Raw genomic sequence first — 92,101 nt, 5'->3', positions numbered from 1 at the left:
GAGCGAGGCTTGTCCCGCGATATCCGCTGTAGGAGCGAATCGCGATCAGGCTGAGTGACCGATCTCCCGCATCGGCTTGCCACGCACTGGCGTATCACCCGCGACGAAGTACTTGGCGGTGCTGCGGGGCAGCGGGGTGCGGCCGCGGATTTTGTCGGCGATCTTCTCGGCCATCATGATCGTTGGCGCATTCAGGTTGCCGGTGGTGATGATCGGCATGATCGACGCGTCGACCACGCGTAGGCCCTGCATACCATGCACGCGACCTTCGGCATCGACCACCGCCATCTCATCGGTGCCCATCTTGCACGAGCACGACGGGTGATACGCGGTCTCGGCATGCTCGCGGACGAACTGGTCCAGCTGCTCATCCGACTGCACGTCGATGCCGGGGCTAATCTCGCGACCCCGGTATTTGTCCAGCGCCGGCTGGGCCATGATTTCGCGGGTCAGGCGGATGCCGTCACGAAATTCCTGCCAGTCCTGCTCGGTGGCCATGTAGTTGAACAGGATGCTCGGATAGTCACGCGGGTTTTTCGATTTCACCTGCACACGACCACGGCTCGGCGAGCGCATCGAGCCTACATGGGCCTGAAAGCCGTGCTCTTTCACGCCCTTGCTGCCGTTGTAGTTAATCGCCACCGGCAGGAAGTGGTACTGAATGTTCGGCCACTCGAATTCCTCTCGGGAACGAATGAACCCACCGGCTTCGAACTGATTGCTCGCGCCGATGCCTTTGCCGAGGAACAGCCATTCGGCGCCGATGGCCGGCTGATTCCACCAGAGCAAGGAAGGGTAGAGCGAGACCGGTTCCTTGCAAGCGTATTGCAGGTACATCTCCAAGTGATCTTGCAGATTTTCACCGACGCCGGGCAGGTCATGGACCACCGGGATGTCGAGCTTTTTCAGCAGTTCGGCAGGGCCGACGCCGGAGCGTTGCAGGAGCTGCGGCGAAGCGATGGCGCCGCTGCTGACGATGACTTCCCTGCGCGCCCGAGCTTCGATGCGAGTGTCGCTGTCGCCGACCAGATAGGCCACGCCGACCGCGCGTTTGTTGTCGAACAGAATGCGGTCGGTCAGGGCGTGGGTGACGATGGTCAACGTCGAGCGCTTTTTCGCTTCGTCCAGATACCCACGCGCGGTACTGGCGCGACGACCGTTGGGCGTGACGGTGCGGTCCATCGGCCCGAATCCTTCTTGCTGATAACCGTTCAGGTCGGAGGTGGCAGGGTAGCCCGCCTGAACACCGGCTTCGACCATCGCGTGGAACAGCGGGTTGTTGCCTGCTTTGGGCGTGGTCACGCTGACCGGGCCGTCGCCACCGTGGTAATCGTCGGCGCCTATGTCGCGGGTTTCAGCCTTGCGGAAATACGGCAGGCAGTCGAGGTAGGTCCAGTCTTCCAGCCCCGGCAATTTCGCCCAGCCGTCGTAGTCCATCGCGTTGCCACGGATGTAGCACATGCCGTTGATCAGCGACGAACCGCCCAGGCCCTTGCCTCGACCGCACTCCATGCGGCGATTGTTCATGTGCGGCTCGGGATCGGTTTCGTACGCCCAGTTGTAGCGACGGCCTTGCAGCGGGAAAGCGAGGGCGGCGGGCATTTGCGTGCGGAAGTCGGCGCGGTAATCCGGGCCACCGGCTTCGAGCAAAAGAACCGTGACGCCCGCGTCTTCGGTGAGGCGGGCGGCGAGGGTGTTACCGGCTGAGCCGGCGCCGACGATGATGTAGTCGAATTCTTGAGGCATTGAATATGCTCCCTCTTCAGAAAGTGGGCGATCGAGAGGAGCCGGGGGAGCAAAATTCTTGCTCGACCCCTAGCACCCCATGCTAGTGCGCTAGTCGAACCGGGATCGGGACCTGTAGGAGTGAGCTTGCTCGCGATAGCGGCGGGTCAGTCAGCAGAGATGGAAGATGTACCGACGTCATCGCGAGCAAGCTCACTCCTACAGTGATTGCGTTCGGCTGTAGGAGTGGTGCGGGTTCAGAACACCGACGCGTAATCGCCCAGCTCGACCTGTACCGATTTGATCCGCGTGTACTGCGCCAACGAGCTGATCCCGTTCTCGCGGCCAACACCCGATTGCTTGTAACCCCCCACCGGCATTTTTGCGTCGGACTCGCCCCAGGCATTGATCCAGCAAATACCTGCTTCCAGTTGATGGATCACGCGGTGGGCGCGGTTGAGGTCGCGGGTGACGATGCCGGCCGCCAGGCCGAACTCGGTGTCGTTGGCGCGGCGGATCGCTTCGTCTTCGGTGTCGTAGCTGAGGATGCTCATGACCGGGCCGAAGATTTCTTCTTTGACGATGGTCATGTCGTCGCTGCAATCGGTGAACACAGTCGGCGCAACAAACGCACCTTTGCCGAACTCGCCGTCGGTGAGCCGGTCGCCGCCGATCAACAGGCGTGCGCCTTCTTCCTTGCCCTTGGCGATGTAGCCCAGCACGCTTTCCATGTGGGCGAAGCTGACCAGCGGGCCGAAGTTGGTGTTGTCGTCTTGCGGGTTGCCGACGCGGATACGCTTCACGCGCTCGACGATCTTGGCTTCGAATGCGGCCTTCAACGCACTCGGCACGAACACGCGGGTGCCGTTGGTGCAGACCTGACCCGAGCTGTAGAAGTTGGCCATCATCGCGATGTCGGCGGCGCGGTCCAGATCAGCGTCGTCAAAGATGACCAACGGCGACTTGCCGCCCAGTTCCATGGTCACTTCCTTGAGCGAGGAACTCGATGCACTGGCCATGACTTTCTTGCCGGTGTCGGTGCCGCCGGTGAACGAGACTTTTTCGATACGCGGGTGCTCGGTCAGCCAGGTGCCGACTTCACGGCCGCTGCCGGTCAGCACGTTGAAAACGCCATTGGGTACGCCCGCTTCGGTGTAGATTTCGGCGAGTTTCAGGGTGGTAAGCGAAGTGACTTCGCTCGGCTTGAAGATCATCGCGTTACCGGCAGCGAGGGCTGGCGCGGACTTCCATAGGGCGATCTGGATCGGGTAGTTCCACGCGCCGATGCCCACGGTGACGCCCAGCGGCTCGCGGCGGGTGTAGACGAATGCAGTATCGCGCAACGGGATTTGTTCGCCTTCGATGGCCGGGACCAGGCCTGCGTAATACTCCAGCACGTCGGCGCCGGTGACGATATCCACGTATTTGGTTTCAGAAAGCGCCTTGCCGGTGTCGAGGGTTTCCAGCTCGGCCAGTTCGTCGTTGCGCTCACGCAGGATATCGACGGCGCGGCGCAGGATGCGCGAACGCTCCATGGCGGTCATCGCCGCCCAGATTTTCTGGCCCTTTTCAGCGCTGACCACGGCGCGCTCGACATCGGCCTCAGTGGCCCGCTGGACCTTGGCGAGCACTTCGCCGTTGGCAGGGTTGATGGCTTCGAAGGTCGCATCGCCGCTGGCGTCGACGTAACCGCCGTCAATGTAGAGTTTTTGCAATTCGAAACGGGCCATAAAGTCCTCGCAGTTGTCTGTGATGGGCGTGATCGGGTGCGCCGTGCGCGGTGCCGATCACGGTTCGGCGGCCTGCCCTCTAGTCAGGATCAGCGCGCCGCTTTTGCCAGTTGGAAATCCATGTATTCGTAGGCGATCTGTTGCGCTTGTTCGGTATCGAAGGCATCGCCCGACAGCGCGCCGCGCAGCCACAAGCCGTCGATCAATGCCGCCAGACCTCGCGCGGCGCTGCGTGCGTCATCCAGTGGCAACACGCGACGGAACTGACAGCACAGGTTCGAATACAGGCGGTGATCGTTGATCCGCTGTAAGCGATGCAGCGTCGGCGAATGCATGCTGGTGGCCCAGAAGGCCAGCCAGGTTTTCATCGCCGGGCCGTTGACCTGGCTGGCGTCGAAGTTGCCCTCGATGATCACCTTCAGATGTGCGCGCGGGCTGTCATCGGTCAGCGCCTGACGGCGTTCGGCGACGTTGGCGATCAGCGCGTTCATCAGGTGGCGCATGGTCGCGGCGATCAGGCCGTTTTTGTCCTGAAAGTAATGACTGATGATGCCGTTGGAGACCCCCGCAAGCTTGGCAATCAAGGCGATGCTGGCGTCGCCCATGCCGACCTGATCCACCGCCGTGAGCGTGGCCTGGATCAGTTGTTGGCGCCGAATGGGTTGCATACCGACCTTGGGCATCTGTGAATCTCCTTGGCTTGCCGAATGACCGCTAGAGGCTGAAAAACGGCCCCCAGTCTATTGCTTTTTAATTGAACGTTCAATCAACAAAAAACGTTGGGCGTGCGGAGAAGGCGCGAGCACCGCTAATACAACGTTGGAAAACGATCACTTGTGGGAGTGAGCTTGCTCGCGATTGCGGTGTGTCAGCCCCCCTCGTGTTGAAGGTTCTGACGCCGTCGCGAGCAAGCTCACTCCTACAAGATTCGGGTCTAGCCGTTGTCTCGCCAGCACCCTATCCGTTGTAGGAGCGTGGCTTGTCCCGCGATCTGCCGAGGGACCGGCAGTAAATCCAGCGACCTTGGCATGACTGACACAACCGAGGTGAATGGATTTGCTGCTACTGCGTAGCAGATCGCGGGACAAGCCACGCGCCTACAGATCTCTTCAGTTGAACGTTTAACAACCACGGGCGTGCGGAGAAGGCCTGAGCACCGCTCATACAACATTGGAAAACGATCACTTGTAGGAGTGAGCTTGCTCGCGATTGCGGTGTGTCAGCCCCCTCGTGTTGAAGGTTCTGCCGTCATCGCGAGCAAGCTCACTCCTACAAGGTTTGGGTCTGGCGTTATTTCGTCAGCACCCTATCCGTTGTAGGAGCGTGCAGTGCTTTTAGCCGTGATTTTTACCGAGCAGCGCATGGTACAGCTCGCTGTCGCCGAGGATGCCGACCAGTTGGTTGTTCTCCTGCAGCACCAGCTTGTTGCCGGTGTGGTAGCGGATCTGCAGGGCTTCGCGCATGCCGATGTCCGAATGCACCACAGTCGGTCTGCGGCCCAGATTCTCCACGGCCTGCCCCGGTTCCCAGCTTTGCAGGTCAACCGCAGCGCCGTGCTGACGCAGGCCTTTGATGGTGTTGCCGTCGGCCAGGTCGATCCACGAATCGTCGCCCGGGTCGAGACACACCTGGGAGCCGTTGATGCGGGTGCAGTCGTTGATCGATCGCATCAGGCTGCGGCCGCACAGTACGTTCAGCGGGTTGGTGTGGGCCACGAAGGTCCGCACGTATTCGTCTGCGGGGTTGAGCACGATTTCTTCCGGCACGCTGTACTGGATGATCCGGCCGTCTTTCATGATCGCGATGCGGGTGCCGAGCTTGAGGGCTTCGTCCAGGTCGTGACTCACGAACACGATGGTCTTGCTGAGTTTCTTTTGCAGGGCCAGCAATTCGTCTTGCAGGCCTTGGCGAATCAGTGGGTCGAGGGCCGAGAACGGTTCGTCCATCAGCAGAATGTCGGCGTCCATGGCCAGTGCGCGGGCCAGGCCCACTCGTTGCTGCATACCGCCGGACAGCTCGTCGGGCTTCTTGTTGCGCCATTGGGTCAGGCCCACGAGTTCAAGTTTCTCGTCCACCAGTTGGCGCCGTTCTTTCTCGGGACGGCCCTGCATTTCCAGACCGAAGCTGATGTTCTCGCGGACGGTCAGCCAAGGCATCAGCGCGAACTTCTGGAACACCATTGCGATGCGCTTGGTGCGCATCATCTTCAGTTCCGCCGGGGAGCAGTTGGCGATGTTGATCTGCTTGCCTTCGTGTTCGACGAACAGCGAGCCGCGGCTGACGGTGTTCAAGCCGTTGATGCAGCGCAGCAGGCTGGATTTGCCCGAACCGGACAGCCCCATCAACACGCAAATCTCGCCTTTGTTGATTTCCAGACTGGCTTTTTCGACGCCGACGATCTGGCCGGTTTTCTTCAGGATTTCCGGCCGCGCAAGGCCCTGATCCAGCAGCTTGAGCGCCTCACGCGGGTCTTTGGAGAAGACGACGTCTACCTGGTCGAATTTGATGATGCTCATGCGTCGGCCCTCACCTTAGCGTCGGGTTGTTTGCAGATACGGTCGAGCATGATCGCCAGCAATACGATCGCCAGGCCTGCTTCGAAGCCCAATGCGATATCAGCAGTGTTCAGTGCGTTGACCACGGGTTTGCCCAGGCCGTCGGCGCCCACCAGTGCCGCGATCACGACCATCGACAACGACAGCATGATGCACTGGGTGATACCGGCCGCGATGCTTGGCATGGCGTGGGGCAGTTCAATACGCGACAGCAATTGACGGCGGGAGCAGCCGAAGGCCTTGCCGGCGTCGAGCAGTTCTTGCGGGACATCGCAGATGCCCAGATAGGTCAGGCGGATAGGCGCGGCAATCGCGAACACCACCGTCGAAATCAGCCCTGGCACCACGCCCAGCCCGAAGAGGGTCAGGGTTGGAATCAGGTACACGAAAGTTGGGACCGTCTGCATCAGGTCGAGGACCGGGCGCATGGCGGTGTAGAACCACGGTTTGTGTGCGGCGACGATACCCAGCGGCACACCGATGACCACGCAGACCAGCGTGGCGAACAGCACCTGCGCCAGGGTCTCCATGGTTTCCTGCCAGTAGCCGAGGTTGAGGATCAGCAAAAAGGAAACCACGACGAACGCGGTCAGGCCCCACTTGCGTTGAATGAAGTGCGCCAGCAGAGCAATCAGGCCGATCAGAACGAAAGGGTTGAACCAGGTCAGACCGCCGGTCAGTCCATGGATCATCGCTTCCAGCGACGAAGCGATGGCGTCGAAGGTGCTGGCGCCGTGTTGCGTCAGCCATTCGACAAAGCCTGCGATGTACTGGCCTAGGGGGATTTTGTGATCAGTCAGCATGATATCGATTGTCCGCGTGCGGGATGAAAAGAGGACAACAGGCGGGCGCGCCCGCCTGCGTGTCGAGTTACTTCGTCAGCTCGGCTTTAGCGGCTTCCAGGCCAGGTTTACCGTCCACTGTGGTGACACCCGCCAGCCAGGTGTCGAGAGCTTGCGGGTTGTTCTTCAGCCACGCCTTGGCGGCGGCTTCCGGTTTCATCTTGTCGTCGAGGATTTTGCCCATCAGCTCGCTTTCCATGTCGACGTTGAATTCCAGATTCTTCAGCAGTTGACCGACGTTGCTGCATTCCTCGGCGTAGCCCTTGCGGGTGTTGGTCGCAACGGTCGCAGCCCCGAAGTCAGGCCCGAAGAAATCGTCGCCCCCGGTCAGGTACTGGATCTTGAAGCGCTTGTTCATCGGGTGCGGCGCCCAACCCAGGAACACCACGTCGGTATTGCGCTTGGAGGCTCGATCGACCTGCGACAGCATGCCCGCTTCACTCGATTCGACGACCTTGAAACCCGCGTCCTTGAGGCCGAAGGCGTTCTTGTCGATCATGCTCTGGATCAGTCGGTTGCCGTCGTTGCCAGGCTCGATGCCGTAGATCTTGCCGTCGAGCTCCTTCTTGAATTTGGTGATGTCAGCGAAGTCGTGCAGGCCTTTGTCGTACAGCGCTTGCGGCACGGCCAAGGTGTATTTGGCACCTTTGAGGTTGGTGCGAACCGTTTCGACCGTGCCCGCGTCGCGGTAGGGCTTGATGTCGTTTTCCATGGTCGGCATCCAGTTACCCAGGAAAACGTCCATGTTCTTGCCATCGGCCAGCGACTTATAGGTCACGGGTACGGAAATCATGGTGGTCTTGGTTTTGTAGCCCAGCGATTGGAGGATAACGCTGGTAGTGGCCGTGGTGGCCGTGATGTCGGTCCAGCCTACATCTGAAAAATTGACCGTCTTGCAAGCGGCGGGCTCTGCGGCCTGGGCCAGCATTGGCAGACTCAACGCAACGCCCAGCAATAGCTTGTGTGAACCTTTCATGGTTGGACTCCTTAAGTGCTTTCTTCTCGTCATCAGTCAGGGCTGATGCGTTTTTTTGGTGTCGGCGAGTCAAGGGAAAAACAGCTCTATCACTGCGTCTGGCGATTGAGTCGATAACGATCATGTAACAGGGAAAAACAAACGCCTACAGGGCGCGTCGTATCCAGTACAGAGGGAGTCGTATCCAGTGTCAGTGACGTCGCTTACAGATTTTTTCCCTATCCGCCGAGCCGATGGTGAAGCAAGAAGCCGCGTGTCTGTGCGGCTAAAAGTATCGAAAGCAGTGACGCTTCTTCGGGCGATATGTTCCTGCGCGCCAAAGTCTGGCCGCGACGTTCGTGGACAAGAGTGAGTCGGTGTGAGACGCCGTCCCTCGCGATAAAAGGCTGATGATGCCGGCATCTCGATGGACCGCAGCTAGAAGCGTAGCAGCTCCATCGCCGGCCGCCTGGCGCGCCGGGAGCCCTGTTCTTCGGAGGTTTGCGGTTAATGGCTATCAGCGTGTTCGACCTGTTCAAGATCGGTATCGGCCCGTCCAGTTCCCACACCGTGGGACCGATGCGCGCTGCGGCGTTATTCGTTCAGGGCCTGCGTGAAAGCGCCCGGCTGGCATCGGTGGACCGTATCGAAGTGCGCCTCTATGGCTCGCTGTCTGCGACCGGTGTCGGACATGGCAGCGACAACGCCGTGATCATGGGCCTGATGGGTGAATGGCCGGACGCAATCGATCCCACCACGATCAGCCGTCGCATCGCCGACCTGCGCGAAACCGAAACGTTGAAGCTCAACGGTGACCATCCGATTGCGTTCGTCTGGCAACGGGACATGCTGCTGATCGACGAAAACCTGCCCTATCACCCCAACGCCATGACCCTGATCGCCTTCGACGCACGCGGCGAGATTCATCGCGACACCTATTACTCGGTGGGCGGCGGATTCGTGGTTGATGAAGCTCAGGCTGCCAGCGGTGTGCTGGATGCCGACAGCACCGTGTTGCCTTATGACTTTTCCAGCGCCGAAGAACTGTTGAGGCTGTGCGAGAGGCACAACCTTCGCGTTTCGGAATTGATGATGGAAAACGAGAAGGTCTGGCGCAGCGAAGAAGAAATTCGTGCCGGCCTGATGCGCTTGTGGAAAGCGATGCAGGATTGCGTGGAACACGGCCTGAAGGAGGAGGGCGTGTTGCCCGGTGGCTTGAACGTGCGCCGTCGCGCGGCGCGTTTGCATCGCAGCCTTCAGGAGCTCAATAAACCCAATGTCATCGGCTCGACACTGAGCGCGATGGAGTGGGTCAACCTGTTCGCCCTCGCCGTCAACGAGGAAAACGCAGCCGGTGGGCGCATGGTCACAGCACCCACCAATGGTGCGGCGGGGATCATTCCTGCGGTGCTGCATTACTTTGTGAAATTCAGCGATGAAGTCAGCGAAGCCAACGTGGTCGACTACTTTCTCGGCGCGGCGTCGATCGGCATTCTCTGTAAAAAGAACGCGTCCATTTCTGGCGCTGAAGTCGGGTGCCAAGGCGAGGTCGGTTCCGCGTGCGCCATGGCAGCGGCTGGCTTGGCCGACATTCTGGGCGCCAGCCCCGAGCAGCTGTGCAACGCCGCGGAAATCGGTCTTGAGCACAACCTGGGCCTGACCTGCGACCCGGTGGGCGGACTGGTTCAGGTGCCGTGCATCGAGCGCAACGCCATTGCTGCCGTCAAAGCGATCAACGCCGCGCAGATGGCGCTGCGTGGCGACGGCCAGCACTTCATCTCGCTGGACCGCGTCATCCGCACCATGCGCGACACCGGCGCCGACATGCACGACAAATACAAAGAAACCTCCCGAGGCGGCCTGGCGGTCAGCGCGGTGGAGTGCTGAGTACATAGCACCCAATGCCGGTGATCCGATGCAGTTCCGTGGGAGCCGGCTTGCTGGCGAAAGCGGTGTGTCATTCACAGTCATGCTGTCTGACACTCAGCATTCGCCAGCAAGCCGGCTTCCACGGGCATGCGCTTGGCAGCACAACGCTGACATTAAATCCTGTCCCTGCTCGCTTTTCGCTCACTCATCAAACGCGCCGCTTTCTTTTGGCGCGTGAACGGTGGTGGCATGGCGCAACGCCATGCCACGCCCGCGTTACCTGCCCTGCCGCCGGTCAGTCGTGCATGGGGTGACACTCACCTCGTCGCCGGGTTTTCGGCGATTCACACAAGTGCTACCGATTTGCTCACCCCGCCCGCTGTTTCCGTGGCTCTACGATCAGTAGGTCGCTAACGGAACACCCATGTCGCTCCCGACTAGACGCATCGCGACGTCGCAATCAGAAGTTATTGAATGCCCATTCAACTTTAGGCATGGCATTTGCGTTGCAATACCTAAAGCTCTCCATTGATGAGGGCCAAACAACAAGAGCCTCCATTTGGGGCCATCAACCGCTTTTCGTGTCAGGAGATACCGTGATGACTTCGTTCAACTCCGGGGCTCAACCCCAGAACCGTGCGCCTCAATCCATCGGCTTTCTGCTGTTGGACAATTTCACACTTATCTCTCTCGCATCTGCGGTTGAGCCACTGCGGATGGCCAACCAGTTGTCTGGCCGTGAGCTGTACCGCTGGACCACGCTGAGCGTCGACGGCGGTCAGGTCTGGGCCAGCGACGGCCTGCAAATCACCCCCGACGCGGCCATGCACAAGGCGCCGGCGCTCGACACGGTCATCGTCTGCGGCGGTGTCGGTATCCAACGCACCGTGACCCGTGAACACGTGAGCTGGCTGCAAAGCCAGGCGCGTCAGTCCCGTCGCCTCGGCGCAGTTTGCACCGGGAGTTGGGCACTGGCCTGCGCCGGTTTGCTCGATGGTTTCGATTGCAGCGTGCACTGGGAATGTCTGGCGGCGATGCAGGAAGCCTTCCCGCGTGTGGCCATGAGCACGCGCCTGTTCACCCTCGACCGCAACCGCTTCACCAGCTCCGGTGGCACGGCGCCGCTGGACATGATGCTGCACCTGATCAGCCGCGATCATGGGCGTGAACTGTCCGCTGCAATCTCGGAAATGTTCGTCTACGAACGCATCCGTAACGAACAGGATCACCAGCGCGTGCCGCTCAAACACATGCTCGGCACTAATCAGCCGAAGCTGCAGGAAATCGTCGCGCTGATGGAGGCCAACCTCGAGGAGCCGATCGACCTCGATGAACTGGCCGTCTACGTGTCGGTGTCGCGACGTCAGCTGGAGAGGCTGTTCCAGAAATACCTGCACTGTTCGCCGTCGCGCTACTACTTGAAGCTGCGCCTGATCCGCGCGCGTCAGCTACTCAAGCAAACGCCAATGTCGATCATCGAAGTGGCGTCGGTCTGCGGCTTCGTTTCTACCCCGCATTTCTCCAAGTGCTACCGCGAGTACTTCGGCATCCCGCCGCGTGACGAACGCGTCGGCTCCAACACCGCGCAGCAAGTGGCGATGATGCCGATTCCACAGGCGATGGTTTTGGCGCCGCTGTCCGGGCCATTGTCGGCTTTGAGCCAGGCGCGGAACGAGTCGACGTTTGCGAGTGTGAGGTTGTAAGAAGGGACGCCGCAGATCAAAACTGTGGGAGCCGGCTTGCTGGCGAATACGGTGTATCAGTCAACGATGATGTGGCTGACACATCGCATTCGTCCGATCGCGGCTCGCAGCAAGCCGGCCCCCACATTTGAAATCAGTGAGCGCGGCCTTTGTTATAGGTCGCCAACGCCGGCAGCAGTTGCTGATCGATCGCCTGGCGCACCGCCGGCAGGATGGTCGCGCTCCCGCTGAGCATTTTCTCCACCAGCTGACGCAACGCACGGGCGCGGTCTTCGTTGAGGCCGCAGACTGCCTGGGCGCAGGCCTGTTCGGCGGTGGCGCCTGATGGCAATTCAAAGCCGAGGGATCTGAGTTGACCGAGAAGATCGTCTTGGTCGATCAGGTCTGCATGCATCATGACGCGCGCTCCTTTTATTGGGTTAAGCCGATTCTGGTAGCGCCTCACACGCTCGGCAATACCTGTCGTCGGCAATGTCTGGCATGCACAACAGTGTGTCGGTTTCAGCTATGTAACCGTTTAGTTAACTCGGCATAATGGCCTCACTTCATATTGCCCGGGCCACGGTTTGGTCACCCTCTAGCCCGAGCAAGTCCCTCAACCCCGGTTTTGTAACGGCTTAACCGGGGCTTTTTTTGCCCGCCATTCGAGTCATGTCTCGGGCCATGGGCGGTCTGCGCAACATCGGCGGTTTTGGTAAACTCCGCAGCCTTCCAGGAGCCGCCATGAACTACCGTCACGCCTTCCACGCCGGCAATCACGCCGACGTCTTGAAACACATCGTCCTGACTCGCTTGATCGCGCTGATGTCGCGCAAGGAGCAGCCGCTCGCTTACCTCGATACCCATGCGGGCCTCGGCCTGTACGACCTGCAAGGCGATCAGGCGACCCGCACCGGCGAGTGGATCGAGGGCATCGGTCGTCTGTGGGACGCCAACGACGTACCAGAGGCTGCCGCCGGTTATATGGACGTCATCCGTCAAATGAACCGCAAGACGGGCGAATTGCGCTACTACCCCGGTTCGCCCGAACTGGCGCGACGCGTGACGCGCGAGCAGGATCGTGTCTTGCTCAACGAGAAGCACCCCGAAGACGGCGCGTTGCTCAAAGACAACATGAAATACGACAAACGCGTTGCCGTGCATTTGGGAGAAGGCTGGCACGTGCCGCGGGCGCTGCTGCCGGTGCAGGAAAAGCGCGCGGTCATGCTGATCGACCCGCCGTTCGAGCAGTTGGACGAGATGAAGCGTTGCTCGGTCGCGCTGAAAGAAACAATTGGCCGCATGCGTCAAACCGTGGCCGCGATCTGGTACCCGATCAAGGACCAGCGCGCGCTCAAGCGTTTCTACCAGGAACTGGCGGAAACCGGCGCGCCGAAACTGCTGCGCGTAGAGTTGCTGGTGCATCCGCTGGACACGCCGAACACCCTGAACGGCTCGGGCCTGGCGATTGCCAACCCGCCGTGGGGGCTGGAAGAGGAATTGCGCGAGCTGCTGCCGTGGCTGGCCGAGAAACTGGGGCAGACCCAGGGGGACTGGCGGCTGGATTGGCTGATTGCTGAAGCGTGAGTGTTTTTTCGGGGTCTCCCCGATTCGTGTAGGAGTGAGCTTGCTCGCGATGGCGGTATGCCAGGTTCGAAAATGGCAACTGATACACCGCGATCGCGAGCAAGCTCACTCCTACAGGGAATGTGACGAGCTTTAAGGATTGAGGCTCGGCGGCATGCAAACGCCCGTCCCGCCAATCCCGCAATAGCCCTGCGGATTCTTCGCCAGGTACTGTTGGTGATACGCCTCAGCGAAGTACACCGTCGGCGCCTGATCGATTTCGGTGGTGATTTCACCCAGACCGGCCTTGGTCAGTTCTGCCTGGAACACCTCGGCGCTCGCCTTGGCAGCCTCCAGCTGTTCAGGCGTCGTTGCATAAATCACCGAGCGGTACTGGGTGCCGATGTCGTTGCCCTGGCGCATGCCTTGGGTCGGGTTGTGTAATTCCCAGAACATCGCCAGCAGCTGTTCGTAGCTCACCTTTGCAGGCTCATACACCACCAGCACCACTTCGCTGTGCCCCGTCAGGCCCGAGCAGACTTCTTCATAGGTCGGGTTAGGCGTGAAGCCCCCTGCATAGCCCACGACTGTGCTGATCACGCCGTCACGTTGCCAGAAACGACGCTCGGCGCCCCAGAAGCAACCCAGGCCGAAGATCGCGAATTCCACGTCTTCAAAAAACGGCCCGAGCAGCGGACGGCCGTTGACGAAGTGGGTTTCAGGAAGGGGCATCGGGGTTTCGCGGCCCGGCAGCGCTTGCTGGGCGGTAGGCATTTCGTTTTTGTTCACAAGGATTTCCGAACGCAAAGCCATGAGGTCAATCCTCTCTGGACAGGTGACTGCCGTATGTGGGGTCAGATTGTTCTGATTCAACTGTAGGAAGCGAGTTTGCCGTACATCGGCAGGAGGGGAAAGCGTCAGGCGGCGAGACCACTCACGCCAATGGGCCGCGTGGATAACGGCGCAATGCGTCGATCAAGTTCTCGCCAGGGATCGGCTTGTCAAACAGATAACCCTGACCCACGTCGCAGCGATGACGGCGCAGGAAGGCCAACTGTTCGGCGGTCTCGATGCCTTCAGCGACGACGGTCAGCTTCAGGTTATGGGCCATGGCGATGACCGCCGAGGTGATTTCCATGTCGTCCTGATCATCCGGAATGTCGCGGATGAAGCTGCGGTCGATCTTGATCACGTCGATGGGGAATTTCTTGAGATAACTGAACGAGGAATAGCCGGTCCCGAAGTCGTCCATGGCCAGGGTCAGGCCCAGGGTTTTCAGGGATTCCAGCTGCAGACGCGTGTCTTCGGTGGCTTCCAGCAGCAGGCCTTCGGTCAGTTCGAGTTCCAGCAGGGAAGGGTCGAGCTGCTCTTCGCGCAGGATGCTGGCCAGCGAGCTGACGAGATCAGGGTCGGAGAACTGTTTGGGCGACACGTTGATCGCGACGTGCAGCTTGCCGTAACCGGCCGCGGTCAGTTGCTTGCTCATGCGGCAGGACTGGCGCGCCACCCACTTGCCAATCGGGATGATCAGGCCGGTTTCTTCGGCGACGCTGATGAACTGGTCCGGCCGAATCATGCCCTTTTCCGGATGATTCCAGCGCAGCAGCGCCTCCATGCCCAGCAGCCGACCGGTACGCAGGCACAGCTTGGGTTGGTAGAAGACTTCAAGCTCGTTCTGGGTCAGTGCGCGGCGCAGGTTGTTCTCGACGAACAGCTTGTAGCTGGCCTCGGCGTTGAGCGCTTCGGTGAACACCTGCACCTGATGCTTGCCGTTGGCCTTGGCCTTGTGCAGCGCCAGACCGGCGTTCTTCATCAGCGTCTGCGGATCACGGCCGTGCAGCGGCGCACAGGCCAGGCCGACGGAGCCGGTGACGCTGATCAACTGGTTGTCGACGAACATCGGCTTGTCCAGCGTCGTCAGCACTTGGCTGGCAATGCGCTGACCTTCTTCGGGATCGGTGTCGTCCAGCAAAACCGCAAATTCGTTACTGGCAAACCGCGCCAGAATGCCGGTCGGGCTGAGGCTGTTGCGCAGGCGGCGGGCGAGGCTGATCAACAGCTTGTCGCCGGTCTGGTGGCCGAGGCTGTCGTTGATGCGCTTGAAGTTGTCGATGTCCACCAGCAGCAGGCTGATCGGCGTTTCGATGTCCCGCGCGAAGTGCTCGTCGAGGGTGCGAATGAACGCCGGACGGTTGCCGAGGTTGGTCAGGTTGTCGGTGTACGCCAGCCGCTCGATCCGCTGTTGGGAGAGCTTGGCCTGAGTGATGTCTTCGTAAATGCCGATGTAATGGGTGAGTTCGCGGTTATCGCCGTAAACCTTGGAAATTGACAGCTGGCCCCAGTACGGCTCCAGGTTCTTGCGGCGGCTTTTGAATTCGCCCTGCCAGCTGTTACTGGTCGCCAGGCTTGAATTGGCGTCCATCAACAAGGCGCTGAGATTTTCCAGCGCGGGCAGTTCCGAGAGGCGATGGCCGTGGACTTCATCGGCGGAATACTGAGTGATCTCGGTGAAACTCGGGTTGACGTACTCGACCACGCCGTCGCAGTTGACCAGCAGAAACGCGTTCGCGCTCTGCTCGACTGCGCGCTGGAACAGATGCAGCGCGTTGGTGGCCGTGCGCCGGTTGTGGTTGTTGATGGCATGGGCGAATTGATCGGCCAGCTCCCCGGCGAACGCGATTTCGTCGGACTGCCATTCGCGCCCTGTCTCGGTGTGCTCGAGGCACAGCACGCCGACCACTTGGCCGTCGATGCGCACGCTGGCATCGAGAATCGCGTTGATCTGGCGCGGCAGGAGGCTTTCAGCCAATTCGCGAGTCCGCGGGTCCTGCTCGAAGTCGTTGGCATCGATGGCACGGCTGGTGTGCAGCGCTTCCAGATAACTCGGGAAGCGGCTGATATCAATCGGCCCGGCCTTGAGGTATTCATCCGTATCGCGGCGGTATTCGGCGATCGGTTCAAGCATATTGCCGTTGAGGTTCCAGATCGCGGCGCGGGCAATGTCGTAGATTTCGCAGGCGTTCTTGGTGATCAGCTCGGCCGCTTCCTGCAACGAATTGCTGGAGCTGTAACGATGTTTGGCCAGGCGCAGAATCAGGCTTTGTTGAGCGCGCACCCGCTCCAGATGCTGCAGTTGCTCATGTTGCGCCCGCTGATTGAGCTCCAGCGCAATTTGCAGCCGTGTGTTTTGCACTTCCAGGTCCGGAGCTAAGACCATCTCGCTGGCATCGTAAAGCTCATCTACCACCATCAGGTACCCCCGCAGCAGTTCGCGGTTGTGCTGTCGGTAACCCTCGCCGATTTCCAGCAGGCCCAACGGACCGCGGGTCGTGTGCAAGGTGTAGCGAATGACGTAATGCGAGTTGCTGGCCATCTGTATCTGGATGGCGTCGTGCAGTTGATAGCGCGCTTCGGGCTCCATCAGGCTGGCGTAGGGCGAGCCGATGAGGGCGCACAGCTCCACGGCGGGCATGTCGAACTGCTTCTCACAGCTTGGATCCAGGTACAGCATCGCCCAGCTGGCTTCATTCAGCCGCTCGAAACGCAGCATGCCGAGCCGCGAGGGCACCGGCAATTGCGTCACGACCTCGGCTGCCGATCGGGCGGCAGCATCAGGTTGGCTTTTCATGAAGGAACTCGCTTAAAGAGTACTGTCGCGCATGGGCACGCGCCCATTGTGAAATCGCGTGTCGCAAGGTTGCATCATGGCGCACGGGCTGACAAGTGAGCGCGATGGCTTAGTGCTATAAATCTGTCGGCAAATCGTGGATTAACTGAAGGTTGTTGGTCGGATTTGTCGGAATGCAGGGTCAAGTGGTTGTTATTGGTGATTCTGAATGGGCTGGCCATTGCGGATCAGGCGTTTATCCCGGGCTTAAGCCCTTCGAGGATTCACTTTGAACCGCGGTGTTTCCAAGATTTTCTGCGGTCCACAAGCGTGCCAAGCGTCACCGTTTTCACATCCAAAAAAAGCCCCGCCAAATGGGCGGGGTTGAGGTACGAGCGTGGCAGCTCGAAAAACAGCGAAGGCCCGCCTCCTGTGAGGCGGGCCTTTTGCGGCTTACAGCAGGATGGTGCGGATGTCAGCCAGCACGTCGCCCAGACGCTTGGTGAAGCGTGCAGCTGCGGCGCCGTTGATCACGCGGTGATCGTAGGACAGCGACAGCGGCAGCATCAGGCGTGGCTGGAAGGCTTTGCCGTCCCAGACCGGTTGCATGGTGGCCTTGGAGACACCCAGGATCGCGACTTCCGGCGCGTTGACGATCGGCGTGAAGCCGGTGCCGCCAATGTGACCGAGGCTCGAAATGGTGAAGCAGGCGCCCTGCATGTCGTTGGCCGACAGCTTTTTGGAACGCGCCTTTTCAGCCAGCTCGGCCGCTTCGGCAGCCAGTTGCAGCAGGTTCTTCTGATCGACGTTTTTGATCACCGGGACCAGCAGGCCGTCAGGAGTATCCACCGCGAAACCGATGTGGAAATACTTCTTACGGATGACCGCTTTGCCGCTGGGTGCCAGCGAGCTGTTGAAGTCCGGCATTTCCTTGAGCAGATGCGCGATGGACTTGAGCAGCAGAGGCAGCACGGTCAGCTTCACGCCCGCTTTCTCGGCGACAGCTTTCTGCGCAATGCGGAAGGCTTCCAGGTCAGTGATATCGGCCTGGTCGAACTGCGTGACGTGGGGGATGTTCAGCCAGCTGCGGTGCAGACCGGACGCGCCCAGTTGCATCAGGCGCGTCATCGGCACTTCTTCGATTTCACCGAAACGGCTGAAATCGACTTCCGGAACCGGTGGGATGCCAGCGCCGCCGGTTGCGCCGCCAGCAGCAGGCGCGTCCTTGGACTTGGTCATGATGGATTTGACGTACGCCTGCACGTCTTCCTTCAGCACGCGGCCGTGTGGGCCGGTCGCGGCTACGGCGCTCAGTTCGACGCCGAACTCGCGGGCCAGCTGACGAACGGCCGGACCAGCGTGGACTTTCGCGCCGCTGGCAGCCGGGGCCGCCGCTGGGGCAGGCGCCGCTTCGGCCTTTGGCGCAGGGGCAGCAGCAGGGGCAGCCGGTGCGTCAGCCTTGGCCGGAGCCGCTGCTTGAGCAGGGGCAGCTGCTTGAGCCGGAGCCGCCGCCGGAGCTGCGCCCGCCACTTTCAGTTTCAGGATCAGATCGCCAGTGCCGACTTCGTCTTCGACCTTGACGCTGATGCTTTCGACCACGCCTGCGGCGGGCGAAGGAATCTCCATCGAGGCTTTGTCAGATTCCAGAGTGATCAGGGATTGATCAGCTTCGATGCTGTCACCGACTTTGACCATCAGCTCGATGATGCGAGCCTTGCCCGACGAACCGATATCCGGAACGTGGATGTCCTGAACGGTTGCTTCGGCAGCTGGCGCAGGTGCAGCAGCCTGAGCCGGAGCAGCCGCTTCAGCTGGCTTCTCAGCGGCAGCATGGGCCGCATCCGCCGGAGCGGCAGCCGCAGGCTCGTCAGCAGGCGCAGCGGCGGCGTCGCCTTCCACTTCCAGCTCCAGCAGTTCATCGCCTTCTTTCAGGCGATCGCCCAGCTTTACTTTCAGGCTTTTGACCACACCGGCTTTTGGCGCAGGGATTTCCATGCTCGCCTTGTCCGACTCCAGCGTCAGCAGGCTTTGGTCGGCCTCGATGCGGTCGCCAACCTTGACGAACAACTCAATGACTTCACCGTCACCGCTGCCGATGTCGGGTACACGAATTAGCTCACTCACAATGTCTCTCCTCAGGAGAACCTGTTCACTCGACTGCGCCGGTGCAGTAGCAACGAAACAGCCTTGGATGCTCATTTACCCGAAGGCAAATTCCGCATCGCCGGCTGTTTCGCGCAATCTGTCAGCGCTCTATACGATCTTCAGCGCAGACCTCAGCAGTCCAGCGGGTTGCGTTTTTCCGGGTCGATGCCGAACTTGGTGATGGCTTCCGCCACGACTTTCGGTTCGATATCGCCACGATCGGCCAAGGCTTCCAGGGCCGCCAGCACCACGAAGTGACGGTCGACTTCAAAGAAGTGACGCAGCTTCTTGCGGCTGTCGGAACGGCCGTAGCCGTCGGTGCCCAAGACCTTGTATTCCTTGGTCGGAACCCACTGACGGATCTGGTCAGCGAACAGTTTCATGTAGTCGGTCGACGCGATGACCGGGCCCTTGCGACCATTGAGGCACTCTTCAACGTAGCTCAATTGTGGCTTCTGGCCGGGCTTCAGACGGTTGCTGCGTTCAGCGGCCAGGCCGTTGCGACGCAATTCGTTGAAGCTGGTGACGCTCCAGACGTCAGCGCCGATGTTGAACTGCTCACGCAGGATCTTCGCCGCTTCACGCACTTCGTTGAGGATCGTGCCGCTGCCCAACAGTTGGACGTGATGAGCCGCTTCGCGTGTGTCTTCTTCCAGCAGGTACATGCCCTTGATGATGCCTTGCTCTACACCGGCCGGCATCGCTGGCTGATGGTAGTTCTCGTTCATCACGGTGATGTAGTAGTAGACGTTTTCCTGCAGCGTCATCATCCGGTGCGTGCCTTCCTGCATGATCACCGCCAGCTCGTAGGCATAGGCGGGGTCATAGCTGCGCACGTTCGGGATGGTGCTGGCCAGAATGTGGCTGTGGCCGTCTTCGTGTTGCAGGCCTTCACCGTTGAGCGTGGTACGCCCGGAGGTGCCGCCCAGCAGGAAGCCGCGAGTCTGTGCATCGCCAGCGGCCCACGCCAGGTCGCCGATACGCTGGAAGCCGAACATCGAATAGAAGATGTAAACCGGCAGCATCGGGGTGTTGTAGTTGCTGTAGGCAGTACCTGCCGCGATGAACGAGGAGAACGCGCCTGCCTCGTTGAGGCCTTCCTGCAGGATCTGGCCGTCTTTCTCTTCGCGGTAGTACATGACCTGATCGCGGTCGACTGGCTCGTACAGCTGGCCGACTGGCGAGTAGATACCCAGCTGACGGAACATGCCTTCCATACCGAAGGTACGGGCTTCGTCAGCGAGGATCGGAACGATGCGCTTGCCCAGTTCCTTGTCTTTCACCATCGAGGCGAGGATACGACCGAACGCCATGGTGGTGGAGATTTCGCGGTCGCCCGAGCCATCCAGAACCGACTTCAGCGTGTCCAACGATGGCGTCGGGATGCTGATGTTGCCGCGGTTGCGCTGAGGCAGGGAACCGCCCAGCTTCTCGCGGCATTTGCGCAGGTACTTCATTTCCGCGCTGTCTTCGGCCGGACGGTAGAACGGCAGCGATTCGAGCTGGGAATCGTTCAGTGGAATGTCGAAGCGATCACGGAATTTCTTCAGCGACTCGATATCGACTTTCTTGGTGTTGTGCGCAGTGTTCTTCGCTTCGCCCGCGCCGGTGCCGTAGCCCTTGATGGTCTTGGCGAGGATGACGGTCGGCTGGCCCTTGTGGTTGACCGCCTGGTGATACGCCGCGTAGACCTTGTACGGGTCGTGGCCGCCACGGTTGAGTTTCCAGATCTCGTCGTCGGACAGATTCTCGACGCGCTTGAGCAGCTCTGGATCGTCGCCGAAGAAGTGCTTACGGACGTAGGCGCCGTCTTTTGCCTTGTAGTTCTGGTACTCACCGTCGATGGCTTTGTCCATGCGACGCTGCATCAGACCGTCTTCGTCCTGGGCGAACAGTGGGTCCCACATGCGGCCCCAGATGACCTTGTTCACGTTCCAGGCAGCACCACGGAACACGCCTTCCAGTTCCTGGATGATCTTGGCGTTGCCGCGAACCGGGCCGTCAAGGCGCTGCAAGTTGCAGTTGATGACGAAGATCAGGTTGTCGAGGTTTTCACGACCGGCCAGAGAAATGGCGCCCAGGGTTTCCGGCTCGTCGCATTCGCCGTCGCCGATGAAGCACCAGACCTTTTGCTTGCCAGCCGGGATGAAGCCACGGTTTTCCAGGTACTTCATGAAGCGTGCCTGGTAGATCGCGGTGATCGGGCCCAGACCCATGGAAACGGTAGGGAACTGCCAGAAGTCAGGCATCAGGTGCGGGTGCGGGTACGACGATAGGCCGCCGCCGTCCACTTCCTGACGGAATTTCAGCATCTGTTCTTCGCTCAAGCGGCCTTCGAGGAAAGCGCGAGCGTAAATGCCGGGCGACGCGTGGCCCTGGTAGTAGATCAGGTCGCCGCCGTGTTCTTCGGTCGGGGCCTGGAAGAAGTAGTTGAAGCCGATGTCATACAGCGTGGCGCTGGAGGCGAAAGTGGAGATGTGGCCGCCCAGATCAGGGTCTTGCATGTTGGCGCGCATGACCATCGCCAAGGCGTTCCAGCGAACGATCGAACGGATGCGGCGTTCCATGAACAGGTCGCCGGGCATGCGTGCTTCGCGGGTAACAGGGATGGTGTTGCGGTACGGCGTGGTGATGGAGTACGGCAGCTGCGAACCACTACGCGTGGCCAGCTCGCCCATACGGGTCATCAAATAATGAGCACGGTCTTCGCCTTCTTTGTCGAGAACCGATTCCAGGGCGTCCAGCCATTCCTGGGTTTCGACGGGATCGAGGTCTTGCATGGCTTGCTCCAGGGCGGAAAGGCTTCCAGAATCGGTTGCCTGAGTTTGTTGCGACTGGCCTTGTGGGCAGACGACGTAAAAATTCTTGGATGACCGGAGTGGTACCCGGCGTTGTGTAGTTTTACTACAAATCTCTAGCCGTTTCAGCTTTTTGACTTGTATATACAGTAGTAAAACTACAGCTTGGCGATGTTTTCGCCCATGTATCGCGATGAAACAAATGAAAAATGTTGGTAGAAACCATAAAAAGATCAGCTGACGAATCACGCTGGCTACCACAAACAGGCAAATGCCAGCAATTTTTAACCTTTGTTCGACAGTCCGGTCCGTTTTGTAGGGCGCAGCCCCTCCGGCGGGTAGTCTTTTGAACGCCGATCAAGGATAGACCATGAGCCTTCCTTCGCTGGCTGACCTGCCGGCCATCCTCCTGCCATTGGTGTCTCGTGCCCAGCAGTCGTTCCGCGCTGCGCTTGCTGCTCTGACCGAAGGTGGGCAGGCGACTTTCGATGCCTGGCCCGCTGAGCGTCTGGCCGCGTTCGATCGCGTGTGCGCCTCCAGCGATTTTGTCGCCGAACACATCGCGCGCGACCCGCAGATGCTGCTCGACCTCGCTGAATCCGGCGAGCTTGAGCGCAGCTTTGCGGCCAATGAGCTGCGTGAGCACATCGCCAATGCGGTGGCCGAAGCAACCACCGACGATGAGCTGGGGCGTAATCTACGTCGGCAACGGACGCGGCAGCAAGTCCGAATTATCTGGCGCGATCTGACACGACAAGCGGATTTGATCGAAACCTGCCGCGACCTTTCCGACATGGCGGATGGCAGTATCGACCTCGCCTACCGTTGGTTATACGACCGACATTGCCAGCAGTTCGGCGTCCCGACCGGGCGCCGGACGGGCGAGCCTCAACAAATGGTCATCCTCGGCATGGGCAAGCTGGGAGCGGTCGAGCTGAACATGTCGTCCGATATCGACTTGATCTTCGCCTATCCCGAGGGCGGCGAAACCCAAGGCGTGAAGCGCCCGCTGGACAATCAGGAATTTTTCATTCGTCTGGGGCAGCGGCTGATCAAAGCGCTGGACCCGGTCACCGTCGACGGTTTCGTCTTCCGTGTCGACATGCGCCTGCGGCCTTACGGGTCATCCGGGGCGCTGGTGCTGAGTTTCAATGCGCTGGAGCAGTACTACCAGGATCAGGGCCGCGACTGGGAACGCTACGCGATGATCAAGGCGCGGGTCGTCGGCGGGGATCAGGCGAAAGGCAGTGAGTTGCTAGACATGCTGCGACCGTTCGTATATCGCCGCTACCTCGACTTTTCCGCCATCGAAGCCCTGCGCACCATGAAGCAGCTGATCCAGCAGGAGGTCCGGCGCAAGGGCATGGCGGCCAACATCAAGCTGGGTTCGGGCGGCATTCGCGAGATAGAGTTCATCGCCCAAGCGTTCCAGCTGATCCACGGCGGACGAGACCTGAGCCTGCAACAGCGGCCATTACTCAAAGTCCTGCGCACGTTGGAAGGACAGGGCTATCTGCCTGCGGCTGTCATCACCGAACTGCGCGAAGCTTATGAATTCCTGCGTTACACCGAGCATGCCATTCAGGCGATTGCCGACCGCCAGACCCAAATGCTGCCCGAGGACGAGCGCGATCAGGCGCGCATCGCCTTTATCATGGGCTTCGCCGATTGGGACGCTTTCCACGCGCAGTTGATGTACTGGCGCGGGCGGGTCGATTGGCATTTTCGCCAAGTCATCGCCGACCCCGACGAGGAAGAAGGGCAGCAAGAGGGTGGCGAGGAGATCGTCGGCGGGGAATGGCTGCCGTTGTGGGAAGAGTCGCAAAACGAAGAGGCGGCCTGTCGTCAGTTGCAGGAAGGCGGATTTGCCGACGCGCAGAAAGCGCTGAAACACCTCAGCAACTTGCGCGGCAGTTCGCAGCTGCGCTCGATGCAGCGCCTTGGCCGCGAGCGGCTGGATGCGTTCATCCCTCGCTTGCTGGCCCAGGCCGTCGAACATGACGATCCGGACCTCGTGCTGGAGCGAGTGCTGCCCTTGGTCGAGGCGGTCGCCCGGCGCTCGGCCTACTTGGTGCTGCTGACCGAAAACCCCAGTGCGCTGCGACGTTTGCTGACATTGTGCGCGGCCAGCCCCTGGATTGCCGAGCAGATCGCACGCTTCCCACTGTTGCTCGATGAATTGCTCAACGAGGGTCGCCTGTTCAGCCCGCCGCAGGCGCTGGAATTGGCTGCCGAGCTGCGTGAACGGCTGACGCGCATTCCCGAAGATGACCTGGAGCAACAAATGGAGGCGTTGCGTCACTTCAAACTGGCGCACCGTTTGCGCGTGGCCGCGTCGGAAATCACCGGCAGCCTGCCCTTGATGAAAGTCAGCGATTACCTGACCTGGCTGGCCGAAGCCATTCTCGAACAGGTACTGGCCCTGGCCTGGCGTCACACGGTCGCTCGCCATGGCGCGCCGCGTCGCCCGGATGGCACGTTGTGCGATCCGGGGTTCGTGATTGTCGGTTATGGGAAAGTCGGTGGGATCGAACTGGGGCATGGTTCGGACCTCGATCTGGTGTTCATTCACGATGGCGATCCCCAGGCGGAAACCGATGGGCCGAAGCCGATCGACGGCGCGCAGTTCTTCACGCGACTGGGGCAGCGGATCATTCATCTGATCACCACGCAAACCAATTCCGGCCAGCTTTATGAAGTCGACATGCGCTTGCGCCCTTCGGGTGCCGCAGGTCTGTTGGTCAGCTCGTTGGGGGCGTTTTCGCGCTATCAGGAGAACGAAGCCTGGACCTGGGAGCATCAGGCGCTGGTGCGCGCGCGGGTGCTGGTGGGCAGTGCGGACGTGGGCAAAGGCTTCGAAGCGGTGCGGGCGTCGGTGCTGGGGCGCGAGCGCGATCTGCCGACGTTGCGACAGGAAGTCAGCGACATGCGCGCCAAGATGCGCGACAACCTTGGGACCAAGGGCACACAGGCCGGGAGGGGTGCAAATGCCTTCGAGCCCACGTCGTCCTTCGATCTCAAGCAGGATGCCGGTGGTATCGTCGATATCGAATTTATGGTGCAATACGCGGCCTTGGCGTGGTCCAGAGAGCATCCCGCGCTGCTTCGCTACACCGACAACATCCGTATTCTCGAAGGCTTGGAAGAGGCCCGGTTGCTGCCCTCCGCCGACGCGAGCCTGTTGCGTGAGGTGTATAAAGCGTACCGTTCCGCGGCGCACCGCCAAGCCTTGCAGAAGGACGCGGGCGTGATGAAAGGCGATCAGTTCGCCAGCGAGCGTCGCGAAGTGATGCGGATCTGGGGGCAGTTGGGGTTGAGTTGATACATGAAGGATTCTTCATTGAGTCCTCCGGCCCATCGCGGGCAAGCGCGCTCCTTCAGTCGAGCGGGGTTTCCTCTAGGAGCGCGCTTGCCCGCGATGGCGTCTGTGAAGTCACCCAGAATCCTGATCTGGCGAGTGTTTGTTTCGACGCCATTCAGGACCTCTATAAAGCTATGACAGGGAGGCGTCAGGCTGTGTGGAAGCGTCACGCAGTCTGATGGGCCTCCCTGCTCGTTTCTGGTCGTTTTTGGATTGAGCATGAGAATTCTGATCGTAGGGCCCAGCTGGGTCGGTGACATGGTGATGGCGCAAACGCTGTTCCAGTGCCTGAAACAGCGTCACCCACAGTGCGAAATCGATGTGCTGGCCCCCGAGTGGAGTCGGCCGATCCTAGAGCGCATGCCCGAAGTGCGCGCGGCCTTGAGCTTTCCGCTCGGCCACGGCGCGCTGGAACTGGCAACCCGTCGCCGCATCGGTCGGTCGCTGAAAGGTCAGTACGACCAGGCCATCCTGCTGCCCAACTCACTGAAATCGGCGCTGGTGCCGTTTTTCGCCGGCATTGCGAAACGCACTGGCTGGCGTGGCGAATTTCGCTATGGCCTGCTCAATGACGTGCGAATCCTCGATAAGCAGAAATATCCGCTGATGATCGAGCGCTTCATGGCGCTGGCCTACGACCAAAACGTCGAAATCCCACGCCCTTATCCAAAGCCAGCCTTGCAGATCGAAACGGCCAGCCGCGATGCCGCGCTGGCCAAGTTCGGCCTGACCCTCGACCGCCCGGTGCTGGCGCTGTGCCCCGGCGCGGAGTTTGGCGAGTCCAAACGCTGGCCATCCGAGCATTACGCAAAAGTCGCAGAAACCAAGATTCGCGAAGGCTGGCAGGTCTGGCTGTTCGGCTCCAAGAACGATCACGCGGTCGGCGAAAGCATTCGTGAGCGGCTGATTCCCGGCTTGCGCGAAGAGTCCGTCAACCTCAGCGGCGGGACGTCGCTGGCCGAAGCGATCGACCTGCTGTCCTGCGCCGATGCCGTGGTGTCCAATGATTCCGGCCTGATGCACGTCGCCGCTGCGCTGAACCGGCCTTTGGTCGCCGTCTATGGCTCGACGTCGCCAGGCTTCACACCGCCGCTGGCCGATCAGGTCGAAATCGTGCGGCTGGGTATCGAATGCAGCCCCTGTTTCGAGCGCACCTGTCGGTTCGGGCACTACAACTGCCTGCGTCTGCTGGAGCCCGATTCGGTCATCACCTCGTTGAGCCACTTGGGTGGCACGCCGGTCGAGGTCGCCTGACTTGCGGGTACTGCTGATCAAGACCTCGTCACTGGGTGACGTCATTCATACCCTCCCTGCGCTGACCGACGCGGCGCGGGCGATCCCCGGCATCCAGTTCGACTGGGTGGTGGAAGAAGGCTTCGCGGAGATCCCGACCTGGCACCCGGCGGTGTCCGGCGTCATCCCCGTAGCGATCCGGCGCTGGCGCAAGAACCTGTGGCAGACGTTCAAGAACGGCCAGTGGCGCCAGTTCAAACAGCGCCTGCGTGACAGCCGATACGACCTGGTGATCGACGCCCAGGGCCTGCTGAAGAGCGCGTTCCTGACCCGTTACGTCAATGCGGCGATCGCCGGCCTGGATAAAGATTCTGCCCGCGAACCCCTTGCCGCGCGTTTTTACGATCACGCGTATCCGGTTGCGCGCAGTCAGCACGCGGTCGAACGTTTGCGACAGCTGTTCGCCCAAGCGCTCGGCTACGAAGTGCCTGCCGGCCTTGGCGATTACGGCCTGGATCGCAGCCGCCTGCTGAACGGTGATCGTGGCGCGCCGTTCGTGCTGTTTCTGCACGGCACGACTTGGGACACCAAGCACTGGCCCGAGCTGTACTGGCGTCAACTGGCCGAGCGCATGATCAGCCAAGGCCTCGAAGTGCACTTGCCGTGGGGCAACCCCGCCGAAAAGGCGCGCGCCGAACGTATCGCCCAAGGCCTTGATAAAGCCGTTGTACTGCCCAAATTGAATCTGGCGGGCGTCGCCAACGTGCTCGCTGGCGCGCAAGGCTGCGTCGCTGTGGACACCGGGCTCGGTCATCTGGCGGCTGCGCTGGACGTGCCGACACTGTCGCTGTTCGGTCCGACCAACCCGGGCCTGACCGGCGCCTACGGCAAGTCGCAGGTTCACCTCGCGGGCGATTACCCGGCCTGCGCGCCGTGCCTGCAAAAGAAATGCACCTATCGGCCGACGCCTGAAGATCAGCGTCAGGTCGATACCGAACGCGAGTGGCCAATGTGCTTCACTCGCCTGAATCCCGAGCGAGTAGCGGGCCAGTTGGGCTCGCTGTTGCTGGCAAAGGAACATCCGTAATGCAACTGGCATTCGTGCTTTATAAATACTTTCCCTTCGGCGGCTTACAGCGCGACTTCATGCGCATCGCCCTGGAGTGTCAGCAGCGCGGGCATTCGATCCGCGTCTACACCCTGATCTGGGAAGGCGACGTGCCCCCCGGTTTCGAAGTGTTGGTGGCGCCGGTCAAGGCGATCTTCAACCATCGTCGTAACGAAAAGCTCACCGACTGGATGAACGCCGACTTGGCCAAGCGCCCGGTGGATCGTCTGATCGGTTTCAACAAAATGCCCGGTCTGGACGTGTATTACGCCGCCGACGGCTGTTATGAAGACAAGGCCCAGAATCTGCGCCATGGCCTGTACAAATACTGGGGTCGCTATCGTCACTTCGCCGATTACGAGCGTTCGGTGTTCGCCAAAGACGCGAAAACCGAAGTGCTGATGATTTCCGAAGTGCAGCAGCCGCTGTTCATCAAGCACTACGACACGCCGCTCGAGCGCTTTCATCTGCTGCCGCCGGGGATTTCCCAGGATCGTCGCGCACCGGCCAATGCCGCCGAGATTCGCGCTGAATTCCGCCGTGAATTCAAACTCGGCGATGACGACCTGCTGCTGGTGCAGATTGGCTCCGGCTTCAAGACCAAGGGTGTCGATCGCAGCCTGAAAGCGCTCGCGGCCCTGCCTGCTGCGCTGCGCAAACGTACGCGGCTGTTCGTCATCGGTCAGGACGACCCTAAAGTCTTCCAACTGCAAAGCTCGGCATTGGGCCTGAGCGACAACGTGACCTTCATGAAAGGCCGCAGCGACATCCCGCGTTTTCTGTTGGGCGCAGATCTGTTGATTCACCCGGCATACAACGAAAACACCGGCACCGTGCTGCTCGAAGCACTGGTCGCCGGCCTGTCCGTGCTGGTCAGCGCCGTGTGTGGCTACGCGCACTACATCGCCGAAGCTGACAGCGGTCTGGTGCTTGATGAGCCGTTCGAGCAGAACCAGCTCAATCAATACCTGACCCGCATGCTCGAAGACGACCCCGCTCGCGCGAATTGGGCGCGAAACGGGCTGGCGTTCGCCGATACGGCGGATCTTTACAGCATGCCGCAGCACGCTGCGGATGTGATTCTGGCGGAGCGTCACGGATGAAACTGATCCTTGCTGAACCCTTCAAGTCCCTTTGGGCCGGGCGCGACGCGTTCGAGGCCGTCGAAGAGCTGAAAGGCCAGGTGTACCGCGAGCTGGAAAACCGCCGCACGCTGCGCACCGAAGTCGACGGGCGTGGGTATTTCGTCAAAATCCATCGCGGTATCGGTTGGGGCGAAGTGGTGAAGAACCTGCTGACCGCGAAACTGCCGGTGCTGGGCGCGGGCAAGGAATTCGATGCGATCAATCGCCTCACGGAAGTTGGCGTGCCGACCATGACCGCCGTTGCCTACGGCGAGCGCGGCAGCAATCCGGCCGCGCAGCATTCGTTCATCGTCACCGAAGAGCTGGCGCCGACCGAAAGCATGGAAGACGTCAGCATCAATTGGGTGAAACAGCCCCCCGAGCCGCGCATGAAATGGGCGTACATTGCCGAAGTTGCGCGCCTCGTGGGCATGATGCACCGCGCCGGGGTCAACCATCGCGACTGCTACCTCTGCCATTTTCTGCTGCACACCGACACGCCGGTCACCCCCGACAGTTTCAAGCTGTCGGTGATCGACCTGCACCGCGCGCAGACCCGCGACCAGATCACCCAACGCTGGCGCAACAAGGACCTGGCCGCGCTGTATTTCTCGGCGCTGGACATTGGCCTGACCCGCCGCGACAAGCTGCGTTTCCTCAAGGGCTACTTCCAGCAACCTTTGCGCAAGATTCTGGCCGAGGAATCGGCGTTGTTGGTATGGCTGGAAGCCAAGGCCGAGAAGCTGTATCAGCGCAAGCTGCGGTACGGGGATGCGCTCTGATGGCGGGTTGGAACCTTGAACCTGAATACGCCGCGCTGGCCGCTGATTTTGGATCGCTGGACGCCGTGTTCGCCTTGAAAGGCGAGCGTTTGACCCGCGATCCGTTGTCGGAAGTCATCCGTGTCGAGCGTGATGGCGTGAATTACTACGTCAAACGCTATGTTGCGGCGGGCAAGGGCCTGCGGCGTTATCTAGGGCGTCCGCGGGTGAAATCCGAGTGGCAGAACCTCAAGCGCTTCGCGAAATGGGGCATCCCGACTGCCGAGGTGATTGCCTGGGGCCTGGAGCGTAATGGCGCGGCGTATGACCGTGGCGCGTTGATCACCCGCGAGCTGCCGCGCACCGAAGATTTGTCCGAATTGGCGCGTCACCACGATCAGCGTCTGACCGACCGTTCGTGGGTCGACGGCATCAGCCAGCAGGTCGCACGCTATACGCGGACCATGCACGATCATCGCTTCACCCATAACGACCTGAAGTGGCGCAACCTGTTGGTGGATGACCGTTCGACGGTGTTTCTGATCGACTGCCCCAACGGCGCGTTTTGGGTCAGCTTCATGCTCCGTTATCGCATCACCAAGGACTTGGCCTGTCTGGACAAAGTGGCCAAATATCACCTGTCCGCCACCCAGCGGCTGCGTTTCTATCTGCAATACCGTGGGCGCGAGCGCCTGAATGCGTCGGACAAGAAGCGCATTCGACACATCGTCAGCTTTTTCGAGGGTCGCGAATGAGTGTGTTCATTGCCGAGGCCGACCGTGGCTTGCTGGAGCGGCACGGTCTGGCCGATTTCGATTCGCTGTGGGACGTGCAGCTCGACGCCGTGGACGAGCCCAACACCGGGCGCGGCGGCTGGAGCAGCGTGTTTCGGCTGGAGCTGGAAGGCTCGGGTTATTACCTCAAACGCCAAAGCAATTACCTGACCCACACGCTGCATCACCCGTTCGGCGAGCCGTCGTTTTCTCGCGAGTTTCGCAACATCAGCCTGTACCAGAAGCTCGGCATTCCGGCGCTGCACGCGGTGTTCTACGGCGAGAAGAAAGTTAATGGCGAGCGCCGGGCGATTCTGATGACCCGAGCGCTGGACGGCTGGAGCGATCTGGACGCACTGCTGACGCAGTGGGGTGAACTGCCGGCGACTCAGCGCCTGGCGATCCTGCACGCCTGCGGTCAGTTGGCCCGCACGCTGCACAAGGCCGGTCAGGTGCATGGTTGTTTCTATCCCAAGCACATTTTTCTCAAGGCCAAGGGCGGCGCATATCAAGCGCAGTTGATCGACCTCGAAAAAACGCGAAAATCGATATTCGGCCAGCGGGACCGGGTCAAGGACATCGAACCCTTGCTGCGCCGCGCGCCGATGTGGAACGAAGCCGAAATCCGCGAACTGCTCGCCGCCTACCTGCAAGCCCCTGGGGATAGCGGGCTGGTCGATGCGTGGTGGCAGCGGTTGGCCAAACGCGGCAGTCATAAGCGCAGCGGTCGCTGATGTGAGTGATGATGAGATCTATTGTGGGAGCCGGCTTGCTGGCGAATGCGCCGTGCCAGTCATCCTGTATGTTGCTGACCTGACGCATTCGCCAGCAAACCGGTTCCCACGCCCTTCGGGCAGAAGCTCGATCGCGCCAGTCTCAGCTATTTACGAGTTTTTTTAAGAGGGCGCCGATGCGTTTGTCTGAACTGAAAAACGCCGGTCGTACCCCGACGCTGCCGATGAGCATTGCGTTGGCGGATGCGGCAGGCCCTGCCGAGTTGCAGCTGTTGAGCCTCCTGCGAGTGCTGCCGGGGCAACGCTATGTGGGCGCCGGGATCTGGCGCGGGCGGCCGGTGCTGGCCAAGTTGCTGGTGGGTCATAAGGCGCCCCGGCATTTTCAGCGTGAGCGCGACGGTGTGCATCTGCTGGCCGAGCAGGGCTTGACCACGCCGCTGCTCTTGGCCGAAGGGCTGAAAGAAGGCGAGGGCGGCTGGCTGTTGTTCGAATTTCTCGATCAGGCCGAAAGCCTGGGCGACGCCTGGAAAGCCGTCGAGACCCTGCCGCCGCTGGCCGACGAGCAAACCGCCGTTCTCAGCGAGGCCTTGGCAGCTGTCGGGCAGATGCACGCCAAGGGCCTGTGGCAGGAAGACCTGCACCTCGACAACCTGCTGCGCCAAAACGGCCAGTTGTACCTGATCGATGGCGCCGGAATTCGCGTCGAGCAGGCAGGCAAGCCGTTGTCGCGGCAGAAGGTCCTGGAAAACCTCGGCGTGTTTTTCGCGCAGTTGCCCCGGTCGTTGGAGCCCTACACCGAAGAATTGCTGGTCTACTACCTGCTCAGCAACGGCGAACATGCGTTGCCGGTCGAAGCGCTGCAAAAGCAGATCGACAAGGTCAGCCATTGGCGCTTGCGTGATTACCTGATCAAGATCGGACGCGAGTGCAGCCTGTTCAGCGTGACGGACGGCCCCTTCGGTCTGCGGGCGATTCGTCGTGAAGAAGAGGGGGCGATGCTGCCAGTGCTGCAAAAAGCTGACACGCTGATCGACAGTGGCCACCTGTACAAGACCGGTGGGGCGGCGAGCGTGGCTAAAACCGAAGTCAATGGCCGACCGTTGGTGATCAAGCGTTACAACATCAAGCACTTCGCCCATTGGCTCAAGCGCTTCTGGCGTCCAAGCCGGGCTTGGCATTCCTGGCGCGAAGGCAATCGTCTGATGTTCCTCGGTATCGCGACGCCCAAGCCGCTGGCGTTGCTGGAACGGCGTTTCATCTGGCTGCGACGCACGGCGTATCTCGTCACGGAGTACTTGCCGGGGCCGGACATCATCGAGCGTTTCGCGCCCTACGTGGCGTCGGGCGATGCGCCGGAAAGTGAATTGCAGGCATTGGAAACGCTGTTTTCACAGTTGATCCGCGAGCGCATCAGTCATGGCGATCTCAAAGGGCACAACGTGTTTTGGCATCGGGACCGCTGGGCGCTGATCGACCTTGACGCAATGTGTCAGCACAGCTCGCACAGCGCCTTCGCTGCCGCGTTCGCCAAGGATCGCGCGCGCTTCATGCGTAACTGGCCTGCCGACAGCGCCTTGTACCAATTGCTGGAACAGCGCCTGCCGAAAGTGATGTGAAGCAAAAAGGGCAGCCTCGATGGCTGCCCCTTTTTTCGCCTCCCGAAAGGCTTATCCCACACGCGTCAGGTTGATGTCTTCGAGCGCCAGGATCAGCGCGTCGATGTCGTCATACGGCTGCAGATGCACGCTAGCCCAGGTCGGGCGATCCACAAACACCTTGCCCTCTTCATTCACTTGCACCGCAGTGCGATGGATTTCGTGAGTCCTCGACTTATGGACGATCACGTACAGACTGTCGGCGTCCTGCTCGGCGACGAACATGCCGGGTCTGGCCAGCCGCTGCGCCATGGGCAGTGGCTGTGGAGGCCGGATGGCCATCGGGCTGCCGGACACTTCGATCTCCACCAGAAAGTTACCCTTCACGAAGCCTTGCTCGTTGCTCATCTGGGCCCGCGCCAACTCCCCCGGGTCGGGCGTGATGCCCTTGGATGCTCCCGGACGCACATCGCTGACTCTGATACCGATCCCGCCTTCGAGCTCTGCAAGGCCAGGTACACCCAGATAGGTGTTTGAATGACTGTTACCCACCAGCGCAACCCATTTGTGTTTGCCCATTACAGCCTGATGCCGACGAATCATTCTTGATGCGTAGAAATTCATCATCTGTTGGCGGGTGGTCTGTGACGGCAGGCGCAGGCCGCTCAGGTGATAGCTCGCTGCGCAATCGATGGCGCGCACCTCAATGCCATGCTGTTGCGCCTTGATAACCAGTTTTTCGAAGTTGTACACCCGTGAAGGATCAGTGAGATGGCCGCTGTCGAGCCGGCGCAAGGCGAGCAAGAGGCGGTCGCTCATCACGCCGGTTTCGAAGAAGCGATCCAGATCGGCCTGATGCAGGTCCGAGAACAGATGCTCCATGTACAGAGTCTTCACGTTCTGCTGCTTGAGCAGAGGCAGGTTGTCCATGATGAGTTTCTTGCTGGCGATCGAAGCATGAAACTCTCCGATCACCATGCCATCGGTCTGTTCGTACAGGCTCTGAATGAACTGCTCCATATTGGGTCGTGCGGCCAGGGACGGCAGCGTCGGCCGTGGTGGCTGATCGAGGGTGCGGATGCTTCGGGCGTTCTCGCGCAGGCTGTCGCGCAGGGCGAAGAACTGCTCCTCGACCCGATTCAGACGCTCGTCGAAAAAGAAGTAGTTGCTGTCGAGACCATGATGCTGCGCATAGGTCAGCTCGAACAGCGTGTCCCTGGATGCAAGCGGCATGTCGTAGAGGGGATCGATCAGCGACTGCTGCAGCGAAGTCGGGGGCGCATCGGCGATCCACTCTTGCGGCGCGACCCGTTGCCAACCGGTGATGTCGTTCCAGCGGAATGCAACGCTCTGTTTGAGACTGTCGGTTGCACTCAGTGCCACCACGGACTCGCGGGGAATAGCCGCAGCGGTGGTCGCTGTCGAAGCGGCCGGGACGCTTGGGGGCTGAACGCTACCTGACTGCGCAAACTCGATCTTGAAGTCTGTTGGAGTGGCCGCAGTATGGGTGTCCACCAGGTTGGCACCGTGCTGAATACGTGTGGGCTGGCCTGCGGGGACATCTTCGATGTGCACGCTGAGGGCGCCCTGCAGATCGGCCAGCCCCGGTACCTGATCGTGGGTGGTTGCCAGGCGTTGATCGACCAGTGCGATCCAGCGCTTGTTCGGCTGGTCTGCAACATCTCGGTCAATGACTTTGTGACTGAAGAAATTGCTCATTTTTTGAGCGCTTGCGCTATCACCCGCTGCGGCTGCCACCGGATGGTCGTTCATGGGGTAGCTCACCGATGAGCTGAGTGGGCGTACTTCGATGCCGTGTCGATGGGCCTCTTTGATCAAGTGGTAGTAATCATATTCGCGGCTCAAGTTATCCAGCGCCCGCTGGTTGATGTATTTCAGATGATTCTTGATCTCGTGGGATCCTGTCCGGACCGTACGCCCCTTGGCGTGGTATTTCGCCAGTTTGCGTGTGTGCTTGTCGGTGAACAGGTGCTGGATGTAAATCACCTCAACCCGTTGCTCGACCAGCGCCTGCATGTTCACCATCAACAAACGTTTGCTGGCAACAGATTTCGCCGCCTCGCTGACGACCAGTCCATTGCTCTGGGCGAAAGCACTCTGCAAGAAGTCGGCGACGGTCGTTGAGGTGTCGATGGCTGGAAGTGCTGGTCGCGCAGGTTTGGCGATGGGGTTGGCAAAAAAAGCCTGAGCCTCGCGGTAAAGGTTGTTTCTGAGGGATTGGTACGCTTCGCGCATCTGCTTGAAATACACATCGAAGAATTCGCCCAATCCCACGACATAGGCATCCATGGACGTGTGGATCAGGATCTCATCCATGTGGGGCTGCAGGTCGGCAGGCAGCTCGTAGGCCTGAAGCCCGGTACCCGTCGCGCCGCCTTCAGCGCCACCCTGATGCGCAGGGGTGGAGCTGCCCGGCGTATCGCTGCCGCCTCGCAGTCGGGAACGTTCGATTACCTGCCACTGGCCCTGCTCGTTCAAGCGCACAGGCTGACGCCCGAAAAATGCGAACGGGTTTTGCGGATCGACGATGTGCCAGCAACGCAGGCCCGCGTCGTAGTTCACCTGATACACGGCGCCATTCATATCGATGTAAAACTTGCCGTTGCCAAGGCTGACGCCCTTGGCGTGCCCATCGCCGATACGTGGCAGGTCTTGCACAGACATATCCGCGACGCGATAGCGGCTGAAACCGTTGGAGGCTGAAGGGGCCGCGCTGGAAGGGCGATCCAGAAGCTGCCAGGCGCCGCTGTCGGTTCTGGCGAGGTACTGGCCGGTCGGGTAGACGTCGTCCGTTTCGAAGGCTAGGTTTTGGTACACCTGAGCCTTGCCGTTGGCGTCAGGCCTGCTGATCAGCCAAGGCTGGTCATCGAGTTTGACCGGGTAAAGGCCTTCCGGCTTGCGCGCCCTCGAGGGCTTTTTCAGTGCGGCAGGCCGCGCGCCTGGTTTCGAACCCTTGGCCAGTTTGCGCGCGATGCCGCCGAAGCCTTTGAGGCCCTGCTTCACGTCGCCGTAGGCGCCTGCCAGGTTCAGGGCTGCTGCCAGAAACAGCCCCGGCGCGGATTCCGGATCATGTCCGGCGAGGGCCTTGACCGCCTTGGTGGCGTCGCGCAACGACAGCGCCACGCCTACCGCAAAGCTCAGCGGTGGAAAGGGCGCCGTGATGAGAGTGGCAATGATGTCGACGCTGTTCCAGATCACTTCGCTGAGCATGTCGTGGCGATTGGTCGTGGTTTCATTGGCGTCGCGCAGCTTGCGCTCGATCTTGCGGTTGAAGCAGACCTGAGCGAAGTCGGCGATCGGTTCGTGCGGCAGTGTCGGGCGTTTGCTGCCGTTGCCTTGCTTCATGTCATTGAGAAAGAACGACAGCACGCGCCGGGCGTTGATGCGGCAGCGGTCCTTGTAGTAGTCGATCATGCCGGGATGGCGGAGGGAGTCAACGAAGGCGCTGAATGCCCGGAACTCGATTTCGTCAGGTGCGTTCGGCGTATACAGCAGTGCAGCCAGACGCAGGTGGGTCGGCATAAGCGCGTAACAGCCTTGCACGGTTTCCACATGGGTCAGATTGGTATCGGTGACGACCAGCTGGTTGATGCCGCCCAGATGCAATGCGATGAAGGGTTTATCGATGTGGATCTGCAATGGGTAGACGGGGTGTTGTGCACGAGTGTCGGGCGTATTGTCGCTCAGGTGCTCAATGCTTTGCTCAAGCCATTGATATTGAGTTTCGTCAATATGCCCCTTCAGGAGGCTGCGCAACGCCGCGGCCTGCATCTGCAAGCGAGTGATCAGTGCGCTGCTCTGGCGGCGATAGTCATAACCCGTCGATGCCGGATCGAGCAGGGTGCGTTTGACCAGATCGGCGTAGGCATCTGCGAGCCACTTGCCGCGTACCGAGCCTGCCACCAGCGCAGCGGTGAGCGGGCTCAGGTCTACGCCTTCCGGGCCTTTGAAGGTCGCCGTGGTGTCGGCGGTGGGCGTCAGGAGGCCGAAGCTGTCGTCATAACCATTGCGCATCATTGCGGTGTAGGTCAGGGTCTCGCGTTCGGTGGTGATGATGATGTGATCAGGGTCCACGCTGCCCGTCGGGACTTTCAGCAACTGGCAGATTTTCTCGCTGGCGCGCTGATGCACGTAGTCTTCGAACTCCTGGACCTGCGTGTGAGGCTGCGCCGCGTAATGATCGAGTGCGCCAGTGATCGCGTCTTCCAGTGCCACCAGCGTCTCACGCTGCTCGGCGGTCGCGCGTACGTACCAGCTCGGTGTGTGAGTTTCGAGCTGAGAGAACGCGACCTTCATCATCTGTTTGACGAGGGTCTGCAAGCCGGTTTGGTAGCTGTCCAGTGAGATGAGTTGAAGGAAGCCAGGTTGGGGGAAGGGTTTGTTGCGCAGTGCTTCCAGGGTCTGGTTGAGGGCCGGACGGTCGGGAACCTCCAGCTGCTCAATCAGGTAGTCGGTCATTTCCGGGCTCGCCGTCCATGCCACCAGTTCGTGAAGCATCTGTGTTTCGTTGTCAAAACTCTGGAAAAGACGCGTGCGCGGGGCATCGAACGTGAACATGATGAGCCGTTCCAGATCGCCTGACGCATTCTCCTTTCGGAACACCAGCGCACGACTGAGGGCGGCCTTGCCGTCGATTTTGATCTGCTGAACGCGCAGTACTTTGCCTGCTTCGGTGGGGGCCCCTTGAGAGGCCGCGGTCACCACATTGAAATCGTCGGGCGAAATATGCCCCTGCATTTTCGCGACATACGCCGACTCGTCCACCTGACGATCCAGCAGCTCGCGCATCAGCTTCTGGCTGGTGTCTTTTGCATAGGTGGTGCGCTGGTATTGACCGAAGCTCAGCCGCAGGTTCAGTTCATCCACCAGGCCTGCGATGTAGGCCGGAGTCAGTGCAGCGTGTTCGGTCCCGATGGGAGCGTCATCGAGGCTAAGGGTGGTGTGGGTGAGGAAGTCCGAACCTTCGTTTTTATCGCCCGGGTGCAGGCCATAGAGCGCCAGTTGCGTCAGGGTACGGGTGGTAAGGTAGCGCTCGCCAGTGACAGGCAGCGTGCGCTGGGTGCTGATGCTGACGGCGTCTGGCGCCAGATCAAAGCCAAGGTCGTTGGCGATACGCGTGCGCAGGTTCACCTGAGCATACTGCTCTGCCGAAGCGGCACCGTTCAGGGCGCCTGCCAGCGCTTTGTGAGCGTCTTCATAGCGTTGCAGGCGTCGGCGGTATTCTTCCAGATCTTCTTTGGACGCGAGCTTGATCCAGTCCGGCAGAGCGGTTCGCGCCTTGCGCTCGGCCAGCAGCAGCTCGCGGCGCTCCAGCATCGCAGAAGGGCCGAAAAGCCAAGGCATGTTCATCGCCCCTTCAATCTGGCTGGCGTGCAGGTCGGGGTTGGCATTCAAACCATCGGCGCAGACATAAAGCAGGTCTGCGCGCTGCTTCTCGATCAGCCGCTGAATCCCGTGACGATAAGGGTTTCCACTCACGCTCCGCAGGGATACGTCGGCCATGCGGAAGGGTTCCAGATGCACATCGGGATCGTCAGTGACAGCGAACACGGCGTCCTGATGACGCTGTTCGGCGTTGATGAGCAGCCCCCAGCGCAGTTCACTGTCGTTGAGCCAGTCGACGACCGTTTCGAGCATGGACGCCAGCGTCGCAAACTCAGACAGGCCACTGCCCGGCAAGCTCAGCAAGGTGCGACCTGTTGGAAGGCTCATGACCAGCGCGCCGTGGAGTTCCACCTGCGTGTGGGCATCGATCGCCACGTACAGCGCGCAGACGCTGGGCTGAGCGTGCGCCTGGGTCTGATCCTTGACCGGAAGGCACGCGACGGTGTCGGGGAGTATGTCGTTTTCGTGGGCCTTGAGCGTGGCCTCGTCCCGCAACGCCTGTTCGAACAGCGCGGCGAACAGCCTGCGTCGGCCTTGGCCTTGGCTGCTTGCGGTTCGCCAGTAGGTGTTCAGCGTGTCCAGGAGCACGCCGGTTTCCTGTTCGATGGCGGTCTGTTCGCCGGCTTTCAATGCGTCGAGCAGCGCGGCGTGGGGGGAGGGAAGCTGTGTCAGCTCGGTAGACAGCGCGGTGTGTGCCTCGGCCAGACGCTTGAGCGCGCTGGCGGCGGCAGGGTGAGTGAGCGCGGGAGAAGGCCGCGCGGGAGAGAATGTCTGCATGATGTCGTGTTCCTGATTCGCCCTGTTCGTCGGGGCATCCATGGCGCGGGCAGGCCGCGTGATTCATGGAGCGAATCAATCACGTGTCAGACGGGACGTGGTGGTAGATATGTAGTGCACGTTGCGAAGCGACGTTTCCGATAATGACCGTCCTTACAGGGATGATTGCGCCACGTCAGCGTTGCTGCGCCTCCTGAATCGGTTTCGCTTGCCCCGCGCCATATCGCAGTTCATTACGCTATAATCCCGCCCTTTAGCTGCCCGCCGCCCTGTGCCGGGCGCACCCTATTTGTCAGGCGCGCGACGCCTGCTTGCAGACTTTGAGAGGCTAGACCCTAGTGGCATTGACGATCCTTGGCCTGTCCGGCGCCCTTAGCCATGATCCTTCCGCAGCGCTGTACATCGACGGCAAGCTGATTGCAGCCGCCGAAGAAGAGCGTTTCGTGCGCGACAAGCATGCAAAGAACCGCATGCCTTACGAGTCTGCGAAGTTCTGCCTCGAACAAGCCGGCATCAAACCCTCCGATGTTGACGTGGTGGCCATCCCGTTCGCCCCGATCAGCCTGTTCGGCGAAGCCCGCTGGCACTACGCCAAGCGTTACTGGTACGCCCCGGACCGTGCGCTCGACGCCATCCTGATGGGCAATCGTCGCTACAAGCGCTATCGCAACAAGATTGTCTGGTGCCTTGAGCAACTGGGTTTCGACCCGAAGAAAATCAAGATCGAGCCTGTCGAGCACCACCTGGCTCATGCCTCCAGCGCCTATCACTGTTCGGGTTTCAAAGAGAAAACGGCGATTCTCGGCATCGACGGCAAAGGCGAGTACGCCACGACCTTCTTCGGGTATGGCGAAAACGGCAAGATCCACAAGATCAAGGAATTCTACGACCCGGATTCGCTCGGCGGTCTGTATGGCGCGATCACCGAATTCCTCGGCTTCGAAATGCTCGACGGCGAATTCAAGGTCATGGGCATGGCGCCTTACGGTGACGCGACCAAGTACGACTTCTCGCGGCTGGCCAGCTTCGAAAATGGCGAACTGGTGATCAACACCGAGTATGCCAACGTCATTGGTCTGCGCCGTTATAAAGAGAAGGGCAAGGGTTTCTATTTTTCGCCGAAGCTGATCGAGTGGCTGGGTCCGAAGCGCGAAGGCGATATCGCTGACGAGCCATACATCCATTACGCGGCGAGCATGCAGGCGCTGTTCGAGAAGCTGGCGCTGCAGATGATGGATCACTACCTGGGCGACATCCTCAAGGAGACGGGCAAGATTGCCTTCGCCGGCGGCTGCGCGCTGAACGTGAAGCTGAATCAGAAGATCATCGCTCGTCCGGAGGTCAAGGAGCTGTTCGTTCAGCCCGCGTCCGGTGATGCCGGTACGGCGGTCGGTGCTGCTGCGTATGTGTCGCATGCGCGTGGGGTGCCGGTCGAGAAGATGGAACACGTCTACCTTGGCCCTTCGTACAGCAACGAAGACGTCATCGCAGCCTGCGCCCGTCATCCTAGTCAGCCAAAATGGCGCAAGCTCGAGAACATGCCGGAGCAGATCGCCAAGATCATGGTTGATGGCAACCCCGTCGCCTGGTTCCAGGGTCGCATGGAGTTTGGCCCGCGCGCGTTGGGCGGTCGTTCCATCATCGGTTGCCCGAGCGTGGCTGGCGTGGCCGACCGCATCAACCACCAGATCAAGTTCCGCGAGCGCTGGAGGCCTTTCTGCCCGTCGATGCTCGACACCGTGGCGCCGCAGATGATCAAGATCGATCACCCCGCGCCGTTCATGACCTTCACCTTCGAAGTCGCAGAAGAGTGGAAGACCCGCGTGCCGGAAGTCGTTCACGAAGACGGCACGTCCCGTGCCCAGGTGCTGAAGCGCGAGTACAACCCTCGCTACTACGACATGATGAAAGCGCTGGAAAACCTGACAGGCAACGGGGTGTCGTTGAACACCTCGCTCAACCGTCGCGGCGAACCGATGATCTGCTCGCCCACCGACGCCCTGAACATGTTCTTCGGCTCGGATCTGCAATACCTGATCATGGAAGACATCCTGGTGGTCAAAGACGGCGCGGACAGCTATGACACGCTCGGCTGAGCGCCATGTGTTGCAGTTCTGCCACGGCTATGACGGGCCGTTTCTCGACTGTGCCCGTCAATACGCCAGCCTGTTCGCCGGCAAGGGATACCGTGTTACCACGGTATTCCTGACCGGCGCTGCCGATCCTGACGTGGCGGCGGGCTGCGCCTCCGACGACGTCCTGTTCATGGAATACAGCTCCAAGGCCATTCGTGGCCTCAAGCTGGGCGCCATTCGCGACCTGCGCAAAATCGCCGCTTCCCGAGATTTCGTGTTCTGCATTGCTCACCGGTTCAAGCCGATCTACATCGCGCTGCTGGGCACCCGCCTGCCCGTTATCGGTGTGCATCACGCCTTTGGCGACTATGAGCGTCGCAGCCGCAAACTGTTCGCACATCTGTTTCGCATGCGCTTGAGCCTGCTGGGCGTGTCCGACGCAGTGCGGGACGACCTGCGCAAATGCCTCCCCAAATGGCCGACGGGGCGTATTCAAACGCTCTACAACCGCATCGACATCGACCAACTCGTGGCGAATCAGGTGCCACGCGAGGAGGCCCGCGAAGCGTTGGGCCTGGAGCAAGACGCCTGGGTCGTCGGAAACGTTGGCCGCCTGCACCCGGACAAGGACCAAGCCACGCTGCTGCGTGGTTTCGCCCAGGCGCTTCCCGACCTGCCCGCCGAAAGCCAATTGGTGATTCTCGGCAAAGGCCGTCTGGAGCAGGACTTGAAGGAACTGGCGATGGAGCTGGGCATTGGTCGGCAGGTTCTGCTCCTCGGCCAAGTCCCGCAGGCCAGTCGGTACTTCAAAGCGTTCGATGCCTTCGCCCTCAGCTCCGATCACGAACCTTTCGGCATGGTGTTGCTGGAGGCCATGGTGGCAGGCGTGCCAGTCATCGCCACTGCAGCGGGCGGCGCCAAAGAAGTGGTCGAAGGCGTAGGCATTCTGTTTCCGCTGGGCGACGTCGAGCATCTGGCCCAAGGGCTGACGCACCTGTCGCGCCTGGATGCCGAGCAACGGCAGTCCTGCGCAGAAATGATGCTGGGTCGGTTGCGTGATCGGTTCTCCGACGAGGCCGTTCGCAAGGTCTTCTGGCGTCTGCCGCAGGTCACCGACCTGACTGCGGAGTCCTGATGCTCAATCGTTTTCAAGCCTGGCGAGAACGTGGCTGGACAGCCATCGACGCGGCCGCTTATCGAGGAGCGTGGGAGCGGTTCGGCGGCAGTGTCGCGACGCATCCCCTCGTGGTGGAGCGCCTGGCCGGATTGGCCAATATCCCGGTGCGTTATCTTGGATGGTCGCAAAACGGAGAAGTGAGCGCTGCGATTCCGACATGGGGACGTTCGTTGGCGCTCTCCAAGGACGTGCTGAAAAGCCAGGGTAAAAAAGGGCTGTTCGATCTGGGCAATGCCGAGTTGATCCTGCCTGCAGCGGCCGATGCTCAAGCCCCGCTGCGCCATCGTGGTCGGTACCTCTCGGACCTGAATCAGGGCCGCTTCGTCGAGCTTCACGTACAGGCCGAATCCCTGGCCATGGCCCGCACTCCCGAAGACCTGTCGAAAAAATTCCGCTACAACCAGCGCCGCGAGTTGCGCCTGCTGGAAGAGGCGGGCGGCGTGGTGCGCCCGATCACCGACTTCAGCAGTGACGAAATTGCCCGCATGTATTGCGATCTGTTTCAGCGACGCTGGGGGTTCGCCGCTACAGGTGCCGAGCGCATGGCGGACGTCGTCGAGCTGCTGCGCGATTTGCTGATCGGCTCGGTGATCTTTCTCAACGATGCGCCGATTGCCATCCAACTGATCTACCGCGTCGAAGCGCCGGAATGGATCAGCATCGAATATGTCAACGGCGGCGTCGACCCCGAAACCCGCGATTTCAGCCCCGGCAGCGTGTTGAGCTTTCTTAACACCCAAAGCGCCTGGGAAGACGCGCGAGCGCGGGGCAAGGCGCTGCGTTTTTCCTTTGGTCGCGCCGATCGTGAATACAAGGATCGTTGGTGCAACCCCGTACCGGTATTTCAACGTTGAGCCGTAAACAAGAACTGCTTAGACGCCACCGCCGCAACAAGCGCGTGGCGTTGTTGGTGGCGTTGGCGATCTTGCTACTGGTCGGCATTCTGGTCGCCTGGTGGTTGCCGTTGGTGCTCGCGTTGCTGGGCTGGATCGCCCACGAGGCATGGTTTTCGGACCATCTGTTTTATTCGCCAAGCGATGACTACCAGTATCAGCTCCCCGAGAAGAACGAGGTGGCGGGCGTCAGGCTGAACGGCGACCGGCTGGTGGTCGATCAATTGCCTGTGCTCACCGGTACCGAGACCTTGATATTGGCGCTGCCGGTCAACAGTTCCTGGCTGGGACGCTTCCTCGATCCTGCGGTCGAGTTGATAGGAAGCGGCGCGCTGCACGACATTCAGACCTTCGAGCGGGGCGTGAACGGCCTGCGTTTCCTCAATCTCACAGGCTTCGGCACGGCGCTCAACGCCGGCGCATTGCGCATTCGCGGACGCCGCTGCAGCGTTCAGGGGCAACCCCGGCTGTGGTCGTTCGCCCATGCCGACGCCCGCCGTGAACGGGTGATGGTCATCGCGCCTCACGCCGATGACGCCGAACTGGCGGCGTTCGGCCTCTACAGCCAGGCCGACGAGAGCTGGATCGTCACCCTCACGGCAGGCGAAATCGAGGCCGAACACTACCAGCAAATGGGGATGGCCCCGGCCGAAGCCGCGCGAGTCAAAGGCCGATTGCGTGCCTGGGACAGCATTACCGTGCCTCGCTGGGCAGGCGTGCCGGAATCCCGCTGCGTACAGTTGGGCTACTTCTGCCTTCAATTGCCTGCCATGCAAGCGGCCCCTGACCAGCCGATTGCCTCTCGCGAAGCGGATCTGAGCGATACGCGGCTGTTCCGCCAGTTCAATAGCCTGACATTGCCCGGTGATGCCGACGGCGCGCCGACCTGGAATAACCTGATTGCCGATTTGCGCGCCTTGCTGTTGGCAGCCAGGCCAAACGTGTTGGTCATGCCCCACGCCACCATCGACCCGCATCCAGACCACGTCTGCTCACAGGCAGCGGTGCTTGAGGCATTACAAGGACTGGCGTGGCAACCGAGCGTGATACTCGGCTACGCAAATCATCTTCACGATAATGATCGTTGGCCAATGGGCGATGTCTATAGCGGGGTCGCGCTGCCGCCCGTGTTCGACGCCGGGCAGGAACTCGTGCCCTACAGCATCGAACTCGACCTCGAACGACAACGAGACAAGGCCATGGCCTTGGGTATGATGCATGACCTGCAGCCGCCGGCCCCGTTCAAACGTCGTATCCGGCGCTGGCTGCAGAAGCGGTTGGCCGGCCGTCGTTGGCCGGCGGAAGGCGAAAACGAATTTTTCAGAAAAGCCGTGCGCCGACACGAACTGTTCTGGCGCAAGGAGCTCTGAGTGCCTTCGACGACCCGATGGCGATTGAGTGGCCGGGCACGTCGTGATCTGGTTTTAAAAGGAAGCCCATGAAGGTTCTGTTTCTGGTTCAGAAAGAGCAACGCGCGATTCTGGATCGTCTGTACGAAGGCGTCGCAGCCCACTGCGATTGCGACCTGCGTTGGCTGACCTCCGACGAGCAGCGCAACCTGCGCCGCTATTTCCGCCAACACGTGGACGTGAAGCGATATGACCGCATCGTGTTTTTCCTTCGCTTCAAGCAGGAAATCCGTCAGGCGAGCTTCATTCGCACCGTTCCCAATCTGGTGATTCTCGAACACGACGCCTATCAGAACTACATCCCCTGCAAATACACCGGAAAATTCAGCGCCCATTACCGCAAGCTGCCGTGGGTGCGCGTCCTCAGCTCGGGTTTTGTGGTCAGTGAACGCCTGCGCGAAGAGGGTTTCGACGCGGTGTTCGTGCCCAAAGGCTATGATCAGACGCTGCTCAGCGATCAGGGCCGTGAGCGGGATATCGAGCTGGCGTTCGTCGGCAGCACCAACAGCGTGGCCTATAGCGGCCGCAAGGCGCTGCTCGACGAACTGGGGCAAGTCGAGAAACTACTGGTTACCCGCACCAAGTCGGGTCAGGAATACAGCGACACCCTGAACCGAATCCGCTTTTTCGTCAGCGCGGACGTCGGTATGGGTGAATTCATGATCAAGAATTTCGAAGCGATGGCCTGCGGATGCGTGCTGTTTGCCTATGATCAAGGAGAGGATGAAAGCCGCGCATTGGGCCTGCAGGACATGCACAACGTGGTGTTTTACCGCGACATCCCCCAGTTGCAGAAAAAACTCGCGATCTTGCGTGATGACCCAAGTCTTGCCGAGCGTATTGCGGTCAACGGGCGCGATCTGGCAGTGTCTCAGTTTGGATTCGGGGCGATCGGTGCACGCATCGTGCGTGAGCTTGAACCGGCATTGCGCGAGCAGGCGCCTGTGAGCGGTTTCGAGAAGTTGCGGGCAGCGTTGGGAATTTGATTTGAACGGTTTACGCGCTGAAAATAATGATACTAATTTGAAATCAGATGATCTCCGCATGCCAGTTTTCACAACGTCGGGTGGCCAGGGCGCTCGTCGTCAGCCTCCGCAAATGTGGCCGTTGAAGGCGCTGCCAGAAGCCAAGGATCGAGTGCGGGTATGAAATGGCCATTAGTCTCGATTTTGGTGCCGTGCTTCAACCATGAACGCTATATCGAGGAGTCTCTGCTCAGTGTGCTGAAGCAGGACTACGATAATTTCGAACTGATTGTCGTCAATGACGGCTCCACCGACGCCAGTGCCGAGAAAATCGAGGCGTTGCGCCGCAGTCATGACTTTCAGTTTTATCAGCAGGACAATCAGGGCGTCAGTGCCGCGCTGAACCACGCCTTGCGTCATGCCCGAGGCGATCTCGTGGTCACCCACGATTCCGATGACGTGATGCTGGCCGGGCGGATACGTCGGCAAGTGAGCTACATGCAGGAACACCCTGAAGTGGGTTTGCTCGGCGCGAAGGTCATCTACATCGACTCCAATGGCAGGCCCCTCAAGCACAAATTGGCCAGTCACGCCCCGGTTCAACGCTGGAGCTTCGATGAGTTGCTGGCGGATGCGTATGCCGTCGGAGGCCCAGTCGCCATGTACCGGCGCGAAGCCATCGACCGTGTCGGCGGCTATGACCCGACGATCAAGGTCCAGGATTTCCAAATGACCCTGCGCATCGCCAAGGCGGGCTATCAGGTGCACATTCTCCCGGACCGGGTCACGCTGTATCGCCGTCATGCCACCAACATTTCCAAGACGGCGTATAAGAGTCAGCTGATCTATGACCTGAAGGTCATCGAGGCGTATCAGGATAATCCCGCTTACGAAGCGGGCCGCCTGGCGATCATCAACAAGGCGCTCAAGGAATCGGTGGTGATGGACAAAACGTTCGCCCGCGGCCTGTTCGCCAGTGTGCCCGTGCACCGCTGGAACCGTGTGACATGGAAACGGTTCAGACATTTCGTCTTCAAATACCGTAAGCCCAAGGGTGCGCAGTGAGTCAGTCTTTTCAGAATCAGCCGTGGGTTAGCCGATTGTTCTCACAAGGCAGCGAGCAGTTTCGCTCGGTCAATCAGCATCTAGGTGTGGCCGGCGTGGTGCTAGCGGTCGGTCTGTTCTGGAGTGTCGCCGGGGTTTTGCTCACTCCTACGATGAAGTTCTACAGCTGGCTACTGACCGCATTCGTTTACCTGCCTTGCCTGTACCTGATCGTTCGTTACTTTCATGAGTTTCGCCACACCGTGCTCAATCGACGGGAATTGTGGCTGTTCCTATTCCTGTTCGCGTGGTCGCTGGCCTCCCTGGCGTGGAGCGCCGGGGCCGAGCGACACCTGGTTATCATCAAACGCGAGCTGTTCTTTCTAACGCTGATTCTCGGCTGGATCGTCTGGGGAAGGACGTTCAACCGGCCTTTGCAAAGCATGATGATCCTGTGGGGCGGGCTGGCAGGGCTTTATTCGCTGGCGGCCTTGATTGCCTATCCCATGCGGGGCATCGACCGCATGTACGGCTTCGGCGGCTTCATGGACAACCCCAACCCCGCTGGTTACACGATTGCCGCACTGGTGGTCCTCAGTTGCACATGGTGGCCGCAAAAAATCAGTGGACGTGTTGTCTGGGCGTTGCTTCAGGCGTGTTCGGTCGCTTTCATCATCATGACCGGGAGCCGGGGGGCGATCGTTTCGCTGATTGCTGTGGCTGTGGTGGTCGTGCTGCTGGGGGGCGGACGTTTCTACCGCACGCTGGCACTGATGGCCTTACTCGCGGCCGTCGCACTCGCAATTTTCGAGCCTTCCATTCTGCAGCGGGGCGATTCCGAGCGAACGGTGCTGATCAAAGGCGCCATCGATCTGATCCATCAACGGCCCTGGCTGGGCATCGGTCTGGGCAGTGACTACGAAGTATCTGCCGCCGGGATCGTGTTCAGCCATTGTCACAACCTGATCCTCGACACCGCTGTGCAATACGGCATCCCGTTCACGGTGCTGTGGATCGTGTTGTGGTTATGGTTGGGCTGGCGTGCCTGGCGTCACCGCAATGAAGCGCTGGGCATGGCGATCCTGATGGTCTGGGTGTTTGCCACCGTCGCCGTGCAGTTCGACGTGTTCACCGTATTCGGCCGGGCGCGGGCCATGTGGATGGTGGTGTGGATGCCGTTCGTGCTGTCGCTGTGCCTTGGCAAATCAGAGAAAAAGACGGCGATTTCCTAGCACGTCAGGCGTCACGCCTTCGCCAGTGACAGATGCTCGCTGAGCAGTTGGCGTTGCCACTGATGCGCGCTGTGTTCGATGTAGCTCTCGAAGAACAGATCCCCGTTTTTCTGCAGCAGCCACGCATGATCGTGCTTGTAACGGCGCATATGCTGGAAGTTGCGCAGGCACAGGCTTTTGCGCAACGGGCGGCGCAGGGTTTTCATGTCGGCAATATCGATCAACCCCAGTTCATTTTCCGGGGTCATCACCACGTTGCCCAAGTGCAGAGAGCGGAAGTAGATGCCCTGGTTGTGGAGCTCGGCCACGAATCGACCGAACGCACGCAACAAGGCAACGTCCTGAAAACGAGCGGGGTCGGCGATCAGCTGGCGCAGGGTCAACCCTGGCAGCGGCTGATAGTGCACGACATCCCGTGAGATAGCGGCGACCCGATAGGTCTCCAACACGTTCGGGCACGGAATGCCGCGTTTGCGAAGGGTCAAGGCGTTGTTGGCGAAACGCTTGGCGTAAGGGAAGAACGCCGCTGACGATATAAAGCGTTTGCGCCGGAACAGCTTCATGAAGTTGCCATCGGCGAGGCGTAGCACCTTGTCCCCGAAGAAGTCGGCTTCAATGACTTCGGCGTCTCTGCGTAGGGCTTGGTAGTCAGCGTAGGCGAGTGCGCGCATGCGGGCTCCTTCGAAAATGGCCGCCATCATACCTCAGCGGTCACTAGGGCCCAATGCCCTACCCCGTATGTTAGTATTCCGGCTCTTTTTATCGTATCGATGACTATGAGCACGCCAGACAAACGCGAATCCTCAAGCCTGAAAATCTATCTTCGACTGCTGACCTACGTGAAGCCTTACGTAGGCGTGTTTCTGCTCAGCATCGTGGGTTTCGTCATTTTCGCGTCGACTCAGCCCATGCTGGCCGGCATCCTCAAATATTTCGTCGACGGCCTGACCAACCCCGAAGCGGTGCTGTTCCCCAACACGCCTTACCTCAAGGACCTGCAGTTGCTGCAAGCGGTGCCGCTGCTGATCGTACTGATCGCGGCATGGCAGGGGTTGGGGTCTTATCTGGGTAACTATTTCCTGGCCAAAGTCTCGCTGGGGCTGGTCCACGACCTGCGCGTCGAGCTGTTCAACAAGCTGCTGGTGCTGCCTAACCGCTATTTCGACACCCACAATTCCGGGCATCTCATTTCGCGCATCACCTTTAACGTAACCATGGTCACCGGCGCTGCGACTGACGCCATCAAAGTGGTGATCCGCGAAGGGCTGACTATCGTGTTCCTGTTCTTCTACCTGGTGTGGATGAACTGGAAACTGACGATCGTGATGCTGGCGATCCTGCCGCTGATCGCCGTGATGGTCGGCAGCTCCAGCAAGAAATTTCGCAAGCAGAGCAAGAAAATTCAGGTGGCGATGGGGGATGTAACCCACGTGGCCTCGGAGACCATTCAGGGCTATCGCGTGGTGCGCAGCTTTGGCGGTGAGCAATACGAAGAGGAGCGTTTCGCCAAAGCGTCCACCAGCAACACCGACAAACAGCTGCGCATGACTAAGACCGGCTCGATCTACACGCCGATGCTGCAGTTGGTGATTTATACCGCTATGGCCGTGCTGATGTTTCTGGTGCTGTGGCTGCGGGGCGATGCGACGGCGGGCGATCTGGTGGCGTACATCACAGCGGCGGGACTGCTGCCCAAGCCGATTCGCCAGTTGTCCGAAGTCAGCTCGACGATTCAAAAGGGGGTCGCGGGTGCGGAAAGCATTTTCGAACAGCTCGATGAAGAGCCTGAATTGGACACCGGCACTGTCGAGCTGGACCGGGTGCAGGGCCATCTGGAGGTTCGCAACCTGAGCTTCACGTATCCGGAAACCGAGCGTCAGGTGCTGCACGACATCAGCTTCTCGGCGGCACCAGGGCAGATGATCGCACTGGTGGGCCGCTCCGGCAGCGGTAAATCTACGCTGGCCAATCTCATTCCACGCTTTTATCACCACACATCGGGTGAAATTCTGCTCGATGGCGTCGAAATTGAAGACTATCGCCTGCGCAACCTGCGTAAGCATGTGGCGCAGGTGAATCAGAACGTGACCCTGTTCAATGACAGCGTCGCCAATAACATCGCCTATGGTGACTTGGCAGGCGCCCCCCGCGCCGACGTCGAAGCCGCCGCTGCCGATGCCTATGCCAAAGAGTTCGTCGATCAGTTGCCTGAGGGCTTCGACACGCAGGTGGGTGAGAACGGCGTGTTGCTGTCAGGTGGTCAGCGTCAGCGTCTCGCGATTGCACGGGCGTTGCTGAAGAACGCGCCGCTGCTGATTCTCGACGAGGCCACCTCGGCGCTGGATACCGAATCCGAACGCCACATTCAGGCCGCGCTGGATCACGTGATGAAAGGCCGTACCACGCTGGTCATCGCGCACCGCCTGTCCACCATTGAGCGCGCTGATCTGATTCTTGTCATGGACCAGGGCCGGATCGTCGAACGCGGCACCCACGGCCAATTGTTGGAGCAAAACGGCTACTATGCCCGTTTGCACGCCATGGGGCTGGATGAGCCTGTGCCGGTTGGGGCGGTTTAATCGACCGCTCCTGATCAGGTGCCTCCATCGCGAGCAGCTCACTGCTGCAAGAGGTGCGTTGTCCCAACGTGTCGAGGCGAGCTTTGACCCTGTAGGCGCGCGCTTGCCCGCGAAGGCGCCAGACCAGGTACGCAAATACTGAATGACACATCGCAGTTCGCGGGCAAGCGCGCTCCTCCATGGCGCTGTGTCGTTCCTACACCCGCGATCAGCTTTGACTGTCACACCGACTTTCCCTTCCTGCCTCAAGCCATTGAAACCCTGTGCTAAGATTCCGCCCCTGTTCATTCTTAGTTACGGGTTGTTCGATGAAGTTGTCCATGCCGCGTTTCGATCAGGCACCAGTTCTGGTAGTGGGCGATGTCATGCTCGACCGCTACTGGCATGGTGGTACCTCAAGGATTTCACCTGAGGCGCCGGTGCCGGTGGTCAAGGTCGACCAGATCGAAGACCGTCCAGGTGGCGCCGCCAACGTCGCGTTGAACATCGCGGCGTTGGGCGCGAAAGCTTCACTCGTCGGCGTCACGGGGCAGGACGAAGCTGCCGAAAGCCTGAGCAACAGCCTCATGGCCGCAGGCGTCACTGCGCGTTTCCAACGCATTGCTCATCAGCCGACCATCGTCAAACTGCGCGTCATGAGCCGCCATCAACAGCTGCTGCGCATCGACTTCGAAGAGCCGTTCGCCACCGACGCCTTGGCATTGGGTGATGAAGTCGACTCACTGCTCGAAGGGGTCAAAGTGCTCGTCTTGTCCGATTACGGCAAGGGCGCGCTGAAAAACCATCAAGTGCTGATCAAGGCCGCTCGCGACCGTGGCATTCCGGTGCTGGCCGATCCGAAGGGCAAGGATTTCGCGATTTACCGAGGCGCCAGCGTCATTACCCCGAACCTCAGCGAATTCGAAGCCATCGTCGGCCATTGTGCCGATGAAGCCGAGCTGGTCGCCAAGGGCGCGCAACTGATGTCTGACCTGGAACTGGGGGCGCTGCTGGTGACCCGTGGTGAGCACGGCATGACCCTGTTGCGTCCCGATCAGCAGGCGTTGCACCTGCCTGCCCGAGCGCGCGAGGTGTTCGATGTGACTGGCGCCGGCGATACCGTGATTTCCACGCTCGCGGCCGCCATTGCCGCTGGCGAGGAGCTGCCCCATGCCGTCGCGCTGGCAAACCTGGCTGCCGGCATCGTCGTCGGCAAGCTGGGTACGGCCGCCATTAGCGCCCCCGAGCTGCGTCGCGCCATCCAGCGCGCCGAGGGTTCCGAGCGTGGCGTCCTGAGTCTCGATCAACTGCTGCTGGCCATCGACGACGCCCGTGCTCATGGCGAGACGATCGTGTTCACCAATGGCTGTTTCGACATTCTTCACGCAGGCCACGTGACATATCTGGAACAGGCCCGTGCACAAGGCGACCGTTTGATCGTTGCGGTCAATGACGATGCGTCGGTCAGCCGTCTCAAAGGTCCCGGACGCCCCATCAACAGCGTTGACCGGCGTATGGCGGTGCTGGCCGGTCTCGGCGCTGTGGATTGGGTGATCAGCTTCCCTGAAGCCACTCCGGAAAACCTGTTGACCCACCTCAAGCCGGACGTGCTGGTCAAAGGCGGCGATTACAGCGTGGATCAGGTCGTCGGAGCGTCTATCGTGCAGGCTTACGGCGGGGAAGTGCGGGTATTGGGCTTGGTCGAAAACAGCTCGACCACGGCAATTGTCGAGAAGATTCGCGGGCAGTGATTCTGCCGTAGGTAGTTCTGTGGAAGCCGGCTTGCTGCGGGCCGGCTCCCAGGGGAATACGTGTTTTTAACGCCTTACGGCTTATGCAGCTTCTGGCGCGCCATTCGCAGCAGCTGTTTGGCCCCCACCTTCAACCGACGCTTGATCCCGGTTTTCTTTGCTTTCGGCGGCACCATGCCTTGCTGCAGCAGCCAGTCTTTCCAGCGAATGCGTTCCTCGCGCACCACCCAACCCTCCTGTGCGGCGAAACTCTCCGCGAGATACAACCCCCGGGTCCCCGCAGCGGTGAGCTTGTCGTTCTTGAGTGTGTATAGCTCGGGCAGCGGCGAGCCGTTTTCCAGCGGCATCAGGTACAGGTCCGGTTTGCTGCGATTGAGTCGGGTGATCAGCTGATCGTTTTCCAACATTTCATCGACGTGAAACAGGCTCAGCGGTCGCGCCTCTTTTGGCACTTCAAGACGCATGTCGTAGATCAGTTGCAGGGAGGCCGTCGGCAAATGAACGTAGGCCCGAGGCCGTTCGATCAGGTTCAGGCTGCCGCAGCGCACCGGGCGAGCCGCGCCGGACAGCGGGCTCAGGCGAAAGGGCAGCGCTTCGCGATAATGCAGCGCAGCGGCATACGGCGCAGGCAGCCATGTGTCGTTGAAGCGCCCGCCCAGCCAGCCTTGTGGGGTTTCGATCAGGCACTCTTCGGCCACTTCCTGGATCGCCGTGTGCAGCGGCAGGTTCAGCTCATGGGCGGGCACATAGCCAGAAATCAGCTTCAGCACCACGTCGCCCCGGTCTTGGCGGCGTTGGCGCACCAGCACCCAATAGTCGCGATTCTGCCAATTCAGGGTCAGCCGCACCGAAACCCCAAGGTTCGCCAGTTCGGTGGAGAACCGCTCGCAGTCCTCTACCTCGATCTTGCGACGACGTTGCAGGGTCTGGGAGAAATTCAGCGGCATCCCGACGCTTTGGTAACTCAGGCTTTCGGGAGTGGCTTCGACGAACAGCGGCAAGGTTTTAAAGTTGTTGGGGTTCTTTCGGATCAGGGTTCGCGGCATATCGGCTCCTTCTTGCGTTGGGGTCGGCCGCGGTCATCAGCGCCGATGGCGAAGCTGATGGTGTAGCACGGCAGCGGCAGTAGCCACGTTGTGGGACAGGTGCAGCGGATTGATCGTTCCGACGATAGCACCGGTGACGCCAGGATGCTCGAACAGCAGTTCGAAACTCGCCTGCACCGGATCGACGCCCGGGCTGAGGCAGACGTGTCCGCTGGCCAGCGCCTTTTTGATCAGGATGCCCTTGTTGTGGGCAGCAGCGTAATCAAGGACAGGCTTTTCGCCTTGTTCATTGAGGTTGTACGTGACCATGGCACAGTCTCCGTCCTGCAAGGCCAGGAGCCCGCCTTCGACGGTTTTGCCCGAGAAGCCGTAGCCCCGGATCTTGCCTTCGCGCTTCAGCTCGGCAAGGGTCTGGTACGCGCCGCACTGGTTGAGAATATGCAAATCGTTGCCGTCTGAATGCACCAGCACCAAGTCGATGAAGTCGGTTTCCAGGCGCTGCAGGCTGCGCTCTACAGACGTTCGCGTGTGTTCGGCGCTGAAATCATGGCGCGACTGACCCGCTTCGAACTCTTCGCCCACTTTGCTGACGACCACCCAATCCTTGCGCTGCCCTCGCAGCAGCGGCCCAAGGCGTTCTTCGCTTCGGCCGTACGCAGGCGCCGTGTCGATCAAGTTGATGCCCAAATCCCGCGCCAGCTTGAGCAGCATGCGGGCTTCATCGTCGTCGGGGATGGTGAAGCCGTTGGGGTATTTGACCCCTTGATCACGGCCCAGCTTGACCGTGCCCACGCCAATGGGCGAGACCTGAATACCGAGGCTGCCCAGCGGGCGATGCAGATCGTGCAGGGTCTTCATGGCAGCATCTCATCCCACGGGGGAATGGCCATGGGCGGCTTGGGCAGGTCCGGGTAGGGTGGCGACGGAATCGGGTGAATGTCATCCCGAGACAGTGACGCCAGCACGCGGTCCGCGAAGTCAGGCGCCAAGGCCAGTTTGGTCGGCCAGCCCACCAGCAGACGATCCTGCACGTCGAGAAACGCGTTGTCCGGACGAACCAGGCCGGTTTGTTGAGGCTCGGCGCGATCGACGCGCAACGTCGCGAACTGCGCTTGGCTCAGATCGACCCATGGCAGCAACTGTGCGAGTTCTTTCCTGGCGAAGGCAATCTGCTCCGCCGGTTCGCGGGCAACGCCGTCGGCTTCGGAAATCTCACCGCCCAGGTACCAGACCCATTGGCCGTTGGCGGCAGGATGGGTGGTGACCGTGATCCGCGGTTTGGGGCCACCGCCGAGGCAGTGGGCGTACAGCGGCTTGAGCGTCGAGCCCTTGACCATGACCATGTGCAGCGGTCGACGTTGCATGGCCGGGTGATTCACGTTCAGCGCTCTGAGCAAGTCCGCCGTGCCGCCACCTGCGCTCACAACCACACGTTGGGCGCGGATGTCACGTCCGTCGACCCGCAGACCGACCAGTTCGCCTTCGTTGAGCAGTGGCTCGATGTTTTGCCCGGCGAGCAGGCTGTCCCCGGCCAGTTCGGACAGTTTTCCGACAAGGCTCGGAACATCGATCACCAGTTCGGCCAGGCGATAGACCTTGCCTTTGAAGCGTGGGTCTTGCAGCGCGGGGGGGAGGTCGCTGCCCTTCACCTGATCGACACGACCGCGCACGGCCTTGCTGGCAAAGAAGCTGGTGAGGTTGCCAGCAATGGTGCCCGGCGACCAGAGATAGTGAGCCTCGGACAGCAGGCGTACGCCTGACAGGTCCAGCTCGCCCTTGCCGTCGAGCGCTTCGCGCCAGCGGCGGGGCATGTCGGCGATGGCTTCCGAGGCACCGGACAGCGCGCCGTGCAGCGCGTATTTCGCGCCGCCGTGAATGATCCCCTGCGACTTGAACGTCTGTCCGCCCCCCAGGCTGCCGTTCTCTATCACTACCGTCGAAAACCCCTGCCGACGCAGACGCGCATTGAGCCAGAGGCCGGCAACGCCCGCGCCGACAATCAGGACGTCAGTGGAGATAGCAGATGGCATGGAGACCTCAGGTGGCGAAACGAATCGCGGCATTATAAAGGAAGCCGCTTTTCAATGACCGCCTCTTTGATGTCCGGCTCAATGCCCGGCAGTTTTCGAGAACAACTGGATCACCACGACACCCGCCACAATCATCGCCATGCCGCCAATGGCCGGAAGGTCGAGTTTTTGGCCGTAGATGATCAGCGCGGCGATGCTCACCATGACGATGCCCATGCCCGCCCAGACCGCATAGGCGACGCCCACCGGAATCGTGCGCACTACCAGCGTGAGCATCCAGAACGCCACGGCGTAACCGACGATCACCAGCAGCAACGGCAGAGGAGTGCTCAGGCCTTTGACGGCCTTCATGGAAACGGTGCCGATCACTTCGGCGCAGATGGCAATGGCGAGCAGGTAGTAGGCGGACATGGTGGTAATCCTCGGTGCACAAGCAGTGTTCAATGGACGCCGATTTTAGAGCGTATACAGATGGGGTAAAGTCATTACCTATCTCGCAGACTGATAGGTTGGTGTGTCGTGGAGTGGAGCCTCGAACAGATACGTGTGTTCGTCAGCGTAGCCGAACAGCGCTCGTTTTCGGCCGTGGCGCGGGAATCGCGACGTGCGCAGTCCGCAGTGAGCAGCGCCATCGCCCTGCTCGAAGCTGATCTTGGGGTGAGTCTTTTTGATCGCAGCAGCGGTCGTCAGCCTCGTCTGACCGAAGCGGGCAGCGCGTTGCTGGAAGAAGCGCGCGAGCTGCTGCGCCAATGCGACCGCCTCGATGGCCGGGCGATGGCCTTGATGCGTGGGCAGGAGGCGCGCCTGCGATTGGCCCTCGACGAAGCCATGCCCTATCAGCCGGTACTCGACAGCCTGGAAGCGCTGGACGAACGCTTCCCCAGCGTGGAAGTGCAGTTGGCCAGCGGTGCCCAAGGCGATGTGGCGCGCAAATTACTGGAACGGCGGGCGGATCTCGGGTTGCTGTTTCACCATGAGCAAATGCCGGAAGCACTTGAACGTCGCGTGTTGGGCAGCGTGGAAATGGTCACCGTTTGCGCGACCAATCACCCCTTGGCGAGTGAGCCGCACATCACCCGGCAGAAACTGGCGCGCCATCGTCAATTGCTGATCACCCCGGCGCAAAGCGGCTATCCCGGCGGTGAACAGATCAGCCCGCAGGTCTGGCGTGCCGACAGTTTTTATGCCATGGCTGAACTGCTGATGCGCGGTCTCGGATGGGCTTGGCTGCCGCGCCATGTGGTGCAATACCCGGCATATCAACATCAAATGCTCGAACTCAGCAGCGAGTGGACGCCTCCCGCGTTGGTGGTGGAAATTGTCTGGCGTCGCGACGAGCCGTTAGGGCCAGCCGCGCGCTGGCTCGCCGAATGCTTCACTCATCATTTGAAAGCCATTGGCTGATACACTTCGCGCCCATGAATAGAACGCTCTACACACTCCTGTTTCACCTCGGTCTGCCCTTCATCGCGCTGCGCCTGTGGCTGAGGGCGCGCAAGGCCCCGGCATATGCGCAACGCATTGACGAGCGGTTCGCCCGAGGACTGCCGCCGATGCAGAAGGGCGGAATTTGGGTCCACGCGGTATCCGTGGGGGAAAGCATCGCTGCCGCGCCGATGATTCGCGCCTTGCTGACGCATTACCCGCAGTTGCCGATCACCATTACCTGCATGACCCCGACCGGCTCCGAGCGCATTCAGTCGATGTTCGTCAACGAGCCTCGTATTCAGCATTGCTACCTGCCCTACGATTTTCCGTGGGCATCCGGGCGTTTTCTTGATCATATTCAGCCGAAGATTGGCGTCATCATGGAAACCGAGTTGTGGCCCAACCACATTCATCAATGCGCGAAACGGGGCATTCCGACGGTATTGGCGAACGCGAGGCTGTCGGAGCGTTCGGCGCGGGGCTACGGAAAATTCGCCAAGCTGACCCGCCCAATGCTCGCTGAGATGAGCTTGATCGCTGTGCAGACCGAAACGGAAGCCCAGCGTTTTCGTGACCTCGGCGCTCGCCCGGAGTGCGTGACGGTGACTGGCTCGATCAAATTCGACCTGACCATCGACCCGCAGTTACTCGAGCGCGCGGTGCAGCAGCGGATGGAGTGGCAGACCACGGATCGCCCCGTGTGGATCGCCGCCAGCACCCACGCCGGAGAGGATGAAGTGGTGTTGGCGGCCCATCGCGAGGTGCTGAAAACCTGGTCCGACGCGTTGCTGATCCTGGTGCCGCGCCACCCCGAGCGCTTCAACAGCGTGTTCGAACTGAGCCAGCAGCAAGGTTTTGCCAGCGTCCGGCGTTCGACGTCCGCCCCCGTCACCCCCTCAACAGAAGTGTTGGTCGGCGACACCATGGGCGAGCTGCTGTTTCTCTATGCGCTGGCTGACATCGCCTTCGTCGGCGGCAGTCTCGTGCCCAACGGCGGCCACAACCTGCTGGAGCCTGCGGCGTTGGACAAACCCGTGCTCAGCGGCCCGCACCTGTTCAACTTCCTCGAAATCGCCGCGATGCTGCGCAACGCCGGGGCGTTGGACGAGGTGAGCGATGCAGCGGGCTTGGCGACAGCAGTGAAGCGATTGATCGAGCGGCCTGAGCAGGCGAAAGCCATGGCCGATGCCGGGTTGGCGGTGATGAAGGCCAATCAGGGGGCTTTGCAAAGGTTGCTGGATGGGATCGCCAGATGGCTGCACTGATCCGCTTTTGATTCTGGCCGAAGGCTGTGGGAGCCAACAAACTGGCTCCCACAGGGCTAAGTATTACCAAGTGGAAAAGATGCGCGGGCCGCCAAGTTACCGTTCTGAAGGCCTTTCAAAATTCTTCGCCGCCTCTTTCGCCAGGTCCGGCGGGAGGAAGTCTTTGTCGGGGTTGTAGTCAGGTTTCAGGAAGCGCGACAGGTCTTGTAAATCCCCCGGACTCAAGGTGCCCGCTGCCTGTTTCAACCGCAGGTTGTCGAGGATGTAGTCGTAGCGGGTGTTGTTGTAATCGCGCACCGAGGCATACAGCTGACGCTGCGCATCCAGCACGTCGACGATGTTGCGGGTTCCCACCTGATAGCCGATTTCCGTGGCTTCCAACGCGCTCTGGTTGGAAATGATCGACTGTTTGCGTGCCTGAACCTGCTCAACGTCGGTGTTGACGGCGCGATGCAGGTTGCGCGTGTTTTCCACCACCTGACGGCGCAGGCCTTCGCGTTGCTGCTCGGTCTGGCCGAGGCGGGCATAGGCTTCGCGCACTTGCGAGCTGGTCAGGCCGCCGCTGTAGATCGGGATATTCACTTGCAGGCCGATGGTGCGTTGCTCGACGCTGCCGTGAAAACTCTGGCCGGTGTAGTTCGGGTTGGTGAAGCCCAACGGGTCGTTGTCGCCTTTTTCGTATTGCGCGACGGCATCGACGGTTGGCGCGTGACCGGCCTTGCGTTGGCGCAGGGTCTCTTCGGCAGCGCTGACGGCGTAATTGCTGGCCAGCAGATTGAGGTTCTGCTGCGAAGCGGTATCGACCCAGGATTTCGCGTCGTTCGGCGTCGGCGCCAGGATCGGCAGCGTGTGAACGATGCCTTCAATGGCGTTGTACTCGCGGTTGGTCAGGGTTACCAGTGCCTGAAACGCATCGTCCACCTGACGCTTGGCGACGATCCGCGCAGCGCGGGCGGTGTCGTAACTGGCTTGGGCTTGCAGCACATCGGTCTTGTCCGACAGGCCCACGTCAAAGCGCTCATTGGCCTGGTCCAGCTGGCGTTTGAATGCGGCCTCTTCAGCTTTGGTCGAGGCCAGGTTGTCCTGAGCGCGCAGGACGGTGAAGTAATCCTCGGCGCTCTGCAGAATCAGGTTTTGCTCGGTGGCTGAGAGCTGCAACAAGGCCTGTTCATTAACGTCCTTCGCAGCTTTGAGCTGGAACCAGCGGTCCGCACGGAAAATCGGCTGGCTCAAGGTGGCGCGATACACCGTGCCGCTGCGGTTGATCACGGCCGATGGCTGGTCGATCTTGGTGCGGGTGTCGTTCACGTCGGCGCCCCCCGAAATGTTCGGCAACAGGCCGGCGCGGGCCTGGGGCACGATTTCTTTCTGTGCGTCATAGCTGGCGCGGGCTGCAGCCAGGTCGGCGTTATTGTTCACCGCTTCCTGATAGACACTGACCAGACCGGTTTTGGTCGGCAGGGGCAAGTCGGCTGCCCCGGCCATTGCATTCGAAGCACACGACACGGCAATGGCCAGTGAAAAGTTGCGCAGCATAAACATTCCCTAGAAGTGATTGGCGCCGGTTCAGTACAGAGGGCTTTGGCGCCGCGTAGCGAGTGTAGTTCCGTGGCTTCGCCACAACAATCGGGTAAATCCGCCATTTAACGAGCGTTTGAATTCACCGCTTGGCGTTCGCGGGGTGGGGCGTCTAGACTGACGCCGTTCTTGTCGGGGTGCCTTGATATGAGGCTGAGATCGGATAATCCGGATCCCGTTGAACCTGATCAGGTTAGCGCCTGCGTAGGGAACAAGATTTCTCGTCTCCCGGCGAGTCCTCTTGAGTGTCGTCCGGGGTCGTCTTTGTTCGTTTTTTGAACAGTCCTCGTTTTTCGATTCTCAGCATCCGTGTCATTTCAGGGTGCATCCGTCCGTTCGAATCAGGCTCACGCTCCGACAAATCAATCCGCCGCTGGATGATGTCTGGAGAGCCTGTGATGAGTACAACACTAAAAAACGCCAATCTGAGTGAATCCGCCCAAGTCGATTCGGGGTCGGTGCAGCCGTTCACCCGCTCGCAGAAAATCTACGTTCAGGGCTCGCGTCCGGACATCCGCGTGCCAATGCGTGAAATCAGCCTCGATGTGACGCCGACTGACTTCGGTGGCGAGATCAACGCGCCAGTTTGTGTCTACGACACCTCAGGTCCGTACACAGACCCCAACGTCATCATCGATGTGCGCAAAGGCTTGGGCGACGTGCGCTCGGCCTGGATCAACGACCGTGCCGACACCGAACGCCTCGATGGCCTGAGTTCCTCCTTCGGTCAACAGCGCCTGGCCGATGCCGAGCTGACCAAACTGCGCTTTGCCCACGTGCGCAACCCGCGCCGTGCCAAGGCCGGCGCCAACGTCAGTCAAATGCACTACGCGCGCAAGGGCATCATTACCGCCGAGATGGAATACGTCGCCATCCGCGAAAACATGAAGCTGCAAGAAGCCCGCGCCGCTGGCCTGTTGAAGCAGCAACACGCCGGCCACAGCTTTGGCGCGAGCATTCCCAAAGAGATCACCCCCGAGTTCGTGCGCGATGAAATCGCCCGTGGCCGCGCGATCATTCCAGCCAACATCAACCACGTCGAACTGGAGCCGATGATCATTGGCCGCAACTTCCTCGTGAAGATCAACGGCAACATCGGCAACAGCGCGCTGGGTTCGTCCATCGAAGAAGAAGTGGCAAAACTGACATGGGGCATTCGCTGGGGGTCGGACACCGTGATGGACCTGTCCACCGGCAAGCACATTCACGAAACCCGCGAGTGGATCATCCGTAACTCGCCCGTGCCGATCGGGACGGTGCCGATTTATCAGGCGTTGGAGAAAGTGAACGGCGTCGCCGAAGACCTGACCTGGGAGCTGTTCCGCGACACGTTGATCGAGCAGGCGGAGCAGGGCGTCGATTACTTCACCATTCACGCGGGCGTGTTGTTGCGCTACGTGCCGCTGACTGCCAAACGCGTGACCGGCATCGTTTCCCGTGGCGGTTCGATCATGGCTAAGTGGTGCCTGGCGCATCACCAGGAAAACTTCCTCTACACCCACTTCGATGACATCTGCGAAATCATGAAGGCCTACGACGTCAGCTTCTCGCTGGGCGATGGCCTGCGTCCGGGTTCGATTGCCGACGCTAACGATGAAGCGCAATTCGGCGAGCTGGAAACCCTCGGCGAGTTGACCAAGATCGCCTGGAAGCACGACGTGCAGTGCATGATCGAAGGCCCCGGCCACGTGCCGATGCAACTGATCAAAGAGAACATGGACAAGCAGCTGGAATGCTGCGACGAGGCGCCGTTCTACACCCTCGGCCCGCTGACCACCGATATTGCGCCGGGTTACGATCACATCACTTCGGGCATTGGCGCGGCGATGATCGGCTGGTTCGGCTGCGCGATGCTGTGCTACGTCACGCCGAAGGAACACTTGGGGCTGCCAAACAAAGACGACGTGAAGACCGGGATCATTACCTACAAGATCGCCGCCCACGCTGCCGACCTCGCGAAAGGCCATCCCGGCGCGCAGATCCGCGACAACGCCTTGAGCAAGGCGCGCTTCGAATTCCGCTGGGAAGACCAGTTCAACCTCGGACTGGACCCGGACACCGCGCGTTCGTATCACGACGAAACCCTGCCGAAAGACTCGGCCAAGGTCGCGCATTTCTGCTCCATGTGCGGGCCGAAATTCTGCTCGATGAAAATCACCCAGGAAGTGCGCGAGTACGCGGCCAACCAGAAAATCGAAGCAGTGGACGTGTCGGTGGCCGAAGGCATGCGCGAACAGGCCGAGCGGTTCAAACAGGAAGGCAGTCAGTTGTACAAAAAGGTCTGACACCCCTCGACCTTCTGTAGGAGCGCGCTTGCCCGCGATAGCGTTGCGTCAGCCACCGTTGATGTGTCTGACCCGACGCTATCGCGGGCAAGCGCGCTCCTACAGGGCGGGCTGTGTACGAATCCCATGAAAAATGCTTCTTTGAGATCACACACTGTGAACACACCCAGCACCTATTCTCCCGACATCCCCGTTCCCGCCAGCAAGCGGGTCTTCGGCGGGCGTGATTTGTTTTCCCTGTGGTTCTCCCTCGGCATCGGCTTGATGGTCCTGCAAACCGGCGCGTTGCTGGCGCCGGGGTTAGGCATGTCCGGCTCAATGCTGGCGATCTTTCTCGGCACGCTGGTCGGCGTTTTGCTGCTGGCGGCCGTGGGCGTGATCGGCAGCGACACCGGGCTGTCGTCGATGGCCGCACTCAAGCTCAGCCTCGGCACTAAAGGCGCAGCGGTGCCTGCAATTCTGAACCTGCTGCAACTGGTGGGCTGGGGTTCGTTTGAAATCATCGTCATGCGCGATGCTGCCAGCCTGCTCGGCGCCGGAGCGTTTTCCGAGTCCAGCCTGTGGGCCAATCCATTGCTCTGGACCCTGATCTTCGGCGCGCTCGCCATCTTGCTCGCGGTCAGCGGCCCGTTGACCTTCGTGCGCCAGATCCTGCGCAAATGGGGCATCTGGCTGTTGCTGGCGGCGTGTGTCTGGCTGACCTGGAACCTGTTTGTCAAAGCCGATCTGGCCGCCCTCTGGTCGCGAGCGGGCGACGGCTCGCTGCCGTTTGCCGTGGGCTTTGATATCGCCATCGCTATGCCGCTGTCGTGGCTGCCGCTGATCGCCGACTATTCGCGCTTCGGCAAACGCGCCACCGGCGTTTTCGGAGGCACAGCGCTGGGCTTCTTCTTCGGCAACTTTTGGTTGATGACCCTCGGCGTCGCGTACACCCTGGCGTTCGCACCGAGCGGGGAAGCCAACGCGTTGCTGCTGGCGCTGGCCGGAGCGGGGATGGGCATTCCGTTGCTGCTGATCCTGCTTGATGAGTCGGAAAACGCCTTCGCGGACATTCACTCGGCCGCTGTTTCAAGCGGGATTCTATTGAAAGCCAAAGTCGAGCATCTGGCGCTGGCCATCGGTGTGATCTGCACGTTGATCGCCTGCTTCGCGCCATTGGCGCAATACCAGAATTTCCTGCTGCTGATCGGCTCCGTGTTCGCGCCGCTGTTCGGCGTGGTACTGATGGACCACTTCATCCTGCGTCGTCGCAGCCATGGCGTTGCGACAACAGGATTGCGCTGGATGACGTTGCTGGCCTGGCTGGGGGGGATTGCGACCTACCATCTGTTGGCGAATCTTTATCCGAATTTCGGTGCGACGTTGCCGGCGCTGGTGGTTGCAGGTGTGCTGCAGTGGGTGTTGTCGCATATCCAAGGCCACCCGCAGCCAGCTATTTCGCCTAGCTAAAGCATTGCGCGGCTACCGCATAGTTGATTGAAGAGAAGAACAGTGTCGCCTCTCGCCCCGTAGAGGCGACATACGGTCAAAGCGAATCTAGATCTGGAAAGCCCCAGTCTCTCAAAGGTGATAGCTGAGAGAGGAAGGTGAGGTGTTCAATTGTTTTGATTTTTTCAAAGTTTTTTAGATCTACACTTCCGCCTAGCGCTAAGGCTGGAATGAGTCCATACATCTCATCGGCTTCCAACCGACCGAGTTTCGCCAGAAGCGACCCGAAGCTTTCGCAGAAGTCGTTATGGTCCTTCTGCATAAAGGAAAAGAAAGATTGTACTCCGATGTTTGAATGCTCCCCAGTCAGTTTGGAAGTGCGCAGCGAATAGCGAGAGGTAAGGCTGGATACAGTTAGGCAGTGCCCTTTCTCTTCACCCCATATGTAAAGGTCCCCGAACGCGCTGCGAGCGATCACATGGAGTCGATCATTCGCAAGTACGGGGATGGCAGTAACCCAAGCATTGATAATCTCATCATATTCTTGAGGGTTGACGGTCCAAAATACTCCATCCGCATACCCACACCATCCGTACTTTTCCCAATACTTCAGAAGCTGGTTGGGAAGTCTACTTGCATAGCGTATAAGAGTAGAGTCCGGAACCTCCCTACGGGCGAATCCCGGCCCAAATTCTTCAGTGAAAGTTTTGTAGTGTTCGTCCACGGTCTACTCCTCATTTGCAACGTTCAAATGAAGCGTTCAATTTAGTGCTGCGGCGTTGGCGAGGGTGAACCTCGTTTGCAGCTGCATCCAGTGAAGATATCCGGTTTTTCTACTGTGATCCTATGCTTGCATTCACGCTTCTGCCTCTAAAATCACCTATAGAGTTCCTTCCTCCCGCTACAAGGTCAGGATTATGCAGAGCGACAAGTGTACTCATTTTTTCGAAAGCTATTCTTGCAGCTAGTGCTTTGGCTTTTGACGGAGGTGTGCCGCTCAAGATTAATTCGTCATATATATTGTTTTCCATCTGACTCTTCATTTTTTTTGTGCGATTCTCGCTACATTTGGATCCCTCACCTTATCCCCAGTCTTGAACGCCTCCCGCCCCCCGCAGATATTCATCCACCGTGAGATTGTTGAGCCCTTTCTCCTGTCCATCTAATTGCCTATATGTAGGAAGTTTCTTCAATTGTTGCGTCTGGTGATCGAATTTATATCGCGGAAAAAGAAAGCCCCTTGCAGCGGTTTTGCCGAAAGGGGCTTGGTCGACGAGTGGGGATGTCAGCTGCGGCCAAGAAACAGCTCAGGCTTGATGATCCCGTTAAGCTGCGGATAAGGAATCTTCAGATCGATGCGCAGATCAAAGCGAGCCAAGGTCCGGGAATCCCCAATCCGTCAGCGGCGTGAGCTGGGACAGAAAAGTGAGGTGCTCAATGGTTTTGACCTTCTGCAGATGCTTCAGATCCGCCGGGCCGCCGAGTGCCAGGGCAGGTACGAAGCCGTACATTTCATCGGGTTGTAGAGGACCTAGTGTTTTAAGTGCGCTGTTGAACATATCGTCAAAATCGGAGCCCTCACGACTCTTTGATATGAAAAATGACTGAACGCTTATGTCCAGTTTATCGGCGGGCATTTGATTCTCTGCGCCTAGAGTGTATCGCGCATATTTAGAGTTTATGCTTAAACGATTTCCGGTGCTTTCTTGCCAGAGGTACAAATTTCCAAATGCGCTTCTGGCGATGACATGAAATGAAGTGGCATGCTCGATACCCGAATCCATCGCCCATGCCTGGATAAACGGGGAAAACTCGCTGGGATCTACTGTCCAGAAAATCCCATCCCCATAACCTGTCCAGCCATAGTTTTCCCAATGTGAAAGCAACAGAGGTGGGAACGTATTCTTATATTTTTCAATCGAGGATTTGGGAACCTCTCTCCGGCAATACAGCGCGCCCATATCCTCAAAAAAACACTCATAGTAATCTTCCGTCTGATCACTCATCGACATCTCTCCAGTCTTGCATTTAATTGTGTGCTGGCTCGGGTTGACACGTCGGTATTTTTTGCAGCGTCGTCCAAAGCACTTATTCGGTTCGGCCATTGAGCGCCTATGCTTCAGTTGACTCTCCGATCCCCAAAGCCTGAAATTACGTCTTTTCCACCTGCAAACAGATCGTGATTGTGAAGTGCGGCCAGTGTGGCCATTTTTTCTTTGGCTAGACGTCTGGCTTCGATTTTGGCTTGAGTCGGTAAACTACCCTTCATCATCAGTTCGCCCGTAATTCTATCCGTGAGCTCGTTCGAAAAATCCTTACGTGCATCTTTTGCGACTTTCGGATCTCTCACCTTACTCCCCGCCGTATACGCCCTTCGCCCGCGCAGATACTAGTCTAGATCGCCGGAGTCGCTGGCAGTGCGACTCTGGTCGGCTGTTAGTTAAACGTCCATTGACGCGATCTGCCGTAGCGGCTCCAGCTGTGAAAGAAACAAAAGATGTTCAACTGTCGTCACTTTGTCCAGTGACTTGGCTTGAGCTACACCGCCCAGTGCCAATGCGGGAACGAATGCATACATTTCGTCGTTTCTCAACCGCCCCAAGCGATCCATAGCGCACTGGAAAAGTTCTTGAGGATCACAATGATCAACGTCCAGGATTGCAAAAAAAGAGCGGATGCACATGTCTTTCGATAGGCCTGAGGTCATGTAGGAGAAAAGCGCCCAACAAGCGTCAATGGTTAGAATACGTTCGGTTCTTTCTCCCCATAGGTGCAACCCGCCGAATGCGTTCCTTGCAATTACATGGTATGTGTCCTTGGCGATAGCGGGATTTTGGTCAACCCATTCCTTAACGATTGGCTCGTAATCCTGAGGGTTGACGATCCAGAACAAGCCATCAGCATAACCTCCCCATCCATATTCTTCCCAATAAACCAACAGTTGATTGGGAAGCTTTTCTCGATAGCGGGCAATGCTCGATGCGGGTGCTTCGTCACGATGAAAAGGTGGTCCAAATTTCGTCAGGAAAATCTTGAAGAAGTCATCCATTTAAATTTTTCCGCAGCGAATGAGTTTTACGGATAGCAGGGTATTTTTTCTTGCGCTTTCGGGTATGGCTTTCACAGCGATGTCGAGTCCACCTATCCGACTTCGCCATTGTGGACCAATGCTGGCATTGATCTTCTTATCGCCAAAGTCGCCAATGAAATCTTTGCCCCCCGCGATCAGGTCGGGATTATGCAAAGCCGCCAAAGTGGACATTTTTCTAACCGCTTTGTCGCTGGCCATTCTTTCCGCCTCATTGGGAGGGTGATTTTTTGCAAGAAAATCTGCAAAATAATCGTTTTTGAACTTAATGAGCGTTAGGTTACGTGCACTCTTAGCCACCTTCGGATCCCTAACCACATCGCCAGCCTTAAACGCCTCCCGCCCTCGCAAATACTCATCCACTGTCAGGTCGTTCAACCCGCGTTCCTGTCCGCCCAATTGCCGGTCGAACTCCGGGATTTTGCTGTAGTGCAGATTATCTGCGCTGAAGCATGGCACTTTATGCTCCGGCATGCCCATCGGTTTTTTGTGTGCGATCTGTTCGCTCTTCGGGTGTGCGGGTGGCGAATCCTTGGGGGCGTGGGAGCCGCTAGGTTGAGTCGGGCGTTTAAGGTCCGGATGCCTTTTCAGCGTATCTTCATGCTTGATCATCCATTGCGCCAGACGCTGGCCTTTGCTACTGGCGCGCATTTCGCTGGCAAGTTTGCCGATGCTTCCGCGGCCTCGGGTCAGGTAGTCGACGATGGCGCTGAGCAGCAGCACCACGACTTCGACGTGACCCCGGGCGAAGTGATGGGACGCACTTTCGACCACCAGCAGTTCGTTTGCGCCGAAGGGATTCAGGCCGTCGTCGCCCTGTGTGCCGTTCCACACCACTTGGATGCCAGTGAAATAGTGTTCGAGGATCGCGGGCAACCCATCGACGAAGTAGTCGGCAATCGACGCCAGGCCCAGTACGGTCAATATCCAGCTGCTGGCTTGCAGTCCCGCTGCCATGCCGGTAAAAGCGCCCGGCACAATGCCGACACCGCCTGCCAAGGCGCCTGCACTGGCGCCGATGACGCCTCCAGTCAGTACGCTGCCAGCCACGATCAACGCCATCTGGCCAACGACGCCCAACAGTTCCTGCACGACCTCTCTGATATCAATGTCAGCGAAACGCTGCTTCAATAAATGGGCGGCTTCGATCTCAGCGCGGTAGAACGCTGTACGAATATGATCCACACGACGTATCACTGTACTGATCGACGGCAGATGTTCATTGAAGTAACTACGAAACTCGCCCAGGCCTGTACTTCTGATTTCGCGAACGAGCCGCTCCTCGATTTCAAACCAAGAGGGCAGGACAATCCCTTGAAGCATCCCCGTCTCCCTGACAGTGGTGTAAAACTTTCAGGGGAAATTAACGGCGGTTTATCAACGGCTCAATATACAAAGCGTTTAATAAATGGTGCATTGTGGGGTTGTTCGCTATTTAGAACTTTATTATGTCGGAGCTATATTATTTATATGTAGGAAGTTTCTTTTATTATTGCGTCTGGTGGTCGAATTTATATCGCGGAAAAAGAAAGCCCCTTGCAGCGCTTTGGTCGAAAGGGGCTTGGTCGACGAGTGGGGGTATCAGCTGCGGCCAGGAAACGGCTCAGCCTTGATGATCCCGTCGATCTGCGGATAAGGAATCTTCAGATCGATGCGCAGATCAAAGCGAGCCAAGGTCCGGGAATCCCCAATCCGTCAGCGGCGTGAGCTGGGACAGAAAAGTGAGGTGCTCAATGGTTTTGACCTTCTGCAGATGCTTCAGATCCGCCGGGCCGCCGAGTGCCAGGGCAGGTACGAAGCCGTACATTTCATCGGGTTGTAGCGGGCCGAGTTTTTTGAGAGCTTGTTGGAAGAGGTCGTCAAGATCATTAGACTCCCGATTTCGACTTGCAAAAAATAGCGCGATTTCGTCGTCGAATTCATCGCTTCGCACGACCTCTTGAGTTTTATGAAAGCGTGCGTAAGGGGCCGTTACGTCCAGCCAATTCCCTGTTTTCTCATGCCAAAGATAAAGGTCGCCGAAAGCACTTCTGGCGATGGTGTGATAAAAGCCGGAATCGGGGATTCCTGAATCATCCAGCCATGAGCGGATCACCTCCTGATACTCCGCAGGATTGACGGTCCAGAAAAGTCCCTCGGCATAGCCACTCCATCCGTGCTCCCGCCACTGCTGCAGGAGTCGGTGAGGGAGTTTCTCAGCGTATTTTTCCACTGTTGATAGAGGTACCTCTCTTCTCTCCAGCGCAGGGCCCAGTTTTTCAAGGAAATATTCGTAGTACTCTTCCATAGATACCTGTATTTACAGCGTTCCAGTTTGGCATTGACTAAGTCCTGTCTCCTTGGTGATTCTGAAAAAATCAGGGCGAAAATTAATAATTAAGCCACTAAGGCGTCAATAAACAAGGAGTTTAATAAGGTGGATGTTTGAGGGTGAGAGTGTTTGAAGTTTGAGGGTATGTACGAAATTGTATGTAGGAGCTAAATGTAGAAGAGGGGAATATTTGAGCGGGGGCTATTACGAGGCAAGCCGGCGCGCGCTCAGCAACCGGCTCGGGTCAGACGATCAACTGCGGCCAGGAAACAGCTCAGGCTTGATGATCCCGTTAAGCTGTGGATAAGGAATCTTCAGCTCGATGTGGCCCATGGCGTAGGGCGCAATGGTGGTGACCGGGTATTTCAGAATCACCGCGCCGTAGGTCAGGGCGATGTTGGACGTGCGCTTGAACGGCCAGGTCTTCTGGAAATCGGCGTCCTTGTCGAGCTTGGTGCTGACCTGCCAGGCCTGATGTGCCATTTCCGCTTTTGCCCAAAACGCCGCTTCCTGACCCGGCACCAGCATATCGGCGAGGGTCAGCACGCGTTGCTGCTGACGGGAATAGTTGATGAACGCGCGGCCCGGGTCGCCATGGGCGCCGCCCGTGTCCAGGTAGCTCGACAGTTCGACGACCACGAGACCGTCATGCTGCTCGCGTACTTTCGCCTGCAAATAACTGGCGTTGCGCGCCGGCGCTCGGGCCAGGAATTGGTCTTGGTAGGCTTTGATCGTTGGGGGCACAGGGCCGTCGGTATCGCTGCGCGTCAGTTGCAGCAGGGTGCGCTGCACGATGCCGTCCAGCTTCGGCTCATCAGGGAAATGGACGGTGTCGACGTTCACCAGCGGGCAGTCGTTGGTGGTGCAGCCGGGTTTGAGCAGCTCGGAGGCGTCGCGCTGAACGGTCAGCGGCTTGCGCAGATTAGGTTCGAAAAAGCTTTGGCAGGCGCCGAGTATCAGGGCCAGGCAGGCCATTGAAACGATCTTCAAAAACGACATGGTGATCCTTGACGTTGGCAGATAAGGGCCATAAAGGGCCATCACAGAGGGGTAACGGCAACAGGCTTCGACTCCGTTCGGCGCAATCAGTTCGCCATTGGGCGGATTAGAGTGCCATTCCTCGTCTTCGTCCAGCTTGAGTGCCGGATTTGCCCGGCGTGGGGGCTGCATCCCGCGGGGCAGCGCGTTAGGATGGCGCGACGTCACAAGTGCTTTGCAGTGAGAACCCTATGACCGATACCGCTAAATCGACACCCACGAAGCACGAGATCGTCCACCGCGAAACCTGCTTCAAAGGGTTCTATCAGCTGGACCGTCTACACCTGCGCCATGAACTGTTCGATGGCGGTATGAGCCCCGAAATCAAGCGCGAGCTGTTCGTGCGTCACGATGCCGTGTGCGTACTGCCCTACGACGCCAAGCGCGACGAAGTGGTTTTGCTCGAACAGTTCCGGGTGGGCGTGATCGGCAAGCATCCCAATCCCTGGCTGACCGAAATGGTCGCCGGGCTGATCGACAAACAAGAGCAGCCCGAAGAGGTTGCTCACCGCGAAGGAGAGGAGGAAGCTGGGCTCGTCTTCAGTGCGTTGTGGCCGATTACCAAATACTTTCCGTCGCCCGGTGGCAGCAATGAATTCGTTCATCTGTACCTGGGCAAATGCGAAAGCGAGGGGGCCGGTGGGGTGCACGGGTTGGAAGAAGAGGCCGAGGACATCCGTGTGTCTGTCTGGTCGTTCGATGACGCGATGCAAGCCGTAAAAGAGGGACGCATCGTCAATGCGGCAACTATCATCGCAATACAGTGGCTGGCGCTGAATCGCGCCGAGATAAGGGGGCTGTGGTCGTGAATCTTCTGCGCGAGCGCTACCGTGTCGACCTCGCCGGGCTGCAAGCAGCCTGTGAGGCGAACTACGCGCGCTTGATGCGTTTGCTGCCGGACATGCGTAACGGCAGTGGCCAACGTTCCCGCCGAGTGGCCGTCACCCAAGGCGATCAAATGCTCGGCGTGCTGGCGGTCGAGGTGATTCTCGACTGCCCGTACACCACGACGTTGCAAGTGCGTCAGGAGCACAGCCTGCCTTGGCTGCCGGTCCCGGTGCTGGAGGTGCAGGTCTACCATGATGCGCGCATGGCCGAAGTGATCGGCGCCGAACATGCACGTCGTTTCCAGGGCATCTACCCCTACCCCAATGCCGATATGCACCAACCGGACGAAAAGGCTCAGCTGAATCTTTTTCTGGGGGAGTGGCTGAGCCATTGCCTGGCGTGTGGGCATGAGTTTGAGGCGGTTCGCTGAGTCCAGGTGTACCGGCGAGCCTATAGGGGGGCTGCTGCTTCACTGCGGTCTGTTGCGCAAATGAGAACTGCCACGCCGTTCTGCGTTTGCCGTCGTAACAATCAGACACCATAATCCGGCCATACCTGCTCAAGGAGATGGCCATTGCCGAGCGCACCTTCAAATCCGCCCTCCGTGTTGGTGGTTCAACTGTCCGACAGCCACCTGTTTGCTGAAGCGGACGGCAAGCTGTTGGGCATGCAAACCCGCGACAGCCTCAAGGCTGTGATCAATCTGGTGCTCGCCGAGCAACCTGATATTGATCTGGTGTTGGCCACCGGCGACCTGTCGCAGGACGGCTCAGTCGAGTCTTATCAGGCGTTTCGCGCCGAAAGCGGCCGGCTGGATGCGCCGAAGCGCTGGATCCCCGGCAATCACGATGAACTTCGTGAGATGGCGGTCGGCGCCCAAGGCAGCGAATTCCTGGACCCGATTGTCGACATCGGTAACTGGCGGATCACGATGCTCGACTCCGCTGTATCTGGCTCTGTTCCTGGTTATCTGGAAGACAAACAGCTGCAATTACTCGCGCAGGCGTTAAGCGAGGCCCCGGAGCGCCACCATTTGATTTGCTTGCATCACCATCCAGTACCAATCGGTGCGGCGTGGATGGAGCCGATCGGCCTGCGCAACCCCGATGCGCTGTTTGCCATGTTGGAGCGTTTCCCGCAGACCCGAGCGCTGCTGTGGGGGCATGTGCATCAGGAATTTGATCAGCAGCGCGCGGGTTTGCGTCTGATGGCCTCGCCTTCAACCTGCATCCAGTTCGCGCCCAACAGCGAAGATTTCGGTCTCGATTCACTGCCCCCCGGCTATCGCTGGCTGCGTCTACTGGAGGATGGCCACATTGAAACGGGGGTGTCACGCATTGATCCGAGTCTTTTCGAAGTGGACCTCAGTGGCGCGGGTTATTGAAGGAAACGTCCTGAATTCGCGGTAAATCATCTTCGAGCGAGTCTTCACGCCGTTGTCCCTGTAAACTGCGTGGCTTTGCCCTGTGAGAGCCAGAATATCGGCTTTCACCCGACTCGCAGCTTCTGGAGGCCATGGCGTGAATCACGATCGTTCGACACTGCTTTATATACATGGCCTCAACAGCTCGGCGATGTCGAAGAAGGCCACACAGTTGGCGGGATTAATGACCCGTCTTGGTTTGATCGAGCAGCTACGAGTGCCGGAATTGCACCATCATCCGCGTCAGGCCATTGCACAGCTTGAATCCGCCATCGATGAACTGGGCGGTCGGCCGTTGCTGGTCGGCAGCTCCCTCGGCGGCTACTATGCGACTCACCTGGCTGAGCGCCATGGCCTCAAGGCCGTGTTGATCAACCCGGCGGTGAATCCGCACCAGCTGTTCGATGGTTTTCTTGGCACTCAAACGAATCTTTATACCGGCGAAAGCTGGGAGCTGACGCACGACCATGTCGACGCGCTGGCCGAACTCGAAGTGCCCGCGCCACAAGACCCGCAGCGTATTCAGGTATGGCTGCAAACCGGTGATGAAACGCTGGATTACAAGCGTGCGCAGACTTTTTACCGAGCCTGTGCCTTGCGCATCGAAGCGGGTGGCGATCACAGCTTCCAGGGGTTCGCGGAAAAAATGCCGACTTTGCTCAGCATTGCCGGATTCGCCCCGGAGCTGTCGCGGGCGATCGATCCGTCGACGCTTGAATGAAACGGCAGAATCGAAGCGTCAGCTGCAACAAACCTGTAGAACAGTGTCCATCCGACATTTCATGAACGACTTGATGACGAGACCCCATGGCCAATCCCAGCGCTAGCTCTTATAACGCAGACGCCATCGAAGTCCTCTCGGGCCTCGACCCGGTTCGCAAGCGGCCGGGCATGTACACCGATACCACGCGGCCGAACCACCTCGCCCAGGAAGTCATCGACAACAGCGTCGACGAAGCACTGGCCGGGCACGCCAAATCGGTACAAGTGATTCTTCACGCCGACAATTCCCTGGAAGTGGCCGACGACGGTCGCGGCATGCCAGTGGACATACACCCCGAAGAGGGTGTCTCAGGCGTCGAACTGATCCTCACCAAACTCCATGCGGGCGGCAAGTTCTCCAATAAGAACTACCAGTTCTCGGGCGGTCTCCACGGGGTGGGGATTTCCGTAGTCAATGCGCTTTCCACTCAGGTGCGGGTGCGGGTCAAGCGCGACGGCAACGAATACGAAATGACCTTCGCCGACGGCTTCAAGGCCACCGAACTGGCCGTGGTCGGCACCGTCGGCAAGCGCAACACCGGCACCAGCGTGTACTTCGCGCCGGACCCCAAATATTTCGACAGCCCCAAATTCTCCGTCAGCCGGCTCAAGCACGTTCTCAAGGCGAAGGCCGTGTTGTGCCCCGGGCTGCTGGTCAGCTTCGAAGACAAAAGCACCGGTGAGAAGGTCGAGTGGCATTACGAGGACGGGCTGCGCTCCTATCTGCAAGACTCGGTCACCGACTTCCTGCGTCTCCCGGAAGAGCCGTTCTGCGGCGCGTTCGCCGGTAATAAAGAGGCTGTGGACTGGGCGCTGCTGTGGCTGCCGGAAGGTGGCGACAGCGTTCAGGAAAGCTACGTCAACCTGATTCCTACCGCTCAGGGCGGCACCCACGTCAACGGCTTGCGTCAGGGGCTGCTCGACGCAATGCGTGAATTTTGCGAGTTCCGCAACCTGCTACCGCGGGGGGTGAAGCTGGCGCCGGAGGACGTCTGGGAGCGTATTGCGTTCGTGCTCTCGATGAAGATGCAGGAGCCGCAATTCTCCGGCCAGACCAAGGAGCGGCTGTCGTCCCGTGAAGCGGCAGCGTTTGTGTCCGGTGTGGTCAAGGATGCATTCAGTCTCTGGCTCAATGCGCACCCTGAAATGGGCATGCAACTCGCTGAGCTGGCTATCAGCAACGCTGGCCGTCGCCTGAAAGCGAGCAAGAAGGTCGAGCGCAAGCGCATCACTCAGGGGCCGGCACTGCCGGGCAAACTGGCGGATTGCGCGGGTCAGGACCCAATGCGCGCCGAGTTGTTCCTGGTCGAAGGTGATTCCGCCGGTGGCTCGGCCAAACAGGCGCGGGACAAGGAATTCCAGGCCATCCTGCCGCTGCGCGGGAAGATCCTGAACACATGGGAAGTCGACGGCGGCGAAGTGCTTGCCAGCCAGGAAGTGCACAACATCGCCGTCGCCATCGGCGTCGATCCGGGCGCTGCGGACATGAGCCAGCTGCGGTACGGCAAGATTTGCATCCTCGCCGACGCCGACTCCGACGGCCTACACATCGCGACGCTGCTCTGCGCGTTGTTCGTCCAGCATTTCCGCCCGCTGGTGGACGCTGGCCACGTGTATGTCGCCATGCCGCCGCTTTATCGCATCGACCTGGGCAAAGACATTTACTACGCGCTAGACGAAGCCGAGCGCGACGGCATCCTCGACCGGCTGGTGGCCGAGAAGAAACGTGGCAAACCGCAGGTCACGCGCTTCAAAGGCCTGGGTGAAATGAACCCGCCGCAGTTGCGTGAGACTACCATGGACCCGAATACCCGTCGTCTGGTGCAACTGACGCTGGACGACTTTGAGGCCACGTCCGAAATCATGGACATGCTGCTGGCCAAGAAGCGCGCGGGTGACCGTAAGACCTGGCTTGAATCCAAGGGCAACCTGGCCGAGGTGCTGGTTTGAGCCGAGGATGGCTGGCAGCCCTGATGCTAACCGCCATGCCTGTTTTTGCCGCGCAGTCGGTGGCACAAAAGCCGCTGCCCGAACTCAGGCTGGTGTCCGAACATGCCGTGGACGACATGATCGGCGGCAATCTTTCTGGCCTGGCGTCGTGCAAGGGCGTGTTGTGGACGGTGTCCGACCGAGACGACGCCATTCTGTACAGCCTGGATACCTCCGCGACGGTCTGGAAAGCCGTTGCGCTCAAGCTTGAGATTCCACCCATCCCTGACAGCGGTTTGTCGGGGACACTGCGCAACATGGCCAGGGCCGCGTCGCTGATTCGGGGTGGCGACCTGGATTTCGAAGGCGTGAGCTGCGACGCCGCGGGCAATCGCTATCTGGTCAGCGAAGGGTTCGCCACTGTACTCAAGGTGCCCGTCGAAGGCGCACCGAGCTGGCTGCCGTTACCGAGGAAGCTGGTTGTCGAAGCGCAGGCGGCTGGCATGCTGCAGCACTTCAACGCCATCTTCGAAGGCATCGCCATCAACCCTGCCGGGGATCAGATCTGGCTCGCCGCCGAGCGGGAAAAACGCGGGTTGTTGACCGCGAAGCTTGGCAAAGACGGCTGGGCGTGTGGTGCCAGCTGCATCCTGCGCGTGGAGTCTGGCAATGACACCTTGCCGCCGCAACTGGGCGGCAAGTCCGTCGCCAAAGACTTTGCAGACATCTCGCTGTACAAAGGCAAGCTCTACACCCTCGAACGCGCTGCCTATCGCATTTGCCGTCGCACGCTTGAGACCGGGCAGCTGGAGACTTGTTGGTCGTTCGCTAAAGAGGCGTTGCAGCCTAATCGGCTCTACCAGCAGAAATACGGCTTGACCGAAGCGTTGATCGTTGATGACACCGGTGCCTGGGTGGGCATCGACAACAACTTTGGCGCCCGCGCCGACGGCGAAAAACGGCCAATCGTTTGGCGGTTTGCGGCGCCGGAGGGTGGCTGGAGCGGCAAACCTTGACTCAGGTCCCTCCCGGCAAACGCGCCGGGCGCCTGATGTTGATCGTTGTCTGGGCGGCGGCGCTATTTCTCGCGACACGGTTTTTCGGGGCATGGGAACAGCGTCAGGAAAACCCGAACACCCAGGTCACCTCCGCACACGGAGATGGCTACGTCGAAGTGCAGCTGGCGAGCAATCGTCAGGGGCATTTCGTCATGACAGGGCAGATCAACGCTCGCCCTGTCGAATTCATGCTCGACACGGGCGCGACCCATGTCGCGATTCCCGAAGGCGTCGCGGACACGCTGCGTCTCGAGCGCGGCGCCAGAGTGGACGTCAGCACGGCCAATGGCCGCACCGACGCCTTCCGGACCACGCTGGGTCGGCTGCAGATCGGCGATATCGTCCTGACCGATGTGCGCGCCCTCGTGGTGCCCGGTCTGGACGGCGATCAGGTGCTGCTGGGTATGAGCGCCACCAAACAACTCGAATTCACACAGCGCGGCGGCACCTTGCTACTGCGCCAGACGACAAAATGATGAGGCCCGCATGAGCGACTCCCTTGACCTCAGCCTGGACGGTGTAGAACGCCGGTCGCTGGCTGACTTCACCGAACAGGCCTATCTCAACTACTCCATGTACGTGATCATGGACCGCGCCCTGCCGCACATCGGCGACGGCCTGAAGCCTGTACAGCGGCGGATTGTCTATGCCATGAGCGAGTTGGGCCTGGATGCCGACGCCAAGCACAAGAAGTCGGCGCGTACCGTCGGCGACGTGTTGGGTAAGTTCCATCCCCACGGCGATTCGGCCTGTTACGAAGCCATGGTGCTGATGGCGCAATCCTTCAGCTACCGCTACACGCTGGTGGACGGCCAGGGCAACTGGGGTGCGCCGGATGATCCCAAGTCGTTCGCGGCCATGCGTTACACCGAAGCGCGTTTGTCCCGCTATTCCGAAGTGCTGCTCACCGAATTGGGCCAGGGCACGGCGGACTGGGTGCCGAACTTCGACGGCACCCTGGACGAGCCGGCGGTATTGCCCGCGCGTTTGCCGAACATCCTGCTCAACGGCACCACCGGCATCGCCGTGGGCATGGCCACCGACGTACCGCCGCATAATCTCCGTGAAGTCGCGTCGGCCTGCGTCCGTTTGCTCGACGAGCCCAAGGCCACCATCGAGCAGCTGTGCGAACACGTACAGGGCCCGGATTACCCGACCGAAGCGGAAATCATCACCCCGCGCGCCGACCTGTTGAAAATCTACGAAACCGGCCGTGGTTCGGTGCGCATGCGTGCGGTGTATCGTGTCGAAGAGGGCGACATCGTCGTTACCGCGCTGCCGCATCAGGTCTCCGGGGCGAAGGTGCTGGAGCAAATCGCCGCGCAAATGCAGGCCAAGAAACTGCCGATGGTCGCCGACCTGCGCGACGAGTCGGACCATGAACACCCTTGCCGCATCGTGATCATCCCGCGTTCCAACCGCGTCGATCCCGAAGAGCTGATGCAGCATCTGTTCGCCACTACCGAGCTGGAATCCAGCTACCGGGTGAACATCAACATCATCGGCCTCGACGGCAAGCCGCAGCTGAAAAACCTCAAGACGCTGCTGTCCGAGTGGCTGCAATTCCGCCTCACCACCGTGCGGCGCCGCCTGCAGTTCCGTCTGGACAAGGTCGAGAAGCGTCTGCACCTGTTGGAAGGTTTGCTCACCGCCTACCTCAATCTGGATGAAGTGATCCACATCATCCGTACCGCCGAGCACCCGAAAGCCGAATTGATCGCCCGTTTCGATCTGTCGGAAATTCAGGCCGATTACATTCTCGACACCCGCTTGCGTCAGTTGGCACGTCTGGAAGAGATGAAGCTGCGCGGCGAGCAAGACGAGTTGCTCAAGGAACAGGCCAAGCTTCAGGCCCTGCTGGGCAGCGAAACCAAGCTGCGCAAGCTGGTCCGTAGCGAACTGATTGCCGACGCACAAACCTATGGCGATGACCGTCGCTCGCCCATCGTCGAGCGTGCTGAAGCCAAGGCATTGTCCGAAAACGAATTGATGCCGACCGAACCCGTGACCGTCGTGCTGTCGGAAAAAGGCTGGGTGCGCTGCGCCAAGGGCCACGACATCGACGCGACCGGACTTTCCTACAAGGCTGGCGATGGTTTCAAGGCCGCGGCAGCCGGGCGCTCGAATCAATTTGCCGTGTTCATCGACTCCACCGGCCGCAGCTATTCGCTGGCGGCGCATACCTTGCCGTCGGCGCGGGGGCAGGGCGATCCGTTGACGGGCCGTCTGACGCCGCCGCCAGCGGCCACCTTCGAGTGCGTGCTCTTGCCCGACGACGAAGCGTTGTACGTCATCGCATCCGATGCTGGATACGGTTTTGTGGTCAAGGGCGAAGACCTGCAAGCGAAGAACAAGGCAGGCAAGGCGCTGTTGAGCTTGCCATCGGGCGCGAAGGTCATCCTGCCCCGTCCAGTGCCGGACCGTGAGCAAAACTGGCTGGCTGCCGTCACGACGGAAGGTCGCCTTCTGGTATTCAAAATCAGCGACCTGCCGCAGTTAGGTAAAGGCAAAGGCAACAAGATCATCGGGATCCCAGGCGAGCGCGTGGCCAGTCGTGAGGAATATGTGACGGACTTGGCAGTGATTCCCGAGGGGGGCACCTTGGTGTTGCAGGCGGGCAAGCGTACGCTCTCGTTGAAGCCGGATGACCTTGAACATTACAAAGGTGAGCGCGGTCGACGTGGCAACAAGCTGCCACGGGGTTTCCAGCGGGTAGATGCGTTGTTGGTGGAAAGCGCTACTTAAATGGGTGATTCAGGCGGTCGATCTTCGTTTCGTCACGAAGATCGACGCAGAATCGCTGGAGTCATCGCGCATATTCACGGATGATATGTCGTCTTGAGGTGCGGGCGTGGCTGAGTGCCTTCATGTTTTCTTGAGTATTTACACCGTGGCCGCCGTACGGGGGCCACTTGGACGGAATGATGAATTTTCTACGCGTTCCTTTTGTTCTGTTGTTGACCGGCGTTCTGGGTTTGGCCGGGTGCAGCGTTCATCAGCCTCAATCGCTCTATCAGTTGGACAGTGGCGATCCCGGGCAACCTAAACAAAGCGCCGGCGTCGCTGTTTTGCTCGGTCCGGTTTCCGTTGCTGATTACCTGCAACGGGAAACATTACTGCAACGTCAAGCCGATGGCAGTCTGACGGCCTCGGCTGATGGGCGATGGGCAGGCAGCCTGTCTTCTGACATTGATCAACTGCTGTTGCGCCAACTGGCGTGGAAGCTGGACAGCCAACGCGTGGTCATGGCGCCTGCCGTGGCGAATTTCACGCCGGACGTGCAGGTCGTGTTGTCGATCACTCGCCTGGATTCCGGTGTGAATCAGCCGGCGGTGCTCGATGCGCAGTGGCGTTTGCTAGACCGTCGCGGCACTGTGCGTGACAGTAAGCTGGTTCATTTGGAGGAGCCCCACGCCGGCACCTCTGCCGCTCAGGTCAAGGCCCAGGGCGTGCTGTTGCAGCGTTTGGCTGAACAGTTGAGCGTGGCGGTCAAGCCGGTAGCCAGTCAGCCGCTGGTCGCCGAAGAGCCTAAAAAAGCCGCTCAACCCGCCAAGACACGTGTCGATCAGGACAAGCCCAAGATCCCGATGGCATCGCCGATTCGTACGGATCTGGAAATTTACCGATTCTAAGTCAGCGTTAAATAAAAAGCCCGCAGCGATGCGGGCTTTTTTGTGGGTGCTTCTGTGGAGAGCGCGTGTGCTTTTGACTCTGGCTGAAGCCGGAGTGAGCCGGCTTGCTGGCGAATGCGGTGTGGCAGACGCTGACGTGTCCCCTGACAAACCGCCTTCGCCACCAAGGCGGCTCCCACAAGAGCCATGCGCTTGACATGAAATCTGCGACCAGCATCGTACCGAGGGAGTCATGCGCATGACATGAAATCTGCAACCGACGTCGCACCGTGGGAGCCGGCTCCCACAGCTGCACCGCTCAAATCAGGCCTTACGCGCCTCATGCATGCGCGCCAGTTGGCGCTCCAGCATCGATGGATACGGTTCCATCAGGCGCTCGACGCAACTTGCGCCTTCGGGGCTGGCGATCGGGCGGATACGTGCGCGTTGGCGGATGGTGTGGTCTTCGCTGATCTTGCGCTCCACCAGCAGCAGATTGCGGCTGTGCTGCGACAAGGCCAGGGCGTCTTGTGCGGTTTCGGTCAACAGCAGGTCGATCTGGTTCATGCCATGCAGGCCTTCGCCCAAGGTCAAACCCAGTTGCAATTGCAGGGTGATGCCGCTGTCCGCGACTTCGATCTGCAGGGCGTGACTCAAGGCGCGCAGCAGCTCGCCGCAGCAGATGGCATTGGTCAGGTAGTCGTCACCGCTGTCCTGGGTGCTGAACACCATCAACGAGCTGCCATCGTTCAGGGTGTGCAGTTCGCTGTCATAAAGCGATGCGGCCTGATCGATGCAGTCGCGATAGCGCTCCAGCAGCTCAGTCAAACGGGCGCGTGGCAAGCGGCGCAACTGTTCCTGAGAGCCCAATTGAACGGCCAGCACTGCACTGTATTGCGGTTGCGAAGGTGCCACCGGAAGCACAGGACGCGGCGCAGGCTTTTGCACCACCGGCGTGGTGTCACGAAGATCGGCGAACGGGTCTTCCTCGTCCTCTTCATCTTCCTCGGCCATGATGCGTCGCGCGGGAATGGCTGTGGCGCGGGGCTTGGGTGCGTCATCGAACTCAGGGTCGCCCAGGTCGCTGGCATCGAATTCAGGCGAACTGTCGTCGTCTTCAGCGATGGGTTCGGGCTCGGGAATGGGTTCCGGCTCAGGCTCGGGCGGCGCGTAGGACGCCTTGAGCTGGCGGGCCAGATCGCCGATTTCATCCTGCCGATCGGTGGCCGGGGTGTAAGGGTCGATGTAACGCAGCCACATGCGCAATTGCAGCATCGGCGTGGAAATGTGTCTCCCAAGGCGCAGGCTCAAGGCCAGTGCCAGCGCCAACAGAATACCGGCCAGAATCCCCATGCTTTGCAGGCTGATGAGCAACGGCTGCTGGAATTGCGACATGTCCAGACTGATACGCAGGGTGCCCGCGACTACGTCCTGGAACGTCACTTTGATTTCATAGAGACCTTCGGCTTCGCCCAGCAACCCGTTTTTCGGGCGCTGGCCGGCTTCGGCGAGGATGCGATTGTCCACGCTGTAGATCGCCGCATGGGCCACCAACGGGTTCTTCACCAGATTGCCCAGCAGCACGTTGAGGCTGAGGATGTCGTTCGACACCAGCAGCTCCGTGGCAGAGGTCGCGGTTTGCGTGGTCAGGGCCTGGCCTAGCGCGTCCGCCTGCTCATGCATGGCCTGCTTGAACTGCAAACCCATCACGCAGGCGTAGATCACCAGCGCCAGCGCGACGAGGATCACGTTGTGGCTGGCGATGCGCAAAGCAATCGGAACGCGTCGATGACGCAATGCCCGGAAGATCAGCAAGAAGAAATTATCGGTTTTTACTGGCGTGGGCCGGTTCACTGAGCACGGCTCTCTTGGAGAAGTTGGGGCGCAGTATAGCGAGCGACCCAGTGACGGCAAAGCGCTCACTGTGCCCGGCGGTCACTGAAAGTGAGTAGAATGCGGTTTTTTTCCACTGCGGGGGTGCGCCTTGCGCGAAATTGTCCTGATAAACATCACCGGCGAAGACAGTCCGGGTCTGACGGCGGCCATCACTGGCGTCCTGGCTCAGGGTGGCGCCGATGTTCTGGATATCGGTCAGGCGGTGATCCACGACACGCTGTCGTTCGGCATTCTGGTGCAGATTCCGGAAACTGAAAGCGGGTCGAAGGTGTTGGATCGGGTGCAGACGAAAGTCGATGAGCTGGGCCTGCAAGTGCTGTTCACCCATGTCAGCGAAGACGACTACCAGCATTGGGTTGACGATCAGGGCAAGGATCGGCACATCGTCACCCTGTTGACCCGCAAGGTCACGGCCGAGCAATTGCAAACCGTAAGCTCGATCACCGCCCGATACGGCCTGAACATCGATCGTATCGACCGTCTGTCCGGGCGCATGCCACTGGATACGCCGCGCAACGAAGGCAAGGGCTGCATCGAGTTTTCCGTGCGCGGTCAACCTGCCGATGCTCAAGCGATGCGTGCCGAATTTCTGCGTGTCGCGCAGGAGTTGAACGTCGACATCGCCTTCCAGCAAGACTCGCTGTTTCGCCGCAATCGTCGCCTCGCCGTGTTTGACATGGACTCGACACTGATCGAAGCCGAAGTCATCGATGAACTGGCCAAAGCCCACGGTGTGGGTGATCGGGTGTCGGAAATCACTGAGCGTGCAATGCGCGGCGAGCTGGATTTCCGCGCCAGTTTCAAGGAGCGTCTGGCACTGCTCAAAGGCCTGGACATCAATGTGCTGGACGAAATCGGCGCCTCGCTACGGTTGACCGAGGGTGCCGAAACCCTGTTCGCCGAACTCAAGCGTCTGGGCTACAAGACGGCGATTCTGTCGGGCGGCTTTACCTATTTCGCCCGTCAGTTGCAGGCGAAACTGGGCATCGACTACATCTTCGCCAACGAGCTGGAAGTGGTGGACGGCAAGTGCACCGGGGTTGCCGTGGAGCCTATCGTCGATGCTCAGCGCAAAGCCGACTTGCTGCGTGAACTGGCGAGCAAGGAGGGCCTGAGCCTGGAGCAGACCATCGCGGTCGGTGATGGGGCGAACGATCTGCCGATGCTGGCCATTGCCGGATTGGGTGTCGCGTTCCGTGCCAAGCCACTGGTGAAGCAGTCTGCCAAACAGGCGATTTCGACGCTGGGGCTGGATGGCGTGTTGTACCTGTTGGGGTTCAGGGATCGGGAAGGGCGCGGCCTGTAAATCGCTGCCTATGGATTAAACACTTTCTGTAGGAGTGAGCTTGCTCGCGAGGCGTGGTATCAGCAACGTATGAGGTGACTGAAATAGCCTATCGCGAGCAAGCTCACTCCTACAACGAAAGGGTTAGGCTTACAACACCGTCCACAACGAATCGAATTCCTGCTCCGGCCCTGTCTCCGCCACCGGTTGCTTCGGTCCTTCAAGCACTTCGTATTCGAACTGGTTGTAGCTGCCCGTCGTGGCTTTGCGATTGTTCAAGGTCGCACGACGCTCATCGCCGCTGCTGTTGATCATCACCTTGGAGCCTTCCTCGAACGGCAAACGCGGGGCGATGACAGTCGCGGGAACATCGATGGCACGCACTTCCGGCAGCAGCAGTGCCCTGAGGTACTGGCTGCTCTGTTCGGCCCGCAGCAACTGCATGCCGCAGGCTTGGGCAAAGGGTGCGATCAGTTCGACCCCCATCTGCGTGCCCCCACCGCGGACCTGACGTACCCAACGCACCACTGCGATACTCCAGCCATGCCCGTGATCCTGGATGCCGATCATCTCGCCCGCCTGCAATTGGTCCGGGACGTCCTTCGGCCACGCCAGGCAATAACCGCCGGGGCTGTGGTTGACGATGTTCAGCGCGTACGTCGGGAAGCTTTTCTGACCGTCCAGCGCCGAGGCGCCGCCTTCGGATTCGTCGCGCTGATATTCGATCTCTTCGAAGGGCAGCATCGTGTTCGATGAGCCCGTGCGTTGAACGTCCATCGCCTGTGACCATGGGTCGTGACGGGTGGCCTCAAGGGGCTGCAACGTGTACTCGGCGACTTTGCTCACCGTGACGGCAGGCATCAGCAGCAGGTCGCTGAAGCATTTCTGGCCACCGACAAAATAATGAAGAGCGCTCATGCCGACGCAAACGGTCAGGGTGCCTTGACCCGCCGTGCGCTGAAACGCGCGTTCCGAAACGTCGCCCCACGCCGCCGCCAAGTGCTGCAGCACATCGATCGACAGCCCTGGCGGCACATGAAGGTATGACTGCGAACGTTGTTCGACGGGCATCTCGATGTAGCGCTGCAATGCGGCCGAGAGTGGACGAGGGTTGATGCCCAGTAGGTTGCCGCGTTGCTCTTCGGTGTAGAGCGTGGCGTAACGGGGCGCCGTGTCGGTGCCATGGGCTGCCGCATACAGGCTGGCGTCATCGACCGGCTGCTGCAGCGTGACCATTGAGCTCCAGGCGTCGAGCGCGTCCGCGAGCTTGCCAATGTTGTGCTGACGCATCTGATTGCAACGCGAGCATCCCATCAGCAGCGCCACCACGTATGTCTGTTCGACCGTCAGCGTGCGGGTGTGGTGCGCCTGGCTGTCGGCCACTGGAATGTTGTGCAGCTGGTGCTGACGCGCGATCTGATAGATCTGATGCAGCTCCAGCCAGAGGCCGTCTTGCACAGGGCAATAAAGCTGATTGGCGCGAATCAACGGACCGTTGAGGCAGTGCAGCGCGCGTTGCAGGGCTGTGGTCAGTAGCGTGATGCGATCGCGCGTCAGCTTGGGGGCAATCTTGGCAATGATCTGCTTGTAGCCAATCGCCAGATGGTTTTGCAACGCCTGACAGAGATTCGCAACTTTGCGCGGGCGTTCTTCTAGAACGACTGACTGATTGAGGAAATGGCGCTCCAGGTGCTTGCACACGAAAAACACTTCCGGGCGCAGCAGTTCCAGCAGTTGCAGGCGATTTTCACTGGGCGTGAGCAGCTGGTTGAGCTCGCCCAGGCCCTGATAAAGCTGACGGGCCATCTCGCCGAGGTTGGCTTTGGGAAGGGTAGAAATCCAGCGCTTCAGGTCTTTCGGCGTCGCGTCACAGAACGACAGGCTCGACTGCGTCGGCACAGGGGCACGTAACAACAGTGGGAGGCTCAAATTACTCATGTGACAGGCAACTCCAACAACTACTGGCCTGGATGGCTACAAAGGGTCCACATGTGTCAAACGTGGCCGAGCTAAACGAGCAAGTCTACGTCAATCGGAAGCGAAATTTCCTACAAGACAGACGGAAGACTCTAACAGCATTAGGCCATGACGACAGCCCTTAATGTCAAAGTGACATTGCATCGAGCCCGACACAAACGGCTCGTATGATCACGGCGGATCTGCGCTTGCCTCGCAGTCCCGCCAATAATCCGTTACCTGATTTGTCACGCAAGATTCAGGCCTGCGCAGGGATCGCGAGCAATTGCCCCATTCGAGTCGGCGAGCCAGCCGCCAGTTCTTCGGCCCACTTCACCTGGTTTGGGCCAAACAGCACGATAGCGGTAGAACCCAGCTTGAAGCGGCCCAGCTCGGCGCCTTTTTCCAAATGAATGGGCGCGCGGGCGGCTTCGTCATAACGGAAGGTCTTCAGTTCCCGCTTCGGCGGGGTAACCAGGCCGGCCCAGACCGTTTCGATGGAGGCGACGATCATCGCGCCCACCAGCACGACGGCCATGGGACCGCGCTCGGTGTCGAACAGGCAGACCACGCGCTCATTGCGGGCGAACAGCTCGGGGACGTTTTCTGCGGTGGTCTGGTTGACCGAGAACAGACGCCCCGGCACGTAGACCATCTCCCGCAGGGTGCCTGCCAGCGGCATGTGAACGCGATGGTAATCCTTCGGCGACAAATAAATGGTGGCGAACTCGCCGCCCATGAACGGTGCGGACAGGCGTGCGTCGCCGCCCAGCAATTCCAGCGCGCTGTAGCTGTGGCCCTTGGCCTGGAAAATGCGCCCGTGATCAATCGGACCCAACTGGCTGACTGCGCCGTCGGCAGGGCAGAGAATCCCGCCCGGGGTTTCATCCAGTGGACGGGCGCCCGGCTTGAGTGCACGGGTGAAGAAGTCGTTGAAATGCGGGTAGGCCGTCATGTCCTCGACCAACGCCTGAGACATGTCTACCTGATAGCGACGCACGAACCACTGCGTGAACGCGTTCTTGAACCAGCGCACGCGGCATTCGGCAACGCAGCCTGCCAGGCGCGACAGCAGGTGGTGGGGAAGCAGATATTGAAAAAGGATAAACAGACGCTGTTTCATCAAGGTTCCTAAAGCGGTTCGAAAGGGCTTCAAAGGTGAAGACAGGAACGCCGTGTGGGCGGTTATTTCTCGATCGGTGTGTCCGGGTGATTGCCCCATTCGCCCCACGAACCGGCGTAGCCTTTGATTCGCGGATAACCCAGCGCTTTGGCCACCAGGTAGGTGAAGCCTGAGCGGTGGTGGGTCTGGCAGTGGGTAATGACTTCTTTGTCCGGCGTAATGCCCAGGCTTTCGAGGATCTGCGGCATGTCCCGGCGGATGCGCAATTGCCGCGTTTGATCCATGCCAGCGGTCCACTCGAAATTCACGGCACCGGGGATATGGCCGCCTCGGGCTGCCACCACTTTTTCGCCCGAATACTCCGTGGGACCACGTGCGTCCCAGATGGCCAGGTCATCGGCGCCCAGTCGGCTTTGCAGGTATTCACGGGTGGCGGTGGGTTCGTCGTGGATCGTGACCGGGACCGGGCCGCCAGCAGGCGCGGGCACGTCGGTGGACAGCGGCAAATCTTCTGCCTGCCACGACAGCAAGCCGCCATCCAGATAGTGGTATTTGGAGTGACCGATGACGTCCAGTAGCCAGATGAAGCGCCCGGCCCACCCGCCGCCTTCGTCGTCATACACGACATAAACTGCGTCCGGATGGTGTCCAAGCTCGCCAAACAAGGCGTCCAGCTGCGCTTGAGTGGGCAGTAGGCCAGGGGCTGGAGGTTGACCGAGCTGGGTGCGTTTTGGATCGACGAAACGCGCCCCGGGAATATGGCCGGCGTCATAACGGGCAGCGCTGGTGAGGTCGACCAGGATCAGTTCTGAAGTGCCGAGGCGTGCCTGCAAATCTGCGGGCTCGATGACCAGCGGCAAGCTTGAGAAGGCAGACATGTATGTCTCCAGATCATGGAAAAAGAGGCGAATTGTAGCTCAGCTATCAGCCCTTGCGCTGGCTAAAGGTGGTCAGGGCCTTCTCTATGCATTGGCCGGTTTTTCCGAAGGCCTGCACGGTCACTTCAGAAAATGGCCCGCCACCCTGATCCGCGACGATCATCATGATCACTCGACCATTGCTTGCCAGCGAGCGAATCAGCAGGTTTTCGCCCGGAAACAGATTGCGCAGTTGCGGCGGCAGCAAGGCCGAGAATTGTGCGTTGTTGCTCGCGTTCAAGCGCAGTTGCGTGGCTTGGGCCAGAAGGCGTTGCAACACCGTGCTGTCTTTATAAGGAATGAACAGCGCGGCAGCGGACGCATCTACGCCTGCGATCTGGTGCACTCGCAGACTGTCGGTCTTGCGATCAATCATCAGCAGCACGGTCCGTTGCATGCCTGAAGCGAGCAAGGCGTCTCGTGCCGTCGTCGTCAAGTGCATGGCGTTGGCGAAGGCGCTCGGTTCTTTGAGCAACTCGCCGCAGAGCGTGCGCCAGCGCTGTATTGCTTCGGCGGACGGGGGCGAGGCAGGCAGCAAGCCTTTGTGCATCCGTCGACTGTCCCACGGCCAAAGCAGTGCCTCGGCCGGGTGCCAAACTCCTGGAGTCGCGTGCTGACGTGCACTGGCCGCAGCGTTTTGATGGACCTGCTGTTGGAGCGCGTCCAAGGGCTGTTGCAGGTAGAGGCTGTTCAGCAGTTGCCAACGGATATTGTGCGGGGTGTCCCAGGCATGTTGCGCCGACAGTGCCAGGCCATTGGCCAGAAGAATCGTGTTGGCGGGCTGGTTGAACCAGCGGCGCAGGGGCAGATCAGCGTCAAGGGCCTGCTGCTGTTTAAGCGGATCATCGTTCTCATGGGCAATGCGCAGCACCTTCACCAGGTTTCGCTGTTCGCGCATCAACAGGGTGTAGCCCTGCGTGACCCAGATCGGCAATTGCCAACGCTCGGCCAGCGCCTGACACAATTGCACCAAACGCACGCCGAACAACGCCTTCTCAACGACTTTGGCCGACTCGCCTTTGTGAATGACGCGCAGTTCCCACTCCTCCAACAATGCGGGATAAGCCAACGCCATCGGCCAGAGAGGTGCAAGAAACAGCAGGCTGCCCAAATGAATGTCCTGCCATAGCCGCGCGAGTTGGTTGGCGAACAGGCCATACGCCTGTTGCGTGGCGTGCTGGCTGATCAACTGCAGCTGGCGCAGCGCGACTGGAATGTGCTGCAGATCTTTGCTGGGCAGCCGGCTCAGGAGGGTGGCCGTGCGCGCCAGCCCGAGACGATTCAACGCCACTTCGAGGCTTTCGGCCGGTTCGGTCAGGCCGCCGCTGTGCAGATTGGCCTCGCGCAACACGCTAAGGACCAGTGCCGGGCTGTCCTGCATCAGATCCGCTATCTCCCGCAGTGATCGACGGCTGTCGTTCAGGGCAGCATTGACCTTGGCGTGGGCGATGGCGGGAACGGGCAACGCGAGGCTGTCCAACTGTTTGACCCAGGCATCAAGTGTCTGCGGAACGGGGAGCGGGGAGGCGTTATCTGGTTGCATTCACAGGGCCCGTACGGCTGGGAGGTTTTGATCGGCATCGAATGATGGCATCATGATGGCCTTCGGGCTGCTGGACCCGAGCCAGACGCCAGACAGGATTTTCGCTTGATTTCACTATAGTCTGGCGCGCTCATGCCGATAAGTAGAACAAGAGTTTTGAACGCTTCTCGCACAATGACCATGAACCCGACTCAGTAAGTATTTTTTATCTATGGCAAAAATTATCGGCATCATCGTCGTTTTCGCGAGCGTCCTCGGCGGCTACGTACTCTCCCATGGTCAGATCGCTGCGTTGATTCAGCCTTTCGAGGTGTTGATCATCGGCGGTGCCGCGTTCGGTGCATTTTTGCAGGCGAACCCGGGTTATATGACCATGCACGTGATCAAGAAGTCCGTGAAGATGTTCGGTTCACGCTTCACTCACGCCTTCTACCTGGAGGTGCTGGGGCTGATCTACGAGATCCTCAACAAGAGCCGTCGTGAAGGCATGATGGCCATCGAGGGCGATATCGAAGAGCCGGAAAACAGCCCGATTTTCGCCAAATACCCCAGCGTGCTCAAAGACACCAAGATGATCGCGTTCATCTGCGATTACCTGCGCATCATGTCGTCCGGCAACATGGCTCCCCACGAGCTGGAAGGTCTGTTCGACATGGAACTGCTGAGCATGAAAGAAGAGCTCGAGCACCCGTCCCATGCTGTGACCGGCGTTGCCGACGGCATGCCCGGCTTCGGTATCGTCGCGGCGGTATTGGGTATCGTTGTGACCATGGCGTCCCTGGGTTCCGGGGACAAAGCCGCAATCGGTATGCACGTCGGTGCGGCGCTCGTGGGTACCTTCTTCGGTATTCTCGCGGCATACGGTTTCTTCGGCCCGCTGGCCCAGTGCCTGGCGCACGATGCCAAGGAAGAAATGAACGTGTTCGAATCCATCAAGGCCTCGCTGGTGGCGTCGGCTTCGGGCGTGCCGCCATCACTGGCTGTCGAATTCGGTCGCAAGGTGCTCTATCCAGCGCACCGCCCCAGCTTCAGCGAGCTGGAACAAGCTGTTCGCGGTCGTTGATCCATGGAAAATAATCAGCCCATTATCGTCAAGCGCGTAAAGCGCTTCGGCGGCGGCCATCACGGTGGCGCCTGGAAAATCGCCTTCGCCGACTTCGCGACGGCGATGATGGCGTTCTTCCTTGTGTTGTGGCTGATGTCCTCGGCCACGCCTGAGCAGTTGATCGCCATCGCCGGTTATTTCAAAGACCCCGTGGGCTTCTCCGACAGCGGTTCGCCGTACGTGATTGACCTTGGCGGTTCGCCCGAGATGTCGCCTGATCAGACGCTCAACCCCGAAGTGAAATCCACGCCTGCGCCGGACAAAGTGCCGGTGGATGCCGACAAGCAAGACGCAGCGGCCGAACAGGTCGAGCAGGAGCGTCTGGAAATGCTGTTGCAAGAGCTACAGAACAAGGTCAACGAGAACCCTCAGTTGGCGAAGTTCAAGGACCAGATTCTGTTCGAAATCACCCAGGACGGCCTGCGAATCCAGATCATGGACGCTGAAAACCGACCCATGTTCGACATCGGCAGTGCACGCCTGAAGCCCTATTTCGAAGACATTCTGCTGGCCATGGCTGACACCATCAAAGCCGTGCCGAACAAGGTGAGCATCAGCGGTCACACAGACGCCACGCCTTATGTGGGCAATAACGGGTTCGGCAACTGGGAGCTTTCGGCCAACCGTGCCAACGCCGCGCGACGTGCGCTGACGGCCGGGGGGTATCCGGATACGCAGGTGGCTCGCGTGGTCGGTTATGCGTCTTCGTCACTGTACGACCGGGACAACCCAGCCAACCCGGTCAACCGTCGCATCGACATCGTGGTACTGACCAAGAAGGCTCAGGAGCGCATCGAAGGGGCACAGAATGCCGGTGAAGCGCCGAAGTCCGACGCCGCACCCGCGCCCATATCCCCAACCGCGCCAGGGAACAAACCGGGCGCCTCGACGGCCACACCAGCGGTCGATCCACAAGCCTACGCCCAGCCCCACGAGATCCGGCAAAAGCTGAACATTTTCGATCAAGGGCAGTTGAAGATCGACGAGACCAAGAACTGATCCTAGGTACAAACAAAAACGCCGCGATGATCGCGGCGTTTTTAATGCCTGAGTTTCAAGGCGAGACGATGAGGTCTATTATTCCGGCCTGAATCCGGGCTTGCCATTGGCGGCACGCCACTCTTTTACTTCTTGAACTATTCCTTCGGGGCTGTCTTCGCGGTCCTCTCGGGGGTAAAAAATCAAGTCAGAGCCATCGGGGTGCTCGGTCAATCTTTCAAACTCTAAGACATTTCGAACGTCGTCCTCTTCTGTTTCTCCGCCAGCATTGCAAATAGATCTGACGAATTCGAGAAAATCATTTTCGGTATATTCGGATATTAATTTAGTTGGCATGGCCTTTACCTGTTTGATGGATGCTTAGGTGAAGTTTAGGTGTTGCAATCCTCAGGTTGTCCATATCATATATTGGGCCGCCGTCAGACACACTTATACGATGATGGATTTCCAGTTTAGTCCTGCTGCCGACCCTGTCTAGTCTGCGAGCATACGGAGCCCGGCCTTTTAGTACATGTGTTCTGTTTTGTGGCGTCAGCTGGTTGGCGAAGTCGGGGGAGTTTCCCACAGCTTTCCAAAAGGCCTCTCTGAACGCCCTGAAGTTTCTGAATTGTTTATCTCTCATTTGATCCGCTATATAAGATGGTATCGCTGCGCCTTCGCCGGTTGATGCACCTGCTAACCAATTGCTGTCAGCAGGTTCCCCATTCCCCGTCGCGACCCCAGGATCCTCCCTTCGATCCTTGAACATTACATAGATTGGGGCAAGTCCCGAGTCTATGGGAAACACGATCACCAGATCATTGAAGCTCGCTTCTGCGACCTGAGGAAAGATTTCGATCCTTCCCTCAATTGGCGTTACGGTCGAACCTGGAGTGATTGAAGGCGATGGCTTCTCTGCTGGAAGACTAGTCGAACTGCTTTCGGGTGTTTGAGCGGGTGTCCAGATCAGTGTTCGAGCCGGATGGTCGGAGGTCGTAACGCTGTAGGCATTTTTCTCCTGATTATGTGCGGCTGCAATTACACGCACCGATGTGGGCAAGTTGGATGCAGTAGCGTGAATAACCGTTAGCTCTGAATTGCCCTGATCGTCGGTTTTCGAGGTCAGTCGGAATGGCAAGTCGATAGTGCCGCCAGTTGCCGCTATGGCATGTAGGTCGTCCTTATTGTCCGGCGCGATGTCCGACAAAGGACTGCTGAACGTGTAGCGTTCGGGTAACTCTCCATTGGCCAGCTTTGGCGAGTACACCAGTGCCGAGACGCCCACCAGTAGCCCGGAGGCTAAGCTGGCCGCAGCAGCGGTCAAGCCTGTGATCGCCGCCCGGATAGCTGCCTGTAGGGTAAGCGCCGCAGTTTCCACTATGGCGATGGCGCCCGCCGTAGTCACGAACGCGACTGCGCCTTTGAGATGGTACGTATTTGCCAAGCCTGCGGCGGTGGCCTCTGCCTCTAATCTGTTTCTCTCTTCAATTGCAAGCCGCTGTTGCTCCTCAGCCTGACGCTGTGCTTCGGCAGCAGCCTGAGCTGCCTGTTCCTCGGCTTGGCGTTGCACTTCTGCAGCTGCTTGAGCAGCCAATTGCGCCTGTTCTTCTGCGAGTTGCTGTGCGTGGGCTGCGGCCAATGCAGCTTGCTCCTGCTCCTGGGCTTGAGCTGCCGCAATCTCGGCATCAAGTGCAGTTGATTGCTCAGTCAAGATCCGGATGGCATCCGTCAAGACAATGACCGAACGTGCGGCCGTATAAGAAGCTGTCCAGACTTTAAACGCATTCACGGGGTCTCTGTTGCGTTGAACCGCATTGACCACATGTACAAAGTGTCGGCTGAGCGGGCTGCTTCCAAAGAAGGAGTTTGAAGCCTGGATTTCCAGTTGCAGACTGCTGTTCTTGGAGGCGATGAGGTTCTGGATGATGTTCTGCTTGAGTAGCAAATATCCAGAAAGGGGGGGCGCACTTTCGCCTAGTTGCGCGCTGACTTCGTTGGCCAATTCCTCGTGTAACTTTTGATGGTAATCGGCAAAGCGCGCGTCGATAGACACCATGGCGCTTTTGGTTAGTCCACACAACGGGATAGTTGCCATTTCCGATCCAAGGCGCACTTTTCGTGAGAGTTCCTCAATCGATGCGATATGGACAAGTCGCTCGTCTATGGGGAGGGGGCTGGCAGTGTAAGTCGGCAGGCGAGGTACAGTTGGAATTGATGCAGGCAGTGGGTCGGGCCGAATGACAATAGGCGGCAGTTCAATTTGATTGGGCATGATAGTAATCCCTTTTCTTGTTTATGCATCCAGTGCAATAAAAGATATGTGCAGAGTTATATCTCTGATATGTCGTGCATTTACACGTTGCATAAAAATAAATCGCCTGGCAACCGATTTTTTTAGTCTGGTAATGAGTGTTTGCGCAGCCATTGTAACGAAGCTCGTTGAGAAAGCTTTTTTAGAGAGGGAGCTGAAGATAATGAAGGAAGTTGCAGGTCGGAGGTTTTTTTAGACGAAAACAGTTCGATAACTGCGGATGCTATGGTGTGATCGTCGCGTGGAAATTTGTAATCTACGCCCAACCTCAAGAAATCCGGCAGAAGCTAAATATCTTCGATCAGAGACAGATGAAGATGGAAGAGACGAAGAACTGATAGCCGATTCTGAAAAAAACGCCGCGACGATCGCGGCGTTTTTGTTATCACGACGGATTCAATAACCGCTATCCGGCAAACTCGCGATGAT

Annotated in this window: 69 protein-coding genes, 1 pseudogene and 1 riboswitch; of the genes and pseudogenes, 36 read left to right on the top strand and 34 right to left on the bottom strand. The window is 59.6% G+C overall.

From position 1 onward, the window contains the following. Positions 1 to 45: 45 nt before the first annotated feature. From betA to B3N48_RS23130, 6 genes are all read right to left on the bottom strand, one after another. Positions 46 to 1,746 (bottom strand): choline dehydrogenase, encoded by a 1,701-nt coding sequence (betA, locus tag B3N48_RS23155; protein WP_296187672.1) that lies wholly within the window; start codon positions 1,744 to 1,746, stop codon positions 46 to 48. 236 nt (positions 1,747 to 1,982) lie between these two features. Next, complete coding sequence (betB, locus tag B3N48_RS23150) at positions 1,983 to 3,455, bottom strand: betaine-aldehyde dehydrogenase (RefSeq protein WP_296187671.1); 1,473 nt, start codon at positions 3,453 to 3,455, stop codon at positions 1,983 to 1,985. 89 nt (positions 3,456 to 3,544) lie between these two features. Continuing rightward, positions 3,545 to 4,138 carry a transcriptional regulator BetI gene (betI, locus tag B3N48_RS23145; RefSeq protein WP_296187669.1) on the bottom strand — a complete coding sequence of 198 codons (594 nt, stop codon included), beginning with the start codon at positions 4,136 to 4,138 and terminating at the stop codon, positions 3,545 to 3,547. A gap of 651 nt (positions 4,139 to 4,789) precedes the next feature. Next, positions 4,790 to 5,971 carry a choline ABC transporter ATP-binding protein gene (gene choV, locus B3N48_RS23140; RefSeq protein ID WP_296187667.1) on the bottom strand — a complete coding sequence of 394 codons (1,182 nt, stop codon included), beginning with the start codon at positions 5,969 to 5,971 and terminating at the stop codon, positions 4,790 to 4,792. Next, positions 5,968 to 6,816 (bottom strand): choline ABC transporter permease subunit, encoded by an 849-nt coding sequence (gene choW, locus B3N48_RS23135; protein ID WP_296187678.1) that lies wholly within the window; start codon positions 6,814 to 6,816, stop codon positions 5,968 to 5,970. Before choW ends, choV begins: the two co-directional genes overlap by 4 nt. A 64-nt stretch (positions 6,817 to 6,880) precedes the next feature. After that, positions 6,881 to 7,828 (bottom strand): choline ABC transporter substrate-binding protein, encoded by a 948-nt coding sequence (locus B3N48_RS23130; protein ID WP_296187666.1) that lies wholly within the window; start codon positions 7,826 to 7,828, stop codon positions 6,881 to 6,883. A 489-nt stretch (positions 7,829 to 8,317) separates the two neighbouring features. Between B3N48_RS23130 and B3N48_RS23125 the strand changes: the two genes are divergently transcribed. Together B3N48_RS23125 and B3N48_RS23120 are read left to right on the top strand one after the other, a co-directional pair. Then, positions 8,318 to 9,694 carry an L-serine ammonia-lyase gene (locus tag B3N48_RS23125; protein WP_296187665.1) on the top strand — a complete coding sequence of 459 codons (1,377 nt, stop codon included), beginning with the start codon at positions 8,318 to 8,320 and terminating at the stop codon, positions 9,692 to 9,694. Positions 9,695 to 10,275: 581 nt separating this feature from the next. Next, complete coding sequence (locus B3N48_RS23120; RefSeq protein WP_166596071.1) at positions 10,276 to 11,379, top strand: GlxA family transcriptional regulator; 1,104 nt, start codon at positions 10,276 to 10,278, stop codon at positions 11,377 to 11,379. Between the two features lie 133 nt (positions 11,380 to 11,512). On the opposite strand, the gene B3N48_RS23115 is transcribed toward B3N48_RS23120, so the two are convergent. Then, positions 11,513 to 11,776, bottom strand: a complete 264-nt coding sequence (locus B3N48_RS23115) for a hypothetical protein (RefSeq protein ID WP_296187663.1) — start codon at positions 11,774 to 11,776, stop codon at positions 11,513 to 11,515. Positions 11,777 to 12,102: 326 nt separating this feature from the next. Between B3N48_RS23115 and B3N48_RS23110 the strand changes: the two genes are divergently transcribed. Continuing rightward, positions 12,103 to 12,945, top strand: coding sequence for a 23S rRNA (adenine(2030)-N(6))-methyltransferase RlmJ (locus tag B3N48_RS23110; protein ID WP_296187662.1), 843 nt, complete (start codon positions 12,103 to 12,105; stop codon positions 12,943 to 12,945). 132 nt (positions 12,946 to 13,077) lie between these two features. Here the strand turns inward: B3N48_RS23110 and msrA are convergent, their stop codons facing one another. The 4 genes from msrA to aceE all read right to left on the bottom strand — a co-directional run bounded on the left by msrA (position 13,078) and on the right by aceE (position 21,456). Then, entirely contained in the window at positions 13,078 to 13,737 is a 660-nt protein-coding gene (gene msrA / locus B3N48_RS23105; protein WP_296187661.1) for a peptide-methionine (S)-S-oxide reductase MsrA, read from the bottom strand. A gap of 121 nt (positions 13,738 to 13,858) precedes the next feature. Further along, positions 13,859 to 16,552: a putative bifunctional diguanylate cyclase/phosphodiesterase gene (locus B3N48_RS23100; protein ID WP_296187660.1), complete on the bottom strand. Its 2,694-nt coding sequence runs from the start codon at positions 16,550 to 16,552 to the stop codon at positions 13,859 to 13,861. 432 nt (positions 16,553 to 16,984) lie between these two features. Beyond that, positions 16,985 to 18,655: a dihydrolipoyllysine-residue acetyltransferase gene (gene aceF, locus B3N48_RS23095; protein ID WP_296187659.1), complete on the bottom strand. Its 1,671-nt coding sequence runs from the start codon at positions 18,653 to 18,655 to the stop codon at positions 16,985 to 16,987. Positions 18,656 to 18,807: 152 nt separating this feature from the next. Beyond that, complete coding sequence (gene aceE / locus B3N48_RS23090; RefSeq protein WP_296187658.1) at positions 18,808 to 21,456, bottom strand: pyruvate dehydrogenase (acetyl-transferring), homodimeric type; 2,649 nt, start codon at positions 21,454 to 21,456, stop codon at positions 18,808 to 18,810. 388 nt (positions 21,457 to 21,844) lie between these two features. Between aceE and glnE the strand changes: the two genes are divergently transcribed. The 8 genes from glnE to B3N48_RS23050 all read left to right on the top strand — a co-directional run bounded on the left by glnE (position 21,845) and on the right by B3N48_RS23050 (position 32,184). Beyond that, positions 21,845 to 24,796, top strand: a complete 2,952-nt coding sequence (gene glnE, locus B3N48_RS23085; RefSeq protein ID WP_296187657.1) for a bifunctional [glutamate--ammonia ligase]-adenylyl-L-tyrosine phosphorylase/[glutamate--ammonia-ligase] adenylyltransferase — start codon at positions 21,845 to 21,847, stop codon at positions 24,794 to 24,796. Between the two features lie 258 nt (positions 24,797 to 25,054). Beyond that, the gene (waaF, locus tag B3N48_RS23080) at positions 25,055 to 26,089 is read left to right on the top strand and encodes a lipopolysaccharide heptosyltransferase II (RefSeq protein ID WP_296187655.1); all 1,035 of its coding nucleotides are present in this window, start codon (positions 25,055 to 25,057) and stop codon (positions 26,087 to 26,089) included. 1 nt (position 26,090) lies between these two features. After that, entirely contained in the window at positions 26,091 to 27,155 is a 1,065-nt protein-coding gene (gene waaC / locus B3N48_RS23075; protein WP_296187654.1) for a lipopolysaccharide heptosyltransferase I, read from the top strand. After that, entirely contained in the window at positions 27,155 to 28,279 is a 1,125-nt protein-coding gene (locus tag B3N48_RS23070) for a glycosyltransferase family 4 protein (protein WP_296187653.1), read from the top strand. Before waaC ends, B3N48_RS23070 begins: the two co-directional genes overlap by 1 nt. Then, positions 28,276 to 29,082 (top strand): lipopolysaccharide core heptose(I) kinase RfaP, encoded by an 807-nt coding sequence (gene rfaP, locus B3N48_RS23065; RefSeq protein WP_296187652.1) that lies wholly within the window; start codon positions 28,276 to 28,278, stop codon positions 29,080 to 29,082. Before B3N48_RS23070 ends, rfaP begins: the two co-directional genes overlap by 4 nt. Next, positions 29,082 to 29,816 carry a lipopolysaccharide kinase InaA family protein gene (locus B3N48_RS23060; protein WP_296187651.1) on the top strand — a complete coding sequence of 245 codons (735 nt, stop codon included), beginning with the start codon at positions 29,082 to 29,084 and terminating at the stop codon, positions 29,814 to 29,816. Before rfaP ends, B3N48_RS23060 begins: the two co-directional genes overlap by 1 nt. After that, the gene (locus B3N48_RS23055) at positions 29,813 to 30,568 is read left to right on the top strand and encodes a lipopolysaccharide kinase InaA family protein (protein WP_296187650.1); all 756 of its coding nucleotides are present in this window, start codon (positions 29,813 to 29,815) and stop codon (positions 30,566 to 30,568) included. Before B3N48_RS23060 ends, B3N48_RS23055 begins: the two co-directional genes overlap by 4 nt. Positions 30,569 to 30,744: 176 nt before the next feature. Further along, positions 30,745 to 32,184, top strand: coding sequence for a lipopolysaccharide kinase InaA family protein (locus B3N48_RS23050; protein WP_296187649.1), 1,440 nt, complete (start codon positions 30,745 to 30,747; stop codon positions 32,182 to 32,184). Between the two features lie 51 nt (positions 32,185 to 32,235). Here the strand turns inward: B3N48_RS23050 and B3N48_RS23045 are convergent, their stop codons facing one another. Next, positions 32,236 to 38,346: a membrane-targeted effector domain-containing toxin gene (locus tag B3N48_RS23045; RefSeq protein ID WP_296187647.1), complete on the bottom strand. Its 6,111-nt coding sequence runs from the start codon at positions 38,344 to 38,346 to the stop codon at positions 32,236 to 32,238. Positions 38,347 to 38,684: 338 nt separating this feature from the next. On the opposite strand from B3N48_RS23045, the gene B3N48_RS23040 reads away from it, so the two are divergent. The 7 genes from B3N48_RS23040 (at position 38,685) to B3N48_RS23010 (ending at position 47,141) form a co-directional block, all read left to right on the top strand. Beyond that, entirely contained in the window at positions 38,685 to 40,442 is a 1,758-nt protein-coding gene (locus B3N48_RS23040; RefSeq protein WP_296187646.1) for a carbamoyltransferase family protein, read from the top strand. Further along, the gene (locus B3N48_RS23035; RefSeq protein ID WP_296187645.1) at positions 40,426 to 41,556 is read left to right on the top strand and encodes a glycosyltransferase; all 1,131 of its coding nucleotides are present in this window, start codon (positions 40,426 to 40,428) and stop codon (positions 41,554 to 41,556) included. The genes B3N48_RS23040 and B3N48_RS23035 overlap by 17 nt, the downstream gene beginning before the upstream one ends. Continuing rightward, a complete protein-coding gene (locus B3N48_RS23030) occupies positions 41,556 to 42,452 on the top strand; it encodes an antimicrobial resistance protein Mig-14 (protein WP_296187644.1) in 897 nt (298 codons plus the stop codon). Before B3N48_RS23035 ends, B3N48_RS23030 begins: the two co-directional genes overlap by 1 nt. Beyond that, positions 42,449 to 43,861: a PIG-L family deacetylase gene (locus B3N48_RS23025; protein ID WP_296187677.1), complete on the top strand. Its 1,413-nt coding sequence runs from the start codon at positions 42,449 to 42,451 to the stop codon at positions 43,859 to 43,861. The genes B3N48_RS23030 and B3N48_RS23025 overlap by 4 nt, the downstream gene beginning before the upstream one ends. 68 nt (positions 43,862 to 43,929) lie before the next feature. Beyond that, positions 43,930 to 44,886 carry a glycosyltransferase family protein gene (locus tag B3N48_RS23020; RefSeq protein WP_296187643.1) on the top strand — a complete coding sequence of 319 codons (957 nt, stop codon included), beginning with the start codon at positions 43,930 to 43,932 and terminating at the stop codon, positions 44,884 to 44,886. A gap of 159 nt (positions 44,887 to 45,045) precedes the next feature. Beyond that, the gene (locus tag B3N48_RS23015) at positions 45,046 to 45,930 is read left to right on the top strand and encodes a glycosyltransferase family 2 protein (protein ID WP_296187641.1); all 885 of its coding nucleotides are present in this window, start codon (positions 45,046 to 45,048) and stop codon (positions 45,928 to 45,930) included. Then, on the top strand, positions 45,927 to 47,141 hold the full coding sequence (locus B3N48_RS23010) for an O-antigen ligase family protein (protein ID WP_296187640.1): 1,215 nt from the start codon (positions 45,927 to 45,929) through the stop codon (positions 47,139 to 47,141). The genes B3N48_RS23015 and B3N48_RS23010 overlap by 4 nt, the downstream gene beginning before the upstream one ends. Positions 47,142 to 47,152: 11 nt before the next feature. On the opposite strand, the gene B3N48_RS23005 is transcribed toward B3N48_RS23010, so the two are convergent. Next, the gene (locus B3N48_RS23005; RefSeq protein WP_296187638.1) at positions 47,153 to 47,812 is read right to left on the bottom strand and encodes a toluene tolerance protein; all 660 of its coding nucleotides are present in this window, start codon (positions 47,810 to 47,812) and stop codon (positions 47,153 to 47,155) included. 105 nt (positions 47,813 to 47,917) lie between these two features. On the opposite strand from B3N48_RS23005, the gene msbA reads away from it, so the two are divergent. Together msbA and hldE are read left to right on the top strand one after the other, a co-directional pair. Continuing rightward, positions 47,918 to 49,720: a lipid A export permease/ATP-binding protein MsbA gene (msbA, locus tag B3N48_RS23000; protein WP_296187637.1), complete on the top strand. Its 1,803-nt coding sequence runs from the start codon at positions 47,918 to 47,920 to the stop codon at positions 49,718 to 49,720. 308 nt (positions 49,721 to 50,028) lie between these two features. After that, positions 50,029 to 51,450 (top strand): bifunctional D-glycero-beta-D-manno-heptose-7-phosphate kinase/D-glycero-beta-D-manno-heptose 1-phosphate adenylyltransferase HldE, encoded by a 1,422-nt coding sequence (hldE, locus tag B3N48_RS22995; protein WP_296187635.1) that lies wholly within the window; start codon positions 50,029 to 50,031, stop codon positions 51,448 to 51,450. Between the two features lie 74 nt (positions 51,451 to 51,524). On the opposite strand, the gene B3N48_RS22990 is transcribed toward hldE, so the two are convergent. The 4 genes from B3N48_RS22990 to B3N48_RS22975 all read right to left on the bottom strand — a co-directional run bounded on the left by B3N48_RS22990 (position 51,525) and on the right by B3N48_RS22975 (position 54,937). Then, a complete protein-coding gene (locus B3N48_RS22990; protein ID WP_296187633.1) occupies positions 51,525 to 52,496 on the bottom strand; it encodes a metal ABC transporter ATPase in 972 nt (323 codons plus the stop codon). A 36-nt stretch (positions 52,497 to 52,532) separates the two neighbouring features. Continuing rightward, positions 52,533 to 53,354 carry an aldo/keto reductase gene (locus B3N48_RS22985; protein ID WP_296187631.1) on the bottom strand — a complete coding sequence of 274 codons (822 nt, stop codon included), beginning with the start codon at positions 53,352 to 53,354 and terminating at the stop codon, positions 52,533 to 52,535. Continuing rightward, on the bottom strand, positions 53,351 to 54,526 hold the full coding sequence (locus B3N48_RS22980) for an NAD(P)/FAD-dependent oxidoreductase (RefSeq protein WP_296187629.1): 1,176 nt from the start codon (positions 54,524 to 54,526) through the stop codon (positions 53,351 to 53,353). The genes B3N48_RS22985 and B3N48_RS22980 overlap by 4 nt, the downstream gene beginning before the upstream one ends. Before the next feature lie 78 nt (positions 54,527 to 54,604). After that, on the bottom strand, positions 54,605 to 54,937 hold the full coding sequence (locus B3N48_RS22975; RefSeq protein WP_166596043.1) for a DMT family transporter: 333 nt from the start codon (positions 54,935 to 54,937) through the stop codon (positions 54,605 to 54,607). A 108-nt stretch (positions 54,938 to 55,045) separates the two neighbouring features. Here B3N48_RS22975 and B3N48_RS22970 point away from each other — a divergent pair, with 108 nt between their 5' ends. Together B3N48_RS22970 and waaA are read left to right on the top strand one after the other, a co-directional pair. Continuing rightward, positions 55,046 to 55,930, top strand: a complete 885-nt coding sequence (locus B3N48_RS22970) for a LysR family transcriptional regulator (RefSeq protein WP_296187628.1) — start codon at positions 55,046 to 55,048, stop codon at positions 55,928 to 55,930. A gap of 14 nt (positions 55,931 to 55,944) precedes the next feature. Next, entirely contained in the window at positions 55,945 to 57,219 is a 1,275-nt protein-coding gene (gene waaA, locus B3N48_RS22965) for a lipid IV(A) 3-deoxy-D-manno-octulosonic acid transferase (protein WP_296187627.1), read from the top strand. Positions 57,220 to 57,315: 96 nt separating this feature from the next. On the opposite strand, the gene B3N48_RS22960 is transcribed toward waaA, so the two are convergent. Further along, complete coding sequence (locus B3N48_RS22960) at positions 57,316 to 58,755, bottom strand: TolC family outer membrane protein (protein WP_296187626.1); 1,440 nt, start codon at positions 58,753 to 58,755, stop codon at positions 57,316 to 57,318. A gap of 165 nt (positions 58,756 to 58,920) precedes the next feature. After that, positions 58,921 to 59,025: riboswitch (TPP riboswitch) on the top strand. A gap of 170 nt (positions 59,026 to 59,195) precedes the next feature. On the opposite strand from B3N48_RS22960, the gene thiC reads away from it, so the two are divergent. Both thiC and cytX read left to right on the top strand, forming a co-directional pair. After that, on the top strand, positions 59,196 to 61,082 hold the full coding sequence (thiC, locus tag B3N48_RS22955) for a phosphomethylpyrimidine synthase ThiC (RefSeq protein ID WP_296187625.1): 1,887 nt from the start codon (positions 59,196 to 59,198) through the stop codon (positions 61,080 to 61,082). Between the two features lie 156 nt (positions 61,083 to 61,238). Next, a complete protein-coding gene (gene cytX, locus B3N48_RS22950; protein WP_296187624.1) occupies positions 61,239 to 62,531 on the top strand; it encodes a putative hydroxymethylpyrimidine transporter CytX in 1,293 nt (430 codons plus the stop codon). Positions 62,532 to 62,607: 76 nt separating this feature from the next. Here cytX and B3N48_RS22945 read toward each other — a convergent pair whose 3' ends face one another. The 9 genes and pseudogenes from B3N48_RS22945 to B3N48_RS22910 form a co-directional block, all read right to left on the bottom strand. After that, positions 62,608 to 63,234 carry a GAD-like domain-containing protein gene (locus B3N48_RS22945; RefSeq protein ID WP_296187622.1) on the bottom strand — a complete coding sequence of 209 codons (627 nt, stop codon included), beginning with the start codon at positions 63,232 to 63,234 and terminating at the stop codon, positions 62,608 to 62,610. Between the two features lie 109 nt (positions 63,235 to 63,343). Beyond that, positions 63,344 to 63,553, bottom strand: coding sequence for a polymorphic toxin type 15 domain-containing protein (locus B3N48_RS27000; protein ID WP_414704276.1), 210 nt, complete (start codon positions 63,551 to 63,553; stop codon positions 63,344 to 63,346). A 242-nt stretch (positions 63,554 to 63,795) separates the two neighbouring features. Then, positions 63,796 to 63,891: pseudogene (locus B3N48_RS22940) on the bottom strand (DUF3298 domain-containing protein); the annotation flags it as partial. Further along, complete coding sequence (locus B3N48_RS22935; protein ID WP_296187620.1) at positions 63,875 to 64,516, bottom strand: GAD-like domain-containing protein; 642 nt, start codon at positions 64,514 to 64,516, stop codon at positions 63,875 to 63,877. The gene B3N48_RS22935 and the pseudogene B3N48_RS22940, both read right to left, overlap by 17 nt. Before the next feature lie 113 nt (positions 64,517 to 64,629). Continuing rightward, the gene (locus B3N48_RS26995; RefSeq protein ID WP_414704275.1) at positions 64,630 to 64,860 is read right to left on the bottom strand and encodes a polymorphic toxin type 15 domain-containing protein; all 231 of its coding nucleotides are present in this window, start codon (positions 64,858 to 64,860) and stop codon (positions 64,630 to 64,632) included. A gap of 90 nt (positions 64,861 to 64,950) precedes the next feature. Further along, positions 64,951 to 65,559: a GAD-like domain-containing protein gene (locus B3N48_RS22925; RefSeq protein WP_296187619.1), complete on the bottom strand. Its 609-nt coding sequence runs from the start codon at positions 65,557 to 65,559 to the stop codon at positions 64,951 to 64,953. Then, the gene (locus tag B3N48_RS22920; RefSeq protein WP_296187618.1) at positions 65,560 to 66,921 is read right to left on the bottom strand and encodes a DUF6861 domain-containing protein; all 1,362 of its coding nucleotides are present in this window, start codon (positions 66,919 to 66,921) and stop codon (positions 65,560 to 65,562) included. A gap of 337 nt (positions 66,922 to 67,258) precedes the next feature. Beyond that, positions 67,259 to 67,885: a GAD-like domain-containing protein gene (locus tag B3N48_RS22915; protein WP_296187617.1), complete on the bottom strand. Its 627-nt coding sequence runs from the start codon at positions 67,883 to 67,885 to the stop codon at positions 67,259 to 67,261. Between the two features lie 276 nt (positions 67,886 to 68,161). After that, positions 68,162 to 68,908 (bottom strand): RsiV family protein, encoded by a 747-nt coding sequence (locus B3N48_RS22910; RefSeq protein WP_296187616.1) that lies wholly within the window; start codon positions 68,906 to 68,908, stop codon positions 68,162 to 68,164. A 230-nt stretch (positions 68,909 to 69,138) separates the two neighbouring features. Here B3N48_RS22910 and B3N48_RS22905 point away from each other — a divergent pair, with 230 nt between their 5' ends. The 9 genes from B3N48_RS22905 (at position 69,139) to B3N48_RS22865 (ending at position 78,579) form a co-directional block, all read left to right on the top strand. After that, positions 69,139 to 69,756 (top strand): NUDIX domain-containing protein, encoded by a 618-nt coding sequence (locus B3N48_RS22905; RefSeq protein ID WP_296187615.1) that lies wholly within the window; start codon positions 69,139 to 69,141, stop codon positions 69,754 to 69,756. Further along, a complete protein-coding gene (locus B3N48_RS22900) occupies positions 69,747 to 70,205 on the top strand; it encodes a DUF1249 domain-containing protein (RefSeq protein ID WP_296187614.1) in 459 nt (152 codons plus the stop codon). Before B3N48_RS22905 ends, B3N48_RS22900 begins: the two co-directional genes overlap by 10 nt. A 144-nt stretch (positions 70,206 to 70,349) precedes the next feature. After that, positions 70,350 to 71,159 carry a 3',5'-cyclic-AMP phosphodiesterase gene (gene cpdA / locus B3N48_RS22895; RefSeq protein ID WP_296187613.1) on the top strand — a complete coding sequence of 270 codons (810 nt, stop codon included), beginning with the start codon at positions 70,350 to 70,352 and terminating at the stop codon, positions 71,157 to 71,159. Positions 71,160 to 71,349: 190 nt separating this feature from the next. After that, the gene (locus B3N48_RS22890) at positions 71,350 to 71,919 is read left to right on the top strand and encodes a YqiA/YcfP family alpha/beta fold hydrolase (RefSeq protein ID WP_296187676.1); all 570 of its coding nucleotides are present in this window, start codon (positions 71,350 to 71,352) and stop codon (positions 71,917 to 71,919) included. Between the two features lie 86 nt (positions 71,920 to 72,005). Further along, the gene (gene parE / locus B3N48_RS22885; RefSeq protein ID WP_296187612.1) at positions 72,006 to 73,910 is read left to right on the top strand and encodes a DNA topoisomerase IV subunit B; all 1,905 of its coding nucleotides are present in this window, start codon (positions 72,006 to 72,008) and stop codon (positions 73,908 to 73,910) included. A gap of 35 nt (positions 73,911 to 73,945) precedes the next feature. Further along, on the top strand, positions 73,946 to 74,905 hold the full coding sequence (locus tag B3N48_RS22880) for an esterase-like activity of phytase family protein (RefSeq protein ID WP_296187610.1): 960 nt from the start codon (positions 73,946 to 73,948) through the stop codon (positions 74,903 to 74,905). Between the two features lie 35 nt (positions 74,906 to 74,940). Next, the gene (locus B3N48_RS22875) at positions 74,941 to 75,423 is read left to right on the top strand and encodes a retropepsin-like aspartic protease family protein (protein ID WP_296187674.1); all 483 of its coding nucleotides are present in this window, start codon (positions 74,941 to 74,943) and stop codon (positions 75,421 to 75,423) included. A gap of 10 nt (positions 75,424 to 75,433) precedes the next feature. Then, positions 75,434 to 77,692, top strand: coding sequence for a DNA topoisomerase IV subunit A (parC, locus tag B3N48_RS22870; protein WP_296187608.1), 2,259 nt, complete (start codon positions 75,434 to 75,436; stop codon positions 77,690 to 77,692). A 179-nt stretch (positions 77,693 to 77,871) separates the two neighbouring features. Next, a complete protein-coding gene (locus B3N48_RS22865; RefSeq protein ID WP_296187606.1) occupies positions 77,872 to 78,579 on the top strand; it encodes a PqiC family protein in 708 nt (235 codons plus the stop codon). A gap of 303 nt (positions 78,580 to 78,882) precedes the next feature. On the opposite strand, the gene B3N48_RS22860 is transcribed toward B3N48_RS22865, so the two are convergent. After that, positions 78,883 to 80,412: a histidine kinase gene (locus tag B3N48_RS22860; RefSeq protein ID WP_296187605.1), complete on the bottom strand. Its 1,530-nt coding sequence runs from the start codon at positions 80,410 to 80,412 to the stop codon at positions 78,883 to 78,885. 130 nt (positions 80,413 to 80,542) lie between these two features. On the opposite strand from B3N48_RS22860, the gene serB reads away from it, so the two are divergent. After that, entirely contained in the window at positions 80,543 to 81,760 is a 1,218-nt protein-coding gene (gene serB / locus B3N48_RS22855) for a phosphoserine phosphatase SerB (protein ID WP_296187604.1), read from the top strand. A gap of 129 nt (positions 81,761 to 81,889) precedes the next feature. Here the strand turns inward: serB and B3N48_RS22850 are convergent, their stop codons facing one another. The 4 genes from B3N48_RS22850 to B3N48_RS22835 form a co-directional block, all read right to left on the bottom strand. Beyond that, positions 81,890 to 83,677, bottom strand: a complete 1,788-nt coding sequence (locus tag B3N48_RS22850; protein WP_296187603.1) for a molecular chaperone — start codon at positions 83,675 to 83,677, stop codon at positions 81,890 to 81,892. 277 nt (positions 83,678 to 83,954) lie between these two features. Continuing rightward, complete coding sequence (asd, locus tag B3N48_RS22845; protein ID WP_296187601.1) at positions 83,955 to 84,818, bottom strand: archaetidylserine decarboxylase; 864 nt, start codon at positions 84,816 to 84,818, stop codon at positions 83,955 to 83,957. A 62-nt stretch (positions 84,819 to 84,880) separates the two neighbouring features. Beyond that, on the bottom strand, positions 84,881 to 85,696 hold the full coding sequence (locus B3N48_RS22840) for a rhodanese-like domain-containing protein (RefSeq protein ID WP_296187600.1): 816 nt from the start codon (positions 85,694 to 85,696) through the stop codon (positions 84,881 to 84,883). 46 nt (positions 85,697 to 85,742) lie between these two features. Next, on the bottom strand, positions 85,743 to 87,278 hold the full coding sequence (locus B3N48_RS22835; protein ID WP_296187598.1) for an HDOD domain-containing protein: 1,536 nt from the start codon (positions 87,276 to 87,278) through the stop codon (positions 85,743 to 85,745). 211 nt (positions 87,279 to 87,489) lie between these two features. Between B3N48_RS22835 and motA the strand changes: the two genes are divergently transcribed. Together motA and motB are read left to right on the top strand one after the other, a co-directional pair. After that, on the top strand, positions 87,490 to 88,341 hold the full coding sequence (gene motA, locus B3N48_RS22830) for a flagellar motor stator protein MotA (protein WP_166596023.1): 852 nt from the start codon (positions 87,490 to 87,492) through the stop codon (positions 88,339 to 88,341). A gap of 3 nt (positions 88,342 to 88,344) precedes the next feature. Next, the gene (gene motB / locus B3N48_RS22825; protein ID WP_296187595.1) at positions 88,345 to 89,382 is read left to right on the top strand and encodes a flagellar motor protein MotB; all 1,038 of its coding nucleotides are present in this window, start codon (positions 88,345 to 88,347) and stop codon (positions 89,380 to 89,382) included. Positions 89,383 to 89,460: 78 nt separating this feature from the next. On the opposite strand, the gene B3N48_RS22820 is transcribed toward motB, so the two are convergent. Together B3N48_RS22820 and B3N48_RS22815 are read right to left on the bottom strand one after the other, a co-directional pair. Then, entirely contained in the window at positions 89,461 to 89,718 is a 258-nt protein-coding gene (locus B3N48_RS22820; protein WP_296187594.1) for a bacteriocin immunity protein, read from the bottom strand. Continuing rightward, entirely contained in the window at positions 89,708 to 91,633 is a 1,926-nt protein-coding gene (locus B3N48_RS22815; protein WP_296187593.1) for an S-type pyocin domain-containing protein, read from the bottom strand. Before B3N48_RS22815 ends, B3N48_RS22820 begins: the two co-directional genes overlap by 11 nt. Positions 91,634 to 92,101: the final 468 nt, after the last annotated feature.

The organism is Pseudomonas sp. UBA1879 (assembly GCF_002338065.1).
Taxonomy (GTDB): Bacteria; Pseudomonadota; Gammaproteobacteria; order Pseudomonadales; family Pseudomonadaceae; genus Aquipseudomonas.
The sequence above is the reverse complement of the archived record's forward strand: the minus strand, read 5'-3'. Positions and strand labels throughout refer to the sequence as shown.

Bases quoted from the DNA above. Each gene is read 5' to 3' on its own strand.
- B3N48_RS23030 (WP_296187644.1), top strand. From the start codon at position 41,556: ATGCTCAATCGTTTTCAAGCCTGGCGAGAACGTGGCTGGACAGCCATC.
- msbA (WP_296187637.1), top strand. From the start codon at position 47,918: ATGAGCACGCCAGACAAACGCGAATCCTCAAGCCTGAAAATCTATCTT.
- aceE (WP_296187658.1), bottom strand. From the start codon at position 21,456: ATGCAAGACCTCGATCCCGTCGAAACCCAGGAATGGCTGGACGCCCTG.
- waaF (WP_296187655.1), top strand. From the start codon at position 25,055: ATGAGAATTCTGATCGTAGGGCCCAGCTGGGTCGGTGACATGGTGATG.
- B3N48_RS23035 (WP_296187645.1), top strand. From the start codon at position 40,426: ATGACACGCTCGGCTGAGCGCCATGTGTTGCAGTTCTGCCACGGCTAT.
- B3N48_RS23125 (WP_296187665.1), top strand. From the start codon at position 8,318: ATGGCTATCAGCGTGTTCGACCTGTTCAAGATCGGTATCGGCCCGTCC.
- hldE (WP_296187635.1), top strand. From the start codon at position 50,029: ATGAAGTTGTCCATGCCGCGTTTCGATCAGGCACCAGTTCTGGTAGTG.
- glnE (WP_296187657.1), top strand. From the start codon at position 21,845: ATGAGCCTTCCTTCGCTGGCTGACCTGCCGGCCATCCTCCTGCCATTG.
- B3N48_RS22850 (WP_296187603.1), bottom strand. From the start codon at position 83,677: ATGAGTAATTTGAGCCTCCCACTGTTGTTACGTGCCCCTGTGCCGACG.
- B3N48_RS23045 (WP_296187647.1), bottom strand. From the start codon at position 38,346: ATGCAGACATTCTCTCCCGCGCGGCCTTCTCCCGCGCTCACTCACCCT.
- choV (WP_296187667.1), bottom strand. From the start codon at position 5,971: ATGAGCATCATCAAATTCGACCAGGTAGACGTCGTCTTCTCCAAAGAC.
- B3N48_RS22985 (WP_296187631.1), bottom strand. From the start codon at position 53,354: ATGAAGACCCTGCACGATCTGCATCGCCCGCTGGGCAGCCTCGGTATT.
- B3N48_RS22980 (WP_296187629.1), bottom strand. From the start codon at position 54,526: ATGCCATCTGCTATCTCCACTGACGTCCTGATTGTCGGCGCGGGCGTT.
- B3N48_RS22990 (WP_296187633.1), bottom strand. From the start codon at position 52,496: ATGCCGCGAACCCTGATCCGAAAGAACCCCAACAACTTTAAAACCTTG.
- motA (WP_166596023.1), top strand. From the start codon at position 87,490: ATGGCAAAAATTATCGGCATCATCGTCGTTTTCGCGAGCGTCCTCGGC.
- B3N48_RS23005 (WP_296187638.1), bottom strand. From the start codon at position 47,812: ATGCGCGCACTCGCCTACGCTGACTACCAAGCCCTACGCAGAGACGCC.
- parC (WP_296187608.1), top strand. From the start codon at position 75,434: ATGAGCGACTCCCTTGACCTCAGCCTGGACGGTGTAGAACGCCGGTCG.
- B3N48_RS23020 (WP_296187643.1), top strand. From the start codon at position 43,930: ATGAAGGTTCTGTTTCTGGTTCAGAAAGAGCAACGCGCGATTCTGGAT.
- B3N48_RS22890 (WP_296187676.1), top strand. From the start codon at position 71,350: ATGTCGAAGAAGGCCACACAGTTGGCGGGATTAATGACCCGTCTTGGT.
- B3N48_RS22975 (WP_166596043.1), bottom strand. From the start codon at position 54,937: ATGTCCGCCTACTACCTGCTCGCCATTGCCATCTGCGCCGAAGTGATC.
- B3N48_RS22925 (WP_296187619.1), bottom strand. From the start codon at position 65,559: ATGGATGACTTCTTCAAGATTTTCCTGACGAAATTTGGACCACCTTTT.
- B3N48_RS23050 (WP_296187649.1), top strand. From the start codon at position 30,745: ATGCGTTTGTCTGAACTGAAAAACGCCGGTCGTACCCCGACGCTGCCG.
- B3N48_RS23055 (WP_296187650.1), top strand. From the start codon at position 29,813: ATGAGTGTGTTCATTGCCGAGGCCGACCGTGGCTTGCTGGAGCGGCAC.
- B3N48_RS27000 (WP_414704276.1), bottom strand. From the start codon at position 63,553: ATGAAGAGTCAGATGGAAAACAATATATATGACGAATTAATCTTGAGC.
- B3N48_RS23115 (WP_296187663.1), bottom strand. From the start codon at position 11,776: ATGATGCATGCAGACCTGATCGACCAAGACGATCTTCTCGGTCAACTC.
- B3N48_RS22840 (WP_296187600.1), bottom strand. From the start codon at position 85,696: ATGTCTGCCTTCTCAAGCTTGCCGCTGGTCATCGAGCCCGCAGATTTG.
- B3N48_RS22935 (WP_296187620.1), bottom strand. From the start codon at position 64,516: ATGAGTGATCAGACGGAAGATTACTATGAGTGTTTTTTTGAGGATATG.
- waaA (WP_296187627.1), top strand. From the start codon at position 55,945: ATGAATAGAACGCTCTACACACTCCTGTTTCACCTCGGTCTGCCCTTC.
- B3N48_RS22820 (WP_296187594.1), bottom strand. From the start codon at position 89,718: ATGCCAACTAAATTAATATCCGAATATACCGAAAATGATTTTCTCGAA.
- msrA (WP_296187661.1), bottom strand. From the start codon at position 13,737: ATGGCTTTGCGTTCGGAAATCCTTGTGAACAAAAACGAAATGCCTACC.
- B3N48_RS23130 (WP_296187666.1), bottom strand. From the start codon at position 7,828: ATGAAAGGTTCACACAAGCTATTGCTGGGCGTTGCGTTGAGTCTGCCA.
- B3N48_RS23060 (WP_296187651.1), top strand. From the start codon at position 29,082: ATGGCGGGTTGGAACCTTGAACCTGAATACGCCGCGCTGGCCGCTGAT.
- parE (WP_296187612.1), top strand. From the start codon at position 72,006: ATGGCCAATCCCAGCGCTAGCTCTTATAACGCAGACGCCATCGAAGTC.
- betA (WP_296187672.1), bottom strand. From the start codon at position 1,746: ATGCCTCAAGAATTCGACTACATCATCGTCGGCGCCGGCTCAGCCGGT.
- asd (WP_296187601.1), bottom strand. From the start codon at position 84,818: ATGAAACAGCGTCTGTTTATCCTTTTTCAATATCTGCTTCCCCACCAC.
- betB (WP_296187671.1), bottom strand. From the start codon at position 3,455: ATGGCCCGTTTCGAATTGCAAAAACTCTACATTGACGGCGGTTACGTC.
- B3N48_RS23120 (WP_166596071.1), top strand. From the start codon at position 10,276: ATGACTTCGTTCAACTCCGGGGCTCAACCCCAGAACCGTGCGCCTCAA.
- B3N48_RS22865 (WP_296187606.1), top strand. From the start codon at position 77,872: ATGAATTTTCTACGCGTTCCTTTTGTTCTGTTGTTGACCGGCGTTCTG.
- thiC (WP_296187625.1), top strand. From the start codon at position 59,196: ATGAGTACAACACTAAAAAACGCCAATCTGAGTGAATCCGCCCAAGTC.
- B3N48_RS23100 (WP_296187660.1), bottom strand. From the start codon at position 16,552: ATGAAAAGCCAACCTGATGCTGCCGCCCGATCGGCAGCCGAGGTCGTG.
- B3N48_RS22910 (WP_296187616.1), bottom strand. From the start codon at position 68,908: ATGTCGTTTTTGAAGATCGTTTCAATGGCCTGCCTGGCCCTGATACTC.
- B3N48_RS23110 (WP_296187662.1), top strand. From the start codon at position 12,103: ATGAACTACCGTCACGCCTTCCACGCCGGCAATCACGCCGACGTCTTG.
- betI (WP_296187669.1), bottom strand. From the start codon at position 4,138: ATGCCCAAGGTCGGTATGCAACCCATTCGGCGCCAACAACTGATCCAG.
- B3N48_RS23015 (WP_296187641.1), top strand. From the start codon at position 45,046: ATGAAATGGCCATTAGTCTCGATTTTGGTGCCGTGCTTCAACCATGAA.
- B3N48_RS22880 (WP_296187610.1), top strand. From the start codon at position 73,946: ATGCCTGTTTTTGCCGCGCAGTCGGTGGCACAAAAGCCGCTGCCCGAA.
- B3N48_RS22905 (WP_296187615.1), top strand. From the start codon at position 69,139: ATGACCGATACCGCTAAATCGACACCCACGAAGCACGAGATCGTCCAC.
- rfaP (WP_296187652.1), top strand. From the start codon at position 28,276: ATGAAACTGATCCTTGCTGAACCCTTCAAGTCCCTTTGGGCCGGGCGC.
- B3N48_RS22835 (WP_296187598.1), bottom strand. From the start codon at position 87,278: ATGCAACCAGATAACGCCTCCCCGCTCCCCGTTCCGCAGACACTTGAT.
- B3N48_RS22960 (WP_296187626.1), bottom strand. From the start codon at position 58,755: ATGCTGCGCAACTTTTCACTGGCCATTGCCGTGTCGTGTGCTTCGAAT.
- B3N48_RS22915 (WP_296187617.1), bottom strand. From the start codon at position 67,885: ATGGAAGAGTACTACGAATATTTCCTTGAAAAACTGGGCCCTGCGCTG.
- B3N48_RS22875 (WP_296187674.1), top strand. From the start codon at position 74,941: ATGTTGATCGTTGTCTGGGCGGCGGCGCTATTTCTCGCGACACGGTTT.
- B3N48_RS22920 (WP_296187618.1), bottom strand. From the start codon at position 66,921: ATGCTTCAAGGGATTGTCCTGCCCTCTTGGTTTGAAATCGAGGAGCGG.
- B3N48_RS22815 (WP_296187593.1), bottom strand. From the start codon at position 91,633: ATGCCCAATCAAATTGAACTGCCGCCTATTGTCATTCGGCCCGACCCA.
- motB (WP_296187595.1), top strand. From the start codon at position 88,345: ATGGAAAATAATCAGCCCATTATCGTCAAGCGCGTAAAGCGCTTCGGC.
- B3N48_RS23070 (WP_296187653.1), top strand. From the start codon at position 27,155: ATGCAACTGGCATTCGTGCTTTATAAATACTTTCCCTTCGGCGGCTTA.